Source organism: Candidatus Pelagibacter sp. PS_23, from assembly GCF_059417905.1.
The window spans coordinates 857,465-972,807 of the sequence record NZ_CM182071.1 but is presented as its reverse complement, the minus strand read 5'-3'; the positions used below and the strand labels follow the sequence as shown (position 1 = coordinate 972,807).

Sequence of the window (115,343 nt, the reverse complement as noted above, 5' to 3'; positions counted from 1 at the left end):
TCAAGGTGTCATGGGAAAAGCAGCACTCATGAAACAATGTATAAGAGTTGGAGATGTTAGAAAGGATGTAAGAGAAATTGCAGAATTTTATTTTGATTTAGATAATAAAACAAATTTTACAACTTATTCTGTTTTATGTTCACCATTAATTGTTTCAGATGAATGTATTGGTGTTATTCATTGTTTAAATAAAAAAACAGACAACAAACTTTTTGAAGAAAGCGATAGAAAACTTTTAGAAACTTTATCTGGTCCTGCTGCATTAGCAATTAGAAATGCTAAGATGGCAAAAGATTTGATTGTTAAAAATAGAATAGAAAAAGAAATAGAAATTGTTGGAGAGATTCAAAAAACATTACTATCTCAAAACATTAAAGAAAATTTTCCTATTGCTGGAATAAATATTCCTGCCAAAGTTGTTTCTGGAGACTTTTATAATTTTTCAGAATTATCTAATGGAGTTTACGGATTTGGAGTTGCAGATGTTTCAGGTAAAGGAATTAAATCTTCATTACTAATGTCTAAAGCATCTAGTCTTTATAGATGTTTAAGTAAAACAAATTTTTCTGCAGCAGGTCTTTTAGATATTTTAAATACAGAAATTTGTGAAACTACTTCAAGAGGAATGTTTGTAACAATGCTGGTTGGAATTTACGATAGTAACAAAAAAGAATTAACTTTATCAAACGCTGGTCATGAACCTCCGTTAATTTATTCTAAAGATGGAAACTTTTCTAATTTTGAAGAAGCAGGACCTCCTTTAGGCATTGCTCCTAAGTTTAAATTTAAAGAAACTAAAATTAATTTTTCAAACAGCTCAATGTATATTTTTACTGATGGTATTACTGAAATAAGAGATGCTAAAGGAAATATGTTAGAGGCAGAAGGATTTAAAGATTATATAAAAAAGTATCAACAAATTCCAAACCATGAAAGATTAAACAAGATTATTGAGGATATAATTAAATCTGGTCGAATACAAAAGGATGATTTAACAATTGTAACGGTTGATGGTTAATAATTATGGATAGATGTTTTTATTTACACTCTTTAAGATAGAGTAAAAATGTTTATGGGATAGTTTCCAGTTAATAAGAGTAATTACCCCCAGTTTCATGTAATAATTCTAATTTTGGGTCAAATATCTGATAATTTGCTATAAATCCTGCAATCCTAGTCAAATCTCTAATTTAGAGTGAAATCCCTCATAATTTGCTATAAATCCTATACTGATAGTCAAATCTCTAATTTAGAGTGAAATCTCTCATAATTTGCCACAAATCAGATTTAATTAGTTAATTTGAGTTTAGTCCCAGATTTAGGCTTTAACCATAATATAAATTGTATCAAAATCTAATATTGTCATCCGCAATAATCGAAAATTGATGGATCAATGTTAAAATTTATACATATTATCCCAAAGGGATGAGTGATGTAAGATTGTTTGAGACTTTGTTAATATTCATATTTATCTCTAACACACAGCATAAAAAATATAAATTATCTCTAACACATAGGATAAAAATTAAAATTATCTCTAACACAAATCAATAAATTTATTGAAAATATAAAAAATGTTGATTTTATTGACTTTTTTAAAAATATGATAATATTAATAATTATAACACAAAATAAATATAGCTCTAACACATTTTATGTTTTATATTCATAATATTAAAAACGTTGATTTTACTTACTTTTTTAAAAAATAATATTATGTTAATTTTCTAACACAAAATGAAATAATTTTTTTTTTTTAAATGTGTTAGAATAAAATTTTTGTGTTAGAGAAAAAAAATAATTTTTTTTTTTATAAATTAGAATAATTCTAAAATTTGTAAAAAAAATATTAGAATCTTTCTAAAGTAAAATAAAAATATATTAGAATCTTTCTAAAGAGAAAAAAAATAGTTTGGAATATTTCTAATGTAGGGAAAAAAAATATATTAGAATAATTCTAAACAAAAAAAATTAAAAAAATTATAACACAAATAAATTTTTCTCTCACACAAAAAAAATTTTCTCTCACACAAAAAACAATTAAAAGTTGTTTTAATAAAAAATAGCTATTTTACTTATTTTTTAAAAATAGAAAAAAATATTAAATTTCTAACACAATATAAAAAGATAAAATTATGATAAATGTGTTAGAGAAAATATTATTTAGAAAAAAATATCTTAAATTTAATTTTTTTCAATGATTTTAATAAACTGTTGATTTAATTGAATATTTTGTATTTCATTATTAAATTAAACCCATTTTGAACATAATGATTATAATCTTGTGTTAGAATTTTATTAATTTTGTGTTAGAGAATCAATTAACAATTAAAATATTAATTTTTTATTTATAAGTTTTATGGACGAAGATAATAAAGATAAATTTGATTATAAAGAGGAAGATACTTTAAAGAGTGATCAAGAAAACGAATCTGAAAACGATTCAACTGATACTTTAAATCCTCAAGAAACTGATAATAATGAATCAGAAAAATCCAATGAAAATGATAATTTAACTGAAAATTCAGAAACTTTACAATCTCAAGATGAATCTGTTGAGCAAAATGTAAGTGCATCAAATACTAATAATGATGAAGACACTTTAAAGAGTGATCAAGAAAACGAATCTGAAAACGATTCAACTGATACTTTAAATCCTCAAGAAACTGATAATAATGAATCAGAAAAATCCAATGAAAATGATAATTTAACTGAAAATTCAGAAACTTTACAATCTCAAGATGAATCTGTTGAGCAAAATGTAAGTGCATCAAATACTAATAATGATGAAGACACTCTAAAGAGTGATCAAGAAAACGAATCTGAAAACGATTCAACTGATACTTTAAATCCTCAAGAAACTGATAATAATGAATCAGAAAAATCCAATGAAAATGATAATTTAACTGAAAATTCAGAAACTTTACAATCTCAAGATGAATCTGTTGAGCAAAATGTAAGTGCATCAAATACTAATAATGATGAAGACACTCTAAAGAGTGATCAAGAAAACGAATCTGAAAACGATTCAACTGATACTTTAAATCCTCAAGAAACTGATAATAATGAATCAGAAAAATCCAATGAAAATGATAATTTAACTGAAAATTCAGAAACTTTACAATCTCAAGATGAATCTGTTGAGCAAAATGTAAGTGCATCAAATACTAATAATGAGGAACAAAAAAAAGAGCATGAGGTAATTCATAAAAAAGATGGAAGACTACATATATATGTAAGGCAAGATAAATATAAAGGTGAACTTAAATCAAGAAACTGGGTAGGTAGACTTTATATTGATGGTAAACAAAAAATTTCATCTTCTGGAACAACAAATTTAGATGATGCAATACCAATTTTGGAAAAATGGTTTGATGATGTTCATGAAGAAAGTAAAAAATTAAAAATTGAAGAAAATATTAAGCCAGAAGAGGGTGAATCTTCACAAATTGATATTTCAACAACCAATCAAAGTAATAATGAAGCACAACCACAAACTTCAAGTGTTCCATTAAATGAAAACTCAGAAATATCTACCCAAGATCAGGTAAAAAGTAAATTATCAAATATTTTTGGAAAAATTAAGGAAATTAAAATTAAAAAACCAGATTTTGCTAAAAATATAAAAAAATCATCTTTTAATAATTCTAAAGTTGGAAATTATAAATCAAAAATACAAAATTTTTTCAAATCCAAATTAGGTAAATCTAGTGTTCAAGGCGAAGAAATAATTGGTATTGAGTTAGCAAATAAAGAAATAAGAATAGTCCAAGTTTCTAGTAACAAAGCTAATCAATGGGTGTTAGAAAAATTACATATTCACCCCGTCGACATTACAGATGATAGTACTCCAATTGATAATGCGGATAAATTTTCAGAAGAATTAGTATTAGCAATTCAAAAATACAAAATAACTTCACCAAATGCAGCAATTGCTATTCCGGTAACTAGTGCAATCATAAGAGTAGTCACCGCACCTTTAATGAAAGAAGATGAATTAAATAAAGCAATCGAAACTAATTCATTGTGGGAAAACCTAGTTCAACTAACAGATAGTTTGGAAGATTATTCTATTTTTCATCAAGTCATAAATAGAAATGATAAAGAAAATACAATGGATATTTTATTCGTTGCATCAAAATTAACTGATATAAATAGTTATACTTCAATAATTAAAAATGCAGGTTTAAATCCTGTAATCATAGATGTTAAATGTTTTGCTTTAAAGTCATCAGTTGATCAAGTTAATCAAATAACAAATAAAACTGAGGATGCCAATTTAACTGCTGTTTTAGAATTTGGATTAGATGAAAATTATTTAATGATCCTCTATAATAATAACCCAATAATAACTGATATTTTTATTAGAGGGCAAGATAGAAAAATTTTACAAGATTCCCAAGATACTGAAGAAAAAGAAGGATTAGTTAGAAGATATGTTACTCAAGTTAAGCAAGCAATTCAAGATTTTGAGACTAAATATGAAAAGAGAATTCGAAACATAAAAGTTGTTTCAGATATTAAAAATGTCGATGAATATTTAGGAAGTTTTAGAAAAATTTTAATGAATGTTGGATTTAACACTTTTGATCCCACAGAAGGATTAAAAATTCCAAGTCAGTATCAACAAATTTTAGATAATAAGTTAAATAGATCTTATCTATCTACTTCTGTTGGCTTAGCCTTTAGAAAACTTGATGTCTTTGGTTATTATAAATTTGTTACTGCAGTTAAAAATATAAATCTTCTTCCAGATAGATCAAATGTAATGAAGCAAAAGAAGATGAAAGCAATTTCAGGTTTTGCATTCAAGGGTATTACTGCTGCTGTAGTTGCAATTTATGTGGTATTATTTGGTTTATCTTTTTGGAATATTGTTTCCTATAATAATAAATTAAAACAATATGAAACTGTAAAAATAGATCATGCTAAAATTATTAAACAGAAAAAAATAGTTTCAAAAGAACTTAGTGTAATTAATACGTCTTTAAAATTAAGTAGAACACTTAAATCAAATAAAGAATTAACTTATAGAATTTTAGCTCAAGTAGCCTCAAGTGTTCCAAACCGTGTAAAATTTGATCAAGTTGAATTTAATGGATCTAGAAGATTAACTATTCAAGGAATAGCTGCAAGTGATCAAGATATTTTGAAATTTATAGAAAATTTAGGAAATCAAAAATTGGTTGAGCAAGCATCATTATCATCAATGCGATTACCAAAATCTACAGTAGGTGGTGCTACAATGAAAGGTTTTAGAGTGTTTGTAAAAATTAAAACAGGTAAAATATAGCAATGGATATAGATTTAAAAAATATTAACATGTCTGATATCAAGGATCAGATTACAAAATTAGCTGATAAAAAAACTCTTATAAAAATAGGAATAATCTTTGGTGCAATTGTTTTTTTCTTAATAATTTATTACGCAATTTTAAATCCAATGGTTGAGTCTAGAAAAGCTAAATTGGACGACATGAATTTGAAAATACAAGAAACTGCAAAATTTACTTCTGAAATTTATTCAATGAGAGCAAGAATTAAAAAACTTAAGCCTGATTATGAAAAATACTCTAGCTTGTTTCATTCTAAAGCTGAAGTAGAGGGTCTTTATCAAACATTAAGTGAATACGCCGGACAAAATGATCTAGTAATCACTAGAATTGAAAAAAAGGTAATTCAAGAAGTATTAAAAGCACAAGCCTTAGCCCAAGCAGACGGTAAAAAAACGAAAAAAAAGAAAAACAACCAAGTTAAAAATGTTGCAAATATTGCCTATTATTTGATCCCTGTTGATTTTGAAATTGATGGTAATTTTATTGGTTACATAAAATTTAAAAGAGCTCTATCGCTTTCTAACAAAATGTTAAACTTTGACAAAGAGTCTATTCAGGTGGTAAAAGGGAATACAACTGGAGCGATAAAAGTAAAAGGTACGTTAACAATAGTGGGGTTACCAAATGAATTTTTTTAAAATAATCATTATTTCAGTGTTTTTTATGTTGCTATCAAAAGTTTCCATGGCTGATAGTCATGATAAAGAGCAAAACATTATTGATAAAGCTAAAGAGATAAATAAAAAGATCAAAGAAAAACAGGCAAATTCACAATCGAATATTTCATCAGAAATTAAAGATGAAGAGCCTCTTCCATTAAACGATCCTTTTGCTGGAGATAGTTCATTAACTGGTGGTAATACAATTTTATCAAGTAATCCAGAAGAGGCACAAAATGAAATGAGCTTATATAAGTTTAAATTAGTTGGGATAATGACCTCTGCAAATGATGATGGGTTCGTATCTTTAATTAATTCAAGTGGAAATATAATTACTTTAGCTAGGTTTGAAGAATTAAGCCCTGGAGTAAAATTAGTTGGATTAAATAATAGAGAAGCAGTTTTTGAAAAAAATGAAAACTCTCTCTTAGTGATAAATTTTAATAATAAAATTACAGAAAGAACAAAATAATTATGAAATTTAAAAACAAAATATTATTTTTAATTTTACCTTTTTTATTTATTTTTTTAACAGGTTGTGCTGAAAAATTTGCTAAAAACACTGGTTCTTTTAAACACGACACCCCACTAATAAAAACTGATATCAAGAAAACTGGAAAACTAGAGGTTGAAAAAAGTGTAGAAATGGGACCAACTCCTGCTGAAGGTGATGTCATAAAGCTTAAAAAAAGAAAACAAATATCATCTGTTAAAGAGAGAAATTATTTATTAATTTCGGAAGATTTCAAATCTTTAAAACAAAATGTTTCTTTTAAATTTCAAGCTTTAGATTTTAAAGAAGCAATGAAATTAATGTCTGAAGTTGGTCAAATTAATATTTTAGTAGGTGACGATGTGGCAGGATCAATAAGTGCAGAGTTAGATAATGTTCCATGGGATAAAGCATTTAATGCATTATTAGATTTAAAAAATTATGCAGCAGACATAGATGTAGCAAGTAATATTATTAGAGTTTCAACTCCTGCTAATCTAACGTCACAAGAAGGTTATAAATCAGCGAGAGCTTCAGCAGTTAAGAAAAAAGTTGAATTAGAAGATTCAGTAGAACCAATTATTTCAGAAATTTTTAGACTTTATTATATAACCCCATCAGAAGCTAAAGCCACAATCACAGAATTATTTACATCTGTTGGAACGAATGGGAATTTTATACCAATACAAGTAACGGAAGAAGCAACCACAAGATCAATTATTGTTAGAGGTAAAGAAAAAGATTTAGATATCGTTGATAAAGTTATTCGAGAAATTGATAAAAGAACAAAACAAGTTTTAATAGAAGCTTTTATAGTTGAAGCTACTTCAACATTTGAGCAAAGTTTAGGAAAAAGACTTGGAGCCGCTTATACAAGAAAAAGTTTAAGAATGGGTGGTACACAAGGAGGTAGCAGTGTAGGAGCTGCATCAGGATCAGGGGCTGCATTATCTGAATCAACAGGTGCTTTTACAAGCGGTGCTGGAACAGATAATTTAGTAAATTTTGGGTCAGCTGCTGCAACAAGTGGAATTGGAATATTGAAAAAAACAGGTTCTGCTGTTTTAAAACTTGAACTTGATTTTTTAGAAGCTCAAGGCTTATCAAAAACAGTATCTAATCCAAAATTATTTACATTAGATAATCAACAAGCAAGTATTAATCAGGGTGAAACAATTTATATTGATGGTGGAGAAGGGGAAGATAAACCAGTTGATGCATCATTAAAATTGATAGTAACTCCTAATATCATAGGTGATGGAAACGTCATGCTTTCAATTCAAGTAAACAATGATACTCCAAATAGAGCAAATGCAGCATCAGTAGGTGTAAATAAAATGGAGATAAATACAAAATTATTAGTAGCTGATGGAGATATAGTTGTAATTGGTGGTATTAAAAAAAATAACGTAGCAAATAATAGACAAGGTGTTCCAGGAACGTCAAAAGTACCAATTCTAGGAAAAGTACTCAGTGGAAAATCAAATTCTGATACAATGAACGAGTTATTGGTATTTATCGCTCCAAGAATTTTATAATGTTTAAAATAAGTAGAGAGAGTGAAATTAATTTAGTTAATGTCTTAATTGATAATGACATTATTTCTGGAAAAGATTTAATAGACATTAAAAAAGTAAGTACTGAAAACAATAAATCTCAAATTGATGCAATATTTGAATTAAAGCTTACTGATGAAAAAAAAATAATTGATTTATTAATTAAAGAACAAAATCTAGAAATAATTGATCTAAAGTCAGTTGAAATTACTGAAGAAGTAAAAACAGTTTTACCATCAAACTATATTAAGATGAATTTTGTAGCACCATTTAAAATTGATGGAAAAACTTTACACATGGCAATTCCAGATAGTTCAAAATTGGGATTGATGCGAAATTTGAAAGCTATTACAAAAAAAAACATAGAACTTCATGCTGCAAAAATAAGTGATATTTCTGAATATATTGAGAGATTGTCATCTGAAACAGATGAAGTAACTATTGCGTCAATTCGAAATGAGAATAGGAGAAAAACAAAAACTTTTGAAACAGATTTAGGAGATGCAGGGGAAGTTTTAGACAATAAACCAGAAGAAGATATTGAAGCAATTGAAAATGAGTCAGAGGTAATCAAATTTAGTACAGCGGTGGTAGCAGATGCAATTAAAATGGGTGTTAGTGATATTCATATAGAGCCTTACCGATTTAGTTCAAGAGTAAGATATCGATTAGACGGTATGCTTCAAGAACAAGAAACCTATAGACAGTTTCTGCATGACAATTACGGGGCAGTAGTTACTCGATTTAAAATTATGGGTAAATTAGATATTGCAGAAAGAAGATTACCACAAGATGGAGCTATTAATTTTAAAATTGGTAATAAAGTAGTTGACTTACGTTTATCAATTTTACCTACTGCAAATAATGAGAGAATTGTTATGCGTATTCTTAACAAAGACGCGGGAGATATTACCCTTGAACAATTAAATTTTGAAAAGCAAGATTTAGAAAGTCTAAGAAAAGGAATTCACGGTAGTCAGGGATTAATTTTGGTAACTGGACCAACAGGATCTGGGAAATCAACAACGTTATATAGTATTTTAAAAGAAGTAAGTAAGCCCCATTTAAATATTTTAACAGCTGAAGATCCTGTGGAATATGAATTAGATGGTGTAGGACAAGTACAAATTAAAGATGATATCGGTTTTACTTTTGCTAAAGCTTTAAGATCTTTTTTAAGACAAGACCCTGAAATTATTCTAGTTGGTGAGATGAGGGATAAAGAAACAGTTGATATCGGATTAAAGGCTGCCCTTACAGGTCACTTAGTATTTAGTACTCTACACACTAATGACGCTCCAAGTACTATTACTAGATTACAAAACATGGGAACGCCAGATTATTTAATAAGTGCTGCCTGCCAACTTGTTGTAGCCCAAAGACTAGCTAGAAAAAATTGTAAAGATTGTAGAGTGCCTGATGATGATGTTAATCCTAAGGTTCTTAAAGATATGGGGTTTAGTGATGAAGACGCTTCAAAAGTAAAAGCCATCAAAGGTAAAGGTTGTGCAAAATGTAGTGACTCAGGATACAAAGGTCGACAAGGTGTTTATGAAATCTTAGTGGTATCAAAACCAATTAAAGAAGCTATTTTAAAACAAGCAACCACTCCTGAATTAAGAGAAATAGCTATTAAGGAAGGATTTAGAACGATGCAAGATATGGGTAGAAGAATGATTGCATCTGGTGAGCTTAATTTTAGAGAGTATGAGAGAATTCTTTCAAGCGAATAAAAATGGAAGCTTTTACTTATAAAGGAATATCCGAAGGTAAATATGTAGAAGGAGATATTGAGGCAATCAACCTTGATGAAGCTTCTCATTTATTAAAAGAAAAAAAAGTAATAATCACCAACATAATTAAGTCTAAGAAAAAAAAAGGTGAAGCAAAAAAAAAATCAGGTGGCTCATCTCTTTTTGGGAAAAAAAAAGTTAAAGTAGAAGAAATTCTTATATTCTCAAAGCAATTTGCAACCATGGTTAAGGCGGGCTTACCTATTTTACAGGTTTTAATAATGTTAAGAGATCAATTAGAAAGTCCTGCTCTTAAAGACATTATAGAAGATATAAGAAAAAGTTTAGAAGGGGGTGTGAACTTATCAAAATGTTTTGAAAAGTATCCGCAATACTTTGATAATATTTATGTCAACTTGATTAAGGCTGGTGAAGCAAGTGGTAAGCTAGATGTATTTTTACTTAAAATAGTAGATTCTTTAGAGAAAAAAGAAAAGATTAAGAAAAAAATTAAGGGAGCTTTAATGTATCCAGCAATCATGTTTACAGTAGCGATTACTGTAAGTGCTTTTATGTTGATTAAAGTAGTTCCAGTATTTGCAAAAATGTACGATGGAATGGGCTTAGAATTACCCGCTGCAACAGCAACCATCATGGCAATGAGTGATTTTTTAAGTGGTACAGGTGGAAAAGTAATTCTGTTTGGTGGAATAGGTGGATATTTCGGGTTTAATTTTATTGTAAAAAGAAATGCTGCAATTCGTTTTAGATGGCATAAACAAATTTTAAAATTACCTATTTTTGGAGATATGATCTTAAAATCTCTACTGGCAAGAATTGCATTGATTTTAGGTAATTTAAGTGCTGCTGGTGTAAATTTATTAGAGAGTTTAGAAATTGCAAAATCAGTTAGTAATAATGATGTGATAACGGATGCACTAGAGAGTGTAAAAAAAGGTGTGTTCTCTGGTGACACCTTAACAAAACTTTTTTTAAAAGAACCACTCTTCCCACCGACTTTTAGTCAATTAATTTCTGTCGGAGAACAAACAGGTCAATTAGATGAAATGTTTAATTCAGTATCTGCTTATTATGAAGAAGAATTTGATACTACAGTCGATAACATGTCTGCTTTAATTGAACCTATCATGATTGTTTTCATGGGAGTAATGATTGGTGGTTTAATGATAGCTATGTACTCACCAATATTTAACGTGGGTGCTTTAATTAACTAATTTTTTAATTTTTTGGTTAAAACTAAATTATTAATCCAGGGTTCTTTTCCTGGTTCAAAATTAATTGAATCCATAATTTGTTGAATGAAAAATGTTCCTAGTCCACCTGGTTTAATATCATCGATCGCTCTATGTTTAACTTTGCTTTTTTCTACTGGTTTGCCTTTATCAAAGAAAGAAATCTCTAGAACATCATCATTACAAGATATTCTTACAACCATTTTATCTTGAGTGTCAGGCATATCTTTATATGCATGTTTAACTATATTTTGCGCAGCTTCAGCAATCGCTAAAACTAACTCTTCTCTTAAATCTTCATCAATTTTAAATTTTTCAAAAACATCTCTAGAAAAAGCTCTGACATCTTTCAAACTTGCTGAGCTAACTAAAAAATCTTTTTTTTCTGAATGACTAAAGTTTTCTAAACTCATAATTTATTTACTCCAAATTTAAAATTTGTTCTAACTTTGCCATCATGATTACTTTTAAAACAGATTTACTCACATCTTTAATGACAAGCTTGGTTCCCTTCTCAAGGGCTTTTTGATGACTTTCTATTAAAACTGAAATACCAGAAGAATCCATGTATTGAACATTACTTAGATTTAAAGCAACATTTTTACCAGAGTCGATAACAGGAAAGATAACTCCCTTAACTTCATCCGTTTTATCCATGTCTATTTCACCATCTAAAAATATGGTGCTTATATTGTCTTCTTCTGTAATTTTGTATGTCATAAAAACTTTCTTGCCATTGCTAGAACTTTTTCAACAGGTTGACTAACCTCTTTAAGTTCAACTTTAGTATTTTTCTCTCGAGCTCTTTGATTGCTTTCTATAATTATCGATATACCAGAAGAGTCCATGTAGGGTACATCTTTTAAATTTAAATGAACTTCTTTTCCAGCATCAATTAAAGGAAAAACAATTTCTCTTACCTCATCTGCAACATCCATATCTATTTCTCCAGTAAGAAAAACAGTGCTTACATTTTCATTATCTGTAACTTTATATTTCATATTTTATTTACTATTTATAGCTATTAACAAAAATAAGAAACAAGTAAACCCAATATGGTCAATTATCTTTGATTATTATTTAATATAATAAGATTTTTAGTTTACACCATCAATAATTATAATAAATTTAATAATAATAACTAATAACAGAGGAAATTATGAAAAATAATAAAGGTTTTACACTTATTGAATTGCTAGTTGTTGTAGCAATTATAGGTATTTTAGCTGCGGTAGGTGTTGTTGCTTACAATGGTTACACTAAGAGTGCAAAAATTAATGCTTCTAAATCAAACCAAGGGGCAGTAACAAAATATTTAGCTGCTGAAATTCAAAAATGTAACATGGGTACAGAGTCTACTGCAATGAGTGGAAACTTAACATGTTCAGGCAGAACAGAAGCTTTAATCATGAGTGGTGCTGTTGCTGCACTAGCAGATTTTAAAAACACATACACGCCAGTTTGTAAAGGAGTAACAGACGGTAGTACTGTGCCAACGGCTTCAGATGGTAGTACAACATGTCTAGCATTAGGAAAAGGTGTTACAACAATAACAGGGGATGGTGAGGGAACTATTACCGTTTCAACACAGTATGGTGACGACGCAACTGCTGACGTACTAACTAATGCTGTTGCAATAGAATAATCATCTCGATTGCAAGAAACAAAAAAAATAAAAACTAAAAGCTCACTAGGGTTTTCCCTGGTTGAGCTTGTAGTTGTGGTAGCAATAATTGGTATTTTAGCTTCTGTAGGAGTTATTACTTACAGCGGTTATATTTCAGGCACTAAAGAAAAATCTGCAAAAAATGTGATGCTACAAATATCACTAGCTCAAACAGAAGAATATTCAAATAGTGGAAGTTATTACACGCAGGACGATGATAGCTGTACACCTTCTTCATCAACATCTAATGATATTGAAACAATTTTATTTGGTGGAGGAGATCAAATTGGTAAAGACATGGGTTATGAAATTTGTGTTGCAAGCATAGGTTCTTCAAATTTTAATATAATTGCAGAAGAAATTAAAAATGAAAATCCTTGCCAATTAATCCTTAGTCGTAACGGCAATTTTACTAGAGGCGAATATTGCTAAAAAAATTAGCTAACCACCCATAATGGATAGTTTTACAGTTTCAAATTAAATATTCTTGTATAAATTGATGATGTGAAAAAAATTATTTTAATATTCTTGCTTATACCGTTATTAAATAATTGCGGTCCATATTCTGCAGCACTTGGGCCAAGCTTAACTCTAGTTAACTCTGGAAGTATTTTACAAGCTTCAGCATCTTATGCTGGCTCTTCAGCAATGAAAAAATTTAATAAAGATTATATCAATGAATTAAATGTAGAAAAAATTTGTCCAACGGTCCATTCTAGTGAGTTAAATGAAATTTTTTTTGAAACTATAGATCATATGGATTGTTATTTTGATCCAATGAGTATTCATAGATAATATATAAATTATTCAAGAAATATAGGAATTTGAGCTCATCTTAATCAAAAGGCCTCATTTTGGGCGATTGACGAATTTTAAAATGAATTGATACGTGATAGCTTTGACTTATAATTAACAATAGGAAAAACTATGTTCAAAAAATATATACTATTTTTAGGTTTTGTTTTATTTTCAACCAATTTATTTGCAGCTCAAACTCAAATTGCCCAAGTAAATGGAATGATGTGTATTAAATGCCAAAAAATGGTAACTAAAGCACTTCAAGCAGCTAGCCCATCTGCTACTGTTAAAGTCTCATGGCCAGAAGGTGTTGCGGTATCATCTTACCCTGATAAATCTGATTTATCTAATGAAGATTATAAAAAAGCAATCCTTGGAACAGGCTTTGAAGTTATTAAAGTGGTGAGTGTTGATAAGATTATTACTGATGCTGGTGAAGCTAGAAAATTAGTAGATTAATTAAAATAAAATTATGACTGCAGCTGATACTCAGATATTACTCAATAAGCTGCAGTCCAACATAAATCAATTAGAGCTTACTAATAAGGGAGCTTTAAATGCATTAGAATTTCGCTTAGATGCAATCTTACAAGCAAATTTAGATACCTTTTGGCTTTTAATTTGTGCAATCCTTGTTTTTTTAATGCAGGCAGGCTTTATGTGTTTAGAGACTGGTTTGTCTCGGAACAAGAACAGTATTAACGTTGCCCTTAAAAATGTTTCAGACTTTGGAATATCTGTTGTAGTTTTTTGGGCGTTTGGTTTCGCATTAATGTATGGAACCAGTGTATCAGGACTGTTTGGTACCAAATTTTTTTTCTTCACCACTAAGGTTGCAGGCTATCAAACATATTTTGTCTTCCAAGCAATGTTTGTTGCAACAGCTGCAACTATTATCTCAGGTGCAGTTGCAGAAAGATTAAAGTTTTTCTCATATATAATTATTACATTATTAGTTTCTGGCCTCTTTTATCCAATTGTAGGTCACTGGTCTTGGGCATTTAATTTTGAAAATCCTGATCAAAAATTTGGTTGGTTAGGTCAATTAGGATATTTAGATTTTGCAGGTGCATCCGTTGTACACTCTGTAGGAGGATGGATTGCTTTATCAGTATTACTGGTAGTTGGTAACCGTACTGGAAGATTTAGAGAAGATGATAAAAAAAAATCTTTTCAAGGAAGTAATACACCAATGGCAGCTTTAGGTGCTTTAATTTTGTGGTTTGGGTGGTTTGGATTTAATGGTGGTGCTAATGGTGCAATGGATTTAAAAATTCCATTAATTTTAATTAATACTTTTTTATCAGCATCCTTTGGACTTATTTTTTCAAGTATTATGGGTATCATTGTCTTAAAAAAACCAGAGCCATTATTTATGATCACGGGTCCCCTTGCAGGACTAGTTTCAATAACTGCTTCTTGTGCTTATGTTGATCCCACTCATGCAATTATAATAGGAAGTATTGGTGGAATTATTTCAGGCTCAACAATTGTATTACTTGAAAAAATTAAAATTGATGATGTGGTTAGTGCAATACCAGTTCACTTAGCATGTGGAATTTGGGGAACTATTGCAGTTGCTTTGTTTGCAAATTTTGAATTGATGGGTGTTGAAAAAACAAGATTAGAACAAATATATATTCAACTAATTGGCATAAGTTCAATTGGTGCTTTTTGTTTCATTGGTTCTTATTTAATATTAAAAACTATTAATTCATTTTTCCCTCTAAGAGTAAGTAAAATTCATGAAGAACTTGGTTTAAATATTTCAGAACACAATGCATCAACGGACACGCACGAATTACTTGAGGTATTAACTAATCAAGCAAAATCAGACAATTATTCAAGCCGCGCACCACAAGATCCTTTTACTGAAAGTGGAATTATTGGCACGCAATATAATGTCATAATGAACAAATTGGAACAAAGTGAAAAGCAAAAAAACAAATGGAAGAATAGAGTTTCTAAAGAAATTAAACTTGCAATGAATGTTCAGCAACGATTAATGCCAAAAAGAGATATAGAAAACTATCCAATATTTGGATTAAATATTCCTGCAAGAGAAATCTCGGGAGATTTTTATGATTTTTACCTTCATGATGATGAGGTGTATTTCACCCTATCTGATGTTTCAGGAAAAGGGGTGAATGCAGGAATGGTTATGGCAAAAGCTATTACTTTATTTAAGATCTTCGCTAAGCAAAAATTTAAGCCTAACGAAATTTTATTAGAGATGAATAATGATTTGAAAGAAACTAATCCTGTTGGTACCTTTATTACTTCAATTGTTGGAAGATATAATTTGAAAACAGATTTAGTTGAAATTGCAAATGCAGGACATCAGCCAACTTTATTAAAAGTGGGTAAAGATTTTAAAGAATATCCTTCAAGCTCAATGCCTTTGGCAGTCATTAAGCATAAAGATGAAAGTGTTTATCAATTAGAAAGCTTTAAATTAAATGGTGGACGAATTTACTGTTTTACTGATGGATTTTCAGAATGTATGGATGAAAATAAACAAGAAATAGGAATTGATGGTGTAAAAGAATTAATCCTAAAACACACAAACTCTTCATTACAAAAAGAATTAACAAGTGCGACAGAAGAAATTCGTTTAAAAAGTTTAAAAAAAGAAATTGTGGAAGATGGCGTTAAAAAAGATAATGATATTCTTGATGATGATTTAACAATTATTGCAATTGGTAAATAAGAAATTATACCAATCGGTATTCATAAATAACACATAAGTTATTAAAGAAATTTTAAGATTTATTATTAATTTATCTAATTAATCACATTTATAAAGATTACTATAACTTTATTTTTGAGGGTTTATCTTATCATATTTACAACTGACCAAAATGGGTTGACAAATGATCAAAATGGGTGGAACTATGCATGAAATTTTAAATTAAATTAATGGAAATAGTAACCAACATCGCTCCAATCGCTCTAGCTATTATTATGCTTGGACTAGGAGCTTCTTTAACAGTAGATGACTTTTTAAGAGTTGCAAAAAACCCTAAAGATTTTTTTATTGGTTTTATTTGTCAGTTAATTGTTTTACCAATCGTTGCCTATCTACTTATCATTACCTTAGGTGTGCCGATTGAAATGGCCTTAGGAGTAATGCTAATTGCAGCTGCTCCAGGGGGTGTAACCTCCAATGTTCTTACAAAATTTGCAGAGGGTGATGTAGCGCTATCAATATCACTGACAGCAGTTATGAGCTTATTAAGTATAGTAACAGTGCCATTCATTGTGATCAATTCAATTAATCTGTTTGATATCACCTATGTTGAAAAAGAAATAACAATGACAGCTATAGCTTTAAAAATGTTTTTTGTAGTCACAGTTCCAGTAATAATTGGAATGACTATCAGACATTTTACAGGTGACCTTGTCATAAAAAATTTGAAGTTAATTCAAAGATTTTCTATTGCATTATTTTTACTTGTTTTTGCAGCAATATATATTGAAGAATGGGATAAAATTGTAAGCTTTTTAACTCGAGCAGGTTTAATAGCCCTAATATTAAATGTAACTATGATGGTGATAGGATTTTATGTTGCCAAGTTTTTTGCCTCAGGTGTACCTCAACAAAGAGCTATCTCTTTAGAGTGTGGTTTACAAAATGGAACTTTAGCAGTTTTTGTTGCAACTCAATTATTTGATAATATTATTTATATGGTGCCAACCGCTGCTTATGCTTTAGTAATGATGGCAACCTCTGTAATCTTTGTTTTTATTTTAAGAAAATCTAATTAGAATTTATTACTTTAATTTGGTTAAAAACCCTATACAAAAATTTACTTAAAGCATTCATATTTCTATCTTGTAATTTAGAAATCACTTTAAATTGTTTACTTTGCACACCTATACCAAAAGTATAAAGTTTTTTTTCATCAATATTTAGAAATTTATTTTTAATTAAAAATACTAGTTTTCTAACAACCGTTGCCCTTGGAATTCCTGTTATCTCAGCTATAGAAAATGCATTAATACCAATATGATCAGGTTTTTGAATTTCTTTAAGATATTTTTTTCTATCTAAATTTTTATTTTTAAAATTTTTATTTTGGACAGTATTAATCAATACAATAAACCCTACACATATTGTTTCTAAATCTTGAGTTTTAGTACCTGTTTTCCAGCTGTTAGCGAAAATGAATATAAACTTGTAAAATTGATACCAACAAAAAGAAAAGTTTTCTTTAATTAATTTTGAAATTTCTTCTGCATCAAAAGATTTATCAACTATATTTTTATCTTTTAATACTTCACTAAATTTAGAAACAAAAACACTTAAATCATTTAAAGTTATATTGGGCTTTGCTTGTGAAAAACCAGATATTTCAATAAAGATTTTTTTTCCTTTTCTTTTAATAATACCTCTTTCTTCTAATTCAGATATTTTTCTTCTTACATTTTCTTTAGGTATTAGAAGGTCTCTTGCGATATCAGAAATATTAATCTTTGGAATTTCTAATGATTTATCCTTATAAAACGTATCATAATCAACTATTAGTCCATTTTTTCTATAAAATATAAAGTCTTTATTAATCAGATAAATTAAAATTATAAACTTATCGATACCCTTATGAACTTTGTAAGCATTTATAAGCCAACTACTAACTAATGTATAATATGCAGGTGCCAGTTGACTAAAATTTTCATTAATAACTTTGAAGATTTTTTCTTCATTAACTTCACTAGATATGCTTGGAATATTTTTTATCATTTTTTGTTTAAGAATTATAAGTTGGTTTTTCCACCCATTTTGATCAGTTGTCAATGATTCAAAATAAATCTCCAAAAACGAAGTTATAGTTAACAAATTTAATTCGATTTGAGCACCAACACAGTTGTTTTTATCTCTTATTCATTAGTCTGCAGAAGTGAAAAAAATTCTCAAGACATCATTTTTTGTATTTAGCTTTTTAGCTTTATTTTATTCTAATGCTTTTGCTTTTATAGAATTTAAGCAATCAAAAGATATTTCATCAGACACTGTAGCTGTTAGAGGAATAAACTTTAATCCAGACGGAACCATAATGTATATAACTAACCGTAAAACTGATACTGATGGTGGTGATGGTGAAAAAGGAGAAGTAACGCAATATTCTCTTAGTGTACCGTTTGATATTAGCACTGCAACAAAATCTTTTACAACTCAATTAGTAGGTGATGGAGGTTCTGTTCCACAAATGAAATTACCACATGCAATTGAATTTAAATCTGATGGAACAAAAATTTTTGTAACAACCAACAAAGATCCAACTTCAGTCTATCAATACAAATTAACTACTCCTTGGGATACATCTACATTAGAATATGAAATAAGATTTCAGGTGGATTTAGATGGCTCAGGTAATGAAGATCAAGTAAGAGCTCTAACATTTAAACCTGATGGAACACGTATGTTTATAGGTGGAAGAGATCTACATAAAATAAGAGAGTATATATTATCAACTCCTTTTGATCTTACATCTGGAGTTTCAGTAGGCTCTTTATCAGCATCATTAGAAGACGCTGATAATAACATGAGAAATATTCAATTCAATTCAGATGGGACCATTCTGTATATTGGTGGTAATGAAAATAACAATATGAACAAATATACTCTAAGCACACCTTGGGATGTCACAACTATTTCTTCTACTCCTACTTCTTACGATTTAGGCAACGATGATTTACCCAGAAGATTTTCAAACATGAGAGGTTTTATATTTGCAGCAAATTTTACAAAGCTATTTGTAACTGATGATACCAGTTCAACAAATACAATTTTTGAATATAGTCCAGATTGTGCTGGTACCATTACTTGTGCTGATGCATCAGCTAATGATGATGTTAAAGCAATCATTGAAGCTAATGTTGAATTATCAAAACGTATAATTAAAAATAATACTCTTCCAATTTTTCACCGAATTGAGTGGTTAAGAAGACATAAAAATAAAGACAATCTATCAAATCTTAATGCAGAAATTGATTTTACAAATAAAAAAATATCAAAGTTAGTTACCGCTCTAAAAAGCTCAAAAAAAGAAATTGATAGAAGTTATGATAGTGATGATTGGTTTCAATGGAGTGAAGGTAGAGTTAGTTTGGGTAAAAATAAATCTTTAAATTCATCATCAAGAGATTTTCATAGTTATGGTATCTCAGTTGGTGCAGATAGAATTAAAGAAGATGATAGAGACACTATGTATGGGTACGTTTTTCAATATGGTAACGATAATGTTGATATTGGATATAAAGGAAGCAAATTAGAGACTGATGCTTATAGTTTTGCATTATATGGCACTAAACTTAGAGATGATCACGTTTTTACAGATGCATTAATTGGAGTTAGTTTTCTAGATATAGACCAAAAAAGGGTTACTTATGGTAATACTTTAGAAGGTAACCGAGAAGGCCAACAGATCTATGGATCATTTAATTTTGGAAAAAGAATAGTTGATGAAGATCTAAATCTCAATCCAGGTATTAAATTAGATTTAGGGTACACAAAACTAAAAGCATTTAGAGAAAGAACAATTGTTGGAGATAGTTTAGCTGATGCACTTCTTTATAAAGAGCAAAATATTAAATCAGCATTAGTAACACTCGGTGTCCTTTTAGATAAAACGGATACAGATAGGCAAGAAGATGAAATTATTAATCATCATGGGAGATTAGAATATATTGCTGATCTTAGTCCATCATCAGATGCAGAATTTTATTATCTAAATAGTCAAAGTACTGTTTACAATTATAATGTAGAAAATAAGTCCAAACATAATCTTAGAATTGGTTACGGTTTTGATGTCACTTCCATATCAGGTTGGTCGTTAGTTGGAAATTTTGAGAGATTTATAACTAATGGAAAAGGTTATAGTAATGAAATTTATCTATCTATAGGTTATGTTCCAATTGATGAAATGAAATTTGTATTTGATGTGAATAATTTTGAAAATACTAGTTTATCATTAACTAATAATGTAAATGGATTTGATTTAAAAATGAGTTCTAACTATAATTTTTTAAGTGATGTACCTGACTATGGTGCAAATATAGAAATTTCAAATAAATTTTAATTTAATAATTATTCTATAACTTCTATTTCATTAATGATGCTTACAATTTTTCTACCTTTAAGGACGGCATTCACTCTTGCACATTCATAGTACGCGGAGGAGCTCTCTTCAGCCATTTGTTTCATTTCCAAGCACCTAGATTTATTCTTAGTTAATAAATGCTCTGTTAATTTTAGTGGTCTACCCATATACATCATGAGACCAATAACTTCACCTTGCTTTTCAAAATCTGCTTTTTCTTCTATATCTGCTACTCTATCATCAACACCAATTTCAAAATTTTGAAATGCAACAAAACCTTTATAAAAAATAAAAGCTAAAGCTAAGTAGAAAACTATTTTTATTTTACTCATTAAAATTTACTTGAAATTCCTATTTTTATTAAATTAAGCATCTGAATTTATTAAAATTTGTATAATTTTAATTTTTGATGAAGATTATTTTATCTTCGATAAAACGCACGCCCATATTGGAAATTAGGCCCGGTTTGGGCACTTAAACGAACTGAAAAACCGCTAAATTAAATTTTATATAGTATTTTTCATTATGGTATTTTTTTTAATAAAATTAGCTGTTGGTTTACTTGTGTCATCATTTTTTATTTTGATGCAAGCACAAGCTGGAATAGTTGAACTGGTAAATAAACAATTTAAAGACCTGAGTATTAAATTGTCAGCAACATTTTAATCTTATGAAATTTATAAAAAACTTTATTTTAATTTTATTATTTATATTTCCTATCTCTAATTCATTTGGAGCTATGCACACTTTAGTGCAGAAGGCAGCAGTTACTGATGGTACTAATAATGATCCAAGTGGTGTTCATTTTAATCCTGCTGGAACAAAAATGTTCATATTATCTCAAGAACCATCTAATCAGCTTCCTAATGTGCATGATATTTATTCACATGTAAGTGAATATAATTTAAGTACGCCATTTGATGTTTCTACAAAAACTTATGCAGGTAATGGTGAAAGATGTATTTTGAACAATGGTGAGGGTAATTCTAAAGCTGAACATGGTTCTACAAATTGGATGCATGGTTTAAAATTTTCTCATAATGGAATGATGTTGTTTGTGGGAAGAGGAAATTCAGGTTCAGGTGTTGCAAACGCTGATAGAGTATTTAGATTTGATTTAACTTCACCTTTTGATATTTCAACATGTAATTTTCCTGTAGGTTCAGCTGTACATGCAACGTCAAACCTTGATGATGATGATCTGCAAGATGGAAGTAACGCTGGACCTGATACTGATGATGAAGATTTTGTTGTTCCTTCAGGTAACAATAGATTGAGAGATTTTGATTTTAGTAATGATGGAAAAAGATTATTTATACTTTTTGGTGGAGCTGGTTCAAATCATTATACAAGGTTATTAGAATATCAATTATCAATTGCATATGATTTAAGTACTATATCAATTGTTACAGATGCTGGAATAAGACTTCAGGATTCAGGTTCAGATACCACTCCTGTAGGTAATGCCAAGGGACTTGATTTTAGTCCAGATGGAAAAAGACTCTGGGTTGTTGATCATGGAGGAACTAATTTTCCTAGAGATATAACTCAGATTTCTCTTGATGTGGCATTCTCCACTTCTTCATTTACAATAGATGGTACAGTTGCATTCAACATTAGTGGATACACGCAGATATATAATAGTGGTCAAGGTGCTCCACAGCCAAGTGGACTTACATTTAGCACTAATGGTTTAAAAATGTACACTTTGAATGATGAAGATGAAGATGTTTTAGAATATGATTTAGTTTGTCCTTTCAATATTATTGAAGGAAAATGTCCTGAAATTACCAAAGGTGATAGAACTGGAATAGCTATTGCACAAATAGAAGTTGCAACAAGAACTATAGAACACTCAACGGACACTGCTTTAAATAGATTAAAATGGATTAGAAGAAATAAAGATAATCAAAACCTTACTAATCTTAATTTAGATCTTAATTTTACCAATCAAATGCTTGCCTCTCTTACTAAAGTTGTAAAAACCTCAGCCAGTAAAAAGAAAAAAGAGGAAAAACAACAAGACGTATTTTATTGGAGCGAAGGAAGTATTGCTGTTGGCAGAGTTGGAGACACAAGTGTTTCTTCATTTAAAAAGATAAAAACTAATGCAATTACTGTTGGAGCGGATAAATTTACAAAAAATAATGGCATAAGGGGGCTTGCTTTTAGGTTTGGTAAAAATGATATTGATGTTGGTTCAGCTGGAAGCAATTTAGATACGAATACTTATAATTTAACCCATTATACCTCATCGCCAATTGAAGATGACACAAAATTTATAGACACAGTTTTTGGAATAGGTGTTCTTAACTCAGATATTTTATCAGTACTTGATGGTGAACGTTCAACAGCTGAAAGAAATGGCAAACAAATATATGGAACAATTAAATTAAAAGATGAGATTAAGAAAAATAATTTAATTCTAATTCCATCTGCACAAATAGATCTTGGTTACACTTTATTAAATGATTATCAAGAAAGTGGTAACACTGCTATGAAATTTAAAAAGCAAGGCATTCAATCAAGAAATGCCAGGCTTTCAATTGCTGCAATTGATGAATTAGAAAATGATAATTATAAAATTAGGAAACATGGAAAATTAGAATACAAGGCAAATTTACATCGTTCTTCTAATATTAAATATTCTTACGTCTCAGACCCGGCAAGTGGTGAATTTGATACCAAACTAAATTCAGGTGCTTTACATAATTTAAATGGGGAATTGGGTATAGATATAATTTTACCGGATAGTTTTAGTATTTTTTTAATTTATGAAAGAAATCAAGCATTAGGAACCGGTCATACTGATAAAATACATTTAGCGATAGGATATTTGCCTAACAGAAAAACTAACTATGCTTTTAAGTTAGCAGGCTCAGAAAATTTAGGATCTGAATTTAAGATAAGCAAAAATATCAATGATTTTGAAATTGATTTTAGATTAAATAATCAAGATGCATTGAGGCCAAACATTATTGATGAAGCAACAATTAATTTAACTAGTAAGTTTTGATAAAAATTAAATTATGTCTTTAAATAAAAATTTTTTCATGAAATCGACAATTAGATTTATACTAGCCTTTCTAATTATTAATCTAACTTTTGTTAGAGAAGGTGCTGCTTTAGAAAGCGGTGATTTTGCTACTCCACTCTGGAAGCAAAACCATCTAGTTAATACTGAAGAGCCTAGACCTAGAGGTCTTACCTTTAGTAATGATGGAACAAAAATGTTTGTTATTGGTGAAAAGCACGGTAATGCAGATTTTTCTGGTAGTGCTGAGGATGATATACATGAATATACCTTATCAACCGCCTTTGATATATCGACAGCTTCTTATGTAGATAGTTTGGCTAATCTTGGTGACGCTTATGAAACGAGTATAAAATTTAACAATGATGGATCAAAAATGTTTGTTACTGCAATAAACAGAAATTATGTGCAGGAATATTCACTTACTGCAAATTTTGATTTGTCATCAGCAACTTTTGAAAGTTTTTTTAGTGTTAATAGCGTGGAGGGTGATCTTTTTGGTCTTGATTTTAATAATGATGGAACAATGATGTATATTACCGGACATACCAGTGATAGCATACACCAATATGAATTAGCTGTAGGTTTTGATCTTTCAGAGGGAGTTACTTTGTTACGATCACAAGATCTGAGTGCTCAGGATACTCAACCGTCTAGCATAGAGTTTAATACTGATGGTACCAGAATGTTTATAATAGGAACATTGGATAATGTTGTTGATCAATACGATTTATCTACAGGTTTCGATATATCAACTTTATCTCATGTAGGTTTTTTAAAATTAAATAGTGAGCAATATAACCCATCTGGTATAGCATTTAGTCCTTCTGGATTAAAAATGTTTATTACTGGTTTTCAAGAACCTGCTGCAGAAGTAAATGAATATACCTTACGTTGTCCGTTTACTCTTTTTTCAGGTAATTGTCCTCCAGTTACAGAAAATAGTGACAGAACTGGAATAGCTATTGCACAAATAGAAGTTGCAACAAGAACTATTGAGCACTCAACGGACACTGCATTAAATCGTTTAAAGTGGATTAGAAGAAACAAAGATAATCAAAATTTAACAAATCTTAATATAGATCTTAATTTTAATACTGCCACTCAACTTGATAACCCATTATTAAATTACTGGGTTAAAAAACTTCCAGATAGAATACTTTCAGTTAATGAAAAAGTAGAAAATGGTCAGTCTATAACTATTGGTCTGAAAGATATAAATAATAACAAATTAAACAATTTTACCACTGCAATTAAATCAGATAACTCATTGTTAAATTCTTGGATGGATAAACTTCCAGAAAAAATTACCTCAAATCAAGCATCTCTTGAAAAAAAGACAGAAGATAAACAGCAAGATATCTTTTATTGGAGCGAAGGAAGTATTGCTGTTGGCAGAGTTGGAGACACAAGTGTTTCTTCATTTAAAAAGATAAAAACTAATGCAATTACTGTTGGAGCGGATAAATTTACAAAAAATAATGGCATAAGGGGACTTGCTTTTAGATTTGGTAAAAATGATGTTAAAGTTGGAACAGCTGGAAGTAATTTAGATACTAATACTTATAATTTAACCCATTATACCTCATCACCAATTGAAGATGACACAAAATATATAGACACTGTTTTTGGAGTGGGTGTTCTTAACTCAGATATTTTATCAGTGGTTGATGGTAATCGTTTAATAAATGAAAGAAATGGCAAACAAATATATGGAACAATTAAATTAAAAGATGAGATTAAGAAAAATAATTTAATTCTAATTCCTTCTGGACAAATAGATCTTGGTTACACTTTATTAAATGATTATCAAGAAAGTGGTAACACTGCTATGAAATTTAAAAAGCAAGGCATTCAATCAAGAAATGCCAGACTTTCAATTGCTGCAGTAGAAGAATTAGAAAATGATAATTATAAAATCAGAAAGCATGGAAAATTAGAATACAAAGCAAATTTACGTCGCTCCTCTAATATAAAGTATTCTTACGTCTCTGATGCAACAAATGAGGAGCTTGATACCAAACTAAATTCAGGTGCTTTACATAATTTAAATGGGGAATTGGGTATAGATATAATTTTACCGGATAGTTTTAGTATTTTTTTAATTTATGAAAGAAATCAAGCATTAGGAACCGGTCATACTGATAAAATACATTTAGCGATAGGATATTTGCCTAACAGAAAAACTAACTATGCTTTTAAGTTAGCAGGCTCAGAAAATTTAGGATCTGAATTTAAGATAAGCAAAAATATCAATGATTTTGAAATTGATTTTAAATTAAATAATCAAGATGCATTAAAACCAAATACTATTAATGAAGCAACGATTAATTTAAAGAAAATCTTTTAATTTAATCTTTTTCAGACAAGCTCTAAAAACTCAGTAAATTCATCATAAATGTTAATTAACCCTGCCCGATTTGAGCACTAACAAGGATGCGTTAAGTAATAAAATAAATTTTGTAGGCTATTTTCTATTATGAGATTTATTTTAAGAAAAATAATTAGATATATTTATAGCATCTTTTTTTTGATCATCTTTTTTAGTTCAAAAATAGTTTATTCAGAAGTTGTTACTATGCCTACATCATTAACTTCTGATACAACTGATTTTGTATTATTATCTAGTTCTGGTGTTACTCCAAGTATTTCAGGGTATTCTGGAACTCTTTTAGTTTCTGCTGTTGCTTCAGCAGGGAACATCAAAATAACTACAACTTCAAGTACTGATCAGGCTGCTGGCTACTGTGGCTACACTAGTGATGGTACTAGTGCACCTGTTCAATGTACTGGCTCCTCTCTTACCGAAATAGGATTTAGAGGAACACAAGCTAACATTAATACTGCATTAGCAACACTCTCATTTAAAGGAGATGGCTCAACAGGGGCGACAATAACTGTTTCAGTAACCCCAGCTGGTAATAATTATAATTCAGCTAATGGTCATTATTATCAAGTAGTAGGTGAAGCTAATGATGAAATTTCCTATGCGGATGCAAAAACTGCCGCTGAAGCTTCAACATATAAGGGTTTATCTGGATACTTAGTAACAATTACCTCTGAAGCAGAAAATGATTTTTTAGATGCCAAAATTTCAAAAAATACTTGGATAGGTGCTTCTGATAGTTCAACATATACATCTAATACTCACACAATAACAGAGGGTACTTGGGAGTGGATATCGGGTCCTGAAAACGGAAAAACCTTTTTTTGCCAAGTTGCTTTTATTAATACTAGTTTTAACCCAGACAGACAAACAGCTAATGCAGCTGATGATGCATGTTCTGTAGCAACTGGTTATTCATATCAAAACTGGGATACTAATGAACCTAATGATCATTCCAGCACTAATATAGGGGATGAAGATTGTGCTCACTTAAGAGCAAATGGTAAGTGGAATGACCTACCATGTGGTACTAATAGTGTAGACTATTATATTATTGAATATGGAGGGACAGCTGGAGAATCTGCCACTGTTTCAGGCCTAACTACACTGTCAATTAATTCAACTGAATCAGATGATTACAATGTATTTGATGATAAAGAATTAGTTGGGATAGTTGAAGGACAATCAGAAAATGCAAAAAGATTTATTTATAGTTCAACAAATTCTATTTTAGAAAGAATGGAGTGGTATCGAACTACAAAAAAAAATGACAATATTAAATTTCAAGATATAGGCATAGATATAGACATAACAAATAAAGATACCTATCCGTATGCAAAACTATTAGATGCCTATCTTTTAAAAGGTGATGTTAACAAAGAACAAAAGCTATCTAATAAAAATATTGAAAAATTTATAAACGAATTACCTCTTTCAAAATATTTAAAAAACGAATTTGGAATGGTGCCTCGAAAGTGGAAAATTTGGAGCTCTGGATATTTAAAAAAGGGTAAAATTAAACTTAAGTCTGGCAAGCTAAATCAAGAGTTCGACTCAGATGCTTTAACAATAGGAATGGACAAAATAATAAGGAAAAACACGCTTTTTGGTATAGCCATTAGACTAGAAGATCAGGATACTGATGTTGGGCAATTAGGGACTAAAATTAAATCTAATGCAAAAAGTACAACAATATATTCAAGCTGGCATAAGAATAGTTCAACTTTTATTGATGGTTTAGTTGGTTATGGATATATTGATAATGATCTTACAAGAATTGAGCAAGCCAACACTTCTAATACTTTAACTGGAAATAGAGGTGTTAAGCAATATTTTACTTCAATTAAATTTAATAAAATAATGGATAAAGATAACTTTACTTCATTATTATTTGGAAGATTTGATTATGGTTTATCTAAATTAAAAAGCTTTTCAGAGATAGGTAATATTCAAGCCTTAAAATTTGAAGAACAAGATTTAAAAAATAAATCTATTTCAATTGGTGCTTTAACAAAATATAAAAAAAAAATAAAGAAAGGTTATTTTCTACCATATGGTAGAATTGAATTTTTTGAAAACTTAACTCCTGATTCAGAAGCTAAAGCATCATACATTTCTGACCCTAACACCACATATTATTATACTGTAAAAGAGGATTATTCAAATTCTCTAAAATTAGAGTTAGGTTTTGATTTAAATCTAATTGATAGTTGGTATTTTTCTACTTCAATAAGAAGATTAATGAAAAACAATAAAGACTACGAAAATGAGTTTGCAATTAAAGTAAGCAAACCATTTTAATTATACCCACATTTAAAGTTAAATATCTTGAAGTGCAGTTACGGTAATCTCTTTTGTCTTTAAAGATCTAATCCCCATCAAGCAAGCTTGTGCAGTAGACATGTTTGTACAATAAGGAACTTTATTCCCTAGGGTTGCTCTTCTTAAAGCCATTGCATCATGAAGACGATGCTCACTATTTCCACCTCCCGTATTAATTACAAGTGCAATTTTTTTAGAATTTAGAATGTCAACTATGTGAGGAGAGCCTCCACTTACCTTGTTTATTGTTTTACACTTTATTCCATGTTTACGAATGTAATCAGCAGTTCCACCAGTGCCACATAAAGTGAAATTTAATTTTATTAATTGTTTTGCAAGATCTACACCTTCATCTTTATGACCATCTTTTAGAGAGATAAATGCTAGACCTTTAGTGGGCAATGAGTTTGAAGCAGCAATTTGGCTTTTTGCGTAAGCCATACCAAAGTCTTTATCAAATCCCATAACTTCACCTGTTGATTTCATCTCAGGCCCCAACAATAGATCACTATTTGGAAATTTATTGAAAGGAAATACAGCCTCTTTAACTGCAAATAGGTTTTTGTTTTTACCCTTTAAATTAAATTTAGATAATTTTTCACCAGTCATTACACGGGATGCAATTTTTGCAAGAGGAAGACCTTTTGCTTTAGATACAAAAGGAACTGTTCTGCTTGCTCTTGGATTTACTTCAATTACATAAATTTCATCATTTTTAATGGCAAATTGAATATTCATAAAGCCTTTAACATTTAAAGCTAAAGCTAATTTTTTTGTTTGAGTTTCTATTTCAGTTATCAGCTTTGGTTTTATAGATATTGGAGGTAAAGAACATGCAGAATCCCCTGAATGAATACCTGCTTCTTCAATATGCTGCATGATACCTGCAACAAACACTTGCTTACCATCAGATATTGCATCAACATCTACTTCCATCGCATGACTTATAAACTTATCTATTAATATCGGATTATCTTCCGCAGCTTTAAATGCTTCTTCTACAAAGTTTTTTAATTGGCTTTTCTCATGAACAATTTCCATTGCTCTTCCGCCTAAGACATAAGAAGGTCTAACCATTAAAGGCAGTCCAATTTTTTCAGCAATCTGAATGGCTTGTTTGTAAGTTTTAGCAATACCACTTTCAGCTTGTTTTAATTTTAATCTATCAAGTAACTTTCTAAATCTATCTCTATCTTCAGCAAGATCTATTGAGGTGTACTGCGTACCTAAAATCGGAAGTTTGTTATCATGTAAAAACTTTGCAAGTCTTATAGGAGTTTGCCCACCAAACTGAGCGATGATCCCCACAAGGTTTCCTTTTTGCTGTTCTTTTTTAATAATATTATAAACATACTCTTCTTTAAGAGGTTCAAAATAAAGTCGGTCACTTGTGTCGTAGTCTGTTGAAACCGTCTCTGGATTACAGTTAATCATTATAGTTTCAAAACCACTATCTTTAAGAGCATAACTTGCTTGGCAACAACAATAATCAAACTCAATACCTTGGCCTATACGGTTTGGTCCACCGCCTAAGATTATAATTTTTTTTCTTGTAGAAGGTTCTGCTTCACACTCTGTATTTAGCGCATAATTTCTTTGGTAGGTTGAATACATGTAAGGGGTGAATGATTTAAATTCAGCAGCACAGGTATCTACTTTTTTGTAAACTGGTAATACTTTTAAAGCAGTTCTTTTTTTTCTAACAAGGTCTTCAGAAATTTTAGTGATTTCAGATAATTTTTTATCAGAAAAACCTATTGATTTAATTCTGTTAAACTCATTGTAGTCTTTAGGAAGCCCTTTTTTTTGTATCTTATTTTCTTCATCAACAATTTCCTTTATTTGCTCTAAAAACCAAGGATCTATTTTACAAAGTTGGTGAATTCTTTTAATGTTGATTTTTTTTCTAAACGCTTCAGCAGCTAATAATATTCTGTTTGGAATATTTTTTTTCAATTCTTTTTCTATCTCTTTTTTGTTAAGCGGAAAAATACGATCTAAGCCTGAAAAGCCAATTTCAAGAGAAACCAATGCTTTTTGAAGAGATTCTTTAAAGTTTCTCCCAATTGCCATTGCTTCACCAACTGACTTCATGGATGTTCCAAGAACCGCTTCAGAAGTAGAGAATTTTTCAAAGGTAAATCTTGGTATTTTAGTTACTACATAATCAATACTAGGTTCAAAAGAAGCAGGCGTTGTTTTAGTAATTTCATTTTTTAATTCATCAAGGGTGTAACCAACTGCTAGTTTTGCTGCAACTTTTGCAATTGGAAATCCAGTTGCTTTAGATGCAAGAGCAGATGAACGTGACACTCTTGGGTTCATTTCAATAATAACCATTCTGCCGTCTTTTGGATTGATTGCAAATTGAACATTTGATCCACCTGTTTCTACTCCAATTTTTCTAAGACAAGCAATTGAGGCATTTCTCATAACTTGATATTCTTTATCTGTGAGTGTTAGAGCGGGTGCAACGGTAATCGAATCTCCCGTGTGAATTCCCATTGGATCAATATTTTCAATAGAACAAATAATAATACAGTTGTCTTTTTTATCTCTGACAACCTCCATTTCAAATTCTTTCCAACCCTCAAGGCATTCTTCAATTAAAATTTGGTTAACAGGAGATTCGTGCAATCCATCTTTAACTATTTTAAGATATTCTTTTTCAGTTTTAGCAATTCCTCCACCCAAACCACCCAAGGTAAAAGCAGGTCTAATGATTGCAGGCAACCCAATTTGTTTTAAAGCTTTTGCAGCATCTCTAATATGAGATACCACTTTAGATTTTGGTAAGTCCAAACCAATATCTAACATATTTTTTCTGAATTTTTTTCTATCCTCTGCATTAGAGATCGCTTTAGAATTAGCTCCAATTAACTCAATTTTATATTTTTTAAGAATTCCCTTTTTCTCTGCATCCATTGCTAAATTCAAAGCAGTTTGACCACCCATTGTTGGTAAAATTGCATCTGGTTTTTCTTTTTTTAGAATTTTTTCTAATACCTCTAACGTTATTGGCTCGATATAAGTTTTATCTGCAACACCAGGATCTGTCATGATCGTTGCTGGGTTAGAGTTAATTAAAATAACTTTATAACCTTCATCTTTAAGGGCTTTACAGGCTTGTGTCCCTGAGTAGTCAAACTCACAAGCTTGACCTATGATAATGGGTCCAGCACCAACGACTAATATAGTTTTAAGATCTTTTCTTTTTGGCATTTTTTTTTATGTTGTTAATAAATTCTTCAAATAAGTAAACACTATCCTGCGGTCCTGGATTTGATTCAGGGTGATATTGAACAGAAAAAACAGGTTTATTTTTTAATCTAATTCCTTCAATACAATTATCAAATAAAGATTTGTGAGTGACTTCAATATTTTTTGGCAATGATGCTCTTACAATTTCAAAGCCATGGTTTTGACTAGTGATTTCAACATTGTCTTTAATTAAATTTTTAACTGGATGGTTAGCACCTCTATGACCTAGTTTCATTTTTTTAGTTTTTGCACCTAGTGTTAGAGCTAGAATTTGATGACCAAGACAAATACCAAAAATAGGTAAATTATTTTTGATTAACTCTTTAATGATTTCAATTGCATATTTACCAGTTGCTGCAGGGTCACCAGGGCCATTAGATAAAAAGACCCCATTTGGCTTTAATTTAAGTATATCTTTTGCACTCGTTTTGCACGAAACCACTGTTACTTTACAATTAAGATCTGAGAAATATCTTAGAATATTTTTCTTTATCCCATAGTCAATAGCAACAACATGTAATGAACTTTTCTTATTTTTTAAATAACCAGTTTCTTTTTTCCAAGTTTTAAAACCTGACCAAATATAATTTTTTTTAGTAGTTACTTGTTCTGCTAAATCTAAATTATTTAATCCACTCCATTTTGCTGTGATATTTGCTAATTTGCTAATATTGAAATTACCTTTATTAGAAAAAGAAATAGTACCTTTTGGGGCTCCCTTATCTCTAATATAATTAGTCAAGCCTCTTGTATCTAAACCAGTGATCCCAACAATTTTATTTTTTTTTAACCACAGGTCTAAATTAGCTAAAGATCTATAGTTAGAAGGACTTGTTATTTCAGAGTTAAAAATTACACCTTTGGTCCAAACTTTATCAGACTCTAAATCTTCTTTATTAGTTCCAACGTTACCAACGTGAGGGAAGGTAAAATTGATAATTTGTCCAGCGTAAGAGGGATCTGAAATGATTTCTTGATAACCAGTTAGAGAAGTATTGAAACATACTTCACCTGTTGCTGTTCCTTGATAGCCAATACCAACTCCTTTAAAGATAGTTTTATTTTCAAGAACTAAAACGCCTGTGTGAATCTGTGAGATTTTGTTAGAGCTAATTTTTTTTGCTTTTTTGATCAATTACAACTCATGAGTTAAAGGTTAATACAATAAAACCCTAATTATCGCAACAGAGATGTATTATAAAATTATAAAAAAACAATTTTTCTTTTGAAGAATTTTCACTTTGCAGTAGATTAAAAAATATTATGACATTGAAAGAAAAAATAGAAACTAACTATAAAAATTCTCTAAAATCAAAAAATAAGGTTGAAATCTCAACCTACAGGTTAATTTTATCTGGAATAAAAGATCTTGATATTGTCAATCGATCTGGAGCCAACATAAAAGAAACAGACGATGATGATATAAAAAAACTTTTAAAGAAAATGATAAAGCAAAGAACCGAATCAATAGAGATCTATAAAAAGAATGAAAGATTGGATTTGTTAGAAGTTGAGCAAAATGAATTTGATCTTTTATCTAGTTTTTTACCACAGCAGTTAAGTGATGAAGAAACTAAAAAAATATGTGTAGATACAATAAGTAAATTGGGTGCTGCATCAATTAAAGACATGGGTAAAGTAATGGGTGAATTAAAGAAGTCATACCCTGACAATCTAGATTTTGCTAAAGCTGGACCTTTGCTAAAAGAACTTTTAAATAAATAATGAAATACCCAAAAGAGTATTTGGAAGAAATTAAAACTCGTTTAAAGGTTTCGACAGTTGTATCAAAGTCTGTCAGTCTAAAAAAAAGAGGCAAAGAATTTGTAGGTTTATCACCCTTTAAAACTGAAAAAACGCCTTCATTTACAGTTAATGATGAGAAGGAATTTTATCATTGTTTTGCAACATCGGAACATGGAAATATTTTTGATTTTGTAATGAAAACTCAAAATTTAAAATTTGGAGAAGCAGTAAAATCATTAGCAAATCTTGCAGGTATGAGACCTTATACATTTTCAAAGCAAGATGAAGAACGTGAAAAAAATTGGCAAGAATATTGCTCAATCTACAATCAATATGTTCAATTTTATCATGATGAAATTTTAAAAAATGAAAGCTTAACTATTGCAAGAGACTATTTAAAAAAAAGAAACCTTAGTAAAGATGAGGTTAAAAATTTTAAAATAGGTTTTGTTGAAAGAAACTCAAATTTTTATGAAAAATTAAAAGATGAGTTTAGTGAAAAAGTTTTAGTTGAAAGTGGTCTTTTTTATTTAGATGAAAAAAAGAATACATACGTTGAAAGATTTCGAGATAGAATAATATTTCCAATTAACAATATTTCAGGTCAACCTATTGGATTAGGAGGAAGAACCATTCAGGAAAATAGTTATTCAGCAAAATATATTAATTCGCCTGAAACACCTTTTTTTAAAAAGGGTTCTAACTTATATAATTTAGATTTAGCTAGAAGATTATCTAATAAAATAGATCATGTATATTTAGTTGAGGGATATATGGATGTAGTTGGTTTAAGTAAAAATGGAATTGAAAATGTTGTGGCAAATCTTGGAACTTCTTTAACGGATCGTCAAATTTTAATGCTTAACCAATTCTTTGAAGATATCATTATTTGTTTTGATGGTGATGAAAGTGGATATAAAGCAGCGCTTAGAGCAGCAGAAAATTCAATTAAAGAATTACAACCAGAAAAACAAATCTCGTTTCTTTTTTTACCAGATGGAGAAGACCCTGATAGTTATGCAAATAAAAATGGTAAAGCAAATTTTATTGATTTTACAAAACAGGCAAAAATTTCAATTCATCAGTTTATATTTAACCATTATAAACAACAAACTGATAACAATCCTTCATCAATGGCTATTTTTGAAAAAAAATTAAGAACTATTGCCGCAACTATTAAAGATGATTTCATAAAAAAATATGTACTAGAGTTTTTTTTGGAGAAAATTTCATCTTTAACCCCACATAGCAATATCGGAAAAAAACAATTTTATACTAAAAAAGTTAAATCATTACAGTCTACTCAAAAACACTTTAACGAAAGTAAATTATTGAGTGGTGTTGAGCTTAAAGAATTTTCATTGCTTTATTTAATAATGAATAACTTAGATTTATTTCAAGAAAATATTCACATGATTGAAAATATAAAACTATTTAGCGAAGAAAATAAATTAATCCTTGAAACTTTGATAACTAAACTAAAGAGTGGAGAAAAACTTACCTTAGATCAAATTCCAATTGACCCTCAATTAACTGAAAAAATCTTCAAATTTGCCTCAATAAAACATATTCTAAATAATCACCAAAATGATCAGAATAAAATGTTTGAATTATTAGACGAAGTTTCTAGAGACCTCAAAAACTACGATTTAGAGTTTAGGATTGAAGAGCTCGAGTCGAAGTTCTCTAAAGATTTAAGTGAAAGCACTTTCAACGAAATAAGAGAGCTAAAAAAACAAAAAAACATCAATTAAATCCTTCAAAAAATACGTGGATTTTTCTCAAATTGGGCTTATATAAGTCTTCTCAAATATACTATTGTGGAAAGAATAATTACAAAATCATTTGCTAGACTTATGGGTCGTGGAACCCATAGAGGATTTATAACTTTTGATGAGTTAAATAAATCATTAGGTAAAAGAAATCTTTCAGACGAAAATTTAGAACAAGCCTTCATGCACATTCTTGATGAGAGTGTAGCATTGGTTGAAAAAAAATCTGACTTTAAAGTTTTAAGAAAAAAAGAAAATTCATCTAAAGAAGAAGGTAAGACAATTGAGAAAAGTGATGACCCTATAAGAATGTATTTAAGAGAGATGGGTGGAGTAGAACTCTTGTCTCGTGAAGGTGAAATTGCAATTGCAAAAAGAATAGAAGCTGGGAAAGATGTAATGCTGATCGCATTAGCACAAAGCCCAATTACTGCACAACAATTTGTAGAATGGGATGAAAAACTTCAAAGTGATGAAATATTAGTTAGAGAAATTATTGATATTGATACTAACTACATGGAAGATGAAAATACAGGGCCAAGTGCTAAACAAAGAAATTCTGGGGAAACTGATAAAAATGAAGAGAATAATGGAGACGATGATGAGTTTAATCCAACGCTTGCAGCAATGGAAACTGAAATCAAACCAAAAGTTTTAAAAACTGTTAATACTTTAACAAAAGAATATGCAAAATTAATCAAGTATCAAAAAGAAAAACTTGATTGTATTTTAAATGCAGTAAGTTTCTCTGCTGCTAAAGAAAAAGGACATGATAAAATTGTAAGTGATATTTTAGAAAATATTAAATCATTACAATTGTCACCCTCTGTATTAGAGGAATTGGTTCAAAAACACTATGTGGAAAATAAAAAAATTGTTTCACTAGAAGGAAATCTTCTGAGACTAGCAATGGATCAAAAAATTCCAAGAAATGAATTCATTAAGTTTTATATTGGCAATGAAATTAATCCAAATCTTAAAAAGTTCTTGGATACTAACCCCATGTGGAAACAGTTTTTTTCAAAAAATAAAGATGAATTTAAAAACATAAGAGAGAGATTAATTGAGATTAGTCATAAACTTGGAATTTCAGTAACTGATTATAAAAAAATAGTTAGTAGAGTTCAAAAAGGTGAAAAAGAATCTAGAATTGCAAAAAAAGAAATGGTTGAAGCAAATTTAAGATTGGTAATTTCAATTGCAAAAAAATATACAAATAGAGGACTTCAGTTTCTAGATCTTATTCAAGAAGGAAATATCGGTCTTATGAAAGCTGTAGATAAGTTTGAATACAGAAGGGGCTATAAATTTTCAACATATGCCACTTGGTGGATTAGACAAGCAATCACCAGATCTATTGCTGACCAAGCGCGAACGATTAGAATTCCAGTTCATATGATTGAAACTATTAATAAAATTGTAAGAACCCAAAGATTAATTTTAAGTGAGTTTGGTAGAGAAGCTACACCTGAAGAGCTTGCACAAAAATTAAGAATGCCTTTAGATAAAGTTAGAAAAGTTTTAAAAATATCAAAAGAACCAGTATCTCTTGAAAAACCAGTTGGAGATGAAGAAGATAGTAGTTTGGGTGATTTTATCGAAGATACAAAAGCATTAGCACCTTTAGAACAAGCTATTAAATCTAATCTAAGTGAAGCTACGACTAAAATTTTATCAACTTTAACACCAAGAGAAGAAAGAGTTCTTAGAATGAGATTTGGTGTTGGAATGAATACAGACCATACTCTTGAAGAAGTGGGTCTTCAGTTTTCTGTAACAAGAGAGCGTATTAGACAGATAGAAGCTAAAGCTTTAAGAAAATTAAAACACCCAAGCAGATCCAAACAGTTAAAAAGCTTTTTAGAAAGTTAAAATTCAAAGGGACTGTAGCTCAATAGTAGAGTACTGCATTGACATTGCAGGGGTAGTTGGAGCGTAACCAACCAGTCCCACCATTAATATTTTCAAATATATTCTTAAAAAAAATAATCTTAATAATAGACATGCACAATATTATATATGATAAATATTATTAATGAGTGAAATAGATCTGAAAAATTTAAATGTGGTTTTTGCAGGATGTGCAAGAGACTGTGAGAGATATATTCCAAAAGTATTTGAAAATTTAAAAAGTTATTCTTCTTTATTCAAGGATAGTTATAAAATAATTGTAGAAAATGGTTCTAAAGATAAAACCAAAGAAATTTTGAAAAACCTTAAAAATAATAAGGATTACTTTTATTTTAAGGATGAGTTCAATGATTTCAATTTTAGAGGCAAACGGCTGGAATTTGCAAGAAACCTTATTATTGAAAAAATCAAAGACAATCATCTATTAAAGAGCTGTGATTTGTTAATTATTTTAGATTTTGACGATAATGGTTCATACAGGATCGATGAATGTAATCTCAAAAGAGCAATAAATTTTTTACTTTCAAAAGAAAATATAGGTGCCGTTTTTGCAAACCAAGATGGAACTTACTATGACATGTGGGGTTTAATAGATGAAAAATATTGCAATAACGATTTTTGGGTTGATGCTTTAAAATATATTATAAAAAAGATTAATCCTGGTGATCGTGTATCTACTGAGTTGTTAGAGGATATGAAAATAAATCTACTTGATAAAAAAAGAATAAAATTTGAGCAAAATATGCCACCAATAAAGGTCAAATCAGCCTATGGAGGATTTGGAATTTATAAAATGAATTACGTAATAAAGAATGAAAGAAGATATGAGGGTTTTCAAAAAGTAGATCTTATATTTAAAGATGGTACAAAGAAAAAAATTAATTATCAAAAAAATGAAATAGTCAATTTTAATGAAGGTCTAATAGATCTTGGCTTGGAACTGTATATTTTGCCATATTTAATTAATAATAAGTATACTACTGCCGATCGTGATTTTCCTCCCAAAGCAGCTTTTGCTTTAATAATTGATCAAAACGATAGATCTATAATTTAAAAAAATTTATAATCTTTTTTATCTATCATTTTTTTTTATAGGGTTTGGGACTTAGCTAATTAATAATCTCTTTATTAGTCAGAAAATAGGACATTATATTATGACAGAAAATAAATGTAATTATTTCAAAGCAGTTCAACTGTAGTTTACCCAGAATACTCAATAACTTGCTAATGTTAGTCATTATCTTTTACCTATGCTAGACATCAGTTACATTATAATATAATTAAAGCTTAATTTTTAGGGCCTGTAGCTCAGTTGGTTAGAGCAGTACACTCATAATGTATTGGTCCCAGGTTCGAGTCCTGGCGGGCCCACCAAAAATTATTTTTATAGATGATTATTTAATAAACTCTTTTAAAATAGAAAAAAGAGCGTTGATATCCCCATCATTACTTTGAATAATAGAAGAAAATTCTTCCTTTTGAGTTCTTGCTAGACTTAAGCCTTCAATAATTAAATCTCTGATTAAAGGATTTTCTGGATTTTTTGTATAAATTCTCCAATCAATTTTAACCTCAGGCCTTTGTTCTGTTCCAACTAAAATACTAGATACCATTGTATAATTTTCATTTAATTTCTCTTTAGATACAACTTCAATCTCTGGATTTGAGTATTCAGCCAGTCGACTAGAAAAACTTTTTAGAAAATATTGTTCAAAAAGCATCTCATATTGATTTATTTCATTGTCACTTATATTTTTTCTATAAGCTCCTAAAGTGTAATAACCAATACCATTGATATCAACTGTTTCACTTGCAATTTGTTTTAGCTTTTCTATTTTTTCTTCTTTTGAATATTCGTTATTTAAGGCCTCAGAAGCTCTATTCACAGTTGATTGAACAAATACATCTGGTTCAATTGAATATGATTGATTAATACCAACAAAGTTAATTATGACGAAGGTAAATATTAAAAACTTTTTTAATCTCATTAAGTTTTATAATTTATTGAGCTTCTATTTCTTCCCAATCACTATCGTTTTGGGTTTCAGTTATTGCATTAGAGTTAGCTATTTTTTGTTGTCTATCTTGCAAATATAAACTTCTAACTGAAGCATAAAAATCTATTGAATTTTTTTCCAAGTTTTCAAACGAGTCTATATTTTTTGCTCTAAAATCTATCCCAGAACTTGCTCTTGATGCATAATAATCAAAGTCAGAAAAATGCTGAGTATCATTAGCTACAGTAACGTTATACCAAGCATCTCCGCCTAATATATTTGCAAATGATCCAGCTGTGTCTCTAACAGTGGATGGTCCTAAAACAGGTAGAACAAGATAACATCCTGGACCAACACCCATTACACCAAGTGTTTGGCCATAATCTTCTTTTTCATACTCTGGAAAACCAATTTTTTCAGCCACATCAAATATTCCAACAACTCCAACTGTTGTATTAACAATAAATCTACCTGTGTTAACTCCAGCTTTTTTAAATTCTCCTTGGAGAATATTATTAGGTATTGTTACAAGTGTAGAGAGATTGTCTAGAGCATTACCTGTCCCAGCTCTAACTGGAGAGGGTAAAATTCTATAAGCTTTTGCAACAGGTTCAAAAATAACACCATCTAACACTTGGTTAAATTTAAAAGTTGCTCTATTTACATTTTCAAAACAGTCTTTAACTTCACCAGAATTTTTTTTAGATAAGTTGTTTTCACCGTCTGTATCAGCACTCACATTTGTTGCTAACATTAAACTTATTAGTGAAGTTATTAAAATTTTTTTCATTATCCTATGATTATATAATGTATATAATATCAATGTAAATCTAGATTTAGCTCTAAATATGACGCAAAAATGGCTTTAAAAACAATATTAAACTATTCCCCAAATTTTAATCCTAAAAAAAGAACCTCTAAGCAAATCAAATTTATTATCTTTCATTATACGGGTATGAAAAGCGAATCTGATGCTTTGAAAAGATTAACAGAAATACAATCTGAGGTTAGCTGTCATTATTTAATCAAAAATAATGGAGAAATTGTAAAAATAGTACCTGATTTATATATTGCATGGCATGCAGGAAAATCTTCTTGGAAAAATTATAAGTCTTTAAATCAAAATTCTATTGGTATTGAAATTACAAACCCAGGACATGAGTACGGTTATAAAAATTTTACACAAAAACAAATTACTACTCTTGTAAAGTTAAGTAAGTTTTTAATAAAAAAATATAAAATTAATCCTAAGAATATTTTGGGACACTCAGACATAGCAGCACTTAGAAAAAAAGATCCAGGTGAAAAGTTTCCATGGGAATATTTGGCTAAAAATAAAATAGGGATATGGCACACATTAAATAAGCAAGATTTACTAAAGAATAGAAAGCTAAAAATAAGCAAGATAGAAGAGAATATTTTTTTTAGAAACCTGTTTAAGATTGGATATTCAAAAACATTTCCAAAAAATATTGGTAGGAATAAATATTTAAGAGAATTAATAAAATCTTTTCAAAGAAGATTTAGACAAGAGTTGGTTGATGGAAAAATTGATCAAGAATCCTTATTAATCAATAAAAGCCTCATCAAAGCATACAATTAAATTTTTCTTGAAGTTCTATAATTAAGTAATAAATTACATTTGCTAGATGAACGACTTATCGCTTTAATTTATTAAAGAGGAAAGTCCGGGCTCCGCAAAGACACAGTGCCAGATAATACCTGGCGGGGGAAACCCTAGGGATAGTGCCACAGAAAATATACCGCCATAACATGGCAAGGGTGAAAAGGTGTGGTAAGAGCGCACCGGTTCTATTGGTAACAATGAACGCTGGAAAACCCCACTGGGAGCAAGACTAAGTAGAGATGACATTGTTGCAAAACTAAAAGCCGTCTTTGGCTAGTCATCAGGGTTAGTTGCATGAGCTTAAGAGTGATCTTAAGCCTAGAGAAATGATAGGTTTAAATGACAGAACCCGGCTTATAGTTTGTCTAGCAAACTTATCCACAGTTCAATTTTAATTAACTTTAGATGTTCACCTTTTGATTCATAATTGAATCATTTCTGTTCTTATTTTTAGTCTTAGAATTGTATTGAGTTAAAACTAAAAAATTGATTTTTGACTTTATGTAGATACATAAAAGTTATCTACAATCATTGCCAAATAAGCCTAAAATGAACATATTGACTCTATCTTTAAAAACCCATATTGTCCCATATATTCCCAAATATGGAATTTATGAAATATAAAAAATATGTTTTTATCTACTTACGAGAACAAAATAGACAAAAAGGGAAGGGTATCTGTGCCTGCTAGTTTTAGATCTCACCTTTCTAACTTAGGATACAATGGTGTTATCTGTTATCCCTCATTTAATAATCAGTCTATAGAAGCTTGCTCACAAGATAGAATTGAAAAACTTTCTGCAAGTATAGATTCATTAAGTCCATTTGAAGAAAAAAGAGATTATTTTGCAACATCAATTTTATCTGAGAGTATGAATTTACAATTTGATAGTGAAGGTAGAATTTCATTATCAACAAAATTATTAAAACATGCAAAAATAAAAAATAGCATGTTGTTTGTTGGTCAAGGTCAAACATTCCAAATATGGGAACCAGCAGCATTTGAAAAATTTAAGATCAACGCAAGAAAAAAAGCAAATCTAAATCGTGCAAGTCTTAAATGGGAAAAACATTTTAATAACAATGAGGGGAAATAAAAATGACAATTAACTTTAAATCACCAGAAATAAAAGAATTACAACCAAGATTATTAGTAGTGGGAGTTGGCGGAGCAGGTGGAAATGCACTTAATGAAATGATTGATAATGGACTTCAAGGAGTAGAGTTCATAGCAGTAAATACAGATGCTCAAGATTTAAAGTTAAGTAAAGCTAAAGCAAGAATTCAAATTGGCCTAAGTTTAACAAAAGGTTTAGGTGCTGGAGCAAAACATGACATTGGTCAAGCAGCTGCAGATGAATCTTTAAATGAAATTGTAAATACTCTTCAGGGTGCAAACATGGTTTTTATAACTGCTGGTATGGGTGGTGGAACTGGCACAGGTGCTGCACACGTTATTGCAAGAGCTGCTAAAGAATTAAATATTTTAACAGTAGGTGTTGTAACACTTCCTTTTTTATATGAAGGGCCATCAAGAATGAGAAGAGCTCAGGTAGGCCTAGAAGAATTAAGAAAACATGTGGATACAATTATTGTAATTCCAAATCAAAACCTATTTAAGGTTGCAAATGAACAAACTACATTTGAAGAATCTTTTAATCTTTCAAATAATGTTTTAATGCAAGGTGTACAAAGTGTAACCGATCTTATGGTTAGACCAGGTATAGTTAATCTAGATTTTGCTGATGTTGAAACTGTAATGGCTTCAATGGGTAAAGCAATGATGGGAACTGGTGAAGCTGAAGGAGAAGGTAGAGCAGCTAAAGCAGCAGACATGGCAATTAGCAACCCATTGATTGATGATTATACGTTAAAAGGTGCGAAAGGATTACTAGTAAATATTACCGGTGGTAAGGATCTTAAACTTTTTGAGGTTGATGAAGTGGTTAATAAAATAAGAGCTGAAGTAGATCCTGAAGCAGAGGTGATTATTGGTGCTATTACATCTGGCGACCTTGATGGAAAAATTAGAGTATCAATAGTTGCAACGGCACTAGATGGACAACAACCAGAAAGTAAATCTGTAATCAATATGGTTCACAGAATACAAAATAGAAATCCTGGTTATTCAGATTTTAACAGTGCTAGTTCTGCTCAATCGTTTAATTTTTCACCTACAATGACTAGCCCTATTTCTCATGGAGCAAATGCATTAAAGTTAGAAAATGAAATAATTGCAGAACCAGTTACAAATACTACATCATCAGAAATGATGAATGAGCAAACTGTTAGCAATCAAGAAGTTGAAAGTATTGTTGAAAACAATCAATCAAATGATTATGAGCAATCTTTTTCAGAGGAGGCACTTACAACTGCAAAGGCTGAAGAAAATAGCCCAATGGAGGAGGAGCATGTTTCTAATGGACTTGAAAACTTTGGTGTAGAAGGTGAAGATGCGCCAGATCTATTTAGTTCGGATAGTGCAACTTCAGAGACAGAAGGATTTTTATCAACTGAAACTTCGGAAAATACCTCAGAAGATGATGATCTAGAAATTCCAGCATTTTTAAGAAGACAAAAGAATTAATGGTCTTCAAAAAAATAAATGATAGCCACCATAATACCAGATGTGAGAAATCATTATCCGGTATTGCTAAGTGAAATAATTAGCATTATTACCCCTCAATATGGTGGCACATTTATTGACTGTACGTTTGGTCAAGGTGGATACACAAAAAGAATATTAAACTTTCCTGAAACAAAAGTAATTGCATTAGATAGAGATTCTGAGAGCTCTATAAAAGCTCAAGAACTTCAAAATAGTTTTAAGGATAGGCTATTATTTAAAAATATAAAATTCAGTCAATTAAATAATCTAAAGTTAAAACATGAAAATATAAAAGCTGTAATTTTTGATTTAGGGTATTCTTTGAACCAGATTAAAGACCCAAAAAAAGGTCTTTCATTTGATAGCATTGGTGAACTTAATATGAAAATGGGTATAAATGAATTTTCAGCAAAAGAAGCAATTAATCAATTAGATGAAAAAGAACTTACCAAAATATTTAAATATTTTGGGGATGAAGCAGACAGTAAAAGAATAGCACACAATATTGTTGAAGACAGATCTAAAAGAGAGATCACAACAGAAGAGCTAGTTAGGATTATAGAATCTTCGAAAAGAAAAAGAAATTATAAGACACATAGTGCAACTAAAATTTTCCAAGCATTAAGAATATTTGTAAATAAAGAAATTAGTGAACTAATTTATGGATTAATTAATGCTGCTAAAGTTGTTAAAAAGGATGGAGTTATTGCAGTTGTAACATTTCATTCTTTAGAAGATAAAATTGTTAAATACTTTTTTAAAAGTTTATCTGAAAATAAAAGCATCTCAAGACATATGCCAAAAACAGAAGAAAAATTAAATTTATTTAAATCTGTTATAAAAAAACCAATAGTACCAAGTGATAAAGAAATTAGAGAAAATCCACCTTCTAGATCAGCCAAGTTACGTTATGTAATTAAAAAAGAAGATTTTTTCGATTTTGAAACAGATATCTTAGATAAATTTAAACATTTAATTGACATTGAAAATTTATCAAAAAAACTATGAAACAATTAGTGTTGGCTGTTATTTTCGTATTAATATTAATTACATCACTTATTAAAACTTCTACAAAAGAAATAGAAGATCAAATTTTTATAGTTAAAGAAAATATAAGACCTTTAAAATCGGAACTCGAAGATGCATTGCTTGAGTTTAACTATTTGAGCTCTCCTGAAAAATTAGTTCTGTATCAAACGCAATACTTTGAAAAAGATTTAATCAAAATTGAAATTATGAATATTAAGGAAATCATTAAAAATAATGAAACTTTAGAAATAAAAGACTTAATCAGCAAAAATGAAAATGAACAATAAAAAGAATATTATTCTAGAAGAATATGAAAATGAATTTTCATATAAAAAAAGTAAAACTAATTTAGATATACAATTTAATAGAATAGCGTTTATTTTTTTTGTTTTTTTGGTGATTTCAGTAATTTATTCAATACAATTGCTTCATTTAGGCTCGTTAAAAGAAGAAAATACCAAGGAATTCTCAACTATAAATAAAAACTATAGAGCAGACATACTTGATAGAAATGGAAATTATTTAGTTAAAACAGTTAAGTCGATAGATATTGGTATTAACCCTATTGAAGTAATTGATAAAAAAAAACTATTAATTAATTTACAATTAATATTCCCAGATAAAAACTATGAAGAGATTACTAAGAAGCTTGAAAAAAATAAATTCTTTTATTTAGAAAAAAAAATATCTTCTGACAATTATGAAAAAATTATGTTACTTGGAGATAAATCAATTAAGTCAGAAGAAAAATTAACTAGAATTTATCCTCAAAAAAATCTCTTTAGTCATATTATTGGTCAAATAGATGATGACAATAAAGGTATATCAGGACTTGAAAAATCCTTTAATGAAAAATTAAAACAAACAAACGAACCACTTAAATTAACAGTAGATACTGACATACAATTTTTAATTAGAGAAGAGTTAGTAAAGTTTCAATCTATATTTAGAAGTAAAGGTAGTACGGCAATTTTGATGAATGTTAATAATGGAGAAATTATATCTATGGTTTCTTATCCAGATTTTGATCTAAATAAAAGAGAGACGATAGTGGATCTCAACTTTATTAATAGAGCAACAAAAGGAGTGTATGAGCTGGGCTCGGTATTTAAAACTTTTACAGTAGCAGCTGGATTAGAGGAAGGCTTAATTGATACTGATACAGAATTTTTAAATTTAGAAAAAAAACTACAATGTGGAAAAAGTAGTATCTCTGAATATGACAATAAAATACCATCAGATCTTACCGTAGAACAAATTTTAATTAGGTCTGGAAATATAGGATCTGTAAGAATTGGACAAAAATTAGAAATTATTAAATTAAAAGCTTTTTTAGAAAAAATTGGAATCTTAAGTAAAATAAATTTTGATATAGAGGAGGTTGGAGAGCCTATTCCATTTAAGTGGGGAAAATGTAAACTTGCGACGGTGTCTTTTGGACATGGAATAACTACCACTCCATTACAATTAGCAAAAGCTTATGCAATAATTTCAAATGGTGGTTTTGCTATTGAGCCCAGTTTAATAAAAAAAGAATTAAAAGATCCTGAAAAAGAAAGAAGAATAATCAAAGCTGGTATTTCAGAGAAGATAAATCCAATACTTAGAAAAATTGTAAATACTAAAGAAGGTACAGCAGGACTTGTAAACATTGAAGGTTATGAAGTTGGTGGAAAAACAGGAACTGCTCAAAAAACAATAGTAGGAGGTTATTCTAAAGCAAAAGTAAATACATTTGCAGGTATTTTCCCCACTTCTAAACCTAAATATGTGCTGATAGTTCTACTTGATGAGCCAAAAACTTCATCAGACTACGTATATGAATATAAAAATAAAAAAGGTTCATATAAAGGAACCCCATTTAATACAGCAGGGTGGACATCTGTTGAAGTAGCTGGAAAAATCATAGAAAAAATTGGGCCTATTTTGGCCACAAAACATATAGAAAATTAATACTTATATGTTGATTGGCAACTTCCTTAAAAATATTAAAAAAGAATTTAAAAATCATCAGTTCGCTGGTCTTAGTTTTAACAGTGAAGATTGTAAAAAGAATTATATTTTTTTTGCAATCCAGGGAACAAAATCAGATGGAACTAAATTCATAGACCATGCAATTAAAAAGGGTGCAACAGTTATTATTTCAGAGCAAAAATTTGAAGGTATTAAAAATAAAGTGTTATTTTTAAGATCAAAAAATGTAAGAAAAGTATTATCAGAATTATCATATAAGACAAAAAAAAATATACCTAAAAATTTAATTGCTGTAACAGGAACAAATGGAAAGTCATCAATTGCAGATTTTTATTTTCAGCTACTCAACTTAGGTAATAAAAAAGTAGCTTCTATTGGAACATTAGGAGTTAAGACAAAAAATAGTTTAAAGAAAGTTTCTAATACAACATTAGATCCAATTAAATTAAGCAAAATATTAAATGATTTAAAAAAACAAAAAATTGACAATGTTATAATGGAAGCTTCTAGTCATGGTCTTAAGCAAAATAGACTTGATGGTTTAAAATTTAATACTACGATTTTTACAAATTTGTCACATGATCATTTAGATTATCACAAAACATTTAATGATTATCTCAAATCAAAGTTATATCTTTTTGAGAAGCTATTAAAACCTAGAGGAACTATCATCACCGATAGTAAAATTCCCGAATATAAAAATTTAAAAAGAATATCACTAAATAATAAATTGGATCTTCAGGCTTTATCAAAAAGTAATAATGGAATAGATATTTATTCTCATCAATTTAGGGATGATAAACAAATAGTTGAAATTAAATATAATCAGAAACATTATAAATTACAAATAAACTTAATTGGTAAAATTCAATTAAAAAACTTATTTATGGCAATGCTTGCTGTAAAAAAAAGTAATTTAAAATTTGATCAAATAGTTAAATTAGCTTCAAAAGTAAAATCAGTAATTGGTAGGTTTGAAAAGATTGGAACTTTAAAAAATAATTCAAAGGTTATTTTAGATTATGCCCATACACCTGATGCATTAAAAACTTGTTTGACTAATTTGAAAGAACAATTTGAAAATAAAAGAATTTTTATTGTATTTGGATGTGGTGGTAATAGAGATAAAGACAAGAGACCCATAATGGGAAAAATAGCCAATCAATATTGTGACAGAGTTTATTTAACTGACGACAATCCAAGAGACGAAAATCCAAAAAAAATAAGACTAGCTATTAAAAAAACTATTGATAAATCAAAAGTTTTTGAGATTTCAAGCAGGTATAAAGCTATTCATAAGGCTATATTGGATTTAAAAACTGGTGATATCTTAGTTATTGCAGGCAAAGGTCATGAACAGACACAAGATTATGGAAATTTTGTAAACAAATTTTCTGACAGATTAGAAATACTTAAGAATATTAAATTAAAAAATAAAATTCTTTCAACTAATATTAAAATAAATATTTTAAAAGAAATCAGCAACTCTCCCCAAATTAATTCAAATATAAAAATAAAAAATGCATCAATTAATTCAAAAACAATAAAAAAAAATGACATATTTTTTGCAATAAAAGGAAATAATAAAGATGGAAATCTATATGTTAATGAAGCTTTCCAAAATGGTGCATCATTAGTAATAGCTAACAATCAAAAAAAATCTAAAAAAAAAATTGTAGTAGATGATACATTGCAACTTTTAACAGAGGCTTCATCAAAATTAAGAGAAAATTTATCTAGTAAAATTATATCTATAACAGGCAGTTGTGGAAAAACTTCTCTTAAAGAATTATTAGGAAAAACTTTAAGTAAGATTAGTAATGTAACTTATTCACCAAAATCTTTTAATAATAAATTTGGTGTACCATTAAGTTTATTTAATTTAAAAAAAAATGATGAATTTGGTATTTTTGAGATTGGAATGGATAAAAAAGGTGAGATTGATTATCTATCAAAAATTATCAAGCCTGATGTGGGTGTTATTACAAATATTTCCTACGCACATATTAAAAATTTTAAAAACATTCATAAAGTAGCTTTAGCAAAGTCAGAAATTATTAATAATATAAAAACAAATGGAATTCTTGTTTTAAACCAAGATGACAGATTTTATAATTTACATAAAAAAATTGCCAAGAAAAAAAACATAAATATTTTTACATTTAGTTTAAAAAATAAATCAGCAAATATTTATCTAGAAAAAATAGTTAAAGAAAAATCTAAATACAAAATATTTGTAAATGTTAATAAAAAACAAATTTATTTTTATGTAAGATTAATTTTTGAAAATAATTTAAAAAACTTATTAGCCACAATTGCAATTATATCAATTTTTAAAGATACACAAAAATTAGAAAAAAATATATTTCTTGATTATGAGATGACAAAAGGCCGTGGTGATATTATAAAAGTTAAATTAAAAAAAAAGAGTATTTACATTGTAGATGAGAGTTATAACTCTAATCCATTATCATTAAAGTCTGCTATAAAAAATTTTGATGAATTAAAAATTGATAACTCTAAAAAAAAATTAATACTGAGTGACATGTTGGAGTTAGGAAATTATTCAAAGAAACTACACTTAGAGGCTGGCAAAGAAATTAATAAAACTTCTCTTAAAAATATTAATGTAGTGGGTAAACATATTTTACATACTTATAAAAACCTTGATAAGCACAGAAGAGGGGTCATTTTGAAAGATAAGTCTAAAATAATTGATTTGATTAAAAATGATTTAAATAATAATGATTATTTAATGATTAAGGGCTCAAACTCTACTGGACTTAACAATCTAGTTAACAAATTAAAAACTGGAAAGTTTAATGCTTTATAGTCTTATTACGCAATTAATTGATCAATATAGTTTTCTAAATGTATTTAAGTATTTAACATTTAGAACGGGCCTTTCAATTTTTACATCAATGTTTGTAGTTTTATTAATTGGTACTCCTTTTATTAAATTTTTTTCAGCAAGAAAAATATTAAATCCAATAAGAGATGATGGTCCTACTGAACATATCGTTAAGAAAATTGGAACACCAACAATGGGAGGTGTTTTAATTTTACTTGGACTTTTTTCAGGAATATTACTTTGGGGTGATTTATCAAATTACCATATATGGTTTTTGTTATTTATTGTTTCGGGGTTTGGGCTATTAGGTGCATATGATGATTATAAAAAAATTAAGTTTAAAAATTCATCTGGCGTTTCATTTAAATTTAAGATTATTTCTCAAATTTTAATAGCCATTGTTGGAATTTATGGTTTAACTCAATTATCTCAAAACACTGAACTTACAAATTTATATTTTCCTTTTTTTAAAAATTTAATTATTAATCTTGGATGGTTTTTTATTCCATTTTCAATTTTTATAATTGTTGGATCCTCCAACGCAGTTAATTTAACAGATGGTTTAGACGGCTTAGCAACGGTGCCAGTGATATTAGTTGCAGCATGTTTTGCATTTATTAGTTACGTAACGGGCAATATTGTATTTTCTGAATATTTAAATATTCCCTATCTTGAAGGTATGGGGGAAGTTTCAGTTTTTTGTGGATCAATTATAGGAGCTTGTTTAGGATTTTTATGGTTTAATGCTCCACCTGCTAAAATATTTATGGGTGACACTGGTTCATTAGCATTAGGTGGATCTTTAGGGGCAATTGGTATTATTACTAAACATGAGATTGTTTTAGCAATAACAGGAGGGTTATTTGTACTAGAAGCTGTATCAGTTATAATCCAAGTATTTTCATTCAAACTTACAGGTAAAAGAATTTTTAGAATGGCACCTATACATCATCATTTTGAAAAAAAAGGTTGGGCAGAATCAACAGTTGTAATTAGGTTTTGGATTATATCAATAATTTTAGCAATGATTGGATTAGCGACATTAAAACTTAGATAATGTTAAATCTAGAAAAAAACTTTTTAAAAAAAAAAATACTGATTTATGGTCTGGGTAAAAGTGGTCTATCCACTTATAGTTATTTAAAAAAAAATAATATTATTAGTTTATATGACGATCAAATAATTACTAAAAAAAATATAAAAGATACTCACACAACATACAAAGAAATAATTAAAAAAGAATTTGACTGTATTATAATTAGTCCAGGAATAGATATTAATAATTGTAAATTAAGTAGATTTTTAAAAAAAAACCATAAAAAAATTTATACAGATTTAGACATTTTTTATAGTCGATATGCTTTTAATCAAAAAATAACTATTACAGGAACAAACGGAAAATCAACTACCGCTAAGCTTTTGTACGATATATTAAAGGATCAAAAAAAAGATGTTCGTTTAGTTGGTAATATAGGAAATCCAGTTTTACTTGAAAAAAAGATCAAAAAAGACACTTTATTTGTAATAGAAGCTTCATCCTATCAACTAGAATACAGCAAGTTATTTAAAACAAATATATCTTTAATCTTAAACATTTCACCAGATCACCTCGAAAGACACAAGACTATAAATAAATATGTAAGTGCTAAATTTAAATTAATAAAAAATCAATCTAAAAATGATATTGCAATTTTAAATACAAAAAATTTTTATATTAAAAGAAAATTAAAGCAAAAAAAATTTGCACCATCAATTTTGAAAATAGAAAAATATATAAGTGATAGGTTTATTAAAAAAATTGATAATCATTATTTTGATACAGATGGTAATAAAGAAAATTTGACATTTGTGCTGAAGGTTTCAAAGATATTAAAGTTAAAGAATAACTTGCTATTAAAATCATTAAAAAATTTTAAAGGACTAAGTTTTAGACAAGAAATAATTCATAATTCTAAATTTTTAAAAATTATTAATGATTCTAAAGCAACAAGCTTTTCTTCATCAGAAAAATTATTGAAATCATTAAAAAATATTTATTGGATAATAGGTGGTTTACCTAAAAAACGAGATAAATTTCTACTTAAAAAAAACGATTGTAAAAAGATCAAATTATACATTTTTGGTAAAAATCAAAAATTTTTTATTAATGAATTAAAAAATAAGATGGCGTTTAAATCATTTTTAAATTTAAAGAGTCTAATTGCTAAGGTTTTTTTAGATATTAAAAATGAAAATAATTTTATTAAAAAGACAATTCTTTTTAGTCCAGCCTCTGCATCATTTGATACTTTTAAAAACTTTGAAGAAAGAGGTAGATATTTTAATAAACTTATTAAAAATTATATAAAATGATAAATAATAGTTCGCTCAACTCAATATATTATAATTGGTGGAAAAATATAGATAAAACAATTTTTTTATTGATAATAATTTTGTTTAGTTTGGGTTTATTTTTTTCTTTAGTTTCAACTTCATTAATTGCTTCTGATAAATTAGATACAAATAATTATTTTTTCTTTTTTAAACATTTGGTATATATTTTCATTGGCTTGTTGACCTTAGTGTTTTTCTCTTCTCTAAGTGAAAAGAATCTTTTTAGATTCTCTATTTATCTTTTTTTTATTACTTTATTTTTTTTATTTTTAGTGCCAATTTTTGGTACTGAAGTTAAAGGATCAAAAAGATGGTTAAATCTTTTTTTTCTTCCTCAATTTCAACCAATTGAATTACTAAAACCATTTATAATTATTTTTGTGGCAACAATTTTATGTAGTGAAAAAAATTATAATATTTATATCAAATACTTATTGACTATCATTTCTATTATCCCAACTGGGTTACTATTAATAATGCAGCCTGACATCGGACAAACACTTTTGGTGTTTTTATCCTGGGTAATATTAGTTTTTGTATCTGGCATAAACTTATTATTCATTTTATTATTTATAAGTCTTTCTATTATAAGCCTGCTATATGTAGTTTTTTTTATCCCAAAATTTATTTATATTAAAAGTCGTATACTCTCTTTCTTCAACCCTGATGGTGGAACCCATAATTTTCAATCTGATAAAGCTATAGAAGCAATTAGTAGTGGTGGTTTTTTTGGTAAAGGAATAGGAGAAGGTACCTTAAAAACAAGAGTTCCAGAGGCTCATACCGATTATATAGTTTCAGTTATTTCAGAGGAGTTTGGTGTTATTGCAATAATATTTTTATTAATTTTATTTTTATTTTTTATTTATTCTGTTTTTAAAAAAATTTATTTAGAAAAAAGTGAAAAAAATAAACTAGTGCTAACTGGATCAATAAGTCTAATAATTTTTCAAGCATTAATACATCTTGGGGTGAATATAAGACTATTTCCTACAACTGGAATGACATTGCCATTTTTAAGTTATGGAGGTTCTTCAATTATAGGAGTTTCTATATTATCTGGAATAATTTTAAATTTAACAAAAAGAAAAATTAATTAAATGAATAAAAAAATACTAATTAGTACTGGTGGATCAGGAGGTCACGTTATACCCGCGACCATAATATATAAACATTTAGAGGACAATTTTGATGTTTCAATGACATCTGACTTTAGGGGTGTCAAATTTTTAAACAAAGATGAGTACAATTTAAAAATATTTAATGTGAGGCCAATTTCAAAAAACTTATTAATCATACCAGTTGATTTTATTTTTATGATATTTTTGATTTTTAAATCAATTTCTTTTTTAAGAAAAAATAAAATTGATACATTAATTTCAACAGGTGGATACATGTCACTACCCTTATGCTTAGGAGCTAGAATTTTAAATATTAAGCTGTTGTTATTTGAACCAAATATGGTTTTAGGTAGATCAAATAAATTTTTTTTAAGTTGCTGTCAAAAAATATTTTGTTATTCTAATAATATCAAAAAATTTCCTATTAAATTTAAAAATAAAATTAAAGTAATTCCAGCACTATTAAGAAAAAATTTTTATAATAAGAGAGATTACAATAAATCCTTAGATACAATTAATTTACTTATAATAGGCGGTAGTCAAGGAGCTAAAATATTTGATGATTTAGTTAAAAATGCAATTATTGAATTAGCTAAAAACTATAAACTAAAAATTTACCAACAAACTAATTCTATTAACTTTGAAAGTTTTAAAAAAATTTACGAAGATAAGAATATTCAATGTGAATTATTCAATTTTAACGATGATGTCATAAATTTTATGCAAAAAACAGACCTGTGCATTACTAGAGCAGGAGCATCAACATTAGCAGAGTTAAATTTTACTGAGACTCCATATTTAGCAATACCTTTGCCAACTGCGAAAGATAACCATCAATTTGAAAATGCACATTTTTATAATAAACTTGGCTTTAATTGGTTGTTAAATCAAAAAGAAATAGATGAGAAAACATTACTCAATAAACTAATTAATATTATTGATAATAAAGAAGAATATCTTGTTAAAAAAAAGAACATGAAGGATTTTAACTATGAAAACACATGGAATAATATAAATCTGAAAATTATATCTGTTATTAATGAAAATTGAATTAGCTAAAACTGAAATTATACATTTTGTTGGTATAGGGGGTATTGGAATGAGTGGCCTTGCACTCATTATGAAAAGGATGGGATTTAATGTTCAAGGGAGTGACGTCCTTGGAAATAAAAATATTGAAAGATTAAAAAAAGATAAGATTAAAATTACAATTAGTCATACTAAAAAAAATATAGCAAAAGCAACAATTGTTGTCATTTCGTCAGCTATTAAAAATAATAACCCTGAATTAATTGAAGCCAAACTAAAACAATTACCTATTTATAAAAGAGGAGAGATGTTGGCAAATATAGTCTCTTTAACAAAAAATATAGTTGTTACCGGTTCACATGGAAAAACAACAACTACATCTTTATTAGCCTCAATATTTTCAAAGACAAAATTGGACCCAACAATTATTAATGGAGGTGTCCTTAATGCAATAAAAAATTCTGCAAAACTAGGTAAAAGTGATTGGTGTATATTAGAAGCTGATGAGTCAGATGGTAGTTTTATACATGTGCCACCAACTTATTCTATAGTAACAAATATTGATCGTGAGCATATGGATTTTTATAATTCAATGAAAGATCTTAAAGAATTATTTATAAAATTTATCAATAAGGTCCCTTCGTTTGGGAAGTCTTTTATTTGTATAGATGACAAGAACAATAAAGATTTATTAAGTAAATTAAAAATGAAGAATTATTATACATATGGAACTGATAATAAATCAAATTTCTATATTAAGAATATAAAACAAGAAAAAGAATATTCTCAATATGATTTAGCTATAAATTTGCCAGGAAAAAAGAATTTAACTATAAGAAAAATTAAATTACCATTATTAGGAATTCACAATATTAGAAACTCTACAGCAGCAATTGCTGTGGCAGTAACAATAGGAATATCACAAAATATAATCAAAAAAGGATTAAAAGAATTTAAGGGTGTTCAAAGAAGATTTAATAAAATTTTTACACATAGAGAAACTAATTTTTATGATGATTATGCCCATCATCCAACTGAAATTAGAGAAGTATTAAATGGTGTGCGAGCTGCTTATAAAAAGGAAGAAGTGATTTGCATATTTCAACCACACAGAATTTCCAGATTAAAAGATCTTAAAAAAGAATTCAGCTTATCATTTAAAAAAGCTGATGTTGTAATATTATGCCCTATTTATACCGCTGGAGAAAAAATAAAATTAGGTTTTAAATATAATAAGTTTGCAAAAGATATTATTAAAAATTCAAAAGTAAGATTGTTTATGGTTGAAGATCAGTACCAGTTAGCAAAATTTATTAAAAATACTATTTTTGGCAAAAAGATAGTTGTTGGTATGGGTGCTGGTACAATTTCAGCATGGATGAGACAATTACCAGAATTGATCTAATGAGCATTGAAGAAATAAGAAAATTTTCTAATGAAATTAGTAGTAAAATTAACTTTGATTATGATTTAAAAAAGAGCAATTGGTTTAATATTGGTGGACAAACTAAAGTTTACTTTAGACCAGATAATTTACCTGACTTAATTTTGTTTTTAAAAAAATTTGGAGAAAAAGAAAAAATACATATTTTAGGTGCAGGCTCGAATACTCTTATAAGTGATGAAAAATTTGATGGTGTTGTTATCAAACTAGGAAAAAATTTTTCCAACATCTCTATATTACCAAATGATGTCATTATAGCTGGCAGTGCCTGTCTTGATAAAAAGCTTTCTGATTTTGCACTGAATAATGGAATAGGTGGATTTGAATTTTTAGCATGCATACCTGGTACTATAGGTGGTGGATTAAAGATGAATGCTGGATGCTTTAATAAAGAGTTTAAAGATGTGCTAGTATCAATCCAAGCAATTGATAAAAATGGACAGGTTTTTACAATACCAGCGAGTAAAGTTATATTTAAATACCGAAGCAATGATTTAAAAGAGGACTTAATTTTTTTAAGTGCATCGTTTAAAGGAACAAAAAAAAATAAAGAAGAAATAGAAAACGAAGTTATAGAATTAAAGAAAAAGAAAGATAAAGCACAACCAACAAAATTAAAAACAAGTGGTAGCACATTCAAGAATCCAATTGATCAAACTGATAAAAAGGTCTGGGAGTTGATAAAAGATTCTGTGCCACTAGATATAAGCTTTGGGGATGCTCATATTTCAAATAAGCACTGTAATTTTTTTGTAAATAAAAATAATGCTAGTTTTGAGGATATGAATAAATTGATTGAATTTGTTAAGACAAGTGTGGAAAAAAAAACTGGAATAGTGCTAGAAAAAGAAATTAAAATTTTAAAATAAAATGACAAAAAAAATCTTAATATTATCTGGTGGTATATCTAAGGAACGGTTAATTAGCTTAGATACTGGAAAGCAAGTTGCCAAAGAGTTAATTAAAAATGGATATAAGGTTTTAATTAGTGAGCCTGATAAAAATCTTTCAAAGAATATCACTTCATTTAAACCAGATGTTATTTTTAATGCGCTACATGGACAATTTGGTGAGGATGGATACATTCAAGCAATTTTAGAGACTAAAAAAATTCCATACACACACTCAGGTGTAATTGCATCATCAATAGCAATGGATAAAGAAATTTCAAAAAAAATTTTTATAAAAAATAAAATACTAACTCCAAAATATATTAAATTTAATCATAAAAAAAATAAACTTAACATTATAAAATTAATTGAAAAAAATTTAAAATTCCCTGTAGTAGTAAAACCTATAAATGAAGGGTCTAGCGTTCATGTATATATTTGTGACAAGACCAATATATTAAAAAACTTAAAAGTATTAAAAAGTTATAATGAAATATTAATTGAGGAATTTATACCAGGTAGAGAAATCCAAGTTGCAATAATGAATAATAAATCACTTGGTGCAATTGAACTTGAGCCTAAAAGAAAGTTTTATGATTATGAGGCAAAATATAATTCTAGTGCTAAGACAAAGCACTTAATTCCTGTAGATTTGAGTAAAAATAATCTAGCTAAAATTACTGGCATAGCAAGAGCAGCTCATAAGATTATAGGCTGTAAAGGTGTTACAAGATCTGACTTTAAATTTTTTAACGGGAAGTTTTATTTGTTAGAGATTAATACTCAGCCTGGAATGACTAAACTTTCATTAGTCCCTGAGATTGCAAAACATAAGGGTATAAGTTTTATAAAATTAATTGAATGGATTTTAAAAGATGCATCAATCAATAGGTAAAAAAAATAAAATAATAATTTATTTATTATTTTTATTCATTTTAAGCACTACTAGTGCAAAATTTATAAACGATCAAAAAAAATTATCTTCATCAATAACTAAAATAAACATTACAGGTCTTTCTGAGAGAAAAAATTTGGAGATCCTAAATAACCTTAATAACCTTTTATACAAAAGTATATTTGTCATTAATGAGGAAGAAATAATAAAAATTTTAGAAAAACATAATATTATACAAGAGTTTAATATAAAAAAAATTTACCCATCAACACTTAACATTAAAATTAAACCAACTAAATTAATTGCTCGAGTTTCTAATAATAGTCAATATCTAGTAGGTGCCAATGGTAAGTTAATTGAAGATAAAAGTAACAACGAACTACTCCCATACATTTTTGGTGAATTTAATTCTCAAGATTTTTTATCATTTAAAAAAAATATTGAAAAATCTATGTGGTCTTTTTCAAATTTAAAAGAATTATCTTTTTTCCCATCAGGTAGATGGGATATTTTAACTGATAAGGATATTTTGATTAAGCTACCACAAGAACATATTGTAGCGTCATTAAACTTATCTAAGGAACTTATCAATAATGATAATTTTAAAGATTTTAAATTTATTGATTTGAGAATTAAAAATCATTTAGTTGCTAAGTAATGAGTGATAAAAAATTTCAAATAATAATTGACTGTGGTTCTTCAAAAATAAGAGCAGGTGCATTTAATGAGGAAAGTAAGAATAATTCTTTTTTTATTGAGAGTAATTTTTATACAGAGCAATTTAATCTTAAACCAGATATTCAAAAAATTATTGCTTCGCTAGAAAAATCCACAAATGAATATATTGATAATATAGATTTGATGATAGATAGTTCAAAAACGATTTCTGTTGCAATTTCTGTATTTAAAAAAATTGAAGAACTGAAATTAAGACAAGATGATATCATATTTTTAATTCAAGAAGCAAAGCAGCAAATAAAAAAATATTATTCAGATTATAATATTGCACACATAATTATAAATAATTATAAAATTGATAATGTTGATTATTCTGAGTTACCAGATGAAATCGATTGCCAATTTATATCGCTAGACATTATTTTTATCTGTCTTCCAAGTGAATTAGTCTTTAGCTTTAAAAATATTTTTTCAGAATTAAATATATCAATTAATCAAATAATTTGCTCTAGTTATGCAAAATCAATCAATTATAAAAATAATTTAAATTTAACAGGAGAGGTATCTTTCATTGATATTGCTTTTAAAAAAACATCAATTATTTCTTTTTATAATGATAAATTAATCTTTTTGGACGTTCTGCCGATAGGTGGAAACCATATTACTAAAGATATTTCTCTACTTTTAAAAATTGATATTAATGAAGCAGAAAAACTTAAATTAAATTTTGAAAAAAATAACGAACATACTGATAATCCAAATTTTTCTTTGGAAATGCTACAAAAAATAGCTTTTGCTAGAACGGAAGAGATTCTTGAATTATGTGATAAATCTCTTGTCTCAAATGCAAAGGTAAAGACCCAATCTAAGATGATACTGATGGGAGAAGGATCAAAAATTTTAGATAATAAATTTAAAGATAAAATTTCATTTTCTAAAGATATTGATTTTTTAGAGGAAACCCTAGGTGATGTTTGTCAATCTGGGTACAAACTAAGAAAAATGTATGACAAACAAGAGGTTGTAGTTGTGCCAAAAAAACAAATAAAACAAGGTTTTTTTGAAAAACTTTTTCATTTTTTCAAATAGACTAGTATTTTCTCGTAACATTTGTTGTTTTTCTAAATTTAAACCAATTATTTATAAGAATAATAATGTCTGTTCTTAATCAAAAAACTATCAATAGAGATATTATCTTTAAAGGTGTTGGGCTTCATAGTGGAGCAAATGTAACTATGACGGTTAAGCCAGCAAAACCAAATTCGGGAATTCTTTTTAAAAGAGTTGATTTAAAAGAAAATAATATAGTAGTTCCAAATATTTTTAATGTTAGTAGTGCAGTATTTTGTACAACCATAGCTAATGAAAGTGGAGTTAGCATATCAACAATAGAACATTTAATGGGAGCACTATATGGTTTAGGGATTGATAATGTCCTAGTAGAGATTGATAATCAGGAAGTACCAATTCTTGATGGGTCAGCAAAAATTTTTATTGAAGAAATATCAAAAGCTGGAATAAAAAGTAGTGAAGCACCAATAAAGATTATTAAAATTGAAAAAAGAATTGAATTTAATGATGGTAAAAAAACAATTTCTATAGAGCCAAGCAAAGTTAGTTTGGATATAGATTTTGAACTAAAATATGAAAATAATTTAATTGGAACGCAAAGAAATTTAGTAAGTGTATTCGAGTCAGATTTGACTGATATTTATAATTCAAGAACCTTCTGTCTTTTTGAGGATATTGCAAAGCTAAAAGAAATGGGATTAGCTCAAGGAGGAAGTCTTGAAAATGCAATAGTTGTTAAGGACAATGAAATTTTAAATGAAAAAGGTCTTAGAAATAAAAAAGAATTTGTAAACCATAAGATTTTAGATTGTATGGGAGATTTATATCTAGCAGGTTATAAAATAATTGGAAAAATTATTTGTTCTCAAGGAGGGCATAAATTAACTAACCAATTATTGAGAAAAGTTTTTCAACAAGACGAAAATTTTTCATTAATAGAGATTACAGAAAAACATTTGCCAAATACCTTCATAAATAAGAGTCACCTAAGATCTATTGCTTAAAAAATAGAGTTTTATTCATAATCTGTTAGAATAAGACCATGCTTTCAAAATTAAAAATTATACTTCTTTTAATCACTTTTACCTTTATTTGGTCTTGTGGAGATAAAACAAAACAAATATCTGAAATTGTAGAAGTGGATATGGAAATGCAGATGTCTGATGCATACAAAGAGGGTTATTTTGAACTTCAAAGAGGAGATGTTTTATTAGCAGCTAAAAAATTTAATGAGGCTGAGTTGTTATTTCCACAGTCACCCTGGGCTGCAAAATCTGCAATTATGGCAGCTTATGCATACTATACTCAAGATTATTACAGTGATGCAATTTTTGAGTTAGAAAGATATTTAGTAACATATCCAAATCATAAAGATAAAGTTTATGCACATTTTCTTCTAGGTATGAGTTTTTATGAACAAATAGTTGATGAAAAAAAAGACTTAAAATCAATATTAGATTCTAAGGAGCAATTTGAAACTATAATTAGAGATTATCCTAGTACAGAATTTGCCATGGATGCTAAATTTAAAATAGATTTAATTAATGAAATTTTGGCAGCAAAAGAGATGTACATAGCTAGATATTATCTAAAAAAAACTAAGTGGATTCCAGCACTTAATCGATTTAAAACAGTTGTTAAAGATTACAATACAACCATTTATACAGAGGAAGCTCTTCATAGACTGGTTGAAATTAATTATAGACTTGGATTAATTAATGAGTCAAAAAAATATGCAAGCACTTTAGGATACAATTACCAATCTTCTGATTGGTATAAAAATTCTTACAAAGTATTTAATAAAGATTATAGAGATGGTGTAAAAGAATTACAAAAAGATAAAAAGAAAAAGATAGGTTTAATAAAAAGATTTAAGGGATTGTTCGAGTAAAATGAATGATAAAGATCTTGAAATTGAATACTTAAAAAAAATTAATTTATTTCAGAGACATAACAAGCATTATTATGATAAAAACAAACCTATCGTATCAGATCAAGAATTTGATCTTTTAAAAAAAGATATAATAGATTTAGAGAGTAAATATAAATTTTTAAAAAGTGAATATTCTCCCACTAAATCCATAGGATTTAAACCATCAAAAAACTTTCAAAAAATAAAACATAAAGTTCCAATGTTGTCGCTTGGAAATGCTTTTAATGAAGAAGACTTAAAAAATTTTGAAAAAAAAATAATTAATTTCTTAAGTTTAAAAGATGTAAATACTATCGAATATAGTGCTGAACCAAAAATTGATGGAATATCTGCATCCCTAATTTATATTAATGGAAAATTAACCAAAGGGCTTTCTAGAGGAGATGGTAATGAAGGAGAGGATATTACACAAAATTTAAAAACCATTAAGGATATACCTTTGGGGATTACTAAGAGTAACTTCCCTAAAGAAATAGATATTAGAGGTGAAGTTTTTATAGAAAATAATGATTTTAAAAAAATTAAAGACAAGTTTGCAAACCCTAGAAATGCTGCTTCTGGATCATTAAGACAAAAAAATTCATTAATAACTGCAAAAATTCCATTAAAATTTATTGCCTACACATATGGTTATGAAAAAAAAATGAATATCAAAAATCAAACAAGTTTCTTAGAAAATTTAAAATTATGGGGGTTTAAAACAAATCCATTTAATAAAAAAATTATTGGGGTTAAAAATTTAATGTTAAATCATAAAGAATTAGAGGAAAAAAGAAAAGAGCTGGCATTTGATATAGATGGAATTGTTTATAAAGTTAATGATTTTGATTTACAAAAAAGACTAGGTTTTGCTGCTAATGCACCCAGATGGGCGATAGCACATAAGTTTTCAGCTAATAGCTCAATTTCAGAAATAATGAATATTGAAATACAAATTGGTAGAACGGGGGCACTTACCCCGGTTGCAAAAATTAAACCAGTTAATATAGGGGGCGTCATAGTTTCAAATGCAACGCTTCACAATGAAGATGAAATTATTAGAAAAGATATAAGAGTAGGGGATACGGTCACTGTTGAAAGAGCTGGAGATGTAATTCCACATGTAGTTTCAGTAGATTTAAAAAAAAGAAAACAAAATTCAAAGAAATTTATTTTTCCATTAAAGTGCCCATCGTGTGGAAGCAAAACAATTAAAGATTATAATGAGACAACTAAAAGACAAGATGCTGTAAGAAGGTGTGCTAGTGAGGGGTTTGAATGTGAAAAAATTGCCATAGAAAGAATTAAACATTTTGTTTCTAAGGACGCATTTAACATAGACGGATTTGGCAAGAAAATTGTTGAAAATTTTTGGAATCTAAAATTAGTAAGACTTCCACAGGATATATTTAAGCTTAATTATAATAAAATAGAAGAACTTGAAGGATGGGGAAAATTATCAGTTGCTAATTTAAGATTCTCAATTGAAGAAAAAAAAAATATTTCTCTAGAGCGATTTATTTATTCATTAGGAATAAGACATATTGGACAAGAAAATGCTAAGCTTATTGCAAGACACCTTAAAACAGCATCTAATTTTTTTAGACTATCAGGGGAAAACAATATTGAAAGTTTATCTAATATTGATGGAATTGGAATAACTCAAATTCAATCCATTAAAAAATTTTTTCTAAATAAAACTAATCTTAAAGTGCTGTCTGAGTTAGAAAAAAATTTATTAATCAAAGATGTAATTTTAATAAATAATAATGGATTGTTAAAAAATAAAACTTTTATGTTAACTGGGAAGTTAAATGGAATAAGTAGGGCGGAAGCAAAATCATTGATAGAACAAAATTCAGGAAAAATAATTAGTAACGTTAATAAAAAACTTGATTATTTAATTGCTGGAGACAAACCAACTCTAAAAAAAATAAACACAGCTAAGGAGTGGAATATAAAAATTATTAATCAGACAGAATGGTTAAAAATGTTAAATAAGAGTGGCTAACCACTTTCTTTCTTTTTTATTAAGTAAACTAGAAAATTCTGAATAAATATTTAAATGATATTTAAACAAGTAATCTTTTTCTATTTTATTTAATAACTCGTAGTTAATTAAATCTATTTCTAATGGAGCAAGTGTGAGGTTTTCAAAATTAAAGCTTCTTTTGGTTTTTTTGGCATAGATTAAGTTTTCGATCCTAATACCAAAGTGGTTTTTTTTATAAAAACCAGGTTCATTACTCAGGATCATTCCATTTTTTATCTTTATCGAATTATGTTTTGAGATAGATTGAGGTCCTTCATGGACGTTTAAAAAAAAACCAACTCCATGGCCTGTTCCGTGGGCATAATCTTGACCTTCTTTTTTTAAATATTTTCTAGCTCTTATGTCGATTTTTTTTCCAGTGTCATCTTTATTCAAATTTGTTAAGGCAACTGCAATATGTCCTTTTAATACGTTCGTATAAGCATTTTTGATAAATTTGTTTTGTTTTGAGAATGAAATAGTCCTCGTAACATCTGTAGTACCGTAATGATATTGTCCACCCGAATCTACCAATAAAATATCATTCTGTTCAATTTTTTTAGTTGTTTTTTTATTAGCCCTATAATGAACAATTGCCCCATTTGAGCCAGCGCCAGCAATAGTATCAAAACCTGGAAATAAATAATCTTTATTTAGTTTTCTGAATTTTTCTAATTTGTTTTGTGCATACACTTCTGTAATTTTTTTTTTATTAACATTTTTAATCCAATAAATAAATCTTGTTAACGCTAAGCCATCTTTTTTATGGGCTTCGATCATATGTTTTATTTCATTAGAATTTTTCATTGATTTTAATTCATAAACAGGATCATCAAATTTAAGTATATTAAAATTTGATTTAATTATTTTTTCATAAAAAATTGAGCAGGTTTTATTATCAATAATAAAATTTTTACCTTTTAAATTATCTAAAAATTGTGGAAGTGATTTGATTGGTAAAATTTGTTTCTTTTTAATCTTTTTATCTAATAGAAGATTCTTTAATTTTTTTTCATTTGTTATTAAAAAAAATTCTTTTTTTTTATTTAGTATCAATCTTGCATTCGCAATTGGGCTATTTGGATTATCATATCCACGAATATTTAAAAGCCATGCCACATTTTCAGGTGCAGAAATGAAACAATAATCTGCTTTGTTGTTTTTAAGAAATCGGACTACTTTAGAAATTTTAGAACTATATGGCTCACCTACAATTTTTGTGTCTAAAGAGTAGAATGGCTTAGTAGGTTTTTCTTTGAATTTAAATATTTGGTCAATTAAGTTTTGGTCAATTGAAATTAAGTTATTATTCTTGAAATATTTATTAAGTAATTTTGATGTAAATAGTGTTGGGTCATAGCCTAAATTAAAATTCTTAATAATTGTGTGAGGCAGTTTTTTATGAATTTCAATAATCTTAAAATTTTTAGATGATTGTTGATGCGCTTGAATAGTATACCTTCCATCGACAAATAAATAATTTTGTTTTTTTAAAACTACTGCAAAACCTGCAGAACCTGAAAATCCTGTAATATTCTTTAACCTATCATTTTTTGCATATTCAGAAAAATATTCATCATTTTTTGGAATAATATAACCGTCAATGTTATATTGTTTAAATTTTTTTCTTAGAATTTTTATTTTTTCTAAAATCATTTAATTCTTTTTTGATATCTTATCCACCCAGGACTTCTAGTTCCATCTTCAATTTCAAAATCTTGATTAAATTCAAAATCTTCTTCATTATCTTTAGAGTCGTCAAAAAAAGAATTCTTTTCTAAAAATTTTTCTGGTAATTCCTCAATAAATCTTGAAGCCATACTGTCTATCCAATTTCCTTGATAAAACCTATTCATAGCAAAAGATATCAGTGCTTTTTTTTTTGCCCTTGTTATTCCCACATATGCCAAGCGCCTTTCTTCTTCAAGCCCATTTTGGCCTTTCTCTTCAATAGATTTTTGGTGTGGGAAAAGACCTTCTTCCCAACCGGGTAAGAAAACCACATCAAATTCAAGTCCTTTAGATCCATGCATTGTCATCATGTTAACTTTTTCTCCATCCCAATCTTGATCAACTGAGGTAGCAAGAGCAACATGTTCTAGAAAATTTTCTAAATTATCAAAATCTTTCATCGCACTTAAAAGCTCTTTAATGTTTTCAAGTCTGTTTTCATTTTCTAAATCTTTTTTGTTTTTTAACATACTTGAATAACCAGATTCATCTAAAACTAGTTGTAATAATTTAACATGGTTAATTTTTTTAATATTAATGTCATTCCTCCACTTATCCATTAAGAATAAAAAAGAGCTTAGACCAATTTTAGTTTTGGGTTTAATTAAATTTTCTTCAATTAATTTTTTAGAAGCAATTTCCAAACTAACAGCATTTGTTTTTGAAAACTCATGAATTAATTTTATAGTACTTTCTCCAATTGCTCTTTTGGGATTATTGACTATTCTATCAAAAGCTAAATCATCTTTTGGCTGGTGAATCAATCTTAAATAAGCAACACAATCTTTAATTTCTGCTCTTTCATAAAATTTTGTCCCACCAAGAATTCTGTAGGGTAAGCCAATTTTTAAAAATCTTTCTTCAAATTCTCTTGTCTGAAAAATAGCTCTAACAAGAATAGCAATATTATTAAAAGAATATTTTTTTTTAAGTTTTTTTTCTATTTCATCAGAAACCCCTATTGCTTCATCTTTTCCATTCTTAAAACAATTAAGCTTAACAAGATCTCCTTCCTCCATAGTTGTCTTTAAAGTTTTTCCAACTCTGTTTTGATTGTTAGCTATAAGATTTGAAGCAACAGATAATATATTTTGTGAGGAACGATAATTTTCTTCTAATCTTATTACTTTTGAATTTTTATACACTTGATCAAACTCTAAGAAATTTTTTATCTCTGCTCCACGCCAACTATAAATGGATTGATCATCATCTCCAACACAGCATAAATTTTTATGCTTTTCTGAGAGCAAGTTTAGCCATCTACTTTGTATATAATTAGTATCTTGGTATTCATCCACAAGTATATATTTAAAATTATTTGAATAAATATTTCTAATGTCCTGATTTTTTTCTAAAATTTTAACCACGTGTAAAATTAAATCTCCAAAGTCACATGCATTTAAATCTAATAACTTTTGTTGATAAATTTTATATAGAGGACGTATAGTTCTTTCAAAAATATCATTTTTATTGATAACGACTTCATCTGGATAGAAGCCTTTATTTTTCCACCTATCAATTATTGAAAGAATAAACTTTGGGGCTAATTGTTTTATGTCTATATTTTCAGCTTTACATATATTTTTGATTAATCTTACCTGGTCATCTGTATCAATAATTGTAAAATTAGAAGTTAATCCAGCTGCAGGTGCATGTTTTCTTAGAAGTTTTGCACATATAGAATGAAAAGTCCCGAGCCATGAAAGCCCGATTGCCTCAGAATTTAATATAGAGCTTACTCTGTTTTGCATTTCTTTTGCAGCCTTATTAGTAAAAGTCACTGATAAGATTTGATTTGGAAAAGCCTTTTTTTCATTGATTATATGAGCAATTCTTGAGGTTAGAACTTTTGTTTTTCCAGATCCAGCTCCCGCAACAATCAATAATGGTCCATCAAGATATAAAACAGCCTCTTTTTGAGCATTATTCAGGTTGTTTAAATATTCAGAGTTTATCATTTTTTAAATTTGATTATAAGCTATTAAAACCTTCAATGTGATTTATGAAACAAATTGTTAAAAATTTTAATAACTTAATTAAAAAGACAATATTCAAACTTAAAAAAAAAACAAATAATAAGTTTCATGTTAGTACTTTTAATAAATATATAATAACCGCAATTAGTATATTATTTGCCTATATTTTTTATTTATTAATACCTCTATTGTATGACAAAAATTGGGTACAAAATAAGATTGTTAGTAAATTAAGCTCTGAATTTAATATAAATTTAACTAACTCTTTTGATATCTCATATCGCATTTTACCAAAACCTCATTATTTAATTAGAGACAGCAAAACTTCTTTAGCAGAGATTAAAACATTAAATGTTTTAATTAGTCAAAATAATTTTTTCAATAAGGATAGTATTAGAATAAACGAAGTATTTATTGAAGAGGCAAATTTTTCTTTATTAAGTAATGATTTAAAACCACTTTATAAAGACAGTGAAAATAAATTTTCTAAAAAAAAAATTAAAATTAATGATAGTAATGTTTTTTTTAAGAACAATTTAAACGAAGTAATTTCAATTATAAAAATCTCCAATGCATTTTTATTTTTTGATGAAAAAAATTTATTTAATCTTTTTGATTTAAAAGGAGAAATTTTTAATATACCTTTTGAATTAAATTATCAAAATACAATAAATTCACAAAAAAATATTAAGATAAAGGCTTCCGATATTAAACTTAAAATTATAGACAAATTTTTTAAAAAAGATGAAGATTTAAACAGTGGAATGAATAATATTTCTATACTAAATTCATCTATCAATACGAAATACAGTATTAAGGATCAAATAGTAATATTTCAATCAGATGGCTCTAAAACTCTTAACTCTAAAATAAACTATAATGGACAACTTGCAATAAATCCATTCGATCTAAATCTAAAGATTGATTTATATAATTATAAAATTTCTAATTTATTTACACCAAACTCTATAATCAACGAATTTATTAAATCAGGTTTATTATTTAATGAAAATATTAGTGTACACACTTTAGTAAATATTAAGTCTACAAAAAAAGATAAAATCTTTAATGAAGCTAAACTGAAGTTAAAAATTTTAAATGGCAAAATAAGTTTTGATAAATCAATATTTATCAACAATAATATTGGTTTAATAGAAGTTTCTAATAGTGATTTATTTTTAGAAAATGATAAATTAATTTTATCAGCTAATTTATCAATAGATATTAAAGATCCTGATAGATTGTATTCTTTTTTAAGCACCAATAAAAGATTAAGAAAAGATATTAAAAACATCAAGCTAAATATAATTTATGATTTTCTGGGTAATGAAATTACTTTTAAAAATATTAAGATAGATGACAACAAGGTGAGTGATCAATTCTATAATATAGCTGAGGGTTTTAATGATAATAGTTCTAATAATTTGACTAAAAGTAGAAGATTATTAAACGAACTAATAGGTCTTTATGAGGGGTAGATCATTTTTTTAGGATCTACTATTTTTTCATAATCTTTCTCATCAACAAGACCTGTTTTAAGAGTCTCATGTTTTAGTGTTGTCCCATTTTTTAAAGCTACCTTTGCAATTTTTGCTGCATTATCATATCCGATATGTGGAGCTAGTGCTGTTACTAGCATTAAAGAATTATCCAGATGCTCTTTAATTCTTTTCTTGTTAGCTTTTATTCCTTTAACACAATAAATTGCAAAATTTTTAGTACTATCAGCAATAAGATCTATCGATTGAAGTACATTATGAGCAATCATTGGCTTAAATACATTCAATTCAAAATGCCCGTGCGATCCAGCAATTGTAATTCCAGTATGATTGCCTATTACTTTGGCACAAACCATTGTTACTGCCTCACATTGAGTAGGGTTAACTTTTCCTGGCATAATAGATGAACCAGGTTCATTTTCTGGCAATATTAATTCACCATATCCAGCACGAGGCCCTGAACCTAAAAATCTCACATCATTTGATATTTTCATTAATGCAACAGCACAGGTATTTAGTGTGCCTGAAAAATTTACAATAGAGTCGTGAGCTGCAAGTTCTGCAAATTTATTTGGAGCTGGTTTAAAAGGGATTTTAGTATATTTAGCAATCTCTTTAACAATTTTTTTATCAAAACCTTTTTTAGAGTTAATACCTGTCCCAACAGCCGTCCCGCCTTGTGCTAAAAAATATATTTCTTTAAGTGAAAGCTCTACTCTTTCAATGCATTTTTTTAGCTGTACCTGGTAGCCTGAAAATTCTTGCCCAAGTGATAATGGTGTTGCATCTTGTAAATGGGTTCTGCCAATTTTAATAATATTTTTAAATTCTTTAGATTTTTTTGCTAATTCTTTTTCTAAAATTTTTAAGTTAGGTAATAGTTTTGATATAGTCTCTTGAGCAACAGATATATGCATAGCTGTTGGAAAAACATCATTTGTTGATTGAGATTTATTTACATGATCATTTGGATGAACTGGTTTTTTTGAACCTTTTTTTCCACCCAATATTTCAATTGCTCTGTTTGCAATTACTTCATTAACATTCATATTAGTTTGTGTGCCAGATCCTGTTTGCCAAACCTTTAGAGGAAAATTTTCATCTAGTTTTCCTTTTATAACTTCATCTGAAGCTTTAATTATTGAATTAGTAATTTTTTTATTTATCTGCTTTTCTTTATAATGCACTAAAGCAGCAGATCTTTTAATGATCGCAATAGATTTTATTATAGAAATATTAACTAAAATTTTTCCAATATTAAAAAACTTATTAGACCTTTGAGTTGATGCACCCCAATACTTATCACTAGGTACGTTGATGCTTCCAATACTGTCAAACTCTTTTCTTAATTTCATTGATTAATATATAATTAGTAATTTAATATACTTATATATTAATTATTAAAAACTTACAGGAGCTAAATGTCAAATTTTAACAAAGTAAAAACTTTTATGGAAACCTTTGGTCAAGAAGTCAAAACTAAGCCATCTTTTAGCACTGATAAGATCAATAGTCTTAGATATGATTTAATAAAAGAGGAATTAGAAGAGCTTAAAGAAGCAATGGAAAATAAAGATCTTTTAGAAGTTGCAGATGCTTTAACAGACATATTGTATGTCACTTATGGGGCTGGACATGCGTTTGGTATTGATCTTGATAAGTGCTTTGAGGAAGTACAAAGTTCAAATATGAGTAAATTAGGTGAGGATGGCAAACCTATCTATAACGAATCTGGAAAAGTTATGAAGGGCCCTAAATATTTTAAACCTGATCTAACTAAATTTGTAAATTAGTAGGGGCGTTCTGTTACCCGGTGCCCCAGACCGTGCTTCTATAATTAACCTAAGTTAATTATGCAGCAAGTGCGTAACTTTCGTCAGCATTTAAAGTTTAGCCCGTTACGGTGGAACAATCCCGAACGAAAGAATAGCCTTTAGTCACCCGTCGATCCTATTTCACCCCCGTAAGTTGTAATGGTGGAGGTGGTGGGTACTGCCCCCACGTCCGTAATGGTTATTACGAAATTCGTTTATCGTCGTAGTTGGCAAGCCAACACTATTACTATAAAAGCATTTGAAAGAGATTCAATAAAAATCATGAAATTAACTAAAGAACAATCACAAGAGATCAAAGATCAACAAGGTCAGCAAAATCAAACGAAAAGGGTTACTGCCCCAGCGCTTGAAAATATTCTGTATGAGGCAATGCCAGCATTAGACCATGGTTTTGTAAGAGTTATTGATTACATGGGAGATGACACTTCAATTGTTCAGTCAGCTAGAGTTTCGTATGGAAAAGGAACCAAACAAGTTTCAACAGATGCAGGTTTAATTAAATATTTAATGAGACATTGGCACAGCACTCCATTTGAAATGTGTGAAATCAAATATCATGTGAAGCTTCCAATTTTTATTGCTCGTCAATGGATAAGACATAGAACAGCAAATGTTAATGAGTACTCAGCTAGGTATTCAATTTTAGATAAAGAATTTTATTTGCCATCTGCAGAAAATTTAGCAGCTCAATCTTCAAGCAACAGACAAGGTAGAGGTGATGTTATTGAAGGTGAACAAGCAAAAGAAGTTTTAGAACTTTTAAAAAATGATGCTGAACAAACTTATGACAACTATGAGATGATGCTCAATCAAAGATTTGATGGATCAACGATTGATGAAAATAAAAAAGGGTTAGCAAGAGAACTTGCAAGAATGAATTTAACTTTAAACACTTATACCCAGTGGTATTGGAAAACTGATTTATTAAACTTAATGAATTTTTTAAGATTAAGAGCTGATAGTCATGCTCAGTATGAAATAAGAGTTTATGCTGACATCATGTTAGATACTGTTAAGAAATGGGTACCTATAACTTATGATGCGTTCATGGATTATAGAGTAGGGGGCACAGAAGTTTCAGCTAAAGGAAAAATTATCATTCAAAAACTTATTAAAGGTGAGGATGTTAATCCAGATAGTTCAGGCTTATCCAAAAGAGAATGGAATGAACTTATGGTTTCTTTTGATCTTAAAGATAAGTTGATTTAATTTTTCTAGCAAAGTCTAAATATATTTTAGAAATTTCGTGTTCAGGATTAGCTTCAACAATTGGCTTTCCTTCATCTCCACATTTTCCAACCTCAGGATTTATTGGAATTTCTCCTAAAAATTCTTTTTCAAATTCTTCCGCAGTTCGCTTAACCCCACCTTCACCAAATATTTTATATTTTTTACCATCATCACCAGTGAAATAGCTCATGTTATCAACTAAACCTAAAATCTTAACTCCAAGCTTGTCAAACATTTTAATCCCTCTTTTAACATCAAGAAGAGCTACTTCTTGAGGAGTTGAGACAATGATTGCTCCATCCATCTTAATTTCTTGAGAAAAAGTTAATTGGGTATCTCCAGTTCCTGGAGGCATATCAACAATGATAAAATCTAAATCTTTCCAACCAACTTTTTGTGTAAATGTTTTAATTGCACTAGTAACCATAGGTCCACGCCAAATCATTGGAGTTTGTTGATCTGCAAGAAAACCAATGGACATACATTGAATGTCATATTTTGTAATTGGAGTTAAGGTTTGACCATCACTTTTTGGTTTTTCATTAATATCAAACATCTTTGGAATTGAAGGACCATAAATATCAGCGTCAAGTAAACCAACTTTGCAGCCAATTTGTTTTAATGCTAAAGCAAGGTTGGTTGCAAAAGTTGATTTTCCAACTCCTCCTTTTGCACTTGAAACAGCTATTGTAAATTTTGTTCCTAAAATTGGGTTCTTTGTAAACTTTCTAGGTTCCAGTTTTTTTTTCATTGCGTCACTTAGTTCTGGCTTTTTATCAGTCATATTTTTATCATTACTTGTTTTTTGTGAGAAAGACATTATATACTTTGTCATATGTCAGACGATTTTCAAGGTAGAGGCGGAAGCCCATGGGGAACACCTCCAGGAGGAGGAAATGGTTCGGGAAAAGGACCTACACCACCTGATGTAGATGCAATTATTAGAGATATTCAAAGTAAAATAAATAAATTTTTACCTGGTGGAAGCTCATCAGGAGGAAAACCAATTATATTATTTCTAATTATTTTAGCCTTCGTATGGTTAGCAAGTGGCCTATATAGAGTACTTCCGGATGAACAAGGTGTTGTTCTTAGATTCGGTAAGTTTATTAAAACTACACAACCAGGATTAAATTATCATATTCCGTTTCCAGTAGAGGCTGTTGAAACACCAAAAGTTACAAAAGTTAATAGAATGGATATTGGTTTTAGATCTGAAAGAGAAAGTGGTTTTTCACAAGGTGGAGGAGTGGCAGATATTCCTCAAGAAAGTTTAATGTTAACAGGGGATGAAAATATTGTTAATATCGATTTTTCAGTATTCTGGTTAATTAAAGATGCAGGAAAATTTTTATTTGAGGTCCAAGACCCAGAAAGCACAGTGAAAGCTGCTGCAGAAACTGCAATGAGAGAAGTTGTTGCTAAAAGTAATATTCAATCAATTTTAACTGAAGGAAGAGCTAAAATTGAAATTGAAACACAAGAAATTATTCAAAAGATATTAGATGAATACAATAGTGGTATTCAAGTAACTCAAGTACAAACGCAAAAAGCAGACCCACCTAATCAGGTAATTGATTCTTTTAGAGATGTGCAAGCTGCAAGAGCGGATATGGAAAGATCAAAAAATGAAGCCGAGGCTTATGCAAACGACGTGATCCCAAGAGCTAGAGGAGAAGCTGCAAAAATTATGCAAGCAGCTGAAGCTTATAAACAACAAGTGGTTGCTCAAGCAGAAGGTGAAGCTAGCAGATTCGTATCTATCTATGAAGAGTATGCAAAAGCAAAAGAAGTTACTCAAGAAAGAATGTACTTAGAGACTATGGAAAAAGTTTTAGCTGATATTGATAAAGTAATTATAGAAAAAAATGCAGGTTCAGGTGTGGTGCCGTATTTACCATTACCAGAGCTAGGTAAAAAAAAGGCAAGTAACTAATGAAAGTACAAAAAATTTTATTACCAATAATTATTGCAGTAGGAGCGTTAGCGTTTCTATCTATGTTTATAGTTAAAGAGACAAACCAAGCGATTGTTCTCCAATTTGGTGATCCTAAAAGAATTATTACAAAACCAGGTTTAAATTTTAAAATTCCTTTTATTCAAAACGTAGTTTTTCTAGATACAAGAATTTTAAATTTAGATACGCCTCCAGAAGAAGTTATTGCATCAGATCAAAAACGTTTAATTGTTGATGCATTTGCAAGATTTAGAATTGTAGATCCTTTAAAATTTTATATTTCAGTTGGGAATGAAAGAGTTGCAAGATCAAGACTAGCAACAATTATTAACTCAAGACTGAGAAATGTATTAGGTCAGCAAGAATTACAAACTTTGCTTTCAAAAGACAGAACTAAACAAATGGCTTTAATACAAGAAGGTGTAAATACTGAAGCTGAAAGTTTTGGAATTAAAATAGTAGATGTTAGAATTAAAAGAGCGGACCTTCCACAAGCAAACAGTGATGCAATTTATAGAAGAATGCAGACTGAAAGGGAAAGAGAAGCAAAAGAATTTAGAGCAAAAGGTGCTGAGATGGCAGTTACAATTACTTCAACTGCAGACAAAGATGTTTCTGTAATTTTAGCAAATGCTAATAAAGAATCTGAAATCATGAAGGGTCAAGGAGATGGTGAAAGAAATAAGATTTTTGCAGAAGCCTTTGGAAGAGATGCAGAATTTTTTGCTTTCTACAGAGCAATGCAAGCCTATGAAACTGCTTTAATTGGTGGACAGACATCTTTAATTTTATCACCTGACAGTGAATTCTTTAAATTTTTTGGTAACATAAAACCTAAAAATTAATCTAAAATAATGAAAGAGCTAATTATAGCTTTTGGACTTTTTCTTTTTATAGAAGGAATTTTATATGCCTTATTTCCATCAAAAATGAAAAGTATGTTAAAAAAAATGGAGATGATAAAAGATTCACAATTAAGAAGTGGTGGGTTAATTTTTGCAGTTATCGGTTTTATAATTATTTGGTATATAAAAAGTTAAAATGAACAGAATTAAAAAATTATTTATTATATTTTTTGCAATAAGTTTTGCATCACAAGTATTAGCAAAAGACGCACCAGCATCATTTGCGGATCTGGCAGAAAAATTAATGCCATCTGTTGTAAATATTTCTACAACGACAACAATTACTACAAATTCAAATCCATTTCCTGGTTTTCAGTTTCCCCCAGGATCACCTTTTGAAGATATGTTTAAAGAATTTGGAACACCTCAAACAAGGAAGTCTGCTGCACTTGGTTCAGGATTTATAATAGAAGAGAGTGGAATTGTAATCACTAACAATCATGTTATTCAAAATGCAGAAGATATTTTAGTTCGAGTTGATGGTGATAAAGAGTATAAAGCAACGGTTGTTGGTGCTGATCCCTTATCTGATATTGCAGTCCTTCAAATAGACTCAAAAGAAAAATTTACACCAGTTAAATTTGGAAATTCTGATCAAGCGAGAATTGGTGATTGGGTTATCGCAATCGGCAATCCCTTTGGCTTAGGAGGAACGGTTACTGCAGGAATAATATCAGCAAGAAATAGATCAATCGGACTGTCTCGTTATGAAGATTACATTCAAACTGATGCATCAATAAACTCAGGAAACTCAGGCGGACCTTTATTTGATATGAATGGTGATGTAATTGGAATTAACACAGCAATTTTGGGTAAAGGTGGCTCTATTGGGATAGGTTTTTCGATACCATCGAACGATGCAAAAAGAGTTGTAAATCAATTAATAGAATTTGGTGAAACTAAAAGAGGATGGCTAGGTGTTAGAATTCAGGTAGTTTCTGAAGAAATTGCTGAAGTTGAAAAATTAGATGAACCTAGAGGAGCATTAGTTGCTAGTGTTGCAGAAAATAGCCCATCTGACAAAGCAGGAATTAAAGCAGGAGACATTATATTAGAGTTTAATAATACTAAAATTAAAGAGATGAAAGAATTGCCAATAATTGTTGCGCAAACAGAAGTTGGTAAAACTGTAGATGTTAAAATCTGGAGAAATAAAAGAGAGATTACTAAAAAAATTAAACTAGGAAGGCTTGAAACTTCAGAGGATTTTAAAGTAGAAAAAAAAGAAACCAAAGAAGAAACACCTGAAATTTCTGAAATTAAATCTTTAAAAATAATTGTAAGACCATTGAATGATGAAGATATTGAGCAAAGAAAATTACCCAATCAAACAACAGGTTTAGTTATAACAAATATTGGAAAAAATAGCCCAATAGATTATTTAAATGTTGGAGATGTTATTGTTGAAGCTCAAAAGAAAAAAATAAAATCTACTAAAGATCTTGAAGATATTGTAGGCACTGTTTTAAAATCTAATCAAAAAACTATTTTGATTGTAATTTACAATAATCAAAACCAAAGAAGATATATTGGTGTTAAGCTAGATTAATAATGGACAAACAGTCCAAAATTATCTTAATTTCAGGACCGACTGCATCAGGTAAATCAAATTTTGGTGTTAAGATTGCAAAAAAAATTGAAGGAGAAATCATCAATGCTGACAGTATGCAGGTTTACAAAAAATTAAAAATATTAACTGCAAGACCCAACAAGCAAGAACAAAAAAATATTAAACATCATCTATATGGATTTGTTGATTTAAATGAAAAATTTTCAACTGGACAATGGTTAGAACTAACAATTAAAAAAATTAAAAATATTCAAAAAAAGAAAAAAATTCCAATTTTAGTTGGTGGAACAGGTCTATATTTTCAATCATTAATCAATGGACTAGTTAAAATTCCAGAGATACCTCTTAAGTTTAGAAATAAAGTTAGACTAATGTCTAAAAAAGAAGGACAAAAAAAATTTTATAAAAAACTTTTAAAACTTGATCCTAAAATCAAAGACAAATTTGATCCAAATGATACTCAAAGATCCATAAGAGCTTATGAGATTAAATCTTATACAAATATATCTATGTATGATTGGTTAGCTAAGACTAAATCTGAATTTAATGATAGTGACTTTTTAAAACTACATATTGATACAAAAAGAGAAAAGCTTGTTGAAAAAATTAGTTTAAGAACTTCTAGCATGCTAAATAATGGAGCCATTTCTGAAGTTAAAAAATTTCTTAAACTAAAAATTAAAAAAGATCAGAGTGTAAACAAGGTAATTGGGATTGCCGAATTGACACAGTATCTAAATGATGAAATTACCTTGGATGAAGCAGAAGAGTTAATATCAATTAAAACAAGACAATACGCTAAAAGACAAGCGACTTGGGCAAGAACTAGGATGACATCGTGGATTAAAATTGATCCAATCAAATTAGATGGTTATATAAAAAAATTAAAAAAATCTTCTCTTAAACTTGACCAATTAACATAAAGTCCGATAGATTGCCTGGATGCCAAAATTATATTCAGGAGCAGAGATAGTATTCAAGTGTCTTGAAGACCAAAAAGTTGAACATATTTTTGGATATCCAGGTGGAGCAGTTCTTCCTATCTATGATGAACTAAAAAACCATCCAACTATAAAACATATTTTAGTTAGGCATGAACAAGGAGCGGGTCATGCTGCAGAAGGTTATGCAAGATCAACTGGAAAACCAGGTGTTGTATTGGTTACTTCAGGACCAGGTGCAACAAATGTTGTAACTGCATTAACCGATGCATATATGGATTCAGTTCCTCTAGTTTGTATTTCAGGACAAGTACCTACACACTTAATTGGAACAGATGCTTTTCAAGAATGCGATACTACAGGAATTACAAGACCTTGCACCAAACACAACTGGTTAGTTAAAGATATAAATGATTTACCAAGAATTATGCATGAAGCCTTTGAGGTTGCAACAACAGGAAGACCAGGACCAGTATTAGTTGATATTCCAAAAGATATTCAATTTGCAAAAACAAAATACTCAAAACAAAATAAAGATAAAAAAGTTGTTACTAAAAATTTAAATAGATTTAATCAAAAAGACATAGATCAACTTATTGATTTAATGAGTAAGTCTAAAAAACCAATATTTTATACTGGTGGTGGAGTAATTAACTCAGGACCCAAAGCAAGCGAATTGTTAAGAGAACTAGTTTCTTTAACAGGGTTTCCTATAACCTCAACTTTACAAGGCCTAGGTGCTTATCCTGGAAATGATAATCAATTTTTAGGAATGCTTGGAATGCACGGAACTTATGAAGCTAATAATGCAATGCATGACTGTGACTTATTAATTAATATTGGTGCAAGGTTTGATGATAGGATCACAGGAAAAATAGATGAATTCTCTCCGAAATCAAAAAAGGTTCACATTGATATAGATCCATCCTCAATCAATAAGATAGTTAAAGTTGATTTATCAATAGTTGGTGATGTATCGGATGTAATCAGTTCAACGACCAAGACATTAAAAAAGAAAAAATTAAATCTAGAAAAATCTAATAAACAAAAAATTTCAAACTGGTGGTTACAAATTGAAAAATGGCGGACTAAACAATCTTTAAGTTTTGTGAACAGCGATACAATTATTAAACCTCAGTATGCAGTTCAACGATTGTACGAATTAACAAAAAACAGTGACACTTATATTACAACTGAAGTCGGACAGCATCAAATGTGGGCAGCACAGCATTATAAATTTGATAAACCTAATAGATGGATGACATCTGGGGGTCTTGGAACTATGGGTTATGGATTACCAGCAGCTATTGGTGTTCAGGTAGCTCATCCAAAAAAACTAGTGGTAGATATAGCAGGTGAAGCCTCAATTCTTATGAATATGCAGGAGATATCAACAGCAGTTCAGTATAATTTGCCAATAAAGATATTTATTTTAAATAACCAATATATGGGAATGGTTAGACAGTGGCAGGAGCTACTACACGAAAAAAATTATTCTGAAAGTTATTCAAAAGCTCTACCAGATTTTGTTAAATTAGCAGAAGCTTATGGATGTGTTGGTATTAGAGCAAAAGATCCAAGTGAATTGGATGAAAAAATTGAAGAAATGATTAACACAGATAGACCTGTTATTTTTGACTGTCTTGTAGATCAAGGAGAGAATTGTTTTCCAATGATCCCATCTGGAAAACCTCACAACCAAATGCTTTTAGGTCCAAAGGATCAGGATGCAAATAAAATTACAGGAAAAGGAAAAGCGTTAGTTTAAATGGTAAAATCTAAATCCGCATATAGCACACCGAGTAAATCTGGAAAAATTGATACACACATTATTGTTGTATGGGTTGATAACGAAGCAAGTGTTTTATCAAGAGTGGTAGGGCTATTTTCAGGTAGAGGATATAATATTGAATCTTTAGCAGTTGCTGAAATTGACCACAAAAAAAATCTTTCTAGAATTACTATTGTCACAACAGGGACACCACAAGTTATAGAACAAATTGTATTGCAGCTTAAAAAATTAGTTCCAGTGCATAATGTTGTTAATTTTAAAAGAGAAGATAAAAAAGTGATATTTAAAGAAATGGCACTATTAAAAATTGTTGCAAATTCTATCAAAATTAAGAAAGCTTTAAATGCTTGTAAAAAGTATAATCCAGTTATATTAGATCAGACAAATAAATCTGCTGTAATTCAAATAACAGCTTTAAGAAGAGAAATAGATAGTATGATAAAGAATTTAAAACCACTTGGTCTTGTCAGTGCCTCAAGAACGGGAGCGGTAGCAATGACCAGAGGTGCAGAAATTTTAAATTAATTACCAATAGGAGAAAAAAAATGAAAATGTTTTATGAAAAAGATGCAGATGTAGATTTAATTAAAAGTAAAAAAATAGCAATTTTTGGTTATGGAAGCCAAGGTCATGCACATGCACTAAATTTAAAAGATAGTGGAGCCAAAGAAGTTGTTGTAGCGCTTAGAGATGGGTCAGCAAGTAAAGCAAAAGCTGAGTCAAAAGGATTAAGAGTTATGAATATGTCAGATGCTGCTGAATGGGCAGAAGTTGCAATGATCTTAACACCTGATGAATTGCAAGCTTCAATTTATAAAAATCATATTGAGCAAAGAATCAAACAAGGAACAAGTTTAGCTTTCGCTCATGGGTTAAATATTCATTACAAGCTGATTGATGCTAGAAAAGATTTAGATGTATTTATGGTTGCTCCAAAAGGACCAGGTCACTTGGTTAGAAGTGAGTTTGAAAGAGGTGGTGGAGTTCCATGTTTATTTGCAGTTCATCAAGATGGAACAGGTAAAGCAAGAGACCTTGCATTATCATATGCCTCAGCAATAGGTGGGGGAAAATCTGGTATTATTGAAACTACCTTTAAAGATGAGTGTGAAACAGATTTATTTGGTGAACAATCAGTTTTATGTGGTGGATTAGTTGAGCTTATTAAAAATGGCTTTGAAACCCTAACTGAAGCTGGTTATGAACCAGAAATGGCATACTTTGAATGTCTACATGAAGTAAAGTTGATAGTAGACTTAATTTACGAAGGTGGAATTGCTAATATGAATTACTCAATTTCCAATACAGCAGAGTATGGAGAGTATGTATCTGGTAAAAAGGTTGTTGATAGTGAGAGCAAGAAAAGAATGAAGGAAGTTCTAGCTGATATTCAATCTGGTAAGTTCACAAAAGACTGGATGAAAGAGTGTGAAGGCGGCCAAAAGAACTTTTTAAAAATGAGAAAAGATCTTGCGGATCATCCAATTGAAAAGGTTGGTGCTGAACTTAGAGCCATGATGCCTTGGATTGGTAAGAAAAAATTAATAGATAGTGATAAGAGTTAATTTTTACTAAAAACCTCAATCGATCATAAATTATAGCCAAAATATAACATTTATTTTGCAATCTCTATTATAGATTGTATTATAGATTTTCTAAAATTATTGGTTATGAGCGACAAAGATAAAATTTTTATATTTGATACTACGATGCGAGATGGTGAGCAGTCACCTGGTGCATCAATGAGTATTGAAGAAAAAATTCAAATTGCTAGAATTTTTGATGAATTAGGCATAGATGTAATTGAAGCTGGTTTTCCAATTGCATCCCCTGGTGACTTTGAGGCTGTAACTGCAATAAGTAAAATTCTAAAAAATTCTATTCCATGTGGATTATCAAGAGCTAGCAAAAAGGATATAGATGCATGTCATGAAGCATTAAAAGCTTCCCCAAGATTTAGAATTCATACTTTTATTTCCACAAGTCCATTACACATGAAACACAAATTAAATAAAACTCCAGAACAAGTTTTGGATGCAATAAAAGAAAGTGTAACTTATGCAAGAAATTTAACAGATGATGTTGAGTGGTCTTGTGAAGATGGAACTAGAACAGACATGGATTTTATGTGTAAGATAGTTGAGACAGCAATCAGCAGTGGAGCCAAAACAATAAATATTCCTGACACTGTTGGTTATACAATTCCATCAGAATTTACTAAAATTATCACAACTTTAAAAAACAAAGTTCCAAATATAGATAAAGCAATTTTATCCGTTCACTGTCATAACGATTTAGGATTAGCAGTTGCAAATTCACTTGCAGGGGTTGCAGCAGGAGCAAGACAAGTAGAGTGCACTATAAATGGTATTGGTGAGAGAGCAGGTAATGCTGCACTTGAAGAAATTGTAATGGCGATAAGAACAAGAAATGATTTAATGCCTTTTACAACAGGAATTAAAACTGAATTATTAAGTAAAGCTTCAAAAGTTGTCTCTAATGCAACGTTTCCAGTTCAATTTAATAAGGCAATTGTTGGAAAAAATGCTTTTGCTCATGAAGCAGGTATTCATCAAGATGGAATGCTTAAAAATAGAGAAACTTATGAAATTATGACACCAGAGAGTGTGGGGGTTAAGAAAACTTCACTAGTAATGGGTAAACATTCGGGGCGACATGCTTTTAAAGAAAAGTTAAATGATCTTGGTTATGCAGATGTAACTGATGACGTAATCCAATCTGCTTTTGGTAAATTTAAAGTTTTAGCTGACAAGAAAAAACATGTTTATGATGATGATATTATGGCCTTAGTTGATGATAGTTTAATTTCAGACAATAAAATTAATGCAATAAATTTAAAGTCTTTAAAAGTTTTTGCAGGAACAGGTGAGCCTCAAAAAGCAGAAATGACACTTGACGTTTATGGAGAAGTAAAATCAACATCAGAAACAGGTGATGGTCCTGTAGATGCTATTTTTAAATGTATAAAAGTTTTATATCCACACGACGTTAAATTACAACTTTATCAAGTACATGCAGTTACTGAGGGAACAGACGCTCAAGCTACAGTAAGTGTTAGAATTGAAGAAGAAGGCAAAACTACAGTTGGACAAGCTGCTGATACTGACACATTAGTAGCGTCAGCTAATGCTTATTTAAGTGCTTTAAATAAAATGATTATTAAAAGAAAAAAAACTGTTCCAATGGAGCATGAAACTCAAAAAGTGAAAGGTATATAATTAAGATGGCTAATTGGTTTAAAAATTTAAGTAGTATTTGGAGTCAAGATATGGCGATTGATCTTGGAACTGCTAACACACTTGTTGTTTTAAAAGGGCAAGGAGTAGTTTTAAATGAACCCTCTGTAGTAGCCATTGCTGATAATAATGGAAAAAAAACTGTATTAGCTGTAGGTGACGAAGCAAAAACGATGCTTGGAAGAACACCTGGCAACATTAGTGCTATTAGACCTTTGAGAGATGGAGTGATTGCAGACTTTATAGTTACCGAGGAAATGATTAAACATTTTATAAAAAAAGTTCACAAAAATAAAACTTTTGCAAACCCAAGAATTTTAATTTGCGTTCCAACAGGGTCAACACCAGTTGAAAGAAAAGCCATTCAAGATAGTGCGTTAGCAGCAGGCGCGAGAAGAGTACAATTAATTGAGGAACCTATCGCTGCAGCAATTGGTGCAGGTCTACCAATCTCAGAAGCAACTGGATCAATGGTTGTTGATATTGGTGGAGGTACTACAGAGATAGCCGTTATGTCACTAGGTGGTCTTGTTTATTCTAAATCTTTAAGAGTTGCTGGAGATGCAATGGATACAGCATTAGTTAATTATATGAGAAAAGAATACAATTTAATGATTGGAGATAGTACTGCTGAAAAAATAAAAAAAGAAATTGGTACAGCTATACCATCGAACAGCAATACTTATGCTGTTAAAGGTAGAGATTTAAGATCAGGAACACCTAAAGAAGTAAATATTACTGAAGAAGATACAGCAGAAGCTTTAAATGATATTTTAAAAGAAATGGTGAATGGGATAAAAGATGCTCTGGAAAATACTCCTCCTGAATTATCAGCTGATTTAGTGGATATGGGTTTAACTTTAACAGGCGGTGGAGCTTTATTAAAAAATATTGATAAAAGATTCTCAAAAGAAACTGGATTACCAGTTTTTATAGCAGATGATCCTTTAGCATGTGTTGCAATTGGGACAGGAAAAGCGCTAGATCAAGAAGAAACATTCTCTACTATGTTATCTGAGTATTAGAAATAATGGAAACAAGCAGAGATGATTTTGTAATTGCATTAAGATCTGCTTTTTTAAAAAAAGGAACACAGCAAAGATTCTCATTATTAAGTTTAATATTTTTTTCTATATTTTTTTTAATTTTGGGCAGTTTTAATTTTAAAATTATAAACTATGTAAAAATAGGCATTAAGGAAGTAGTTTATAGATCGTCTTTTATAGTTTCTGTGCCAGAAAATTTATTAAAAGATAGTTATCTTACAATCCAAAATCATAAAAAACTTTATAAGGAAAATGAAAAAATTAAGTCTGAACTAGAGATTTTAAAAGCCAAAGATTTATTAAATGAATTTATAATTTCAGAAAACCAAAGATTAAAAAATATTGTTGATGATCATTTGGTTAAATCAGACACTATAATTGCTAAAGTTTTAAGTGATAAAAGTAGTCCTTACTTAAGATCAATCATCATTAACAAAGGCAGTAAACATAAAGTAAACCTTGGAATGGTTGTAATAGATGGTGAATATCTTGTTGGAAAAATTGTTGAGGTTAACTATTCATCATCTAGGGTATTATTACTTTCAGATTTGAATAGTAAAATTCCAGTCATAGTAGAACCGAACACAGTAATTTCTATACTTTCAGGGACGGGTAAAGATTATGGGGTAATTCAGTATAGCAAAAAATATGAGGATATCAAAAATGAGTCTGTTATTTACACTTCTGGAGCAGGCAGCTTATTCAAGGCTGGAATACCTATAGGAAGAATGAATATTAATAACTTGAGTGATGAAAAAAAAGTAGATTTTTTTTCAGATTTTTCTCAATTAAAATTTGTAAAAGTTGTTTCATTTAAAAAAAGTGAGAACAAATGACAGGGTTAAGAAATAAAAATTTTATTAGAATAATATTATTAAAAGTACCCGTAATTTTACTTTTTGTATCTGTTTTAAATGATTATGATTTTAATTATTCAGGTTTAAAATATTTTTCATTTAATTTTTCATATATTTTAATTTTTTACTACAGTCTAAAAAAAACTGAAAGTTTAGGATATACTTATATTTTTATTGCAGGTTTGTTTAACGATGTTGTGATAGGAACTCCAATTGGATTAAGCAGCTTAATGTATCTAATACTTTGTGTAGCAGCATCCTATCTTAGAAATATCACTTTAAGACCAAGTTTACTAAAAGATGGTATATTTTTTCTTTTAACAATTTTAATTATAAATTCATTATTGTTTTTATCTTTAAAATTTATTTTTAATTATGAGTTAAATTATTTTGACCAAATAATAAATATGGTATTCACTTTTTTGTTTTATTTTTTATTTTCAAATTTATTTAATTTTTTTGAAAATTATGTAGTGAGAAATAATAATGCTGGGTGAAGATTTTGGTGTAAAAAAAGTTCAAACCATTAATAGAAGAATGTTTATTATTAGTGCTGCTAAGATTATTGTATTTACTGGAATAATTACTCGATTATTTTCATTACAAATTACAGAGAATAAAAAATATTTAACTCTATCTGACAAAAATAGATTACGTGAATGGAAATTACCTCCAATTAGAGGTGAGTTTTTAGATTATTTTGAAAATGTTATTGCTGGTAATTTAAAAGTATATCAACTTCATGTTATTCCTGAAGAAGTAGAAGATTTTAAATATTTGATGGTAAGGTTAAAAGAAATTTTAAATATTAGTAATAATGATTTTAAAAAAATAATAGACCAAAAAAATAAACAAAAACCTTGGGAAACTATAATCATTTCTAAAAATTTAACATGGGAGCAGTTTACAAAAGTTAATTATTACTTGCACGATTTAGTAGGAGCCAAACCAGTTCTATCTGTATCACGAAACTATCCCTTTAGTGAAAGTTATACACATGTCTTGGGCTATGTTAGTGAAGCGAGTGAAAAAGATATTCTAAATAATGAAATTATAAGAAGTACACATGTACCAGGTCTCAAAGTGGGAAAAAATGGTTTAGAAAAAACTTTTGAAGATGAATTAATTGGTACGAATGGTATCCAAAGGTATGAAGTTAATGCCTATGGAAAAAGAATTAGCCAACTTGATCATACCGATGGATTAAATGGCAAAACAATTAAACTCACTGTAGATACAGAAATTCAAAAGTTTTGTAATGAGCTTTTAAAAGGTGTAGCTGGCTCAATAAGTATAATGGATATTTATACGGGTGATATAATTGCTATGCAGTCATCACCATCATTTGACCCTAATTTATTTCTTTTTGGAATTAATCAAGATGACTGGCAGTTAATTAGAAACAATCCATTAAAACCATTAGTTAATAAAACTTTATCTGGTTTGTATTCACCAGGCTCAACATTCAAACCAATGGTAGCTTTATCAGCACTAGAAAATAAAATTATTGATGAAAATTTCAAAGTTAACTGTACAGGAAAAATTGAAATGTATGGACAAACTTATCATTGCTGGAAAAAAAGAGGACATGGCATTGTAGATTTAAAGAGCGCAATGAAGCAGTCTTGTGATACATATTTTTATGAGATTGCGAGAAAACTTGGTGTAGATCGATTAAAAGAAACATCTATAAAATTTGGCCTTGGTGAAAAAGTTTTAAATGAAACATTTAGTATTGAGAAAAAAGGGTTAATTCCTGACACCAAATGGAAAAAAAATAATTTAGGAAAAGGTTGGGTTATAGGTGAAACATTAATCACAGGTATTGGACAAGGCTATACTCAAACAACACCTCTACAATTATGTCAAATGACAGCTCAGCTTGCAAATGGAGGATTTAAGATTTATCCAAAAATAATAGTAGAAGAAGATAGTAAAACTGCAGAAGAAATTAGATTCATAATGAATGAAAACAAAAAACAATTAAATAAAAAAGACAGTGGATTAAAAGATACAACAGAAGAACTTTTAGGGTTTTTAGATAAAAAGGAACATGAAACCTTATTTAAAAATTCTAAAAATATAAACTTAGTTCGTGAAGCGATGTTTGCATCTACAAATGAGGTCAGAGGGACTTCTTATAATTCACGTATCGAAGATCCCAAATACCAATTTGCTGGAAAGACAGGAACATCACAGGTTAAAAGAATAACTGAAGCTGCAAGAGAACTTGATTTAAGTACCTCTGAAATTCCATATAATGAGAGGGATCACGCTTTATATATAGCGTTTGGTCCATATAAGAATCCAAGATACGCATTAAGTATTGTTATAGAGCATGGTGGATCAGGTAGTTCAGCTGCTGCACCGATTGCAAAAAAACTGTTTAAATTAATTATAGATAGACATGAGCTAAGAGAGAAACAAACTAAACAAAATGATTTAAAAATATAAATGCAATACAATTCATTTAATACACAACCCACTTTTTTTCAAAAATTAAGAAATTTTGATTACATTTTGTTAATTTGTATTTTATTGCTTGGGTTAATTAGTGCTTTGTCCATGTACTCAACCGATGGGGGGCAAATCTTATTTCATAGCAAAAGTCATATTTCAAAATTTTTAATTTTTTTCACAATAATGATTTTTATGTCATTTTTTAATATTAAATTTTGGCATTACTTTGCTTACTTTTTTTATATTGTAGTTTTATTTTTTCTAGTCTGGGCTTCCTTGTATGGCATTAAAGCTTCAGGATCACAAAGATGGATCAATTTATATTTTATTAATTTACAGCCATCTGAATTAATGAAAATTGCAATAATAGTATGCCTTGCTAAATATTATCACCGTATACAATTGAATAAAGTTAATAGTTTTCAAGTTATGTTTGTTGCTTTGGTAATTTTAATTTTACCAATCATGCTTGTTATTACTCAACCTGATTTGGGAACTTCAATTTTAATTGCTTTAAGTGGATTAGTTGTCATTTGGCTTGCAGGAATTAATATTAAATATTTTGTTTATTCTTTTATAGCTTTATTAATTTCAATGCCTTTTGCTATTGCTTTTTTACAGCCTTATCAAAAGCTTAGAATTTTGACTTTTCTTAATCCAGATAGGGATCCTCTAGGTGCAGGTTACCAAATTATTCAATCTAAAATAGCAGTTGGATCAGGAGGTTTAACTGGCAAAGGTTTTTTAAAAGGCACTCAAAGTTATTTAGAATTTTTACCGGAAAAACATACAGATTTCATTTTCACTTTATTTGCTGAGGAACATGGTTTTTTAGGTTCCCTAATTTTATTGTTAATTTATATAATCATTATTTATAGAGTATTAAGAATTGGTGCAATCTCGAGGAGTTATTTCGCTAAACTTTTTTGCTACGGCTATGGGTCTGCAATATTTTTTTATGTAACAGTAAATATGTCAATGGTTTTAGGTTTACTGCCTATCGTTGGATCTCCCCTGCCAATTATGTCATATGGAGGGTCTTCAATGCTTGCAACCATGATTGGATTTGCAATTGTTATGAGTGCTAAAATTAATCATAAACAGCTAATAGCGTAAGTATTTTAATGTTTTACTTGTCTAATTTGTCGCGAGAATATTTAATTTTAAGAATTATATAAAGTGTCATGGAAAAAAATTTAAAAATTGGAATTGTTGGTGCTGGTATACAAGGTATTTCGAATGCTTTATTTTTACAAAAAAAAGGTTTTAGTGTAACAATTTTTGATAGAGATGAACCGGGAAGTCCTGCTGCATCCTACGGTAATGCAGGTCACTTTTCTCCATATGCATCTGTTCCTATAAATAGACCTGATGTATTAACTGATGTCCCTGCAATGCTTTTAAGTTCTACAGGTCCACTTGCTTTAAAATGGAACTATGTTCCAAAAATGATGCCTTGGTTTTTACAATTTGTAAGAAACTGTACTACAAAAAGAATGATGCATACCGCTAAAAACATGCATCAAATTTTAGATTTAGCATTACCTGCTTATGATGAATTATTTGATGAAGTAGAGCTTGGAGGATTAGTTGAGAAAAAAGGTATTTTATATATTTGGAACGATCAAAGTTTAAAAAGCAGAGAATTAGAGATTAAAGTTAGAAATGAACTGGGGGTTGATCAACAAGTAATTACTCCAAAAGAAATTCATGACTTAGAACCCAATATAAAACCTATCTATCATGGAGGTGTTTATTATCAATATGGCAGACATGCGAGAAACCCTAAAAAAATTCTTTTAAAACTTTATGATCTTTTTTTGAAAAAGGGGGGTAAGTTTTTAAAAATGAATATTAAAGACATAAATTTTAATGATGAAAAGCCAGTTATAAAATCTGAAACACAAAGTTTTCTATTTGATAAAATTGTTATTGCCTGTGGTTCATTTTCAAAAAAATTAACAGATAATTTAGATGAAAAAATACCTCTAGATACTGAAAGAGGGTATCATGTGCATTTTAAAAATTGCGATCATCTTTTAAGTAGACCCGTAATTTTCCAAAATAGAGGATTTGGTATTACACCCATGGAACAGGGACTTAGAGTTGTAGGTACGGTTGAATTTGGTGGATTAGACAACCCATTATCAAAATCAAGAGTTAAAAATTTAATTAATAATGCAAAATACATGATGGGTGATTTACCCGAACATGAAGATGAGTGGCTTGGTTTTAGACCTACATTACCAGACTACTTGCCTGTAATAGGACCTTCAAAAAAATATAAAAATGTTTTTTATTGCTTTGGTCATCATCATTTAGGATGGACATTAGGACCTATTTCAGGGAAAATAATCTCTGGAATGATTGCTGAAGAAAATACAAACTTAGATTTAAAGCCATATAGCTCTCTTAGGTTTAGCTAAGTGATAAATAAAAATAATGTTGCTTATATTTTTTTATTTTTAGCAGCTTTATTTTGGTCAGGAAATTTTTTAGTTGGAAAATTTGCTAGTCAATATCAAGTACCTCCATTTTCATTAAATTTTTATAGATGGCTTTTTGCTTGGTTGATCTTAGCTCCATTTACAATTCAAGAACTATTTAACAAAAGAAGTTATATTTTAGAAAATTATAAATATTACACAATTCTTGGAATAACGAGTGTCACCATCTTTAATTCAATTGTCTATTATTCTTTAAACTTTACGCAAGTAATCAGTGGAGTATTGATGATATCAACAATACCAGTGATGATCATTTTCATTTCTTCAATTTTAAAAATTGAAAAAACTAATACTTTTCAAATATTGGGAGTTACATGTTCTTTTATTGGAGTTGTTTTAATTATAACTAAAGCAAATCTTGGAATATTAATGAATTTAGACTTTAACAAGGGTGATATCACGATGGTTTTTGGAATGCTTTCTTGGGCTACTTATTCAGCTCTTTTAAAGAAAAAAAAACACGAACTATCTCAACTAGGTTTACTAGAAGTAGTAATTTCATTTGGCTTTATTTTTTTAATACCAATTTACTTTATAGAGTATCAAATGGGCTTTAGAATTGTTTTAAATCAAAACTTTTACATGATTTTATTTTATGTAGTTCTATTTCCAGGTCTTGCTTCTTTTATTTTTTGGATAAAGGGAGTTGCTTTAATTGGTGCTAACAGAGCAGGTGTTTTTTTACATATGATGCCTATTTTAAGTGCAATTATGGCAATGATTATTTTTAATGAAAAATTTATGTTTTATCATATGTTGGGCGCAATATTTATTTTAACAGGAATTCTTTTATCAAACAGAAAGATTAAAAATGCTTAAAGTTGCTATCTTAGATGATTACCAAAACGTGTCTCACGAATTTGTTGATTTAAAAAAATTATCTGGCAAATATGAATTTAAAATATTCAGTGAACCCTTTGAAGATGAAGCAGATGCCATAGAGCAATTATCAGACTTTGAAGCATTATTGATAATGAGAGAGCGAACTCCTATTACTAAAAATTTAATCGATAATTTAAATGACCTTAAATATATCATTACCAGTGGTTCAAGAAATAAAGCAATAGACTTAGCTGCTGCTAAAAAGAGAAAAATTACTGTGTGTGGTACTGACATTGATTTTGCAGGCACAACAGAATTAACCTGGGGTTTAATCTTAGGGTTAGCTAGAAATTTTAAAGAAGAAATTGACAACATGTACCAAGGTTACTGGCAAACCACTATTGGGTTTGAGCTTAAAGGAAAGATTTTGGGGTTAGTTGGACTTGGAAGAGTTGGTTCACAAGTTGCTAAAATTGCTAAAGCTTTTGGCATGGAAGTTATGGCTTGGAGTGAAAATTTAAACTTGGATACTTGTAAAGAACTTAGTGTCCTTCCATGCAGTAAAGAAGATCTATTTCAAAATTCTGATTTTTTGTCGATCCATGTGCAAGGTGGAGAAAGATATAAAGAGTTAATAAAACTAAAAGAATTAGACTCAATGAAAAAAACTGCTTTTTTAATTAATACATCTAGAGGATCAATTATTAATGAAGATGATTTAATTATAGCATTATCAACCAATGTTATTGCTGGAGCAGGACTTGATGTTTATGAAAAAGAACCTCTGCCAGAAGGTAACAAACTAAGATTTTTACCAAATGCATTGTTGATGCCACATGTTGGCTATGTAACAGCAGAAAATTATAGTATATTTTATACACAGATGATTGAAGGATTAGAGGCATGTGTTGCAGGTAAACCCTTAAGAGTATTAGAATAAATTTATGACAAAAAAAATTAATAAAGATCTTACAGCTGAACAAAAATTAATTTTATTTGAAGATGGTACGGAAGCGCCTGGTACAAGTGAATTAAATCACGAGAAGAGAGAAGGAAGTTATCACTGTGCTAATTGTGGTGAAAAATTATTTGACTCAAATGCCAAATATGAAAGTGGTTCAGGTTGGCCTTCATTTTATCAATCGTTACCGGATGCATTTGAAACTAAAACAGATACTCTATTAGGTTATGAGCGGGTAGAATATCATTGCAAAAAATGTGGCGGACATCATGGTCATATCTTTGAAGATGGGCCTAAACCAACTGGTAAAAGATATTGTAATAATGGTGTTTGTCTGACTTTTAAACCTAAAAACTAGTTTATTTTAAAAGTTCTAGTAATTTATTTTCTTTTTCAAGAGCTCTAACATCATCGTAACCACCAATATGATTGTCATCAAAAAAGATTTGTGGAATAGTTCTTTTTCCATTAGCTTTAGTAATCATTTCATCCATTGCTCCATCTACTGTTGCAATATTAATTTCTTTATATTCAACGTTGTTTCTAGCTAATAATCTTTTTGCTGCATCACAAAAATTACAAAGTGGACCTGTATAAATAGTTACATTTTTCATATCTTATAAATAATCATTCTTTTTAATTTTACTAGTAATTTCTTTTCTAGAGTATTCAAATTTTTTTCTATGTTTAATACTTTTTTGATTAACTCTTTTTCTCCACAATCTAAAAGAAACAGGCTTTATAGAACGCCTCATAATCTTGATTACTTCACCTTCTGTCTTTCCAGTTTTTTGCTCTATTTCTTCAAAGGTAATCCGGTCAGCCCAAGCAGCCCAGATGATCCAGTCAGGATCTGATATATGGGGTTCTGGATTTTTAACTCTAGTTATAGGGGTGTGACCTTTTTTTTTCATAAATCCTTTATTTTCATTATATTTAAAAAAATTGATTAATGCATTTTATTTAAGGTCATGGTATCTTCAAACTTAGATAGTCCATCTTAGCCATCTTTAGCTCCCGGTTTTTTTGGACTATCCAAACAACAAAATGCTTCCCTTAAATTATTTTCTTTTTTTACAGATTATTTTATTTTTATTTATCACTCCTGGTACACCTAGAATTGTAATCATTTCATATTCCATGAATTATGGAGTTCAAAAATGTATCTGGACAGCTCTTGGAGATGTTACAGCAAATATTATTCAAGCAACATTAGTAATTTTTGTTTTAGGATCTTTTTTTGTTGATAATCCAAACTTTCTAAATACTTTTAAGTGGATTGGTATAGCTTACTTACTTTATCTCGCTTATGATATTTATAATTCAAGACCAAAAGATATAAATTCAAATAATATTTCGTCAAAAAGCTTTTTTTCTTTTTTTAAAGATGGTTTTTTAGTTGCAGGAACAAGTCCAAAAGCTTGGATGTTTTTTCCTTTAATATTTCCACAGTTTATAGATTTTAATTCAAATTATATTGTCCAATTTTTAATTTTAATTACAACATATGCAGTTTTAGATTTTTTATCTTTAATTGCTTATGCTGTTCTTGCTAGAAAATTAATTGTTTGGATAAAAGCAAACCCAAAAGTTATTAATACAATTTCAGCGTGTGTATTGATATTAATCGCTTTAATCATAGCATTTATTCAAAACTATTAGGTCACACTTTTGTCTTAAGGACTTGCGTGTAATTACATTTAAGGGTTAAATATTTATTTAAATTTAAAAAACTAATAGAGGGAAATAAAAATGAAAATCAGAAATATAATTATTACTTTAGTTTCTGCAATTGCTCTTTTAATTTCAGCTTCAACAATATCTTTCGCGAAGGTTGTTGGGGATAAAATTATTTTAGGTGCAGCTATTTCATTGACTGGAAAATACTCATCAAATGGTGTTCATACTCAAAACGGCTATAACTTAGCAGTTGACAGAATAAATGACATGGGTGGTATTAAGGTTGGTGGAAAAACTTACAAGTTTGAAATCATTTATTACGATGACGAGTCAAACTCTGGAAGGGCAGCACAACTTGCAGAAAGATTAATTCAACAAGATGGTGTTCAATACATGCTTGGGCCTTATAGCTCAGGTTTGACTAAAGCTATGGCTCCTGTAACTGAAAAATATGGAATTCCTATGGTTGAAGCAAACGGTGCGTCTAGATCGTTATTCACTAAGGGTTATAAATATTTATTTGCAGTACTAGCTCCTGCGAACTTATATCTTGATGTAGCAATTGATCTTGCAGTTGAAAAAAACGGTGGAAAACCAGTTAAGATTGCAATGGCATTTGAACAAGATGCTTTCTCTCAAGATGTGAGATTAGGTATTCTTGATGCTGCTAAAAGAACAGGTTCTAAAATCATAATTGATGACAAGTTACCGAAAGAACTTAATGATATGGCTGCTACTTTATCTAAAGTAAAAGCTGTAAAACCAGATGTTCTTGTGGTTTCAGGTCACACAAAAGGAGCTTTAACAGCTGTTAGGCAAATTTCAGAAATGAAAGTTGATGTTCCTATGTTAGCAATGACTCACTGTGATGCCGCTAAATTATCTAAGATGCATGGTAAAGCTTCTGAGTATGCACTTTGTGCTTCTCAATGGCATAAATCATTATCTTACAAAGATGATTTCTTTAAAGATGGAACTACCTATGATGCAGATTTTACAAAAGCATTTGGTTATGCACCGCCATACCAAGCTGCAGAGTCGTCAGCTGCTTTATTAGTATTTAAAGATGCATTCGAAAGAGCGCAATCATTTGACACTAAAAAAGTTAGAGACGCTTTAGCTGCAACTGATATGCAAACTTTTTATGGGAACATAAAATTTGCAGAAGGTGGGCAGAACGTATCAAAACCAATGGTACTTTTCCAAGTATCATGTAACGATGATGGTAGTAAGTGTGAAAACAAAGTTGTTGCTCCTACAAAATGGGCATCAGCTGAGTTGGTACACCCAATTCCATCTTGGTCAAAAAGATAATACCTAATATGTAAAATGCTCCCTAGAAATAGGGGGCATTTTTTTATAAACATTTAAATAATTTATGGATTTTCTAATTTTTCAAGCACCAATACTAATGGTCCAAGCCTCAATGGATGGAATACTTCTAGGTATTTTATTTGCATTAATTGCTTATGGAATGGCTCTGCAGTGGGGAGTAATGAATATAATAAACATTGCTCAAGGAGAATTAGTAATTATGGGTGGTTACATTGCTTACTTTATGTATCTCTCAGGAATTCATCCAGCCTTTGGTATAATTGTATCTCCAATTGTAATGTATTGTGTTGGATGGGGAATGTACAAGCTGGTTATTAATAAAGTGGTAGATAAAGATTTATTTACATCAATTCTTGCAACTTTTGGAATTAGTATTTTAGCACAACAGTTAATGAATTTTGCATTTGGCGCAGACGTAGTTGTTGCTCAATCAGATTTTGGAACAACAATGTTATTTAACGATATGGTTACAATTCCTAATGCTAAGTTATTTTCAGGAGCTGTTTGTGTCATATCCGCATTTATTTTGGTGATCTATATGAGAAAATCAAAATTAGGTAGAGCAATTAGAGCAACCGCACAAAATGCAAGAGCTGCTAAAATTTTAGGTGTAGATACAGAAAAAGTTTATGCTGCAACATTTGGAATAAATGCAGCATTATGTGGAATAGCAGGAGCTTGTGTTGCGATCACATTTACACTTCATCCATACACAGGATTACCTTACACGGTAAGATCATTCATGATTGTAATCATTGCTGGACTTGGAAATTTACCAGCTGTTGCAATATCTGGTATGGGTCTTGGTATATTTGAAGAATGGGCAGATTATCTACTTGGAACAGAATTTAGAATAGCAGCTGTATTCTCGCTACTCGTATTAATTCTTGTTTACAGAAGATTTAAATTATCAAGAAAAAGAGAATATCTAAAATAATGAATAAAAATACTCTTTTATACATGGGTCTAATAATTTTTGGCTTAGCTGGTGCATTTATATTTCCTGCTTACAAACTTCAGATGTCGTTTCTTTATATTTTAATCGTTCTTGCGATGACTTGGGACGTTCAAGGTGGACAAATGGGCTACAATACATTTGGAAATATTTTATTTTTTGGAGTTGGAATGTATGTTGCTTCAAGTACACAAATAGCAATGTTTTTTTCATTAGCTGAGTGGACGGATGCTGGTGGAGAAAAAACTTTTGTTCATACGGTTCCACAATTTTTTCAAGGGTTTGGAGTTGGAATATTGTTAGCAGGAATTATTCCAACAATAATTGCAGGAGTAATTGGTTATGGAATTTTAGGTTTAAGAGGGCATTACTTTGCAATTTGTACTTTAGCTTTAGGAATTGCTGCTGGCGAAATTGCAGGTGGAATTGAAATTATTGGAGCAGGACAAGGTATGACGGTTCCTGTTTGGCCAAAAGATTTAGGATCTAACGCATCATCATCACAGTTTATGTACTATTTAAGTTTTGGTTTAGCAGTTATAACTTTTATTACTTTAAAGTGGGCCTACAGTACAAGATTTGGATTAGTTTTAAATGCAATAAGAGATAACGAAGATAAAGCTGAAGCAATGGGCATTCACACTATGAGGTATAAAATTATAGGTTGGATGGTATCAGCGTTCTTTGTTGGAATTGCAGGAGGACTAATGGGTCATATTAATGGTTACATTGAACCTAATGAAATTGCATTTGCTGGACCTACATTTGGAGTGTTTATGGTGTTAATGGCAATTCTTGGTGGTAAAGGAACTTTATGGGGACCACTAGTTGGTGCTGTTTTATTTCATTTATTTAAAGAAGGATTTTGGACTTACTTTTTAGGATGGCAGTATGTAGCTCTTGGAGTTTTAATTATTGTAATCGTTGTTTATTTTCCTGAAGGTTTAATGGGATGGTTAAGAGAGAAATATCCTGAAAGATTTGGAGAAGTAATTGATGAAGCTGACCGAAAAGCACAGGTAGAATTAAAATAATGGCTATATTAGATATATCAAATGTAAGTAAGTCTTTTGGCGGTGTTAAAGCCAACGTAGATATCTCTATGTCAGTTGAACAAGGTTCAATAGTTGGATTAATTGGGCCAAATGGTTCTGGAAAAACTACTTTATTTAACTCAATAGTTGGAACTTATCCAATTGATGGGGGTTCAATTAAATTTAACAACAGAGAAGTCTCTGAGTTACCAGTACCTGTTATTGCTAAACTTGGATTACTTAGAACTTTTCAACAAACCCGAATTTATGGAAAATTAAACTGTATTCAAAATATGCTAATCAGCCACAAACCTGAAAATGATGGAATTTTAACAGTTTTCCAAAAAATACCTTCAGGTTTAACTGATAAAGCAGAAACATTATTAAAGTTTGTAGGACTTCATCAAAAAAGAAAACTTAGAGCAGGAGATCTTTCTTTTGGTCAGCAAAAATTATTAGAACTAGCAATGGCATTAATGAATGAGCCCAAAATGCTCTTGTTAGATGAGCCAACAGCTGGAATTAATCCAACATTAATTAATGGAATTATTGATCGTTTAATTAGTGTTAATAAAGATTATGGGATTACCCTGTTAGTTATAGAGCATAATATGAAAGTAGTTATGAATTTAGCACAAAGAGTTTTTTGTTTAGCACATGGTCAAATGTTGGCAAACGGAACTCCAGATGAAATTAAAAATGATAAGCGTGTGCTAGACGCTTACTTGGGAGCACAATAATGTCAAATCAATATGATGTATTAGGAAAAGCACCAGGACCTGAAGAATTAAAAAAACTATCTCCAGACAATAACCATGTAACGATTAAAAATTTATCTGCTGGTTATGGTAAGATGGAAATTCTACATGATTTTGATTTGTGTGTAAGTAAAGCTCAATCTCTATGTTTAATTGGTCCAAATGGTGCTGGAAAATCTACAATTCTTCACTCTATTTATGGATTTACAAATATCTTTTCAGGGCAAATAGAAATTGATGGTAAAGAAATTACGCATCTAACCCCAGCAGAAAAACTTAAGTCGTGTGGAATAGCATATATCTTACAAGATAATTCAGTCTTTCCAGATATGACGGTTGAAGAAAATTTACTAATGGGTGGTTATACTAAAGAAAACACAGACGAATCTTATCAAGAAGCTGAAAGAATTTTTGAAAAATATGAAAGATTAAGAAACAGAAGAAACCAACCTGCAAAAGTTTTATCTGGTGGGGAAAGAAGATTATTAGAAATTTCTAGAGCACTAGTTATGAAACCTTCTGTATTACTTGTTGATGAACCTTCAATTGGTTTAGAACCGAGATATATAGATATGGTTTTTGAAATATTAAGAGACCTTCAACAAACAGAAAAGAAAACTATTATCCTAGTGGAACAAAATGCTAAAAAAGGATTAGAGTTTGCTGATATAGGTTATGTTTTAGTATCAGGACAAACTGCTATTGCTGGCAAAGGGGACGATTTATTAAAAAATCCTGACGTTGGTAGATTATTCCTTGGTGGTTAATGATTAATAAAGAATTTTTCTTTAAAGGTTTCAAATCTATTTTAGCTCCAGATAGCCCAGCCCTTGCACTTGGATGTTGTTTTATAGCAATTGGGGCACTTCTTAAAAATTTAGGATTTAATATTCAAGAAAGTATTTTTTCAACTATGCTTACTTATGCTTTGCCTGGATCATTAGTTATGGCAGAGTCGTTATTAGTTGGAGCTTCATTATTAAATATTTTTTTAGCTGTTTGGTTTGTTAATGCTCGTCTTTATCCAATGGCTGTTTCTTTATTTCCATTAATGATGCACAAAAGCCAACCAAAATGGAAATATTACTTTTCATGTCATTTTATAGCAGTATCTGCATGGCTAATTATGAAAAGTAATTACAAAAGTATTGAAAAAAAACATAGAATTGATTTTTGGATTGGAATTGGTTGTGCTACTTGGACTACAGCAGTAATAGGAACTTTTATAGGATTTTATGCATCTGATTATTTGGATAAGAATATGATGATGGGCTTAGCAATTTTAAACCCAATTTATTTTTTATGCATGATGGTTGGGGCAATGAAAACTATTCAAATTACAACTGCAGTAATTTTAGGTCTGATATTAGGACCAATTTTTTATTTTCTATCTCCAGAGTGGTCAATTTTATTGGGAGGACTTGTTGGTGGAACAATTGCTTATTTTATAGGAGAGCTAAATGTCAACTAGTGTATTTCTTGCAATCTTAGTCACGTCCCTTGCAACTTTCTCTTCAAGGTTTTTAGGTGCAATTTCTTCACAAGGAATAAAAGTAACTTCAAAATTATTTAAATGGTTTAATTGTCTTGCCTACTCAACACTAGCTGCATTAATAGCAAGAACAATTATATTTCCGGTAGGTGTTTTGTCTGATGCTAGTTACTTAAGTAGAGTAACTGTTGTTTTATTTTGTTTATTTATATTTTTTATATCTAAAAGAAATTTTGTTTATCCTACTGTTATTTCTGCTATCATGATGGCGGTACTAAGTAATTATTTCTAATGGAAAATATCTCTGGAATAACAATAACAGAACATCAAAATTCAAAAAGAATAATTGACATTAGAATTGAAGATGAAATTTTAGATAAATTAATATTTCCATTCAATAAATTTGATATCACTGCCTTAGAGTACAAACCATTTACCAGATTTACTATTGCTAAAAGTTTAGATGATTTAACTTCTAATAAATTAAGCAAATTACTTAATTCAATAGTAAGAGATAGAGAAACAGGTTGTTTTATAATTGGACCAAAAAAAGTAAGTGCAAAAATTAATGATATCTTTTTAGTAAAGCTATCAACAGCAATTGCCTATTTAATTGGTAATCCAAATTATGATGCCATGGCTGGAAAATATTATGCAAGATTTTTTGTAAAGCATGAAGATAAAAGTGACTCGTACTTAAGAAAAGCTTACACAAATATGGATCTTCATACGGATGGGACATATGTTAAAGAGATCACAGATTGGCTTTTGATGACTAAAATTGAAGAACAAAATGTCCAAGGAGGAGAAACAGCAATGTTGCATCTTGATGACTGGGAACATTGTGAGGATTTATTCAATGACCCCATTGGAAAACAAAATTTTGTATGGGGGTCTCCTAAAAGTAAAAATATAGAATATAAAGTTGAACATCCAGTTTTCACAACAGATGATAACGGTAAGCCAAATATTTCTTATATTGATCAATTCCCTGAACCAAAAAATATGGATCAAGGAATTTTCTTACAAAAATTATCAGATGCTTTAGAGGAGAGTAAGAATAAAGTAATCACTAAATTAGTACCTGGATCAACCATTGTGGCTAATAATTATTTTTGGTTACACGGAAGAAAACCTTTCAAAGAAAATAAAGATTTAAGCAGAGAACTATTGAGAATTAGAGGTTCTTTTTTTATTAATTAATTCACTAATATCACTATAAAGTAACTATATTTATGAAATTAGGCTTTATAGGAACAGGTAAAATTACGTCTGCCGTTATCACTGGTATTTGCAGTTCCAGTATTTTGTATAACAAAATAATCATCTCTGAGAGAAATAAATCTACATCTAGTATTTTAAAAAAAAAGTTTAAAAAGATAACTGTTAGTAAAGATAACCAGGAAATTATTAATTCTTGTGATTGGATATTTTTATCAGTAACTCCAACAGTGGGTGAAAAAATTATTAAAAATTTAAAGTTTAGATCAAATCAAACTGTAATTAGTTTCATATCAACAATTACTTTAGCTCAACTTAAAAAAGCAATCAAAGTTAAAGCAAAAATTATAAGAGTGATACCATTACCTCCTATATCTTTAAAAAAAGGACCAGTACCCATTTGTCCACCCAATAAAAAAGTTAAAGATTTTTTTAATAAAATTGGCACAACCGTTGAAATTAAAAATGAAAAATCTTCAATCAATTTTTGGTCAACCTCTGGAATGATGGCACCCTTTTATGAATTACTAAGAGTAATGACAGACTGGTTAGTGAAAAGAGGAGTTAAACGAAATAATGCACAAAAATATATAACATCTTTATTTTTAGCATTATCAGAAGATGCAGTTGTAAACTCTAAAAAAGATTTAAAATTTTTAGTAAAAGAGTCTCAAACACCTAAAGGATTGAATGAACAAGGAGTTAAAGAATTAAGCAAAGCAGGTTTTTATAAATCTTTAGAAAAGACACTCAACAGTATACATAGAAGATTAAATAAATAAATTTCATGGATCAAGAACAGAACATCTTACAAATTGAAAATCTATCTAAATATTTTGGAGGTTTGGCTGCAGTGTCAGATTGTTCATTAAAGATTAAGAAAGGATCTATTACAGGAATTATAGGACCTAACGGCTCAGGCAAGACCACCTTGTTCAATCTAATAGCTGGAAATTTAAAATCCTCACAAGGAAAAGTATTGTTTAATAATGAGGATGTTACTGACGTTCCTTCATATGAATTATTTTCTAAAGGAATTTTAAGAACTTTTCAAATAGCACATGAGTTTACTAATCTTTCTGTGCTTGAAAATTTAATGATGGTTCCTGCAAACCAGTCAGGTGAAAATTTAATGACTGCTTTATTAAAACCAAGTTTAGTTAGAACGGAAGAACTTAAAGTTAAACAAAAAGCCCAAGACGTAGTTGATTTTTTAAATCTGACTCATTTATCAAATGAATTAGCTGGGAATTTATCTGGAGGCCAAAAAAAATTATTAGAACTTGGAAGAACCATGATGGTTGATGCAAAATTAGTATTACTTGATGAAGTAGGTGCTGGTGTTAATAGAACACTGCTTAAAGATTTAGGAACTGCTATTCTTAAGTTAAATAAGGAAGAAGGTTATACATTCTGTATGATCGAACATGATATGGAGTTTATAAGTAGATTATGTAACCCTGTTATTGTTATGGCAGAAGGTTCAGTTTTATTTGAAGGGACCGCTGAAGAAGCTAAGAAAGATGAAAAAGTTATAGAAAGCTATTTAGGCAGAGGATCAAAGATAAAGGATGAGAACTAATGGCTTTTTTTGAAGGTTTAAAAATGACAGGTGGTTATGGTAATGGACCTGATATCATCAACTCTTGTTCAGTTAATGTAAACAGAGGCGAAATAGTTTCAATTCTTGGACCTAATGGTGCTGGTAAATCAACAGCCATGAAAGCAATGCTTGGTCTTTTAAATTTAAAATCTGGTTCAGTTATAATTGATGGCAAAGATATTTCAAAACTTTCACCACAAGATAGGGTGAGAGAAGGTATTTCATTTGTACCACAGACAAAAAATGTATTTTCTGGAATGAGTGTTGAAGAAAATTTAGAGATGGGAGCTTATTTAAGAGATGACAATTATCAAAATATTATAGAAGAAATTTATGAACTATTTCCAATACTTAGAGAAAAAAGAAACCAATTAGTTGGTGAATTATCTGGAGGTCAAAGACAACAAGTGGCTCTTGGAAGAGCATTAATGATAAAACCATCTGTATTAATGTTAGATGAACCCACTGCTGGTGTTTCTCCAATAGTAATGGATGAATTATTTGACCATATCATCAAAGTAAAAAGAACTAATGTTGCAATTTTAATGGTTGAGCAAAATGCTAAACAAGCGCTTAATATTTCTGATCGTGGATATGTACTAGTTACAGGTGAAAATAAGTATTCAGGAACAGGAAAAGAATTATTAAACGATCCAAGAGTAAGAAGCTCTTTTTTAGGTGGATAGTATGGAATTCTTAAACGCAATTATATTGTTATTAAATTATATTTTTATGCCAGCTCTTACGTATGGCTCTCAACTAGCACTAGGTGCAATATTTGTAACTTTAATTTATGGAATTTTAAGGTTTGCTAATTTTGCAACTGGGGACATGATGGCTTTTGGTACGATGGTCACCATATTATTTACTTGGTATTTTCAATCACTTGGAATTTCTTTAGGTGTTTTACCAACAGCGTTACTTGCCATCCCTTTTGCAATTGTTTTAACAATTGGATATATGCTCTTAATTGATAAATTTGTTTTTAGATATTATAGAGTGAGCAAAAGTCCTCCTGTTCAACTTGCAATGGTTAGTATTGGTGTAATGTTTGTAACTCAAGCTGTTGTTAGAATAATAATCGGTCCATCAGATCAGAGGTTTTTTGATGGAGAAAAATTTATTATCAAAGCAGGTGAGTTTAAAGAAATGACAGGACTTAATGAAGGTTTAGCAATTAAATCTAGTCAGGTATTAACTATATTTGTAACAATTGTATTGGTTTCTATTTTATTTTGGTTTTTAAACAAAACTAAGACAGGAAAAAGCATGCGTGCTTATTCTGATAATGAGGATTTAGCTTTATTGTCTGGAATTGATCCTAAAAGAGTAGTTATGATTACTTGGATTATTGCAGGAATTTTAGCGACAATTGGTGGAGCTTTATATGGATTGGACAAAAGTTTTAAGCCATTTACCTACTTTAATAACATGTTGCCAATTTTTGCGGCAGCAATTGTTGGAGGTATTGGAAACCCCTTTGGAGCATTTTTAGGAGGATATGTCATAGCATTTTCAGAAATATTCCTAACTTATGCTTATAAAAAATTCTTTATGTATGTTTTGCCAGCAAGCATGGAGCCAGAAACGTTAGTTCAGTTATTATCAACAGATTATAAATTTGCTGTCTCATTTTCTATACTGGTGATTGTCTTACTTTATAGACCTAATGGAATATTCAAAGGGAAGGTACTGTGAGAAAGCACTTAAATGTAATTATAGCTTACGCAATCATGTTGGGGCTTATTATTTTAGTTGGAATATTTCAATCTTGGAATGTAGCTCTATCAATTTTTAATATGTGTTTAATTTCTGCTGTAATGACTATGGGAGCAAATATTCAATGGGGGTATGCAGGGTTAATCAATTTTGGTCTAATGGGTTATGCGGCATTAGGTGGATTAGCTGCAGTTTTAATTTCTGTTGAACCTGTACAAGAAGCATGGGTTGCGGGAGGTTTTAGTATTCTAATGTCTTTATGGTTAATTGTTGCAATGGTCCTTGCAATACGTTTTGTATTAAAAAATTTTGAAAAATCTAAAATTAGAACTTATGGTATTGCTACAATTATTATTGCTGGAATTATAATTATAAGAGTTACATCAGAGACAAGTATTGAAGCTATTGAAAATGTTAACCCAGCAACAACAGGATTTCTTGGTGGATTAGGATTGCCAATTATGTTTTCTTGGATCGTAGGTGCATTTTTTGCAGCAGGTCTAGCATTTATAGTTGGTAAAGTTGCTTTAGGTTTACGTGCAGACTATTTAGCTATTGCCACACTATTAATATCAGAAATAGTTATAGCTATAATCAAGCATGAAGATTGGTTAACAAGAGGTGTTAAAAATGTAATTGGACTGGATCGACCAGTGCCTTATGAAATTGAACTCCAAACTAAAGAATGGTTTATAAATTTAGTTGCAAAATTTAATTCTGGGAAATTAGATTTAATCTCCAGTATTACTGATAAACAATCAACTCTTAACCAATTAGTGATTGAGGGATCATCAGTTTTTGTAAAACTTTGTTATTCAGGTTTATTTTTAATTGTTGTTATAGCCTTGTTAATAGTAACTCAAAAAGCTCTTTACTCTCCATGGGGAAGAATGATGCGTGCGATAAGAGACAATGAAGAAGCTGCTAATGCAATGGGAAAAAATGTCGTCAAGCAACATTTATTAATCTTTATTTTAGGCTCAGCTATAGTTGGAATTGCTGGCGCTATGTTAGTCACTCAAGATGGTTTATTTACTCCAGGTAGTTACCAACCTATGAGATATACTTTTTTAATCTGGGTTATGGTTATTGTTGGAGGAAGTGGGAATAATTTTGGAGCAATTTTAGGAGGTTTTGCAGTCTGGTTTCTATGGATTGAGGCAGCGCCAATTGCATTATTCTTGATTAATTTATTTACAGCAGGTTTAGCAGATACACATTCATTAAAAATTCATTTAATTGAAAGCGTTCCTTACTTTAGATATTTAATGATGGGGATGGGTCTTCTGTTGATCATGAGGTATAGACCTAAAGGTATACTTCCTGAAAAAATCGAAATAAAATAAACTTTATTATGAAATATATTTTATTAGGGATGGCTCTAGGTTTTGCTCTTTATCTTAGTGATAAATACATTTTTTAATGAATAAAAATTTATGGCTGCTAATTTTAAGTCAAATTTTTGCTTTTACAGCAGCACCCGTAACAGTTTTCTTAAGTGGAATAATTGGCTCTCAGTTTAGTTCAGTAAAATCTTTAGCAACTTTACCGATGGCTTTATCAATTGTTGGTATTGCAATTTTTGCAATCTTTGCAGCAAAGGTTATGAGTATAATTGGTCGAAGAGCAGGCTTTATGTTTGCTTCTGTAGTGAGCTCCTTATCATCTGTTCTAGCGGCGTACGCAATAATTATTGAAAGCTTTATCCTTTTTAATTTTTCATGTTTTTTACTTGGTGCAGGAGTAGCCTTTAGTCATCAATATCGTTTTGCAGCAGTTGAGACTGTTAAAAAAGATATGGCACCAAAAGCTATTTCAATAATATTATTAGCAGGAATAGGTTCGGCTTTTATAGGACCAAATGTTGCTAATATAACAAAAGGTTTTATAGCCGAACATTTATATGCCGGATCTTATATTGCGCTTGCTGCTTTAACTCTTACTTCAACAATTTTTCTATTATTTTATGAGGATGGACATAAACCCAATCATGTTAACAAGAAAATCAAACGTAGTTATTTGGAGTTAATTTCTCAACCAAGATTTCTACAAGCATTAGTGGCTTCGGCATTTGCTTATGCAGTGATGTCATTTTTAATGACTGCAACTCCAATAAGTATGCATGTAATGGAAAAAATAAGTTTAACTAAAACAGGTTTTGTAATTCAACTTCATATCGCAGCTATGTTTTTACCTTCATTGATAACAGGTAATTTGATAAAAAAATTTGGACATAGTAAAATTATGTACGCTGGTGTTGTTTTATTTTTTATAACAATTTTGACTAGTTTATTTGAGCAAAATTTTATTAATTATTTAATTGCATTAATATTTTTAGGATTTGGTTGGAACTTTTTATTTATATCTGGAACAAGTTTACTAGTTTTATCTTATAGAGAGGATGAAAAATTTAAAGCACAAGGCTTTAATGATTTAATTGTTTATTCAATTCAGGCAGTAGCAAGCTTATCGGCTGGAGTTTTTTTAACCTTAACAAGTTGGAAAACAATGAATTTAGTTTGTATAATATTTTTAGTAATAATTGTTTTATCAACATTAAGAGCAGACTTTAAAAAAAGGAAATAGAGTGGATTTTTTATCTAATCTTCAACTGAGTTTAATTGAAATCTATTTTGTAATATTTACCGTATTTATTGCATCTATTATAAGAGGTTTTAATGGCTTTGGCTTTTCTGCAATATGTATTTCTGGCTTTTCTTTTATTCTTCCAGCAATAGAGATAGTCCCAATTATTCTAATACTTGAGGTTATTATTAGTATTTTTATGGTTCCATATATATGGAACAAAATAGACTGGAATTTTGTTTTAAAATTATTGATAGGAATAATCATTGGGTCACCTATTGGGCTTTATTTATTGAAGTATTTATCTCCAGATACAACACACCTGTCAGTTTGCGCATTAGTTATATTTTTTTCATTTTTATTAATGAAAGGATATGAGAATAAAAAAATTAATAATAATTATGGAAAGCTTATTACTGGAATAGTCTCTGGAACATTAAATGGATTAACCACATTAGGTGGAATGCCTGTGGCACTTTTTTTATTAGTTACAAGTATTCAACCAGCAGTAATTAGAGGTTCATTAGCAGCCTTATTCTTTTTAACAGATATTTATGCATTTATTCTTAGTTTTTTTGCAGGAATTGTAGATCTGACAACTATTTATAGAACTATTCCACTGATTATTATTTTACCAATAGGTGTTTATATTGGTGATAAATTTTTTGTTAAAAGCAAAGAGAAAACTTATAGAAAAGTTGTTTTTTATTTTCTTATATTAATTTCGATATTTGGTTTTTTTAGGATTATTAGTAATTTTTAAATAAAAAAAACCCCCAGCAATTTTCACTGCTGAGGGTTTTAAAATTAAGATTTTAATTATCTTTGTTTTTTATTTTTGAATTTTCCACCTTTGATTTCTTTTTCTAGGAAAGAACCTTCAGCTTCACCTACGTTAGTAAAAGTAACACCAGTTGCACCTTCGTAGTCAACTTTTTTACCTTTAGCTAGTAAGTCTAAACCTTTTTTAAGTTCACCTGGGTAAATCTTAGTACCAGGGGCATTAGCAACATCCATTACATTTTTTGCAATAGAAGCTCTATCTGCTGATCCACCTGCTTGCATCGCAAGAACGATTAAAGCTGCTGCATCATAAGATTCACCAGTGTAAGGTCCAGATGAGTCGATACCCGCTGCTTTAGCAACAGAGGCAAAAGTACCTGCTGTTTTTTTATTCATTGAACCAGGAATTGAACCAAAAGATTTATTTAAATCTTTTCCAAAAGCTTCAGTTAATGAGTCACCGATCATACCATCAGATAAAATAAATTTATCAAATGCACCAGAGTCTAAAGAACCTTGAATAATTCCTTTTCCACCTTGGTCTAGGTAACCAATTACTGCTACGGCATCACCACCTGCTGAAGCTAAAGTTGCTACTTCAGATGAGTAATCTGCTTTACCATCTTCGTGTGCAGATACAGTTGTTACTTTAATACCATGAGCTTTTACAGCTGCTTCATAAACATCAGCCAAACCTTTTCCATAGTCATTGTTAGTGTAAGTAATTGCTACACTTTTGATTTTTCTGTCTTTAGTAATATCAGCTAAAATCTGACCACCTCTAGCATCAGATGGGGCTGTTCTAAAAAAGAAGCCTTTATCATCTAAAGCTGTAAGTCCTGGAGAAGTTGCTGAAGGTGAAATCATTACTACACCATTTGGTACAGCAACATTAGATGCAATAGCACCAGTTACACCTGAACAGTCAGCACCCATAATTGCTGCAACACCTTGTGCAATAACACCTTCTGCTGCTGCTGTTGCTGCTGCTGAATCAACACAAGTTGAATCTGCTCTTACTACTGAAATAGTTTCTCCACCTAATAGTGAACCTGAGTCAGAAGCTTCTTTAAATGCAAGCTCTGCAGATGCAGCCATAGCTGGTGTTAGAGATTCAATAGGACCAGTAAATCCTAAAATGATTCCCATTTTAACTTCTGCGAATGTATTCGTTGTAAAAGTAGAAACGAATATAAAAGCAGCAATAAATAGTTTTTTCATTATTTTCCTCTTTGATTGTTAACAATTTATAAAAATCAAATTAAAGACTATTTAAACGAATTTTCAATAGGAGAATTATCTAATTTTTTGAAGCCTATATACAGAAAATATTACAATTAAACCGCCAATCGCACTAAGTAGAGTTGGGATTTCTCCGAATATAAAGAACGTTAGGATTAGGCCAAATACTGGAAATAAAGAATAAAAGGGCATAATTTTATTTACTGAATAAAATTTATATAAATAAAATAATGAGGTGTGTGCAATTACAGAAACCATCACCCCATTATGGAGTAATAAAAGCCAAGTATAAAAATCAATATTTAGTAATTGATAAACTGTGTTTCCTTCAAAAAAAATGGAAAAAAGAAAAAGCAGTATAAAACCAGTAAAGCCCATAACTGTGTTGGTTAATTTAACATCTATATCTTTAATATATCTAGAAAACACATTCGCAAGACCATAGAAAAAAGCAGAAATTGCACAAAGAAAAATTGCAAAAATTTCACTTTTTAAATTTGGATCATAACCAATTAAAAAAATTCCAAAAAAAGAAATAAATATTAATACCCACATTTTAGGAGTTACCTTTTCACCTAAAAATAAAGAGCTTGCAAGAATTGCAAAGGGTATTGCTAGTTGAGCTCCAATAATTATAGGAGCAACCATAGTTGCTTTTTGCAGAGATAAATTTAAAAAAATAAAAACACCAAAGCCCATTGAAAAAGAAAAACCTGCTAAAGGCAGATAGTATTTTTTGTTTGGGATTTTAAATTTACAAAAAGGAACAAGACAAACAAAAAGTATAAACATTCTCAATGAGGCTGCCAATACAGGGGTGAGGGATGTGTTTAATGCAAGTTTATTAATTGGATAAGAACTACCAAAAAGAAACATGATAAATAAAACTAAAAAATAATGTCTGACAGTCAAAAAATTAACCCATTGTAAATGGATCAGTCATTGGTTTATCCGATGAATTTAACCATGTGGTTTTTATTCTTGTGTATTCTTTAATTGACTCAATTCCTGCTTCTTTTCCATATCCACTATCTTTAATTCCTCCAAACGGAGCCATGGGTGAAATTAACCTATAAGTATTTACAAAAGTAATTCCAGCTCTAATTGCTTTTGATACTCTCAAACCTCTTCCAAAGTTTGAGGTATAAACTCCAGAAGATAAGCCATATTTATTATCATTCATTAATTTAATCACATCTTCTTCTGTTTCAAATTTCATAACAGATAAAACTGGACCAAATAATTCATTTTCTGCTGTAGGCAAATTATGATTTTCACACTCAATAATTGTAGCTGGAAAATAATAAGCTTTACTAGATATATTGGACCTTTTTCCACCGCATCTAATTTTTCCACCTTGCTCAACTGTTGCTTTGATATTTTTTTCTATATTTTTTAGTTGTTTATAACTATTTAAAGGTCCCATTTGAGTTTCATTATCCATAGGAGCTCCTAATTTTATTTTTTCAGCCTTGGCTATTAGCTTATTTAAGAAGTCATCATAAATTTTAGATTGGATGTAAAGTCGTGATCCTGCAATACAGCTTTGACCACTTGCACCAAAGATACCAGCAGTAATTCCATTTAGTGCGTTCTCTTGCTCGGCATCATCGAATACGACAACAGGACTTTTTCCACCAAGTTCTAAGCTTACTTGCGATAAATTTTCTGCTGAATTTTTAACAATATGTTTTGCGGTTTCAGGACCACCTGTAAAAGCAATTCTTTCTACAAGGTCATGTGTAGTTAGAGCTTTACCACAAGGCTCACCTAGACCAGTAATTATATTTACAACACCTTTAGGTATACCTGATTTTTCAACTAGTTTTGCAAATTCTAATAATGTTACAGGCGCTAGTTCAGAAGCTTTTATTACAACTGTGTTACCCATTGCTAATGCGGGTGCTAATTTTACTGCAGTTAATAACATTTGGGAGTTCCAAGGAATTATCGCAGCAACAACACCAATAGGTATTCTAGTAGTTGTTACTTGCATGTCTGGCTTATCAATTGGTACAACTGTTCCTTCAACTTTATCGGCTAGTCCTGCAAAATAATCGTAATACTCAGCAATATAGTTAGCTTGTGTTTTTGTTTCTCTAAAAATTTTTCCTGTATCAATTGTTTCTATAGTTCCAAGATGTTCAGCATTTTGTCTTAATTGATCTGCAAGAGACCTTAAGTATTTAGCTCTTTCTCTTGGGTGTAAATTTGACCAAGATTTTTCAAAAGCATTTTGTGCGGCCTTAACTGCTTTATCTACATCCTTCTCGTTAGCTTCAGGAACAGTTGCCCAAACTTCGTTGTTTTCTGGGTTTACAGTTTCTATTGTTTTTCCAGACTCTGAATTAACCCACAGTCCATTTATATACATTTTAAAGTTTTGAATTTTTGTCATTTATCTATTAATAAAATTTTTAAGATTGATATTAACATCATCTGCACACTCTATACTACAAAGATGTTTTCCATTATTTATCTCAATAAAACTTGAGTTTATTAAATCTTCACATAAAGATTTTGACATCTCGACAGTAGATCCTGAATCATTTGAACCTGTCATCACAAGGGTCCTAGTTTTAATATTTTTAATTATATCTGTATTGTCCTCATGATAAGCAAATAATTTGTAAGCTTTTAAAAAATTTAAATGATCTTTTTTATTTTTTGTCAAAATTTTTATAAATTGATTATAAGTTTCTGGATGGTCATTTAAGTATTGATTGGTAAACCATCTTTTTAGGGCTTGTTTTGAAATAGGTTTGTTTAATTTAGCCTGTTCAAATCTTTCTATAACCAAAGACCTTTGTTCTGAAGTTCTTTTATATGTTGTACCCATTACAACAAGGCTGTTTAGTTTGTCTTGAAATTTAGAGGCAAAATTTAGTGCAATTAAAGAACCTAAAGAAAAACCAACAAGATTAATCTTATCCACTTTTAAATATTCTAATATCGATTTTAGTTGGTTTGAAAAATCATTTAATGTTACATCTTCTTTATTGAGAATAGTTTTTCCATGCCCTAATAAATCATATGTAATTATTGAATATTCTTTAAAAGCTTCAATTTGAGGTTCCCACATCTGCTGATCAAGTCCGACACCATGAATAAAAACTACAGGAACTGTATTTTTATCATTAAATGAATAATAATTTTGATTTGGATCAAAATTTTGAAACATTAATTTATTTGGGATCTATTCCCATTTCTTTCATGTCTTGATAACGATCACCCGTTCTAGCATGAGCTCTACCTGTGGAGGCTCCACCAATTGCTATAACAATTTCATCATCAAAAGGAGCATCATGAATCGTAAATTCATGAGTTAAATAATAAGGCCTTAAACCTGAATCTGTTTTATGCATCATTGGAATAGACATTTTTGATCCAGCAGGACCCCTAGTATTAGTAAAGCTTAAGTAGGAAGTTCCACCAACAGCATCTCTAAATTTATTACCAAATCTTAATGTATGAATAAATGCTGAGGCATGCTCAATTTCACCATCAAGTCCGACCGTACCAGCTTTTCCATATGCTAAAATTTTTTCAGGTGAGCCAATCTCTTTTATAAGCTCTGGAACTAAAATATCACCTAACTTAGGTGCTAAATCTAAAATGATTGGTTTAAGATCATCGACAAAACCTTTTCCACTCCATGGATTTTTAAATACAGCAGCAACAGAAACCATTAAAACTGGTTCTTTAGCTTCTTTACCGCCTTCAATAAAAGTCTTATCTACAAATTTTGTAAACTTTCTAAGTTCTAGTTTCATTAACTCGCTTTCTCTATATTTGAATTATCTAAATTAATCTTTGGTATAACCTCATCATTAAACAACTTTATACTTCTCATGCAAGCTTCATGATCTATTCCAGGAAAATTTGACCAAACTTGAAGATTTTGTAAATTTAATTCAGACTTTAATTCATTTATTTTATTAACAACATACTCTGGTGTTCCAAATAATAAATTTCTTTTATGTAGAAAGTCATAATTAAGCAAATCTAATTTGTGTTTTGTTTCTGGTAGTTCTTCTCCTGGATCCATATGATTACCCAAACCTCTCCAATGACAAACCCATTTCATATAATTGATAATATGCTCACCAGCCATTTTTTCAGCTTCTTCCATAGTTTCAGCAACAAACATATCTCTAACTAAAGATATACCTTCTCCAAGCGGCACTTCTCTATTTTCAGTTTTTGATTTTGCATCTCTATAAATTTCAAACCTTTTCTTTAATGCTTTAACTGTAGGTATCCACATTATTGTATTTAAGCCATTCTGTGCCGCCCATTCAATTGAACGTGCACCATCCACAACTTGCCATATTGGCGGATGTGGCTCTTGTTTTGGTTTTGGTACAACGCTAATTTTTTTAATTTCATTTGTTTTTGTATCTAAAAACTTTTCACTAGGTGGACTCATGTCATGTTGCCAAGTAAAATTTGGTGATGGATAAGTGTAAAACTCACCCTGGTGACTAAAAAATTCTTCTGTCCAAGCTTTTTTCATTATGGTTAATGACTCATCAAACAACCTAAAATTTTTTGCCTGATCTTTTAAGTCAGCTTCTTTATTCATATTGATAGCTTCTCTTCCGTAAATTCCTCTTCCAATACCAACATCAACTCTTCCTCCAGACAATTGATCTAGCAAAGCAATGTCTTCAGCTAGACGGATAGGATTATGAAATGTAATTACATTACAAGCTTGACCTATTCTTATTTGTTTTGTTCTGGCGGCCGCATCCACACCCATCATTAAAGGATTTGTACAAGATTCCATTCCTTCATGATTAAAGTGATGTTCGGTATACCAAATAGAGTCCCAATTATTTTCATCACAGTAAATAGTGATCTCTTGGGTTTCTTTTAATAGTTGATTGTATGGTTTATGATTCCAATTAGTAGTGTTACAAAAATATCCAAATTTCATTCAAACCCCCTTAAATAGTTAAATTTAAAGACGACTGATCCCACTTTCGTATTCTTTAGTACCGTTTAAACCTTAGTTAACGACGAGTTATGTACGCTTTTGTTAAACTTTATTTTAACTAGACTCCTTATTCAATATATATTTAATCCAAATATTACAGGTAATTTATGAAATTAAACAAGGTTGAGCCAAAATATATTTCAAAATCGAACCCAAGAATTGGTCTTATAACGCTTGGTAGCGATTTTAGAATTGAAAAGGATTTTAATAATGTGATCTATGGAAGAGATGTAGATCTGTATGTTAATCGAATACATTGTTACAATCCCTTGACCAACGAAACGTTAGCTAAAATGGCAGATGATATTACCGATGTCACTAAAGATATTTTACCAGATCAAAAAATAGATTGTGTTGCTTATGGATGTACATCAGGAACAATTGCAGCAGGTTATGATGTGATTGAAAAAAATGTGAAGTTAGCCAAGCCTGAAGCAAAAGTTACCACCCCAATTACATCTGCTATTAAGGCTTTAAAAGCTTTTAACATTAACAAAGTATCGGTTTTTACCCCTTATACAAAAAGTATAAACGACTCAGTTATAAATTATTTTAATAAAGAAAATATTGCAGTTAATGGATTAACATATTTTGATATTGAGTCTGATTTAGATATTGGAAAAGTAGATGAAGAATATTTATTTGAAGTTTTGTCAAAAATTAATTTAGAAGAAAGTGAGGCATTATTTGTGTCTTGTACGGCATTACCAGTATTATCGATAATCGATAAGCTTGAAAAAAAAATGAATAAAGTCATTTTATCTAGCAATCAAACATTAATTTGGGAAAGTCTAAATGCTATTGGCTATAAAAATAGTATTGAAGGTTTTGGAAAACTATTTAAATTTAACTAAATGAATTTTACAAAAGAAGAATACAAAAATAGATTAAAGAAGGTTCAAAAATCAATGCAAGATAAAGGCATTGATGTATTAATCTCTCAGGATCCATCGAACATGAATTATTTAACAGGTTATGATGCTTGGTCATTCTATTATGCCCAATGTGTCATAGTTCATATTAATGCAGATGAGCCCTTATGTTTTGTTAGAGACCAAGATGCAGGTGGAGCATATATTAAAACTTATTTGAAAGATGAAAATATTATAAAGTATGGTGAAAAATATATTCATAATTGGCCGCTTCACCCTTATGAAGCTTTAACAGATATTATTAAAGAAAGAAAATGGGATAAACTTTCTATTGGAGTTGAAATGGACAGTCATTATTTTACTGCCTACTGTTATGAAAAAATAAAATCAGGTTTACCCAATGCAAAAATTTCAGATTGTGAAAGATTAGTCAACTGGGTTAGAGTTGTAAAATCAGATACTGAAATTAATTTAATGAAAGCTGCATCATTAATAGTTCAAACAGGAATGAAGAAAGCTTTTAAAGTAATCAATCCTGGGGTAAGACAATGTGATGCTGTATCAGAAATACAAGCGGCTCTAATAAAGGGAACTCCTGAGTTTGGTGGAGATTATGCGTCTATTGTTCCAATGCTTCCAACTGGCAAAGGTACATCAGCATCTCATTTAACATGGACAGAAGATAAATTTGTAGAGGGCGAAGCAACAATTATTGAACTTTCAGGTTCTCATAAAAAATACCATTGTCCTATGGCAAGAACAGTGCTTCTTGGAAAAGCTGACCAACTTAAAATTGATACAATGAAAAAAACAAACGAAGCCTTGCAGGCAGGTATTGATGCTATCAAACCAGGAAAAACTGCAGATGATGTGGCTCAGGCATTTTGGAAGGTTCTAGATAAGTACGGTATAGAGAAAACCTCTCGTACTGGATATTCTATCGGAATTGGTTACCCACCTGATTGGGGGGAACACACTTTAAATATATCAAAAGGAGATATGACAATTTTAGAGCCAAATATTACTTTTCATATGATTGCTGTTATGCAATTTGGAAATTGGGGAGTTGAAGCTTCTGAAGCAATAAGAGTTACGGATCAAGGAAGTGAGCTATTTTGTAATTTTTCAAAAGATCTTCACATTAAATAATTAAAATAAAAAAACTTGATAAATAAGCTCACAAATGTTTTAAATCCATTTAGAAAATATGACTAAAAACAAAGAATTTGTAAAATTTGACAATGTAGACAAGAGCTATGATGGCAAAGTATTGGTCGTTAAAGGATTAAATCTAGACATTGAAGAAGGTGAATTTGTAACTATGCTAGGACCCTCTGGTTCTGGTAAAACAACTTGTCTTATGATGCTGGCTGGTTTTGAAACACCAACTCATGGAGAAATTTATTTAGATGGTAAGGTTATTTCAAATATTCCACCTCACAAAAGAGGAATAGGAATGGTATTCCAGAACTATGCTTTATTTCCACACATGACTGTTTATGAAAATTTAGCTTTTCCATTAAGAGTTAGAAAAATTCCAAAAGATGAAGCTGATAAAAAAATAGATAAAGCTTTATCCATGGTTTCACTTCATGGTTTTGAAGCAAGAATGCCGATGCAATTATCAGGTGGACAACAACAGCGTGTTGCTGTTGCAAGATCATTAGTTTTTGATCCACAAGTGGTATTAATGGATGAACCACTTGGAGCATTAGATAAAAATTTAAGAGAAAGCATGCAATATGAAATTAAACATATTCACGAAAGTATTGGTGTAACAGTTGTGTATGTTACACACGATCAAACGGAAGCATTAACAATGTCAAACCGTATTGCAGTTTTCAATGATGGTAAAGTTCAGCAACTATCAAGTCCTGATGAATTGTATGAAAAACCAGTTAATTCGTTTGTTGCTGAGTTCATTGGAGAAAATAATAAATTTTCAGGTCAAGTTTTAGATATTTCAGGAGATAAATGTAAAGTTAAATTAGAAAATGGCACAGAAATTTTAGCAAATCCAGTTGCTGTTAAAGCAAAAGGGGATAAGACTAAAGTTTCACTAAGACCCGAAAGAGCAATTATAGATCCTACAGATAAAATGGATAATAATCATAAAGGTAAAATTGAAGAAATAATTTATCACGGTGATCACACTAGACTAAGAGTTGATTTGTTGGGAAATAAAGAATTCATTCTTAAAGTACCAAATAGCACTGCAAGATTAGATCTAAAAAAAGGTAATATGCTTAATATTGGTTGGAACAGTATTGATTGCAGAGCTTTAGATCCAAAATAATCTTAAAAAAATCCCTAAAAAACTCAAATAAAATAAAGGCAAATTAGACATAATTGGCTGTTGACTAAACTTATCTATCTTGTTTTACTTTCACTTTATAAAATAACAAACGTTAACGTTAAATAGGAGAGAAAATGAAAAAAATAAGTAAATTATTACTTGCTCTATCTTTTGTACTTTCTATCACAACTTCAGCATTTGCAGTTACTGTAGTGTCTTGGGGTGGTGCTTATACTGAAAGTCAAAAATTAGGGTATGGTGATCCTACAGCAGCGAAACTTGGAATACCTGTAAATTGGGTAGATTACACTGGTGGATTATCAGAAATTAAAGCTCAAAAAGAAGCTGGAAAAATCACTTGGGACATCATTGATGTGTACGCAAAAGACACTATCATTGGATGTGACGAAGGTATTTTCCACGAATTCGATTTTGATAAAGATTTTGCACCTGCTCCAGATGGAACACCAGCAAGTGAAGACTTCTTCACTGGTATGCCTTCTAAGTGTGCAGTTGGAAATATCTTGTACTCATGGAACTATGCTTACAATGATGCAACAATTGGGGACAAAAAACCTAACTCATTGAAAGACTTTTTTGATACTAAAAACTTCCCTGGTAAAAGAGCAATTTACAAAGGTGCAATGTCTAACTTAGAGATTGCTATCACTGCAGACGGTGTAAACCCTGGTAAAGGTTCTGACTTAACTTACAGAAAACTTGAAGCAGATGGCGGTATTGATAGAGCTATGAATAAACTTAAAGCTTTATGTACTGATCCAAATGGTGGATGTGTATTCTGGAATGCTGGAGCTCAACCGCCTGAATTACTTGCTAATGGTGAAGTAGTAATGGCAACTGGTTGG

General features: G+C 29.6%; 103 protein-coding genes, 2 tRNA genes and 2 other RNA genes (2 of these 107 running past the window's edge). 85 read left to right on the top strand and 22 right to left on the bottom strand.

All coding sequences use genetic code 11. From position 1 onward, the window contains the following. The 7 genes from AC5SLY_RS05165 to AC5SLY_RS05135 all read left to right on the top strand — a co-directional run. A protein-coding gene (locus tag AC5SLY_RS05165; RefSeq protein WP_018413512.1) for a GAF domain-containing SpoIIE family protein phosphatase crosses the window boundary here: on the top strand, positions 1-1,018 show its 3' portion. Its footprint begins 329 nt before the window's first position; the window shows 1,018 of its 1,347 coding nt (coding positions 330-1,347); the start codon falls outside the window, past its left edge; it ends in the stop codon at positions 1,016-1,018. Positions 1,019-2,359: 1,341 nt separating this feature from the next. Continuing rightward, positions 2,360-5,293 carry a pilus assembly protein PilM gene (gene pilM / locus AC5SLY_RS05160; RefSeq protein WP_494598669.1) on the top strand — a complete coding sequence of 978 codons (2,934 nt, stop codon included), beginning with the start codon at positions 2,360-2,362 and terminating at the stop codon, positions 5,291-5,293. A gap of 2 nt (positions 5,294-5,295) precedes the next feature. Continuing rightward, the gene (locus tag AC5SLY_RS05155; protein WP_006997846.1) at positions 5,296-5,973 is read left to right on the top strand and encodes a hypothetical protein; all 678 of its coding nucleotides are present in this window, start codon (positions 5,296-5,298) and stop codon (positions 5,971-5,973) included. Further along, complete coding sequence (locus AC5SLY_RS05150; RefSeq protein ID WP_006997847.1) at positions 5,960-6,466, top strand: hypothetical protein; 507 nt, start codon at positions 5,960-5,962, stop codon at positions 6,464-6,466. The genes AC5SLY_RS05155 and AC5SLY_RS05150 overlap by 14 nt, the downstream gene beginning before the upstream one ends. A 2-nt stretch (positions 6,467-6,468) precedes the next feature. Continuing rightward, entirely contained in the window at positions 6,469-8,025 is a 1,557-nt protein-coding gene (locus tag AC5SLY_RS05145) for a secretin GspD/PilQ domain-containing protein (protein ID WP_018414359.1), read from the top strand. After that, positions 8,025-9,776, top strand: a complete 1,752-nt coding sequence (locus AC5SLY_RS05140; protein ID WP_018414358.1) for a GspE/PulE family protein — start codon at positions 8,025-8,027, stop codon at positions 9,774-9,776. The genes AC5SLY_RS05145 and AC5SLY_RS05140 overlap by 1 nt, the downstream gene beginning before the upstream one ends. A 2-nt stretch (positions 9,777-9,778) precedes the next feature. Then, positions 9,779-11,011 (top strand): type II secretion system F family protein, encoded by a 1,233-nt coding sequence (locus tag AC5SLY_RS05135; protein WP_006997850.1) that lies wholly within the window; start codon positions 9,779-9,781, stop codon positions 11,009-11,011. Here AC5SLY_RS05135 and AC5SLY_RS05130 read toward each other — a convergent pair. From AC5SLY_RS05130 to AC5SLY_RS05120, 3 genes are read right to left on the bottom strand one after another with little or no spacing between them, the layout of a single operon-like run. Next, entirely contained in the window at positions 11,008-11,442 is a 435-nt protein-coding gene (locus tag AC5SLY_RS05130; RefSeq protein WP_006997851.1) for an ATP-binding protein, read from the bottom strand. The two genes, AC5SLY_RS05135 and AC5SLY_RS05130, sit on opposite strands and share 4 nt — an antisense overlap. Positions 11,443-11,449: 7 nt before the next feature. Further along, positions 11,450-11,749 carry an STAS domain-containing protein gene (locus AC5SLY_RS05125; RefSeq protein WP_006997852.1) on the bottom strand — a complete coding sequence of 100 codons (300 nt, stop codon included), beginning with the start codon at positions 11,747-11,749 and terminating at the stop codon, positions 11,450-11,452. Further along, positions 11,746-12,030 (bottom strand): STAS domain-containing protein, encoded by a 285-nt coding sequence (locus tag AC5SLY_RS05120; RefSeq protein ID WP_006997853.1) that lies wholly within the window; start codon positions 12,028-12,030, stop codon positions 11,746-11,748. Before AC5SLY_RS05120 ends, AC5SLY_RS05125 begins: the two co-directional genes overlap by 4 nt. A 158-nt stretch (positions 12,031-12,188) precedes the next feature. On the opposite strand from AC5SLY_RS05120, the gene AC5SLY_RS05115 reads away from it, so the two are divergent. The 6 genes from AC5SLY_RS05115 to AC5SLY_RS05090 all read left to right on the top strand — a co-directional run bounded on the left by AC5SLY_RS05115 (position 12,189) and on the right by AC5SLY_RS05090 (position 17,261). Continuing rightward, positions 12,189-12,674: a prepilin-type N-terminal cleavage/methylation domain-containing protein gene (locus tag AC5SLY_RS05115; RefSeq protein ID WP_494598668.1), complete on the top strand. Its 486-nt coding sequence runs from the start codon at positions 12,189-12,191 to the stop codon at positions 12,672-12,674. Positions 12,675-12,683: 9 nt separating this feature from the next. Further along, a complete protein-coding gene (locus tag AC5SLY_RS05110) occupies positions 12,684-13,127 on the top strand; it encodes a type IV pilin protein (protein ID WP_494598667.1) in 444 nt (147 codons plus the stop codon). Between the two features lie 72 nt (positions 13,128-13,199). Continuing rightward, positions 13,200-13,490: a hypothetical protein gene (locus tag AC5SLY_RS05105; RefSeq protein WP_018414356.1), complete on the top strand. Its 291-nt coding sequence runs from the start codon at positions 13,200-13,202 to the stop codon at positions 13,488-13,490. A gap of 132 nt (positions 13,491-13,622) precedes the next feature. Further along, positions 13,623-13,952 (top strand): heavy-metal-associated domain-containing protein, encoded by a 330-nt coding sequence (locus tag AC5SLY_RS05100; protein ID WP_011281442.1) that lies wholly within the window; start codon positions 13,623-13,625, stop codon positions 13,950-13,952. A 13-nt stretch (positions 13,953-13,965) separates the two neighbouring features. Then, positions 13,966-16,203 carry an ammonium transporter gene (amt, locus tag AC5SLY_RS05095; RefSeq protein ID WP_494593085.1) on the top strand — a complete coding sequence of 746 codons (2,238 nt, stop codon included), beginning with the start codon at positions 13,966-13,968 and terminating at the stop codon, positions 16,201-16,203. A gap of 209 nt (positions 16,204-16,412) precedes the next feature. Further along, positions 16,413-17,261 carry a bile acid:sodium symporter family protein gene (locus AC5SLY_RS05090; protein WP_494598666.1) on the top strand — a complete coding sequence of 283 codons (849 nt, stop codon included), beginning with the start codon at positions 16,413-16,415 and terminating at the stop codon, positions 17,259-17,261. Here AC5SLY_RS05090 and AC5SLY_RS05085 read toward each other — a convergent pair. Further along, positions 17,254-18,288, bottom strand: coding sequence for a helix-turn-helix transcriptional regulator (locus tag AC5SLY_RS05085; protein WP_494598665.1), 1,035 nt, complete (start codon positions 18,286-18,288; stop codon positions 17,254-17,256). The genes AC5SLY_RS05090 and AC5SLY_RS05085 overlap by 8 nt on opposite strands. A 103-nt stretch (positions 18,289-18,391) precedes the next feature. Between AC5SLY_RS05085 and AC5SLY_RS05080 the strand changes: the two genes are divergently transcribed. After that, the gene (locus AC5SLY_RS05080) at positions 18,392-20,572 is read left to right on the top strand and encodes an autotransporter domain-containing protein (RefSeq protein ID WP_494598664.1); all 2,181 of its coding nucleotides are present in this window, start codon (positions 18,392-18,394) and stop codon (positions 20,570-20,572) included. Between the two features lie 8 nt (positions 20,573-20,580). Here AC5SLY_RS05080 and AC5SLY_RS05075 read toward each other — a convergent pair whose 3' ends face one another. Continuing rightward, the gene (locus AC5SLY_RS05075) at positions 20,581-20,925 is read right to left on the bottom strand and encodes a hypothetical protein (RefSeq protein ID WP_494598663.1); all 345 of its coding nucleotides are present in this window, start codon (positions 20,923-20,925) and stop codon (positions 20,581-20,583) included. Between the two features lie 193 nt (positions 20,926-21,118). On the opposite strand from AC5SLY_RS05075, the gene AC5SLY_RS05070 reads away from it, so the two are divergent. The 4 genes from AC5SLY_RS05070 to AC5SLY_RS05055 all read left to right on the top strand — a co-directional run bounded on the left by AC5SLY_RS05070 (position 21,119) and on the right by AC5SLY_RS05055 (position 28,314). After that, positions 21,119-21,259, top strand: coding sequence for a hypothetical protein (locus AC5SLY_RS05070; RefSeq protein ID WP_494598662.1), 141 nt, complete (start codon positions 21,119-21,121; stop codon positions 21,257-21,259). Between the two features lie 4 nt (positions 21,260-21,263). Further along, positions 21,264-23,609 (top strand): autotransporter outer membrane beta-barrel domain-containing protein, encoded by a 2,346-nt coding sequence (locus AC5SLY_RS05065; RefSeq protein WP_494598661.1) that lies wholly within the window; start codon positions 21,264-21,266, stop codon positions 23,607-23,609. A gap of 37 nt (positions 23,610-23,646) precedes the next feature. Then, positions 23,647-25,977, top strand: a complete 2,331-nt coding sequence (locus tag AC5SLY_RS05060; RefSeq protein ID WP_494598660.1) for an autotransporter domain-containing protein — start codon at positions 23,647-23,649, stop codon at positions 25,975-25,977. Between the two features lie 129 nt (positions 25,978-26,106). Continuing rightward, positions 26,107-28,314 (top strand): autotransporter domain-containing protein, encoded by a 2,208-nt coding sequence (locus AC5SLY_RS05055; RefSeq protein ID WP_494598659.1) that lies wholly within the window; start codon positions 26,107-26,109, stop codon positions 28,312-28,314. 18 nt (positions 28,315-28,332) lie between these two features. Here AC5SLY_RS05055 and carB read toward each other — a convergent pair whose 3' ends face one another. Beyond that, a complete protein-coding gene (gene carB, locus AC5SLY_RS05050) occupies positions 28,333-31,557 on the bottom strand; it encodes a carbamoyl-phosphate synthase large subunit (protein ID WP_494598658.1) in 3,225 nt (1,074 codons plus the stop codon). Then, the gene (carA, locus tag AC5SLY_RS05045; RefSeq protein WP_494598657.1) at positions 31,535-32,731 is read right to left on the bottom strand and encodes a glutamine-hydrolyzing carbamoyl-phosphate synthase small subunit; all 1,197 of its coding nucleotides are present in this window, start codon (positions 32,729-32,731) and stop codon (positions 31,535-31,537) included. Before carA ends, carB begins: the two co-directional genes overlap by 23 nt. 128 nt (positions 32,732-32,859) lie before the next feature. Between carA and AC5SLY_RS05040 the strand changes: the two genes are divergently transcribed. The 6 genes from AC5SLY_RS05040 (at position 32,860) to AC5SLY_RS05015 (ending at position 38,399) form a co-directional block, all read left to right on the top strand. Beyond that, positions 32,860-33,321: a GatB/YqeY domain-containing protein gene (locus AC5SLY_RS05040; RefSeq protein ID WP_020169684.1), complete on the top strand. Its 462-nt coding sequence runs from the start codon at positions 32,860-32,862 to the stop codon at positions 33,319-33,321. Next, positions 33,321-35,096, top strand: coding sequence for a DNA primase (gene dnaG / locus AC5SLY_RS05035; protein ID WP_494598656.1), 1,776 nt, complete (start codon positions 33,321-33,323; stop codon positions 35,094-35,096). Before AC5SLY_RS05040 ends, dnaG begins: the two co-directional genes overlap by 1 nt. Positions 35,097-35,162: 66 nt before the next feature. Further along, positions 35,163-36,986 (top strand): RNA polymerase sigma factor RpoD, encoded by a 1,824-nt coding sequence (gene rpoD, locus AC5SLY_RS05030; RefSeq protein ID WP_006997871.1) that lies wholly within the window; start codon positions 35,163-35,165, stop codon positions 36,984-36,986. Positions 36,987-36,994: 8 nt separating this feature from the next. Then, positions 36,995-37,069, top strand: a tRNA-Val gene (locus AC5SLY_RS05025). An 80-nt stretch (positions 37,070-37,149) separates the two neighbouring features. After that, positions 37,150-38,079: a glycosyltransferase family A protein gene (locus tag AC5SLY_RS05020; protein WP_494598655.1), complete on the top strand. Its 930-nt coding sequence runs from the start codon at positions 37,150-37,152 to the stop codon at positions 38,077-38,079. 243 nt (positions 38,080-38,322) lie between these two features. Continuing rightward, positions 38,323-38,399, top strand: a tRNA-Ile gene (locus AC5SLY_RS05015). Between the two features lie 20 nt (positions 38,400-38,419). On the opposite strand, the gene AC5SLY_RS05010 is transcribed toward AC5SLY_RS05015, so the two are convergent. Next, on the bottom strand, positions 38,420-39,013 hold the full coding sequence (locus AC5SLY_RS05010; protein ID WP_494598654.1) for a Tgt2/MlaC family protein: 594 nt from the start codon (positions 39,011-39,013) through the stop codon (positions 38,420-38,422). A gap of 13 nt (positions 39,014-39,026) precedes the next feature. Then, positions 39,027-39,812, bottom strand: coding sequence for an MlaA family lipoprotein (locus AC5SLY_RS05005; RefSeq protein WP_006997873.1), 786 nt, complete (start codon positions 39,810-39,812; stop codon positions 39,027-39,029). A gap of 69 nt (positions 39,813-39,881) precedes the next feature. Between AC5SLY_RS05005 and AC5SLY_RS05000 the strand changes: the two genes are divergently transcribed. The 20 genes from AC5SLY_RS05000 to ligA all read left to right on the top strand — a co-directional run bounded on the left by AC5SLY_RS05000 (position 39,882) and on the right by ligA (position 62,535). Beyond that, complete coding sequence (locus AC5SLY_RS05000; RefSeq protein ID WP_494598653.1) at positions 39,882-40,625, top strand: N-acetylmuramoyl-L-alanine amidase; 744 nt, start codon at positions 39,882-39,884, stop codon at positions 40,623-40,625. 42 nt (positions 40,626-40,667) lie between these two features. Further along, positions 40,668-41,022, top strand: an RNA gene (gene rnpB / locus AC5SLY_RS04995) — RNase P RNA component class A. Between the two features lie 256 nt (positions 41,023-41,278). Further along, complete coding sequence (mraZ, locus tag AC5SLY_RS04990) at positions 41,279-41,746, top strand: division/cell wall cluster transcriptional repressor MraZ (RefSeq protein ID WP_006997875.1); 468 nt, start codon at positions 41,279-41,281, stop codon at positions 41,744-41,746. Between the two features lie 2 nt (positions 41,747-41,748). After that, the gene (gene ftsZ / locus AC5SLY_RS04985) at positions 41,749-43,236 is read left to right on the top strand and encodes a cell division protein FtsZ (protein WP_494598652.1); all 1,488 of its coding nucleotides are present in this window, start codon (positions 41,749-41,751) and stop codon (positions 43,234-43,236) included. A gap of 18 nt (positions 43,237-43,254) precedes the next feature. Next, positions 43,255-44,265 (top strand): 16S rRNA (cytosine(1402)-N(4))-methyltransferase RsmH, encoded by a 1,011-nt coding sequence (rsmH, locus tag AC5SLY_RS04980; protein ID WP_494598651.1) that lies wholly within the window; start codon positions 43,255-43,257, stop codon positions 44,263-44,265. Continuing rightward, complete coding sequence (locus AC5SLY_RS04975) at positions 44,262-44,573, top strand: cell division protein FtsL (RefSeq protein WP_494598650.1); 312 nt, start codon at positions 44,262-44,264, stop codon at positions 44,571-44,573. Before rsmH ends, AC5SLY_RS04975 begins: the two co-directional genes overlap by 4 nt. Then, entirely contained in the window at positions 44,557-46,239 is a 1,683-nt protein-coding gene (locus AC5SLY_RS04970; RefSeq protein WP_494598649.1) for a peptidoglycan D,D-transpeptidase FtsI family protein, read from the top strand. Before AC5SLY_RS04975 ends, AC5SLY_RS04970 begins: the two co-directional genes overlap by 17 nt. 7 nt (positions 46,240-46,246) lie before the next feature. Next, a complete protein-coding gene (gene murF / locus AC5SLY_RS04965) occupies positions 46,247-49,093 on the top strand; it encodes a bifunctional UDP-N-acetylmuramoyl-L-alanyl-D-glutamate--2,6-diaminopimelate ligase MurE/UDP-N-acetylmuramoyl-tripeptide--D-alanyl-D-alanine ligase MurF (protein WP_494598648.1) in 2,847 nt (948 codons plus the stop codon). Further along, complete coding sequence (gene mraY, locus AC5SLY_RS04960; protein ID WP_494598647.1) at positions 49,083-50,168, top strand: phospho-N-acetylmuramoyl-pentapeptide-transferase; 1,086 nt, start codon at positions 49,083-49,085, stop codon at positions 50,166-50,168. Before murF ends, mraY begins: the two co-directional genes overlap by 11 nt. Further along, on the top strand, positions 50,168-51,463 hold the full coding sequence (gene murD, locus AC5SLY_RS04955) for a UDP-N-acetylmuramoyl-L-alanine--D-glutamate ligase (protein WP_494598646.1): 1,296 nt from the start codon (positions 50,168-50,170) through the stop codon (positions 51,461-51,463). Before mraY ends, murD begins: the two co-directional genes overlap by 1 nt. Beyond that, a complete protein-coding gene (locus tag AC5SLY_RS04950; protein WP_494598645.1) occupies positions 51,460-52,584 on the top strand; it encodes an FtsW/RodA/SpoVE family cell cycle protein in 1,125 nt (374 codons plus the stop codon). The genes murD and AC5SLY_RS04950 overlap by 4 nt, the downstream gene beginning before the upstream one ends. Further along, on the top strand, positions 52,585-53,655 hold the full coding sequence (locus AC5SLY_RS04945; protein WP_494598644.1) for a UDP-N-acetylglucosamine--N-acetylmuramyl-(pentapeptide) pyrophosphoryl-undecaprenol N-acetylglucosamine transferase: 1,071 nt from the start codon (positions 52,585-52,587) through the stop codon (positions 53,653-53,655). Continuing rightward, entirely contained in the window at positions 53,645-55,039 is a 1,395-nt protein-coding gene (gene murC, locus AC5SLY_RS04940) for a UDP-N-acetylmuramate--L-alanine ligase (protein WP_018414343.1), read from the top strand. The genes AC5SLY_RS04945 and murC overlap by 11 nt, the downstream gene beginning before the upstream one ends. Further along, positions 55,009-55,947, top strand: coding sequence for a UDP-N-acetylmuramate dehydrogenase (gene murB / locus AC5SLY_RS04935; protein ID WP_018414342.1), 939 nt, complete (start codon positions 55,009-55,011; stop codon positions 55,945-55,947). The genes murC and murB overlap by 31 nt, the downstream gene beginning before the upstream one ends. A gap of 1 nt (position 55,948) precedes the next feature. After that, complete coding sequence (locus AC5SLY_RS04930) at positions 55,949-56,863, top strand: D-alanine--D-alanine ligase (protein WP_018414341.1); 915 nt, start codon at positions 55,949-55,951, stop codon at positions 56,861-56,863. Continuing rightward, positions 56,844-57,521: a cell division protein FtsQ/DivIB gene (locus AC5SLY_RS04925; protein WP_278386419.1), complete on the top strand. Its 678-nt coding sequence runs from the start codon at positions 56,844-56,846 to the stop codon at positions 57,519-57,521. Before AC5SLY_RS04930 ends, AC5SLY_RS04925 begins: the two co-directional genes overlap by 20 nt. After that, positions 57,521-58,630 carry a cell division FtsA domain-containing protein gene (locus AC5SLY_RS04920; protein ID WP_494598643.1) on the top strand — a complete coding sequence of 370 codons (1,110 nt, stop codon included), beginning with the start codon at positions 57,521-57,523 and terminating at the stop codon, positions 58,628-58,630. The genes AC5SLY_RS04925 and AC5SLY_RS04920 overlap by 1 nt, the downstream gene beginning before the upstream one ends. A gap of 65 nt (positions 58,631-58,695) precedes the next feature. Then, on the top strand, positions 58,696-59,616 hold the full coding sequence (lpxC, locus tag AC5SLY_RS04915; RefSeq protein WP_006997890.1) for a UDP-3-O-acyl-N-acetylglucosamine deacetylase: 921 nt from the start codon (positions 58,696-58,698) through the stop codon (positions 59,614-59,616). Between the two features lie 38 nt (positions 59,617-59,654). Next, positions 59,655-60,503, top strand: coding sequence for an outer membrane protein assembly factor BamD (locus AC5SLY_RS04910; RefSeq protein WP_020169668.1), 849 nt, complete (start codon positions 59,655-59,657; stop codon positions 60,501-60,503). 1 nt (position 60,504) lies between these two features. After that, the gene (gene ligA / locus AC5SLY_RS04905) at positions 60,505-62,535 is read left to right on the top strand and encodes an NAD-dependent DNA ligase LigA (protein WP_494598642.1); all 2,031 of its coding nucleotides are present in this window, start codon (positions 60,505-60,507) and stop codon (positions 62,533-62,535) included. Here ligA and AC5SLY_RS04900 read toward each other — a convergent pair. Both AC5SLY_RS04900 and AC5SLY_RS04895 read right to left on the bottom strand, forming a co-directional pair. Then, on the bottom strand, positions 62,518-64,212 hold the full coding sequence (locus AC5SLY_RS04900) for an aminopeptidase P family protein (protein ID WP_494598641.1): 1,695 nt from the start codon (positions 64,210-64,212) through the stop codon (positions 62,518-62,520). The genes ligA and AC5SLY_RS04900 overlap by 18 nt on opposite strands. After that, the gene (locus AC5SLY_RS04895) at positions 64,209-66,245 is read right to left on the bottom strand and encodes an ATP-dependent helicase (protein WP_006997894.1); all 2,037 of its coding nucleotides are present in this window, start codon (positions 66,243-66,245) and stop codon (positions 64,209-64,211) included. Before AC5SLY_RS04895 ends, AC5SLY_RS04900 begins: the two co-directional genes overlap by 4 nt. Before the next feature lie 44 nt (positions 66,246-66,289). On the opposite strand from AC5SLY_RS04895, the gene AC5SLY_RS04890 reads away from it, so the two are divergent. After that, positions 66,290-67,741 carry a hypothetical protein gene (locus AC5SLY_RS04890; protein WP_006997895.1) on the top strand — a complete coding sequence of 484 codons (1,452 nt, stop codon included), beginning with the start codon at positions 66,290-66,292 and terminating at the stop codon, positions 67,739-67,741. Here AC5SLY_RS04890 and fumC read toward each other — a convergent pair. Continuing rightward, the gene (fumC, locus tag AC5SLY_RS04885) at positions 67,729-69,117 is read right to left on the bottom strand and encodes a class II fumarate hydratase (RefSeq protein WP_494598640.1); all 1,389 of its coding nucleotides are present in this window, start codon (positions 69,115-69,117) and stop codon (positions 67,729-67,731) included. The two genes, AC5SLY_RS04890 and fumC, sit on opposite strands and share 13 nt — an antisense overlap. A gap of 66 nt (positions 69,118-69,183) precedes the next feature. Between fumC and AC5SLY_RS04880 the strand changes: the two genes are divergently transcribed. Continuing rightward, entirely contained in the window at positions 69,184-69,555 is a 372-nt protein-coding gene (locus tag AC5SLY_RS04880; protein WP_020169662.1) for a pyrophosphohydrolase domain-containing protein, read from the top strand. On the opposite strand, the gene ssrA is transcribed toward AC5SLY_RS04880, so the two are convergent. Then, positions 69,554-69,854, bottom strand: a transfer-messenger RNA (tmRNA) gene (gene ssrA / locus AC5SLY_RS04875). The two genes, AC5SLY_RS04880 and ssrA, sit on opposite strands and share 2 nt — an antisense overlap. A gap of 4 nt (positions 69,855-69,858) precedes the next feature. On the opposite strand from ssrA, the gene thyX reads away from it, so the two are divergent. Further along, on the top strand, positions 69,859-70,806 hold the full coding sequence (gene thyX, locus AC5SLY_RS04870; protein WP_006997900.1) for an FAD-dependent thymidylate synthase: 948 nt from the start codon (positions 69,859-69,861) through the stop codon (positions 70,804-70,806). On the opposite strand, the gene AC5SLY_RS04865 is transcribed toward thyX, so the two are convergent. Next, entirely contained in the window at positions 70,787-71,662 is an 876-nt protein-coding gene (locus AC5SLY_RS04865; RefSeq protein WP_006997901.1) for an Mrp/NBP35 family ATP-binding protein, read from the bottom strand. The two genes, thyX and AC5SLY_RS04865, sit on opposite strands and share 20 nt — an antisense overlap. Between AC5SLY_RS04865 and hflK the strand changes: the two genes are divergently transcribed. From hflK to msrB, 18 genes are all read left to right on the top strand, one after another. Then, the gene (hflK, locus tag AC5SLY_RS04860; protein WP_494598639.1) at positions 71,663-72,763 is read left to right on the top strand and encodes an FtsH protease activity modulator HflK; all 1,101 of its coding nucleotides are present in this window, start codon (positions 71,663-71,665) and stop codon (positions 72,761-72,763) included. It abuts the gene before it with no gap. Continuing rightward, positions 72,763-73,629: a protease modulator HflC gene (hflC, locus tag AC5SLY_RS04855; RefSeq protein WP_018414329.1), complete on the top strand. Its 867-nt coding sequence runs from the start codon at positions 72,763-72,765 to the stop codon at positions 73,627-73,629. Before hflK ends, hflC begins: the two co-directional genes overlap by 1 nt. 9 nt (positions 73,630-73,638) lie before the next feature. Next, entirely contained in the window at positions 73,639-73,824 is a 186-nt protein-coding gene (locus tag AC5SLY_RS04850) for a DUF2065 domain-containing protein (RefSeq protein WP_006997904.1), read from the top strand. A gap of 1 nt (position 73,825) precedes the next feature. Next, positions 73,826-75,238 (top strand): Do family serine endopeptidase, encoded by a 1,413-nt coding sequence (locus AC5SLY_RS04845; RefSeq protein WP_494598638.1) that lies wholly within the window; start codon positions 73,826-73,828, stop codon positions 75,236-75,238. A gap of 2 nt (positions 75,239-75,240) precedes the next feature. Continuing rightward, positions 75,241-76,182 (top strand): tRNA (adenosine(37)-N6)-dimethylallyltransferase MiaA, encoded by a 942-nt coding sequence (gene miaA / locus AC5SLY_RS04840; RefSeq protein WP_494598637.1) that lies wholly within the window; start codon positions 75,241-75,243, stop codon positions 76,180-76,182. Positions 76,183-76,201: 19 nt separating this feature from the next. After that, positions 76,202-77,968 (top strand): acetolactate synthase 3 large subunit, encoded by a 1,767-nt coding sequence (locus tag AC5SLY_RS04835; protein WP_006997907.1) that lies wholly within the window; start codon positions 76,202-76,204, stop codon positions 77,966-77,968. After that, positions 77,969-78,517 carry an acetolactate synthase small subunit gene (gene ilvN, locus AC5SLY_RS04830; protein ID WP_006997908.1) on the top strand — a complete coding sequence of 183 codons (549 nt, stop codon included), beginning with the start codon at positions 77,969-77,971 and terminating at the stop codon, positions 78,515-78,517. A 20-nt stretch (positions 78,518-78,537) separates the two neighbouring features. Then, on the top strand, positions 78,538-79,557 hold the full coding sequence (gene ilvC, locus AC5SLY_RS04825; protein ID WP_006997909.1) for a ketol-acid reductoisomerase: 1,020 nt from the start codon (positions 78,538-78,540) through the stop codon (positions 79,555-79,557). A 105-nt stretch (positions 79,558-79,662) separates the two neighbouring features. Further along, positions 79,663-81,231 carry a 2-isopropylmalate synthase gene (locus AC5SLY_RS04820; RefSeq protein WP_494598636.1) on the top strand — a complete coding sequence of 523 codons (1,569 nt, stop codon included), beginning with the start codon at positions 79,663-79,665 and terminating at the stop codon, positions 81,229-81,231. Positions 81,232-81,236: 5 nt separating this feature from the next. Continuing rightward, positions 81,237-82,274, top strand: coding sequence for a rod shape-determining protein (locus tag AC5SLY_RS04815; RefSeq protein ID WP_271565112.1), 1,038 nt, complete (start codon positions 81,237-81,239; stop codon positions 82,272-82,274). A gap of 5 nt (positions 82,275-82,279) precedes the next feature. Continuing rightward, positions 82,280-83,131 (top strand): rod shape-determining protein MreC, encoded by an 852-nt coding sequence (gene mreC / locus AC5SLY_RS04810; protein ID WP_041185801.1) that lies wholly within the window; start codon positions 82,280-82,282, stop codon positions 83,129-83,131. Beyond that, positions 83,128-83,649: a hypothetical protein gene (locus AC5SLY_RS04805; RefSeq protein WP_011282344.1), complete on the top strand. Its 522-nt coding sequence runs from the start codon at positions 83,128-83,130 to the stop codon at positions 83,647-83,649. Before mreC ends, AC5SLY_RS04805 begins: the two co-directional genes overlap by 4 nt. Beyond that, complete coding sequence (gene mrdA, locus AC5SLY_RS04800; RefSeq protein WP_494598635.1) at positions 83,639-85,606, top strand: penicillin-binding protein 2; 1,968 nt, start codon at positions 83,639-83,641, stop codon at positions 85,604-85,606. The genes AC5SLY_RS04805 and mrdA overlap by 11 nt, the downstream gene beginning before the upstream one ends. Continuing rightward, positions 85,607-86,728 carry a rod shape-determining protein RodA gene (gene rodA / locus AC5SLY_RS04795; RefSeq protein ID WP_494598634.1) on the top strand — a complete coding sequence of 374 codons (1,122 nt, stop codon included), beginning with the start codon at positions 85,607-85,609 and terminating at the stop codon, positions 86,726-86,728. It abuts the gene before it with no gap. A gap of 68 nt (positions 86,729-86,796) precedes the next feature. Beyond that, positions 86,797-88,038 carry an NAD(P)/FAD-dependent oxidoreductase gene (locus AC5SLY_RS04790; protein WP_020169652.1) on the top strand — a complete coding sequence of 414 codons (1,242 nt, stop codon included), beginning with the start codon at positions 86,797-86,799 and terminating at the stop codon, positions 88,036-88,038. After that, positions 88,039-88,938, top strand: coding sequence for a DMT family transporter (locus AC5SLY_RS04785; RefSeq protein WP_020169651.1), 900 nt, complete (start codon positions 88,039-88,041; stop codon positions 88,936-88,938). It begins immediately after the preceding gene. After that, the gene (locus tag AC5SLY_RS04780) at positions 88,931-89,881 is read left to right on the top strand and encodes a D-2-hydroxyacid dehydrogenase family protein (RefSeq protein ID WP_494598633.1); all 951 of its coding nucleotides are present in this window, start codon (positions 88,931-88,933) and stop codon (positions 89,879-89,881) included. The genes AC5SLY_RS04785 and AC5SLY_RS04780 overlap by 8 nt, the downstream gene beginning before the upstream one ends. 4 nt (positions 89,882-89,885) lie before the next feature. Further along, a complete protein-coding gene (gene msrB / locus AC5SLY_RS04775; protein WP_271479639.1) occupies positions 89,886-90,260 on the top strand; it encodes a peptide-methionine (R)-S-oxide reductase MsrB in 375 nt (124 codons plus the stop codon). Position 90,261: 1 nt separating this feature from the next. On the opposite strand, the gene grxC is transcribed toward msrB, so the two are convergent. Further along, positions 90,262-90,516 (bottom strand): glutaredoxin 3, encoded by a 255-nt coding sequence (gene grxC / locus AC5SLY_RS04770; RefSeq protein ID WP_006997920.1) that lies wholly within the window; start codon positions 90,514-90,516, stop codon positions 90,262-90,264. 3 nt (positions 90,517-90,519) lie between these two features. After that, a complete protein-coding gene (locus AC5SLY_RS04765; protein ID WP_271486317.1) occupies positions 90,520-90,816 on the bottom strand; it encodes a TIGR03643 family protein in 297 nt (98 codons plus the stop codon). 133 nt (positions 90,817-90,949) lie between these two features. Here AC5SLY_RS04765 and AC5SLY_RS04760 point away from each other — a divergent pair, with 133 nt between their 5' ends. The 16 genes from AC5SLY_RS04760 (at position 90,950) to AC5SLY_RS04685 (ending at position 105,048) form a co-directional block, all read left to right on the top strand. Beyond that, the gene (locus AC5SLY_RS04760) at positions 90,950-91,564 is read left to right on the top strand and encodes a LysE family translocator (RefSeq protein WP_494574759.1); all 615 of its coding nucleotides are present in this window, start codon (positions 90,950-90,952) and stop codon (positions 91,562-91,564) included. Positions 91,565-91,654: 90 nt separating this feature from the next. After that, positions 91,655-92,896 carry an amino acid ABC transporter substrate-binding protein gene (locus tag AC5SLY_RS04755; protein WP_011282338.1) on the top strand — a complete coding sequence of 414 codons (1,242 nt, stop codon included), beginning with the start codon at positions 91,655-91,657 and terminating at the stop codon, positions 92,894-92,896. A 64-nt stretch (positions 92,897-92,960) separates the two neighbouring features. Then, complete coding sequence (locus AC5SLY_RS04750) at positions 92,961-93,854, top strand: branched-chain amino acid ABC transporter permease (RefSeq protein WP_027307112.1); 894 nt, start codon at positions 92,961-92,963, stop codon at positions 93,852-93,854. Continuing rightward, entirely contained in the window at positions 93,854-94,906 is a 1,053-nt protein-coding gene (locus AC5SLY_RS04745; RefSeq protein WP_271766662.1) for a branched-chain amino acid ABC transporter permease, read from the top strand. Before AC5SLY_RS04750 ends, AC5SLY_RS04745 begins: the two co-directional genes overlap by 1 nt. Then, the gene (locus tag AC5SLY_RS04740; protein ID WP_271766664.1) at positions 94,906-95,646 is read left to right on the top strand and encodes an ABC transporter ATP-binding protein; all 741 of its coding nucleotides are present in this window, start codon (positions 94,906-94,908) and stop codon (positions 95,644-95,646) included. The genes AC5SLY_RS04745 and AC5SLY_RS04740 overlap by 1 nt, the downstream gene beginning before the upstream one ends. Next, positions 95,646-96,431: an ABC transporter ATP-binding protein gene (locus AC5SLY_RS04735; protein ID WP_011282334.1), complete on the top strand. Its 786-nt coding sequence runs from the start codon at positions 95,646-95,648 to the stop codon at positions 96,429-96,431. The genes AC5SLY_RS04740 and AC5SLY_RS04735 overlap by 1 nt, the downstream gene beginning before the upstream one ends. Beyond that, a complete protein-coding gene (locus AC5SLY_RS04730) occupies positions 96,431-97,135 on the top strand; it encodes an AzlC family ABC transporter permease (protein WP_018414318.1) in 705 nt (234 codons plus the stop codon). The genes AC5SLY_RS04735 and AC5SLY_RS04730 overlap by 1 nt, the downstream gene beginning before the upstream one ends. Next, positions 97,125-97,448 (top strand): AzlD domain-containing protein, encoded by a 324-nt coding sequence (locus AC5SLY_RS04725; protein WP_027307110.1) that lies wholly within the window; start codon positions 97,125-97,127, stop codon positions 97,446-97,448. The genes AC5SLY_RS04730 and AC5SLY_RS04725 overlap by 11 nt, the downstream gene beginning before the upstream one ends. Further along, positions 97,448-98,359 (top strand): glutarate dioxygenase GlaH, encoded by a 912-nt coding sequence (glaH, locus tag AC5SLY_RS04720; protein WP_011282331.1) that lies wholly within the window; start codon positions 97,448-97,450, stop codon positions 98,357-98,359. Before AC5SLY_RS04725 ends, glaH begins: the two co-directional genes overlap by 1 nt. 32 nt (positions 98,360-98,391) lie before the next feature. Beyond that, positions 98,392-99,159 (top strand): pyrroline-5-carboxylate reductase, encoded by a 768-nt coding sequence (locus AC5SLY_RS04715; RefSeq protein ID WP_494598632.1) that lies wholly within the window; start codon positions 98,392-98,394, stop codon positions 99,157-99,159. A gap of 5 nt (positions 99,160-99,164) precedes the next feature. Then, entirely contained in the window at positions 99,165-99,959 is a 795-nt protein-coding gene (locus tag AC5SLY_RS04710; RefSeq protein ID WP_011282329.1) for an ABC transporter ATP-binding protein, read from the top strand. Continuing rightward, on the top strand, positions 99,959-100,666 hold the full coding sequence (locus tag AC5SLY_RS04705) for an ABC transporter ATP-binding protein (RefSeq protein WP_011282328.1): 708 nt from the start codon (positions 99,959-99,961) through the stop codon (positions 100,664-100,666). Before AC5SLY_RS04710 ends, AC5SLY_RS04705 begins: the two co-directional genes overlap by 1 nt. Before the next feature lies 1 nt (position 100,667). Then, a complete protein-coding gene (locus tag AC5SLY_RS04700) occupies positions 100,668-101,678 on the top strand; it encodes a branched-chain amino acid ABC transporter permease (protein ID WP_006997934.1) in 1,011 nt (336 codons plus the stop codon). A 35-nt stretch (positions 101,679-101,713) separates the two neighbouring features. Beyond that, positions 101,714-103,045, top strand: coding sequence for a branched-chain amino acid ABC transporter permease (locus tag AC5SLY_RS04695; protein ID WP_494599125.1), 1,332 nt, complete (start codon positions 101,714-101,716; stop codon positions 103,043-103,045). A gap of 76 nt (positions 103,046-103,121) precedes the next feature. Continuing rightward, the gene (locus AC5SLY_RS04690; protein ID WP_494598631.1) at positions 103,122-104,285 is read left to right on the top strand and encodes an MFS transporter; all 1,164 of its coding nucleotides are present in this window, start codon (positions 103,122-103,124) and stop codon (positions 104,283-104,285) included. Between the two features lies 1 nt (position 104,286). Next, positions 104,287-105,048 (top strand): sulfite exporter TauE/SafE family protein, encoded by a 762-nt coding sequence (locus AC5SLY_RS04685; protein ID WP_494574750.1) that lies wholly within the window; start codon positions 104,287-104,289, stop codon positions 105,046-105,048. 56 nt (positions 105,049-105,104) lie between these two features. Here AC5SLY_RS04685 and AC5SLY_RS04680 read toward each other — a convergent pair whose 3' ends face one another. The 6 genes from AC5SLY_RS04680 to AC5SLY_RS04655 form a co-directional block, all read right to left on the bottom strand. Beyond that, complete coding sequence (locus AC5SLY_RS04680; protein ID WP_006997938.1) at positions 105,105-106,289, bottom strand: ABC transporter substrate-binding protein; 1,185 nt, start codon at positions 106,287-106,289, stop codon at positions 105,105-105,107. A 75-nt stretch (positions 106,290-106,364) separates the two neighbouring features. Next, positions 106,365-107,222 (bottom strand): DMT family transporter, encoded by an 858-nt coding sequence (locus tag AC5SLY_RS04675; protein WP_494598630.1) that lies wholly within the window; start codon positions 107,220-107,222, stop codon positions 106,365-106,367. Between the two features lie 4 nt (positions 107,223-107,226). Continuing rightward, the gene (locus tag AC5SLY_RS04670; RefSeq protein WP_020169628.1) at positions 107,227-108,708 is read right to left on the bottom strand and encodes an aldehyde dehydrogenase; all 1,482 of its coding nucleotides are present in this window, start codon (positions 108,706-108,708) and stop codon (positions 107,227-107,229) included. Then, positions 108,709-109,491 carry an alpha/beta fold hydrolase gene (locus AC5SLY_RS04665; protein ID WP_494598629.1) on the bottom strand — a complete coding sequence of 261 codons (783 nt, stop codon included), beginning with the start codon at positions 109,489-109,491 and terminating at the stop codon, positions 108,709-108,711. Between the two features lie 4 nt (positions 109,492-109,495). Then, complete coding sequence (locus AC5SLY_RS04660) at positions 109,496-110,083, bottom strand: amino acid synthesis family protein (RefSeq protein WP_494598628.1); 588 nt, start codon at positions 110,081-110,083, stop codon at positions 109,496-109,498. Further along, positions 110,083-111,249 (bottom strand): LLM class flavin-dependent oxidoreductase, encoded by a 1,167-nt coding sequence (locus AC5SLY_RS04655; RefSeq protein WP_494598627.1) that lies wholly within the window; start codon positions 111,247-111,249, stop codon positions 110,083-110,085. The genes AC5SLY_RS04660 and AC5SLY_RS04655 overlap by 1 nt, the downstream gene beginning before the upstream one ends. Positions 111,250-111,416: 167 nt before the next feature. On the opposite strand from AC5SLY_RS04655, the gene AC5SLY_RS04650 reads away from it, so the two are divergent. The 4 genes from AC5SLY_RS04650 to AC5SLY_RS04635 form a co-directional block, all read left to right on the top strand. Beyond that, positions 111,417-112,163: a maleate cis-trans isomerase family protein gene (locus AC5SLY_RS04650; RefSeq protein ID WP_006997944.1), complete on the top strand. Its 747-nt coding sequence runs from the start codon at positions 111,417-111,419 to the stop codon at positions 112,161-112,163. Further along, positions 112,164-113,330, top strand: a complete 1,167-nt coding sequence (locus AC5SLY_RS04645; protein ID WP_494598626.1) for a M24 family metallopeptidase — start codon at positions 112,164-112,166, stop codon at positions 113,328-113,330. Between the two features lie 58 nt (positions 113,331-113,388). Beyond that, entirely contained in the window at positions 113,389-114,477 is a 1,089-nt protein-coding gene (locus tag AC5SLY_RS04640) for an ABC transporter ATP-binding protein (RefSeq protein ID WP_018414312.1), read from the top strand. Between the two features lie 134 nt (positions 114,478-114,611). Next, positions 114,612-115,343, top strand: partial view of an extracellular solute-binding protein gene (locus tag AC5SLY_RS04635; RefSeq protein ID WP_494598625.1) — the 5' portion only. Its footprint extends 390 nt past the window's final position; only the first 732 of its 1,122 coding nucleotides appear in the window; it begins with the start codon at positions 114,612-114,614; its stop codon lies beyond the right edge, outside the window.

What these genes read in the sequence shown, in the direction of transcription:
- AC5SLY_RS04850 (WP_006997904.1), top strand. Translation starts at nt 73,639, where the DNA reads ATGAAAGAGCTAATTATAGCTTTTGGACTTTTTCTTTTTATAGAAGGA.
- ligA (WP_494598642.1), top strand. Translation starts at nt 60,505, where the DNA reads ATGAATGATAAAGATCTTGAAATTGAATACTTAAAAAAAATTAATTTA.
- AC5SLY_RS04700 (WP_006997934.1), top strand. Translation starts at nt 100,668, where the DNA reads ATGGAATTCTTAAACGCAATTATATTGTTATTAAATTATATTTTTATG.
- AC5SLY_RS05115 (WP_494598668.1), top strand. Translation starts at nt 12,189, where the DNA reads ATGAAAAATAATAAAGGTTTTACACTTATTGAATTGCTAGTTGTTGTA.
- AC5SLY_RS05005 (WP_006997873.1), bottom strand. Translation starts at nt 39,812, where the DNA reads ATGAAAAAAATTTTAATAACTTCACTAATAAGTTTAATGTTAGCAACA.
- AC5SLY_RS04895 (WP_006997894.1), bottom strand. Translation starts at nt 66,245, where the DNA reads ATGATAAACTCTGAATATTTAAACAACCTGAATAATGCTCAAAAAGAG.
- AC5SLY_RS04815 (WP_271565112.1), top strand. Translation starts at nt 81,237, where the DNA reads ATGGCTAATTGGTTTAAAAATTTAAGTAGTATTTGGAGTCAAGATATG.
- AC5SLY_RS05065 (WP_494598661.1), top strand. Translation starts at nt 21,264, where the DNA reads ATGAAATTTATAAAAAACTTTATTTTAATTTTATTATTTATATTTCCT.
- miaA (WP_494598637.1), top strand. Translation starts at nt 75,241, where the DNA reads ATGGACAAACAGTCCAAAATTATCTTAATTTCAGGACCGACTGCATCA.
- AC5SLY_RS05060 (WP_494598660.1), top strand. Translation starts at nt 23,647, where the DNA reads ATGAAATCGACAATTAGATTTATACTAGCCTTTCTAATTATTAATCTA.
- AC5SLY_RS04835 (WP_006997907.1), top strand. Translation starts at nt 76,202, where the DNA reads ATGCCAAAATTATATTCAGGAGCAGAGATAGTATTCAAGTGTCTTGAA.
- AC5SLY_RS04690 (WP_494598631.1), top strand. Translation starts at nt 103,122, where the DNA reads ATGAATAAAAATTTATGGCTGCTAATTTTAAGTCAAATTTTTGCTTTT.
- AC5SLY_RS04790 (WP_020169652.1), top strand. Translation starts at nt 86,797, where the DNA reads ATGGAAAAAAATTTAAAAATTGGAATTGTTGGTGCTGGTATACAAGGT.
- AC5SLY_RS04680 (WP_006997938.1), bottom strand. Translation starts at nt 106,289, where the DNA reads ATGAAAAAACTATTTATTGCTGCTTTTATATTCGTTTCTACTTTTACA.
- fumC (WP_494598640.1), bottom strand. Translation starts at nt 69,117, where the DNA reads ATGAAATTAAGAAAAGAGTTTGACAGTATTGGAAGCATCAACGTACCT.
- AC5SLY_RS04950 (WP_494598645.1), top strand. Translation starts at nt 51,460, where the DNA reads ATGATAAATAATAGTTCGCTCAACTCAATATATTATAATTGGTGGAAA.
- AC5SLY_RS04975 (WP_494598650.1), top strand. Translation starts at nt 44,262, where the DNA reads ATGAAACAATTAGTGTTGGCTGTTATTTTCGTATTAATATTAATTACA.
- hflC (WP_018414329.1), top strand. Translation starts at nt 72,763, where the DNA reads ATGAAAGTACAAAAAATTTTATTACCAATAATTATTGCAGTAGGAGCG.
- murD (WP_494598646.1), top strand. Translation starts at nt 50,168, where the DNA reads ATGTTAAATCTAGAAAAAAACTTTTTAAAAAAAAAAATACTGATTTAT.
- ftsZ (WP_494598652.1), top strand. Translation starts at nt 41,749, where the DNA reads ATGACAATTAACTTTAAATCACCAGAAATAAAAGAATTACAACCAAGA.
- AC5SLY_RS04695 (WP_494599125.1), top strand. Translation starts at nt 101,714, where the DNA reads ATGTTGGGGCTTATTATTTTAGTTGGAATATTTCAATCTTGGAATGTA.
- AC5SLY_RS04765 (WP_271486317.1), bottom strand. Translation starts at nt 90,816, where the DNA reads ATGAAAAAAAAAGGTCACACCCCTATAACTAGAGTTAAAAATCCAGAA.
- AC5SLY_RS05010 (WP_494598654.1), bottom strand. Translation starts at nt 39,013, where the DNA reads ATGAGATTAAAAAAGTTTTTAATATTTACCTTCGTCATAATTAACTTT.
- AC5SLY_RS05135 (WP_006997850.1), top strand. Translation starts at nt 9,779, where the DNA reads ATGGAAGCTTTTACTTATAAAGGAATATCCGAAGGTAAATATGTAGAA.
- AC5SLY_RS04920 (WP_494598643.1), top strand. Translation starts at nt 57,521, where the DNA reads ATGAGTGATAAAAAATTTCAAATAATAATTGACTGTGGTTCTTCAAAA.
- AC5SLY_RS05120 (WP_006997853.1), bottom strand. Translation starts at nt 12,030, where the DNA reads ATGAAATATAAAGTTACAGATAATGAAAATGTAAGCACTGTTTTTCTT.
- AC5SLY_RS04945 (WP_494598644.1), top strand. Translation starts at nt 52,585, where the DNA reads ATGAATAAAAAAATACTAATTAGTACTGGTGGATCAGGAGGTCACGTT.
- mrdA (WP_494598635.1), top strand. Translation starts at nt 83,639, where the DNA reads ATGCTGGGTGAAGATTTTGGTGTAAAAAAAGTTCAAACCATTAATAGA.
- pilM (WP_494598669.1), top strand. Translation starts at nt 2,360, where the DNA reads ATGGACGAAGATAATAAAGATAAATTTGATTATAAAGAGGAAGATACT.
- AC5SLY_RS04705 (WP_011282328.1), top strand. Translation starts at nt 99,959, where the DNA reads ATGGCTTTTTTTGAAGGTTTAAAAATGACAGGTGGTTATGGTAATGGA.
- carB (WP_494598658.1), bottom strand. Translation starts at nt 31,557, where the DNA reads ATGCCAAAAAGAAAAGATCTTAAAACTATATTAGTCGTTGGTGCTGGA.
- AC5SLY_RS04670 (WP_020169628.1), bottom strand. Translation starts at nt 108,708, where the DNA reads ATGACAAAAATTCAAAACTTTAAAATGTATATAAATGGACTGTGGGTT.
- AC5SLY_RS04660 (WP_494598628.1), bottom strand. Translation starts at nt 110,083, where the DNA reads ATGAAACTAGAACTTAGAAAGTTTACAAAATTTGTAGATAAGACTTTT.
- AC5SLY_RS05150 (WP_006997847.1), top strand. Translation starts at nt 5,960, where the DNA reads ATGAATTTTTTTAAAATAATCATTATTTCAGTGTTTTTTATGTTGCTA.
- AC5SLY_RS05100 (WP_011281442.1), top strand. Translation starts at nt 13,623, where the DNA reads ATGTTCAAAAAATATATACTATTTTTAGGTTTTGTTTTATTTTCAACC.
- AC5SLY_RS04755 (WP_011282338.1), top strand. Translation starts at nt 91,655, where the DNA reads ATGAAAATCAGAAATATAATTATTACTTTAGTTTCTGCAATTGCTCTT.
- AC5SLY_RS04750 (WP_027307112.1), top strand. Translation starts at nt 92,961, where the DNA reads ATGGATTTTCTAATTTTTCAAGCACCAATACTAATGGTCCAAGCCTCA.
- AC5SLY_RS04780 (WP_494598633.1), top strand. Translation starts at nt 88,931, where the DNA reads ATGCTTAAAGTTGCTATCTTAGATGATTACCAAAACGTGTCTCACGAA.
- AC5SLY_RS05145 (WP_018414359.1), top strand. Translation starts at nt 6,469, where the DNA reads ATGAAATTTAAAAACAAAATATTATTTTTAATTTTACCTTTTTTATTT.
- AC5SLY_RS05130 (WP_006997851.1), bottom strand. Translation starts at nt 11,442, where the DNA reads ATGAGTTTAGAAAACTTTAGTCATTCAGAAAAAAAAGATTTTTTAGTT.
- mraZ (WP_006997875.1), top strand. Translation starts at nt 41,279, where the DNA reads ATGTTTTTATCTACTTACGAGAACAAAATAGACAAAAAGGGAAGGGTA.
- AC5SLY_RS04655 (WP_494598627.1), bottom strand. Translation starts at nt 111,249, where the DNA reads ATGAAATTTGGATATTTTTGTAACACTACTAATTGGAATCATAAACCA.
- AC5SLY_RS04880 (WP_020169662.1), top strand. Translation starts at nt 69,184, where the DNA reads ATGTCAAATTTTAACAAAGTAAAAACTTTTATGGAAACCTTTGGTCAA.
- thyX (WP_006997900.1), top strand. Translation starts at nt 69,859, where the DNA reads ATGAAATTAACTAAAGAACAATCACAAGAGATCAAAGATCAACAAGGT.
- murB (WP_018414342.1), top strand. Translation starts at nt 55,009, where the DNA reads ATGGATGAGACAATTACCAGAATTGATCTAATGAGCATTGAAGAAATA.
- AC5SLY_RS04745 (WP_271766662.1), top strand. Translation starts at nt 93,854, where the DNA reads ATGAATAAAAATACTCTTTTATACATGGGTCTAATAATTTTTGGCTTA.
- AC5SLY_RS04845 (WP_494598638.1), top strand. Translation starts at nt 73,826, where the DNA reads ATGAACAGAATTAAAAAATTATTTATTATATTTTTTGCAATAAGTTTT.
- mraY (WP_494598647.1), top strand. Translation starts at nt 49,083, where the DNA reads ATGCTTTATAGTCTTATTACGCAATTAATTGATCAATATAGTTTTCTA.
- AC5SLY_RS04650 (WP_006997944.1), top strand. Translation starts at nt 111,417, where the DNA reads ATGAAATTAAACAAGGTTGAGCCAAAATATATTTCAAAATCGAACCCA.
- AC5SLY_RS04925 (WP_278386419.1), top strand. Translation starts at nt 56,844, where the DNA reads ATGCATCAATCAATAGGTAAAAAAAATAAAATAATAATTTATTTATTA.
- AC5SLY_RS04865 (WP_006997901.1), bottom strand. Translation starts at nt 71,662, where the DNA reads ATGACAAAGTATATAATGTCTTTCTCACAAAAAACAAGTAATGATAAA.
- hflK (WP_494598639.1), top strand. Translation starts at nt 71,663, where the DNA reads ATGTCAGACGATTTTCAAGGTAGAGGCGGAAGCCCATGGGGAACACCT.
- AC5SLY_RS04970 (WP_494598649.1), top strand. Translation starts at nt 44,557, where the DNA reads ATGAAAATGAACAATAAAAAGAATATTATTCTAGAAGAATATGAAAAT.
- AC5SLY_RS04930 (WP_018414341.1), top strand. Translation starts at nt 55,949, where the DNA reads ATGACAAAAAAAATCTTAATATTATCTGGTGGTATATCTAAGGAACGG.
- ilvC (WP_006997909.1), top strand. Translation starts at nt 78,538, where the DNA reads ATGAAAATGTTTTATGAAAAAGATGCAGATGTAGATTTAATTAAAAGT.
- AC5SLY_RS05155 (WP_006997846.1), top strand. Translation starts at nt 5,296, where the DNA reads ATGGATATAGATTTAAAAAATATTAACATGTCTGATATCAAGGATCAG.
- amt (WP_494593085.1), top strand. Translation starts at nt 13,966, where the DNA reads ATGACTGCAGCTGATACTCAGATATTACTCAATAAGCTGCAGTCCAAC.
- AC5SLY_RS04760 (WP_494574759.1), top strand. Translation starts at nt 90,950, where the DNA reads ATGCTTCCCTTAAATTATTTTCTTTTTTTACAGATTATTTTATTTTTA.
- AC5SLY_RS05090 (WP_494598666.1), top strand. Translation starts at nt 16,413, where the DNA reads ATGGAAATAGTAACCAACATCGCTCCAATCGCTCTAGCTATTATTATG.
- AC5SLY_RS04910 (WP_020169668.1), top strand. Translation starts at nt 59,655, where the DNA reads ATGCTTTCAAAATTAAAAATTATACTTCTTTTAATCACTTTTACCTTT.
- murC (WP_018414343.1), top strand. Translation starts at nt 53,645, where the DNA reads ATGAAAATTGAATTAGCTAAAACTGAAATTATACATTTTGTTGGTATA.
- murF (WP_494598648.1), top strand. Translation starts at nt 46,247, where the DNA reads ATGTTGATTGGCAACTTCCTTAAAAATATTAAAAAAGAATTTAAAAAT.
- AC5SLY_RS05140 (WP_018414358.1), top strand. Translation starts at nt 8,025, where the DNA reads ATGTTTAAAATAAGTAGAGAGAGTGAAATTAATTTAGTTAATGTCTTA.
- glaH (WP_011282331.1), top strand. Translation starts at nt 97,448, where the DNA reads ATGGAAAATATCTCTGGAATAACAATAACAGAACATCAAAATTCAAAA.
- AC5SLY_RS04640 (WP_018414312.1), top strand. Translation starts at nt 113,389, where the DNA reads ATGACTAAAAACAAAGAATTTGTAAAATTTGACAATGTAGACAAGAGC.
- AC5SLY_RS05040 (WP_020169684.1), top strand. Translation starts at nt 32,860, where the DNA reads ATGACATTGAAAGAAAAAATAGAAACTAACTATAAAAATTCTCTAAAA.
- dnaG (WP_494598656.1), top strand. Translation starts at nt 33,321, where the DNA reads ATGAAATACCCAAAAGAGTATTTGGAAGAAATTAAAACTCGTTTAAAG.
- AC5SLY_RS04900 (WP_494598641.1), bottom strand. Translation starts at nt 64,212, where the DNA reads ATGATTTTAGAAAAAATAAAAATTCTAAGAAAAAAATTTAAACAATAT.
- AC5SLY_RS04645 (WP_494598626.1), top strand. Translation starts at nt 112,164, where the DNA reads ATGAATTTTACAAAAGAAGAATACAAAAATAGATTAAAGAAGGTTCAA.
- AC5SLY_RS04665 (WP_494598629.1), bottom strand. Translation starts at nt 109,491, where the DNA reads ATGTTTCAAAATTTTGATCCAAATCAAAATTATTATTCATTTAATGAT.
- grxC (WP_006997920.1), bottom strand. Translation starts at nt 90,516, where the DNA reads ATGAAAAATGTAACTATTTATACAGGTCCACTTTGTAATTTTTGTGAT.
- ilvN (WP_006997908.1), top strand. Translation starts at nt 77,969, where the DNA reads ATGGTAAAATCTAAATCCGCATATAGCACACCGAGTAAATCTGGAAAA.
- AC5SLY_RS05070 (WP_494598662.1), top strand. Translation starts at nt 21,119, where the DNA reads ATGGTATTTTTTTTAATAAAATTAGCTGTTGGTTTACTTGTGTCATCA.
- AC5SLY_RS05020 (WP_494598655.1), top strand. Translation starts at nt 37,150, where the DNA reads ATGAGTGAAATAGATCTGAAAAATTTAAATGTGGTTTTTGCAGGATGT.
- AC5SLY_RS04890 (WP_006997895.1), top strand. Translation starts at nt 66,290, where the DNA reads ATGAAACAAATTGTTAAAAATTTTAATAACTTAATTAAAAAGACAATA.
- msrB (WP_271479639.1), top strand. Translation starts at nt 89,886, where the DNA reads ATGACAAAAAAAATTAATAAAGATCTTACAGCTGAACAAAAATTAATT.
- lpxC (WP_006997890.1), top strand. Translation starts at nt 58,696, where the DNA reads ATGTCTGTTCTTAATCAAAAAACTATCAATAGAGATATTATCTTTAAA.
- AC5SLY_RS04715 (WP_494598632.1), top strand. Translation starts at nt 98,392, where the DNA reads ATGAAATTAGGCTTTATAGGAACAGGTAAAATTACGTCTGCCGTTATC.
- AC5SLY_RS04735 (WP_011282334.1), top strand. Translation starts at nt 95,646, where the DNA reads ATGTCAAATCAATATGATGTATTAGGAAAAGCACCAGGACCTGAAGAA.
- mreC (WP_041185801.1), top strand. Translation starts at nt 82,280, where the DNA reads ATGGAAACAAGCAGAGATGATTTTGTAATTGCATTAAGATCTGCTTTT.
- rsmH (WP_494598651.1), top strand. Translation starts at nt 43,255, where the DNA reads ATGATAGCCACCATAATACCAGATGTGAGAAATCATTATCCGGTATTG.
- AC5SLY_RS05125 (WP_006997852.1), bottom strand. Translation starts at nt 11,749, where the DNA reads ATGACATACAAAATTACAGAAGAAGACAATATAAGCACCATATTTTTA.
- rodA (WP_494598634.1), top strand. Translation starts at nt 85,607, where the DNA reads ATGCAATACAATTCATTTAATACACAACCCACTTTTTTTCAAAAATTA.
- AC5SLY_RS04820 (WP_494598636.1), top strand. Translation starts at nt 79,663, where the DNA reads ATGAGCGACAAAGATAAAATTTTTATATTTGATACTACGATGCGAGAT.
- AC5SLY_RS05075 (WP_494598663.1), bottom strand. Translation starts at nt 20,925, where the DNA reads ATGAGTAAAATAAAAATAGTTTTCTACTTAGCTTTAGCTTTTATTTTT.
- AC5SLY_RS04725 (WP_027307110.1), top strand. Translation starts at nt 97,125, where the DNA reads ATGTCAACTAGTGTATTTCTTGCAATCTTAGTCACGTCCCTTGCAACT.
- AC5SLY_RS04730 (WP_018414318.1), top strand. Translation starts at nt 96,431, where the DNA reads ATGATTAATAAAGAATTTTTCTTTAAAGGTTTCAAATCTATTTTAGCT.
- AC5SLY_RS04805 (WP_011282344.1), top strand. Translation starts at nt 83,128, where the DNA reads ATGACAGGGTTAAGAAATAAAAATTTTATTAGAATAATATTATTAAAA.
- AC5SLY_RS04710 (WP_011282329.1), top strand. Translation starts at nt 99,165, where the DNA reads ATGGATCAAGAACAGAACATCTTACAAATTGAAAATCTATCTAAATAT.
- AC5SLY_RS04740 (WP_271766664.1), top strand. Translation starts at nt 94,906, where the DNA reads ATGGCTATATTAGATATATCAAATGTAAGTAAGTCTTTTGGCGGTGTT.
- AC5SLY_RS05000 (WP_494598653.1), top strand. Translation starts at nt 39,882, where the DNA reads ATGGCTTTAAAAACAATATTAAACTATTCCCCAAATTTTAATCCTAAA.
- AC5SLY_RS05055 (WP_494598659.1), top strand. Translation starts at nt 26,107, where the DNA reads ATGAGATTTATTTTAAGAAAAATAATTAGATATATTTATAGCATCTTT.